General features: G+C 42.0%; 87 protein-coding genes, 1 other RNA gene and 2 pseudogenes (1 of these 90 cut by a window edge). 63 read left to right on the plus strand and 27 right to left on the minus strand.

Annotated elements, in window-relative coordinates:
* Together glnA and ACP7AE_RS00515 are read left to right on the plus strand one after the other, a co-directional pair.
* Positions 1-404 carry the 3' portion of a type I glutamate--ammonia ligase gene (gene glnA, locus ACP7AE_RS00510; RefSeq protein ID WP_055124883.1) on the plus strand. The gene continues 1,006 nt to the left of window position 1, outside the view, so the window shows 404 of its 1,410 coding nt (coding positions 1,007-1,410); its start codon lies beyond the left edge, outside the window; its stop codon occupies positions 402-404.
* Positions 405-596: 192 nt separating this feature from the next.
* On the plus strand, positions 597-1,391 hold the full coding sequence (locus tag ACP7AE_RS00515; RefSeq protein ID WP_426240983.1) for a DUF4124 domain-containing protein: 795 nt from the start codon (positions 597-599) through the stop codon (positions 1,389-1,391).
* Positions 1,392-1,551: 160 nt separating this feature from the next.
* Here the strand turns inward: ACP7AE_RS00515 and ACP7AE_RS00520 are convergent, their stop codons facing one another.
* Complete coding sequence (locus tag ACP7AE_RS00520) at positions 1,552-2,205, minus strand: SIMPL domain-containing protein (protein ID WP_426241162.1); 654 nt, start codon at positions 2,203-2,205, stop codon at positions 1,552-1,554.
* 328 nt (positions 2,206-2,533) lie between these two features.
* Here ACP7AE_RS00520 and ffs point away from each other — a divergent pair.
* The 12 genes from ffs to msrB all read left to right on the plus strand — a co-directional run bounded on the left by ffs (position 2,534) and on the right by msrB (position 18,759).
* Positions 2,534-2,630, plus strand: an RNA gene (ffs, locus tag ACP7AE_RS00525) — signal recognition particle sRNA small type.
* Positions 2,631-2,826: 196 nt separating this feature from the next.
* On the plus strand, positions 2,827-3,423 hold the full coding sequence (locus ACP7AE_RS00530; RefSeq protein WP_426240984.1) for a LemA family protein: 597 nt from the start codon (positions 2,827-2,829) through the stop codon (positions 3,421-3,423).
* A 58-nt stretch (positions 3,424-3,481) separates the two neighbouring features.
* Positions 3,482-6,571: a M48 family metalloprotease gene (locus ACP7AE_RS00535; RefSeq protein WP_426240985.1), complete on the plus strand. Its 3,090-nt coding sequence runs from the start codon at positions 3,482-3,484 to the stop codon at positions 6,569-6,571.
* Between the two features lie 185 nt (positions 6,572-6,756).
* Positions 6,757-7,665, plus strand: coding sequence for a hypothetical protein (locus tag ACP7AE_RS00540; protein WP_426240986.1), 909 nt, complete (start codon positions 6,757-6,759; stop codon positions 7,663-7,665).
* Between the two features lie 107 nt (positions 7,666-7,772).
* Entirely contained in the window at positions 7,773-8,882 is a 1,110-nt protein-coding gene (serC, locus tag ACP7AE_RS00545; RefSeq protein ID WP_426240987.1) for a 3-phosphoserine/phosphohydroxythreonine transaminase, read from the plus strand.
* A 242-nt stretch (positions 8,883-9,124) separates the two neighbouring features.
* Positions 9,125-10,957 (plus strand): extracellular solute-binding protein, encoded by a 1,833-nt coding sequence (locus ACP7AE_RS00550; protein WP_426241163.1) that lies wholly within the window; start codon positions 9,125-9,127, stop codon positions 10,955-10,957.
* Positions 10,958-11,061: 104 nt separating this feature from the next.
* Complete coding sequence (gloB, locus tag ACP7AE_RS00555) at positions 11,062-11,841, plus strand: hydroxyacylglutathione hydrolase (RefSeq protein WP_426240988.1); 780 nt, start codon at positions 11,062-11,064, stop codon at positions 11,839-11,841.
* A gap of 90 nt (positions 11,842-11,931) precedes the next feature.
* Positions 11,932-12,999 carry a microcin C ABC transporter permease YejB gene (locus ACP7AE_RS00560; RefSeq protein WP_201560255.1) on the plus strand — a complete coding sequence of 356 codons (1,068 nt, stop codon included), beginning with the start codon at positions 11,932-11,934 and terminating at the stop codon, positions 12,997-12,999.
* Positions 12,999-14,081 carry an ABC transporter permease gene (locus ACP7AE_RS00565; protein WP_426240989.1) on the plus strand — a complete coding sequence of 361 codons (1,083 nt, stop codon included), beginning with the start codon at positions 12,999-13,001 and terminating at the stop codon, positions 14,079-14,081. Before ACP7AE_RS00560 ends, ACP7AE_RS00565 begins: the two co-directional genes overlap by 1 nt.
* A 7-nt stretch (positions 14,082-14,088) precedes the next feature.
* Positions 14,089-15,777, plus strand: a complete 1,689-nt coding sequence (locus ACP7AE_RS00570) for an ABC transporter ATP-binding protein (RefSeq protein WP_426241164.1) — start codon at positions 14,089-14,091, stop codon at positions 15,775-15,777.
* Between the two features lie 222 nt (positions 15,778-15,999).
* The gene (locus ACP7AE_RS00575) at positions 16,000-17,304 is read left to right on the plus strand and encodes an iron-containing alcohol dehydrogenase (RefSeq protein ID WP_426240990.1); all 1,305 of its coding nucleotides are present in this window, start codon (positions 16,000-16,002) and stop codon (positions 17,302-17,304) included.
* A gap of 249 nt (positions 17,305-17,553) precedes the next feature.
* Positions 17,554-18,759 carry a peptide-methionine (R)-S-oxide reductase MsrB gene (msrB, locus tag ACP7AE_RS00580; RefSeq protein ID WP_426240991.1) on the plus strand — a complete coding sequence of 402 codons (1,206 nt, stop codon included), beginning with the start codon at positions 17,554-17,556 and terminating at the stop codon, positions 18,757-18,759.
* A gap of 130 nt (positions 18,760-18,889) precedes the next feature.
* Here msrB and folE read toward each other — a convergent pair whose 3' ends face one another.
* On the minus strand, positions 18,890-19,486 hold the full coding sequence (gene folE / locus ACP7AE_RS00585; protein WP_426240992.1) for a GTP cyclohydrolase I FolE: 597 nt from the start codon (positions 19,484-19,486) through the stop codon (positions 18,890-18,892).
* 353 nt (positions 19,487-19,839) lie between these two features.
* Here folE and ACP7AE_RS00590 point away from each other — a divergent pair, with 353 nt between their 5' ends.
* On the plus strand, positions 19,840-20,646 hold the full coding sequence (locus tag ACP7AE_RS00590; RefSeq protein ID WP_060491067.1) for an enoyl-ACP reductase FabI: 807 nt from the start codon (positions 19,840-19,842) through the stop codon (positions 20,644-20,646).
* A 110-nt stretch (positions 20,647-20,756) separates the two neighbouring features.
* Positions 20,757-21,452, plus strand: a complete 696-nt coding sequence (locus ACP7AE_RS00595; RefSeq protein ID WP_426240993.1) for a YoaK family protein — start codon at positions 20,757-20,759, stop codon at positions 21,450-21,452.
* 49 nt (positions 21,453-21,501) lie between these two features.
* Here the strand turns inward: ACP7AE_RS00595 and ACP7AE_RS00600 are convergent, their stop codons facing one another.
* A complete protein-coding gene (locus ACP7AE_RS00600; protein WP_201539643.1) occupies positions 21,502-21,666 on the minus strand; it encodes a hypothetical protein in 165 nt (54 codons plus the stop codon).
* Between the two features lie 530 nt (positions 21,667-22,196).
* On the opposite strand from ACP7AE_RS00600, the gene ACP7AE_RS00605 reads away from it, so the two are divergent.
* Positions 22,197-23,618: an SLC13 family permease gene (locus ACP7AE_RS00605; RefSeq protein WP_426240994.1), complete on the plus strand. Its 1,422-nt coding sequence runs from the start codon at positions 22,197-22,199 to the stop codon at positions 23,616-23,618.
* Positions 23,619-23,759: 141 nt separating this feature from the next.
* Complete coding sequence (locus ACP7AE_RS00610) at positions 23,760-24,563, plus strand: metallophosphoesterase family protein (protein ID WP_426240995.1); 804 nt, start codon at positions 23,760-23,762, stop codon at positions 24,561-24,563.
* Positions 24,564-24,603: 40 nt separating this feature from the next.
* Here ACP7AE_RS00610 and ACP7AE_RS00615 read toward each other — a convergent pair whose 3' ends face one another.
* Positions 24,604-25,107: a hypothetical protein gene (locus ACP7AE_RS00615; protein ID WP_426240996.1), complete on the minus strand. Its 504-nt coding sequence runs from the start codon at positions 25,105-25,107 to the stop codon at positions 24,604-24,606.
* 75 nt (positions 25,108-25,182) lie between these two features.
* On the opposite strand from ACP7AE_RS00615, the gene ACP7AE_RS00620 reads away from it, so the two are divergent.
* The 5 genes from ACP7AE_RS00620 (at position 25,183) to ACP7AE_RS00640 (ending at position 31,568) form a co-directional block, all read left to right on the plus strand.
* On the plus strand, positions 25,183-25,776 hold the full coding sequence (locus ACP7AE_RS00620; RefSeq protein ID WP_426240997.1) for a DUF1543 domain-containing protein: 594 nt from the start codon (positions 25,183-25,185) through the stop codon (positions 25,774-25,776).
* 48 nt (positions 25,777-25,824) lie between these two features.
* A complete protein-coding gene (locus ACP7AE_RS00625; RefSeq protein WP_426240998.1) occupies positions 25,825-26,142 on the plus strand; it encodes a hypothetical protein in 318 nt (105 codons plus the stop codon).
* Positions 26,143-26,239: 97 nt separating this feature from the next.
* Complete coding sequence (locus ACP7AE_RS00630) at positions 26,240-26,653, plus strand: hypothetical protein (protein ID WP_426240999.1); 414 nt, start codon at positions 26,240-26,242, stop codon at positions 26,651-26,653.
* Positions 26,654-26,836: 183 nt separating this feature from the next.
* On the plus strand, positions 26,837-31,024 hold the full coding sequence (gene hrpA / locus ACP7AE_RS00635) for an ATP-dependent RNA helicase HrpA (protein WP_426241165.1): 4,188 nt from the start codon (positions 26,837-26,839) through the stop codon (positions 31,022-31,024).
* A gap of 175 nt (positions 31,025-31,199) precedes the next feature.
* Positions 31,200-31,568 (plus strand): hypothetical protein, encoded by a 369-nt coding sequence (locus ACP7AE_RS00640; RefSeq protein WP_426241000.1) that lies wholly within the window; start codon positions 31,200-31,202, stop codon positions 31,566-31,568.
* 427 nt (positions 31,569-31,995) lie between these two features.
* On the opposite strand, the gene ACP7AE_RS00645 is transcribed toward ACP7AE_RS00640, so the two are convergent.
* On the minus strand, positions 31,996-32,325 hold the full coding sequence (locus ACP7AE_RS00645) for a hypothetical protein (RefSeq protein ID WP_201539636.1): 330 nt from the start codon (positions 32,323-32,325) through the stop codon (positions 31,996-31,998).
* Positions 32,326-32,617: 292 nt separating this feature from the next.
* Complete coding sequence (locus ACP7AE_RS00650; RefSeq protein WP_426241001.1) at positions 32,618-33,478, minus strand: AraC family transcriptional regulator N-terminal domain-containing protein; 861 nt, start codon at positions 33,476-33,478, stop codon at positions 32,618-32,620.
* Positions 33,479-33,663: 185 nt separating this feature from the next.
* On the opposite strand from ACP7AE_RS00650, the gene ACP7AE_RS00655 reads away from it, so the two are divergent.
* A complete protein-coding gene (locus tag ACP7AE_RS00655; RefSeq protein ID WP_426241166.1) occupies positions 33,664-34,077 on the plus strand; it encodes an organic hydroperoxide resistance protein in 414 nt (137 codons plus the stop codon).
* Positions 34,078-34,370: 293 nt separating this feature from the next.
* On the opposite strand, the gene ACP7AE_RS00660 is transcribed toward ACP7AE_RS00655, so the two are convergent.
* Positions 34,371-34,742 carry an MliC family protein gene (locus ACP7AE_RS00660; protein WP_426241002.1) on the minus strand — a complete coding sequence of 124 codons (372 nt, stop codon included), beginning with the start codon at positions 34,740-34,742 and terminating at the stop codon, positions 34,371-34,373.
* 177 nt (positions 34,743-34,919) lie between these two features.
* Positions 34,920-35,840, minus strand: a complete 921-nt coding sequence (locus ACP7AE_RS00665) for a DMT family transporter (RefSeq protein ID WP_426241003.1) — start codon at positions 35,838-35,840, stop codon at positions 34,920-34,922.
* Positions 35,841-36,244: 404 nt separating this feature from the next.
* Between ACP7AE_RS00665 and ACP7AE_RS00670 the strand changes: the two genes are divergently transcribed.
* A complete protein-coding gene (locus ACP7AE_RS00670; RefSeq protein ID WP_426241004.1) occupies positions 36,245-36,928 on the plus strand; it encodes a DUF421 domain-containing protein in 684 nt (227 codons plus the stop codon).
* Positions 36,929-37,063: 135 nt separating this feature from the next.
* On the opposite strand, the gene creD is transcribed toward ACP7AE_RS00670, so the two are convergent.
* The 4 genes from creD to pnuC form a co-directional block, all read right to left on the minus strand.
* The gene (gene creD, locus ACP7AE_RS00675) at positions 37,064-38,656 is read right to left on the minus strand and encodes a cell envelope integrity protein CreD (protein WP_426241005.1); all 1,593 of its coding nucleotides are present in this window, start codon (positions 38,654-38,656) and stop codon (positions 37,064-37,066) included.
* A gap of 145 nt (positions 38,657-38,801) precedes the next feature.
* Positions 38,802-39,326: a TIGR00645 family protein gene (locus ACP7AE_RS00680; RefSeq protein ID WP_045447433.1), complete on the minus strand. Its 525-nt coding sequence runs from the start codon at positions 39,324-39,326 to the stop codon at positions 38,802-38,804.
* Between the two features lie 67 nt (positions 39,327-39,393).
* A complete protein-coding gene (locus ACP7AE_RS00685) occupies positions 39,394-39,975 on the minus strand; it encodes an AAA family ATPase (RefSeq protein WP_426241006.1) in 582 nt (193 codons plus the stop codon).
* Entirely contained in the window at positions 39,926-40,687 is a 762-nt protein-coding gene (pnuC, locus tag ACP7AE_RS00690) for a nicotinamide riboside transporter PnuC (protein ID WP_426241007.1), read from the minus strand. Before pnuC ends, ACP7AE_RS00685 begins: the two co-directional genes overlap by 50 nt.
* 298 nt (positions 40,688-40,985) lie before the next feature.
* Here pnuC and ACP7AE_RS00695 point away from each other — a divergent pair, with 298 nt between their 5' ends.
* From ACP7AE_RS00695 to ACP7AE_RS00720, 6 genes and pseudogenes are all read left to right on the plus strand, one after another.
* Positions 40,986-42,131, plus strand: coding sequence for a beta-ketoacyl-ACP synthase III (locus tag ACP7AE_RS00695; protein ID WP_426241008.1), 1,146 nt, complete (start codon positions 40,986-40,988; stop codon positions 42,129-42,131).
* A 254-nt stretch (positions 42,132-42,385) separates the two neighbouring features.
* A complete protein-coding gene (gene prfA, locus ACP7AE_RS00700; protein ID WP_055125440.1) occupies positions 42,386-43,477 on the plus strand; it encodes a peptide chain release factor 1 in 1,092 nt (363 codons plus the stop codon).
* Positions 43,478-43,678: 201 nt separating this feature from the next.
* Complete coding sequence (lysS, locus tag ACP7AE_RS00705; RefSeq protein ID WP_055125441.1) at positions 43,679-45,217, plus strand: lysine--tRNA ligase; 1,539 nt, start codon at positions 43,679-43,681, stop codon at positions 45,215-45,217.
* Positions 45,218-45,331: 114 nt separating this feature from the next.
* On the plus strand, positions 45,332-46,594 hold the full coding sequence (locus ACP7AE_RS00710; protein WP_426241009.1) for a hypothetical protein: 1,263 nt from the start codon (positions 45,332-45,334) through the stop codon (positions 46,592-46,594).
* Positions 46,595-46,663: 69 nt separating this feature from the next.
* Positions 46,664-48,755, plus strand: a pseudogene (dnaX, locus tag ACP7AE_RS00715) (DNA polymerase III subunit gamma/tau).
* 234 nt (positions 48,756-48,989) lie between these two features.
* Positions 48,990-49,889, plus strand: a complete 900-nt coding sequence (locus tag ACP7AE_RS00720) for a LysR family transcriptional regulator (RefSeq protein WP_045448120.1) — start codon at positions 48,990-48,992, stop codon at positions 49,887-49,889.
* Between the two features lie 114 nt (positions 49,890-50,003).
* Here ACP7AE_RS00720 and ACP7AE_RS00725 read toward each other — a convergent pair whose 3' ends face one another.
* Positions 50,004-51,185 (minus strand): aspartate aminotransferase family protein, encoded by a 1,182-nt coding sequence (locus tag ACP7AE_RS00725; RefSeq protein WP_296240462.1) that lies wholly within the window; start codon positions 51,183-51,185, stop codon positions 50,004-50,006.
* A 47-nt stretch (positions 51,186-51,232) separates the two neighbouring features.
* Positions 51,233-51,424 (minus strand): DNA gyrase inhibitor YacG, encoded by a 192-nt coding sequence (locus ACP7AE_RS00730; RefSeq protein WP_296240463.1) that lies wholly within the window; start codon positions 51,422-51,424, stop codon positions 51,233-51,235.
* 209 nt (positions 51,425-51,633) lie between these two features.
* Here ACP7AE_RS00730 and ACP7AE_RS00735 point away from each other — a divergent pair, with 209 nt between their 5' ends.
* Entirely contained in the window at positions 51,634-52,311 is a 678-nt protein-coding gene (locus ACP7AE_RS00735; protein ID WP_426241010.1) for an SAM-dependent methyltransferase, read from the plus strand.
* A gap of 154 nt (positions 52,312-52,465) precedes the next feature.
* Here ACP7AE_RS00735 and ACP7AE_RS00740 read toward each other — a convergent pair whose 3' ends face one another.
* Positions 52,466-53,860 (minus strand): ABC1 kinase family protein, encoded by a 1,395-nt coding sequence (locus tag ACP7AE_RS00740; RefSeq protein WP_426241011.1) that lies wholly within the window; start codon positions 53,858-53,860, stop codon positions 52,466-52,468.
* A 298-nt stretch (positions 53,861-54,158) separates the two neighbouring features.
* The gene (gene purD / locus ACP7AE_RS00745; RefSeq protein ID WP_426241167.1) at positions 54,159-55,496 is read right to left on the minus strand and encodes a phosphoribosylamine--glycine ligase; all 1,338 of its coding nucleotides are present in this window, start codon (positions 55,494-55,496) and stop codon (positions 54,159-54,161) included.
* A gap of 457 nt (positions 55,497-55,953) precedes the next feature.
* Between purD and ACP7AE_RS00750 the strand changes: the two genes are divergently transcribed.
* Positions 55,954-60,801: an NAD-glutamate dehydrogenase gene (locus ACP7AE_RS00750; protein ID WP_426241012.1), complete on the plus strand. Its 4,848-nt coding sequence runs from the start codon at positions 55,954-55,956 to the stop codon at positions 60,799-60,801.
* Positions 60,802-60,938: 137 nt separating this feature from the next.
* Here ACP7AE_RS00750 and ACP7AE_RS00755 read toward each other — a convergent pair whose 3' ends face one another.
* Complete coding sequence (locus ACP7AE_RS00755) at positions 60,939-64,892, minus strand: AAA family ATPase (protein ID WP_426241013.1); 3,954 nt, start codon at positions 64,890-64,892, stop codon at positions 60,939-60,941.
* Between the two features lie 101 nt (positions 64,893-64,993).
* A complete protein-coding gene (locus ACP7AE_RS00760; protein ID WP_426241014.1) occupies positions 64,994-66,568 on the minus strand; it encodes an exonuclease SbcCD subunit D C-terminal domain-containing protein in 1,575 nt (524 codons plus the stop codon).
* A 332-nt stretch (positions 66,569-66,900) separates the two neighbouring features.
* Between ACP7AE_RS00760 and wecB the strand changes: the two genes are divergently transcribed.
* The 8 genes from wecB to ACP7AE_RS00800 all read left to right on the plus strand — a co-directional run bounded on the left by wecB (position 66,901) and on the right by ACP7AE_RS00800 (position 78,452).
* A complete protein-coding gene (gene wecB / locus ACP7AE_RS00765; protein ID WP_426241015.1) occupies positions 66,901-68,058 on the plus strand; it encodes a non-hydrolyzing UDP-N-acetylglucosamine 2-epimerase in 1,158 nt (385 codons plus the stop codon).
* 26 nt (positions 68,059-68,084) lie between these two features.
* Positions 68,085-69,329: a UDP-N-acetyl-D-mannosamine dehydrogenase gene (gene wecC / locus ACP7AE_RS00770; RefSeq protein WP_426241016.1), complete on the plus strand. Its 1,245-nt coding sequence runs from the start codon at positions 68,085-68,087 to the stop codon at positions 69,327-69,329.
* A gap of 96 nt (positions 69,330-69,425) precedes the next feature.
* Positions 69,426-72,194: a CgeB family protein gene (locus tag ACP7AE_RS00775; protein WP_426241017.1), complete on the plus strand. Its 2,769-nt coding sequence runs from the start codon at positions 69,426-69,428 to the stop codon at positions 72,192-72,194.
* Entirely contained in the window at positions 72,195-74,378 is a 2,184-nt protein-coding gene (locus tag ACP7AE_RS00780; RefSeq protein ID WP_426241018.1) for a hypothetical protein, read from the plus strand. It begins immediately after the preceding gene.
* A gap of 60 nt (positions 74,379-74,438) precedes the next feature.
* Entirely contained in the window at positions 74,439-76,055 is a 1,617-nt protein-coding gene (locus ACP7AE_RS00785; protein ID WP_426241019.1) for a hypothetical protein, read from the plus strand.
* Positions 76,056-76,209: 154 nt separating this feature from the next.
* Entirely contained in the window at positions 76,210-76,956 is a 747-nt protein-coding gene (locus tag ACP7AE_RS00790) for a class I SAM-dependent methyltransferase (protein ID WP_426241020.1), read from the plus strand.
* Positions 76,957-76,997: 41 nt separating this feature from the next.
* Positions 76,998-77,270, plus strand: a complete 273-nt coding sequence (locus tag ACP7AE_RS00795; protein ID WP_426241021.1) for a hypothetical protein — start codon at positions 76,998-77,000, stop codon at positions 77,268-77,270.
* A 171-nt stretch (positions 77,271-77,441) separates the two neighbouring features.
* The gene (locus tag ACP7AE_RS00800; protein ID WP_426241022.1) at positions 77,442-78,452 is read left to right on the plus strand and encodes a CgeB family protein; all 1,011 of its coding nucleotides are present in this window, start codon (positions 77,442-77,444) and stop codon (positions 78,450-78,452) included.
* 116 nt (positions 78,453-78,568) lie between these two features.
* Here the strand turns inward: ACP7AE_RS00800 and cysG are convergent, their stop codons facing one another.
* Both cysG and ACP7AE_RS00810 read right to left on the minus strand, forming a co-directional pair.
* Positions 78,569-80,173, minus strand: a complete 1,605-nt coding sequence (gene cysG / locus ACP7AE_RS00805; RefSeq protein ID WP_426241023.1) for a siroheme synthase CysG — start codon at positions 80,171-80,173, stop codon at positions 78,569-78,571.
* A gap of 258 nt (positions 80,174-80,431) precedes the next feature.
* On the minus strand, positions 80,432-81,382 hold the full coding sequence (locus ACP7AE_RS00810; protein WP_426241024.1) for an acetyltransferase: 951 nt from the start codon (positions 81,380-81,382) through the stop codon (positions 80,432-80,434).
* Between the two features lie 386 nt (positions 81,383-81,768).
* Between ACP7AE_RS00810 and ACP7AE_RS00815 the strand changes: the two genes are divergently transcribed.
* Positions 81,769-82,584, plus strand: coding sequence for a DUF817 family protein (locus tag ACP7AE_RS00815; RefSeq protein WP_426241025.1), 816 nt, complete (start codon positions 81,769-81,771; stop codon positions 82,582-82,584).
* A gap of 148 nt (positions 82,585-82,732) precedes the next feature.
* Here ACP7AE_RS00815 and ACP7AE_RS00820 read toward each other — a convergent pair whose 3' ends face one another.
* The 3 genes from ACP7AE_RS00820 to ACP7AE_RS00830 all read right to left on the minus strand — a co-directional run bounded on the left by ACP7AE_RS00820 (position 82,733) and on the right by ACP7AE_RS00830 (position 85,740).
* Positions 82,733-83,371 (minus strand): phosphoadenosine phosphosulfate reductase family protein, encoded by a 639-nt coding sequence (locus tag ACP7AE_RS00820; RefSeq protein ID WP_426241026.1) that lies wholly within the window; start codon positions 83,369-83,371, stop codon positions 82,733-82,735.
* A 64-nt stretch (positions 83,372-83,435) separates the two neighbouring features.
* Positions 83,436-84,056, minus strand: coding sequence for a DUF934 domain-containing protein (locus tag ACP7AE_RS00825; protein ID WP_426241027.1), 621 nt, complete (start codon positions 84,054-84,056; stop codon positions 83,436-83,438).
* A complete protein-coding gene (locus tag ACP7AE_RS00830) occupies positions 84,049-85,740 on the minus strand; it encodes a nitrite/sulfite reductase (protein WP_426241028.1) in 1,692 nt (563 codons plus the stop codon). Before ACP7AE_RS00830 ends, ACP7AE_RS00825 begins: the two co-directional genes overlap by 8 nt.
* A 242-nt stretch (positions 85,741-85,982) precedes the next feature.
* Here ACP7AE_RS00830 and sat point away from each other — a divergent pair, with 242 nt between their 5' ends.
* Positions 85,983-87,233 (plus strand): sulfate adenylyltransferase, encoded by a 1,251-nt coding sequence (gene sat, locus ACP7AE_RS00835; protein WP_426241029.1) that lies wholly within the window; start codon positions 85,983-85,985, stop codon positions 87,231-87,233.
* A gap of 115 nt (positions 87,234-87,348) precedes the next feature.
* On the opposite strand, the gene ACP7AE_RS00840 is transcribed toward sat, so the two are convergent.
* Positions 87,349-87,855 carry a hypothetical protein gene (locus tag ACP7AE_RS00840; RefSeq protein WP_426241030.1) on the minus strand — a complete coding sequence of 169 codons (507 nt, stop codon included), beginning with the start codon at positions 87,853-87,855 and terminating at the stop codon, positions 87,349-87,351.
* Between the two features lie 390 nt (positions 87,856-88,245).
* Between ACP7AE_RS00840 and ACP7AE_RS00845 the strand changes: the two genes are divergently transcribed.
* From ACP7AE_RS00845 to ACP7AE_RS00865, 5 genes and pseudogenes are all read left to right on the plus strand, one after another.
* The gene (locus ACP7AE_RS00845; RefSeq protein ID WP_426241031.1) at positions 88,246-89,403 is read left to right on the plus strand and encodes a sulfate ABC transporter substrate-binding protein; all 1,158 of its coding nucleotides are present in this window, start codon (positions 88,246-88,248) and stop codon (positions 89,401-89,403) included.
* A 250-nt stretch (positions 89,404-89,653) separates the two neighbouring features.
* On the plus strand, positions 89,654-90,748 hold the full coding sequence (locus ACP7AE_RS00850; RefSeq protein WP_426241032.1) for a sulfate ABC transporter substrate-binding protein: 1,095 nt from the start codon (positions 89,654-89,656) through the stop codon (positions 90,746-90,748).
* Between the two features lie 283 nt (positions 90,749-91,031).
* Positions 91,032-91,916, plus strand: coding sequence for a sulfate ABC transporter permease subunit CysT (cysT, locus tag ACP7AE_RS00855; RefSeq protein WP_045448154.1), 885 nt, complete (start codon positions 91,032-91,034; stop codon positions 91,914-91,916).
* Complete coding sequence (cysW, locus tag ACP7AE_RS00860) at positions 91,916-92,872, plus strand: sulfate ABC transporter permease subunit CysW (RefSeq protein ID WP_426241033.1); 957 nt, start codon at positions 91,916-91,918, stop codon at positions 92,870-92,872. The genes cysT and cysW overlap by 1 nt, the downstream gene beginning before the upstream one ends.
* Positions 92,873-92,982: 110 nt before the next feature.
* Positions 92,983-93,702: pseudogene (locus tag ACP7AE_RS00865) on the plus strand (sulfate/molybdate ABC transporter ATP-binding protein); the annotation flags it as partial.
* Between the two features lie 152 nt (positions 93,703-93,854).
* Here the strand turns inward: ACP7AE_RS00865 and ACP7AE_RS00870 are convergent.
* A complete protein-coding gene (locus ACP7AE_RS00870; RefSeq protein WP_045447327.1) occupies positions 93,855-94,184 on the minus strand; it encodes an ArsR/SmtB family transcription factor in 330 nt (109 codons plus the stop codon).
* 378 nt (positions 94,185-94,562) lie between these two features.
* On the opposite strand from ACP7AE_RS00870, the gene ACP7AE_RS00875 reads away from it, so the two are divergent.
* From ACP7AE_RS00875 to bfr (ACP7AE_RS00885), 3 genes are all read left to right on the plus strand, one after another.
* Complete coding sequence (locus ACP7AE_RS00875) at positions 94,563-94,754, plus strand: (2Fe-2S)-binding protein (RefSeq protein ID WP_045447323.1); 192 nt, start codon at positions 94,563-94,565, stop codon at positions 94,752-94,754.
* 437 nt (positions 94,755-95,191) lie between these two features.
* Positions 95,192-95,680: a bacterioferritin gene (gene bfr, locus ACP7AE_RS00880; protein ID WP_045447320.1), complete on the plus strand. Its 489-nt coding sequence runs from the start codon at positions 95,192-95,194 to the stop codon at positions 95,678-95,680.
* Between the two features lie 67 nt (positions 95,681-95,747).
* Entirely contained in the window at positions 95,748-96,227 is a 480-nt protein-coding gene (bfr, locus tag ACP7AE_RS00885) for a bacterioferritin (protein ID WP_426241034.1), read from the plus strand.
* A 195-nt stretch (positions 96,228-96,422) separates the two neighbouring features.
* Here the strand turns inward: bfr (ACP7AE_RS00885) and ACP7AE_RS00890 are convergent, their stop codons facing one another.
* Positions 96,423-97,799: a DHA2 family efflux MFS transporter permease subunit gene (locus ACP7AE_RS00890; protein WP_426241035.1), complete on the minus strand. Its 1,377-nt coding sequence runs from the start codon at positions 97,797-97,799 to the stop codon at positions 96,423-96,425.
* Between the two features lie 355 nt (positions 97,800-98,154).
* On the opposite strand from ACP7AE_RS00890, the gene yghU reads away from it, so the two are divergent.
* The 11 genes from yghU to ACP7AE_RS00945 all read left to right on the plus strand — a co-directional run bounded on the left by yghU (position 98,155) and on the right by ACP7AE_RS00945 (position 112,558).
* Entirely contained in the window at positions 98,155-99,009 is an 855-nt protein-coding gene (gene yghU, locus ACP7AE_RS00895) for a glutathione-dependent disulfide-bond oxidoreductase (protein ID WP_426241036.1), read from the plus strand.
* A gap of 359 nt (positions 99,010-99,368) precedes the next feature.
* The gene (locus tag ACP7AE_RS00900) at positions 99,369-100,640 is read left to right on the plus strand and encodes a DUF1176 domain-containing protein (RefSeq protein ID WP_426241037.1); all 1,272 of its coding nucleotides are present in this window, start codon (positions 99,369-99,371) and stop codon (positions 100,638-100,640) included.
* A 583-nt stretch (positions 100,641-101,223) separates the two neighbouring features.
* Positions 101,224-102,888, plus strand: coding sequence for a DEAD/DEAH box helicase (locus ACP7AE_RS00905; protein ID WP_426241038.1), 1,665 nt, complete (start codon positions 101,224-101,226; stop codon positions 102,886-102,888).
* 176 nt (positions 102,889-103,064) lie between these two features.
* Positions 103,065-104,309: a DUF819 domain-containing protein gene (locus ACP7AE_RS00910; protein ID WP_426241039.1), complete on the plus strand. Its 1,245-nt coding sequence runs from the start codon at positions 103,065-103,067 to the stop codon at positions 104,307-104,309.
* 299 nt (positions 104,310-104,608) lie between these two features.
* Positions 104,609-105,157 carry a peroxiredoxin-like family protein gene (locus ACP7AE_RS00915; protein WP_201540756.1) on the plus strand — a complete coding sequence of 183 codons (549 nt, stop codon included), beginning with the start codon at positions 104,609-104,611 and terminating at the stop codon, positions 105,155-105,157.
* Positions 105,158-105,525: 368 nt separating this feature from the next.
* Positions 105,526-106,380: a hydantoinase B/oxoprolinase family protein gene (locus tag ACP7AE_RS00920; RefSeq protein ID WP_426241040.1), complete on the plus strand. Its 855-nt coding sequence runs from the start codon at positions 105,526-105,528 to the stop codon at positions 106,378-106,380.
* Between the two features lie 19 nt (positions 106,381-106,399).
* On the plus strand, positions 106,400-107,293 hold the full coding sequence (locus ACP7AE_RS00925) for a hydantoinase B/oxoprolinase family protein (protein ID WP_426241041.1): 894 nt from the start codon (positions 106,400-106,402) through the stop codon (positions 107,291-107,293).
* Positions 107,294-107,339: 46 nt separating this feature from the next.
* The gene (locus ACP7AE_RS00930; RefSeq protein WP_426241042.1) at positions 107,340-109,421 is read left to right on the plus strand and encodes a hydantoinase/oxoprolinase family protein; all 2,082 of its coding nucleotides are present in this window, start codon (positions 107,340-107,342) and stop codon (positions 109,419-109,421) included.
* 168 nt (positions 109,422-109,589) lie between these two features.
* The gene (locus ACP7AE_RS00935) at positions 109,590-110,660 is read left to right on the plus strand and encodes an AraC family transcriptional regulator (protein ID WP_426241043.1); all 1,071 of its coding nucleotides are present in this window, start codon (positions 109,590-109,592) and stop codon (positions 110,658-110,660) included.
* Between the two features lie 85 nt (positions 110,661-110,745).
* The gene (rhuM, locus tag ACP7AE_RS00940; RefSeq protein WP_201540760.1) at positions 110,746-111,738 is read left to right on the plus strand and encodes a RhuM family protein; all 993 of its coding nucleotides are present in this window, start codon (positions 110,746-110,748) and stop codon (positions 111,736-111,738) included.
* Positions 111,739-111,814: 76 nt separating this feature from the next.
* On the plus strand, positions 111,815-112,558 hold the full coding sequence (locus tag ACP7AE_RS00945) for a zinc-dependent peptidase (protein WP_426241044.1): 744 nt from the start codon (positions 111,815-111,817) through the stop codon (positions 112,556-112,558).
* 150 nt (positions 112,559-112,708) lie between these two features.
* On the opposite strand, the gene ACP7AE_RS00950 is transcribed toward ACP7AE_RS00945, so the two are convergent.
* Positions 112,709-113,374: a hypothetical protein gene (locus ACP7AE_RS00950; protein ID WP_193007394.1), complete on the minus strand. Its 666-nt coding sequence runs from the start codon at positions 113,372-113,374 to the stop codon at positions 112,709-112,711.
* Positions 113,375-113,755: 381 nt separating this feature from the next.
* Here ACP7AE_RS00950 and ACP7AE_RS00955 point away from each other — a divergent pair, with 381 nt between their 5' ends.
* Positions 113,756-114,241, plus strand: coding sequence for a hypothetical protein (locus ACP7AE_RS00955; RefSeq protein ID WP_404642631.1), 486 nt, complete (start codon positions 113,756-113,758; stop codon positions 114,239-114,241).
* Positions 114,242-115,343 lie beyond the last annotated feature (1,102 nt).

Raw genomic sequence — 115,343 nt, forward strand, 5'->3', positions numbered from 1 at the left:
CAGCGTCTAACCGCTCAGCATCTATCCGTATTCCACATGTTAGTAGCCCAAAAGCGGTACGTGTTGAAGCACGTTTCCCTGATCCAGCGGCCAACCCATACTTAACGTTTGCAGCGTTACTAATGGCAGGTCTTGATGGTATTCAAAATAAAATACATCCAGGTGAAGCGGCTGACAAAAACTTGTATGACTTACCACCAGAAGAAGAAGCACTCATCCCAACCGTTGCGGAGAGCTTAGAAGTTGCCCTACAAGCCTTGCGTGATGATCATGAGTTCTTATTAAAAGGTGATGTATTCACTGAAGACATGCTAGAGGCGTTCATCGCTTTGAAAGAAGAAGAAGTGCAACGTGTCAATGTAACCGTGCATCCCGTTGAGTTTGACTTATACTACAGCTGCTAATTTATAGCTAAAACACTCAGTTATTTTGAGTCATAAAAACCAGCTAAGTTATTCTTAGCTGGTTTTTTTACGTCTCAATAATAATTTGCTAAATCAACGGATCTGTCCTCTTTGAAATTATTACTGATTTAACACCCAAAGTATCGCATAATAGATATTCATAATATTAGGTACTCATTAGGTTGACTGACTATGACTTCATTATCAAAACCGGTTTTTTCGAACAGTAAGTTAGGGTTGGCACTGATTGCTGCTACGATGGTTAGTATGGCAACTCTCTATGCCCCTTTGGCAAATGCTGCGCCTATTTATAAAGTTATTGACGAAAAAACTGGTCAAGTCACCTTTACCGATCGCCCGCAAAATTATGAGCAGGCAGGTAAACAAATCAGCCAGACGGGTGTCATGACGAAAGAAAGTCGCGTCAGCTCAAGTAATAGTGATAACACGAGTAGTCCGCCTCATTCTAGTAATGTTAATACTACTACGCAAAATACGGCTGCTAAAAATAGCCCTGACGCCAAACCAGTCGTCAATTATCAGCTTGCTATTACTGAACCAAGCGCAGAACGTGCATATCGTCGCCCAGCCCAAAGCATTGATGTTAATGTGCAAGTGAAGCCGAACTTACAAACAGGTGATAGTGTTAGTATTTATTTGGATGGTAATGAAGTCGCGCAAGGTCTTAGCGCCTCGATTGCAACGGTAGATGTTTTACCAGGATCGCACAACATAAAAGCCGTGTTAAAAAATGAGAAAGGTCAAACACTCAAACAAGTAGAGCGTACGGTTTATGTGATTCAAAACAATACAACATTGCAAAATAATAAGAAAATCGCGCAACAGCTTTTAGCTTATCAAAATCTACCTTGGTATCAAAAAGTACTGTTAAAAATGCGTCAAGAGGGCAAACAACCGAATATGCAATCATTTACTAAGCCTATAGTGGATAAACCTATGACGCTTGAGCAACCCGTGATAAATTAACTTATAGTCAATGTGTCAATCATGGATAAGTATAAGAACCCATACAAAATAGAGTAACTTTATAAGTTGATTTCTTCTATATAAGCATAAAGGCAAGCGCTGATTGCAGCACTTGCCTTTATGTTTATCAGGATATTTATCAATTCTATGTATTTATAGCTTATTTAGTCAATTCAATCGTACCGTTAGCAGTCACTGAGATAGTGCTATTGCCAGATTCAAAACTTTGGCTAGGTACTGATTCGTCTGCTGCGCCTGCTTTCATACTCATAGCACTATACATCGGACGTGGGTAGTTGCTACCTGTATTTAAATTCACATTGACCACACGATAGCCACGAGCATCCCAAGCGCGTGTTAGGTTTTTAGCTTGTTGCTGAAAGGCACGAGACGCATTGGTCATCAGCTTTTGCTCAAGCGCATCCTTCTTGGTATCTGAGACACCAAAGTTCAGATTGTTCATCACCAGCGTTTCTTGTAGGTCAGCGATGAGTTGGCTGGTTGCTGCAAAGTCGGTGCTCTTTAAATCGATGTTTGCTTGTCCTGTCCAGCCAATGATTTTGTCATTTTTATCATAGCGAGGGTAGGTGCGCTGTTGTCCGGTGCTCACGGTAACCGTTGGATAGCGCTTAGCAATTTTCATGGCATTATTAATTGAGGTGTTGAGCGTTGTCGCTAGAGTTTTAGAATCCGTTGCCTGCGCTTTTTTATATAAGCTGGCCCGTACTTCATCATTTTGGATTTCTTCTTTTACTTCTGTCTGAAAAGTAAGCTGATCGTAGCCTGTTGGTTCTGCATGCGCGCTACCCATCATGGCTGTGAGTAGAAATGCAGTACCAGTCGTTAGAGCGGCTTTATTAAGTAAAGTGGTTTTCACAATGATCTCCTGAGTGAGTTATATCAATAGTATTTAGGTGAGCCATACAATAAGTAAGACTCGCCTTTATATGAGAAGCTGTCCATTTTAGTTATTAGTTGATACCGAGTATGCTCAGCTTCCTCAACTAAAATAGCAAAATTTAACAGGCTTGCTGTGAGAATTTTGTCACCTAAGTTACAGGGCGTTTTGAGGTAAAAGAAAGATTTTTACGATAGGGGTTGTAATATTTAAAAATTCTTGTATAATTTGCAACTGGTGGCTCCATTGGTAGCCTCGCAACATTGTTCTATGAACCCCGCCAGGATCGGAAGGTAGCAACGGTAATAGTCACAGTGTGTGCCGAGGATTTGCTTTTGGAGTCGCTTTTTTTTGCCTAAAATTTGATACCTGTTTTGATATTTAATCAAAAATGCTCGTTTGATCTATTAAGCCCTTCATTGTAAAGGGCTTTTTTTCGACCTTTTTTTGTCCGATTTTGACCTTTGATTGATTAAGATGGGTTAAAATACAATGTATTAACTTTTATTAACATTCTGGACACTTTAGGGTTTTCTTATGAAGATGTTTGTTTGGTTGTTCATTGCCTTTGTGCTACTAGTGATTGTGTTTGGCGTATCTATATTTAATAAATTGGTACGCGCTCGCAATCAAGCGAAAAATGGTTTTGCTCAAATAGATGTACAACTGAAGCGCCGTCATGATTTGATTCCAAATTTGGTTGAAACTGCTAAACGCTATCTGACGCATGAAGGAGAGACGCTGACCCGTGTGATTAGTGCACGTAATCATGCCCAGAGCTTGCAAGACTCCAATACACATCAGCCAGACTCGCTTGAGCATATGGCGCTATTTGCCAAAGCTGAGAGTATGCTGTCTAAAGCGTTAGGGCAGTTTTCAGCGGTTGTGGAAGCTTACCCTGAGCTAAAGGCGGACAGCATGATTAAAGAGTTGATGGATGAGCTGACCAATACTGAGAACCGCATTGGCTTCGCCCGTCAGCACTATAATGACAGCGTGATGTTCTACAACAATGACCGCGAGGTATTTCCCAACAATCTTATTAGTACGACTTTTGGCTTTCGCCCGTTAAGCCCGCTAGTTTTTGAAGACAGAAAGGTGATTGCTCAAGCACCTGTCGTCAATATGGGCTGATATTGAATTATATTCATATGTTCAGATGCGTTTAGCTATTTTTAAGTCAGGCAACTAGATGGATTTTTTTGGTGAACAACGCACCCGTACCCAGCGAAGTCTGTTGCTCTATGGGCTATTTTTTCTTATTGTCTTTGCCCATCTGGCAGTAGCGCTGGGTATCATGGCGCTGCTGCTAACGATATTTACTGGTGGCATTTATCATTGGGTGTTGATACTGGTTGCTATCTGGACAATCGGTAGCTTTGTGATCGGTAGTTTTTTAGAGTACAGACGTTTAGAAGCGGGCGGTCGCGCTATTGCTCAGCGTGTGGGCGGGGTTCGGCTGTTTATCGACCACAGCCAAGATGCGTGGGAGCATAGTCAAGGGGTTGCCCATCAGCATGAGCCTATACCAAAGGTTCGTTTCAGCGCCCACCATATCGCCGTGCGTAATGAGCGAGATTTTCCGCCTGTCTACCGTCGTTATTACGAGATTGCCCAGCAGCTAGCCATTGCTTCGGGTGTACGTATGCCGATTCTCTATATACTGCCTGATGAGCAAGGTATTAACGGCTTCGTTGCTGGTCGTCATAGTCAAGATATGGTGTTGGTCGTCACTCAAGGCGCGATTGATAAGCTGTCCGATGAGGGGCTGTATGGGCTGATAGGGCATGAATATGGTCATATCTTGCATGGTGATGCCACTTTTAATTTGCAACTGATGGTGGTGCTGGCAGGCTTGCAATTACTCTATGACTGGAGTGATTCTATTAATAATTTTGGCGCTGGTAATCAACGCAGTCATCAGAATAGCCATCACAATTATTTTGATGATGCGGTCAATCGACGCAATCTCTTGTCACAAAGAGTCGTCGATAGCCATGCGCGTAGCACTGAAGCCCAAACCGCCAACTTTACCACCCATAGTGAATGGGTAAGCTATTGGCAAAGTCAATCACAAAGCCAGCAGTCGTCAGCTAAGAGCCAGTCACGATGGCTACAAAATAATAATAAGTTCGATAGTCAAGCACCGCGCAATATTTGGACGTTGTTAATACATGGATTGAGTTTTTCGAGTATGGCCAGTGCGCAACTGATTAAACACAGCTTTAATCGCCAGCGTGAATTGCTTGCCGATGCGACCAGCGTGCAGCTGACACGCTCGCCGGCTATTATGGAAACCTTACAAACCATTCATCAAGATTCGCTTGGTTCGCGCTTAACCAGTATCGCCGATATCAATGGTCTTAGCCACTTCTTCTTTGCCAGTAGTGGTGCTGATTTGGGTGACGTCTCTTGGTTTGCCACCCATCCGAGCTTGGCTGAGCGAATGAGTGCCATTAATGCCAACGCTTATCATGATTTTGCGGGTCAAGTGGCTAAAGAAAAGCGCATAAATCAACAGAAAATAAAAGAGATATATGAGCAGCGGCGATTAGGGGATTGGGGCGTCATAAAAGCAAATAGCCTAAGCAAAAATAAACAAGAAAAAAATAGCCAATCATCAATATTTAAAGCTCAATCAGCGTTAAATAACAATGAAAGCGATAACGATAAAAGCCTTACTAGTAACAGTAATGATGTTATAGATAAAGAAATTACTGCTTTTCCTGCAAATGAAATAAAGAATGAGTTGGACGAAGATAAGGGGCTAGAGTTTGTTATCAAGAAAGATGTCATTGTTGAAGGACGTTTACAGGTTCAAGCGCAAAATACCGGTATTCATCAGTTGCTCAAGCCATGGCAAGCAAAACATGATAGCGATTTGCCATCGGATACATTGATTGGTATCGACGATAGACAAAAAGTTTCACTGCCGCAGTATATACTCAATCACAGTTATCACCCGCTCGGGGCGCAAGCTTTGATTGAAGCAGTTATGTTGTGCCATCAAGGTCGTATATTATCAACGACTGAGAGTTACGACTTGAGCGATATCTGGCTTGGACTTGCTAACGATAAAACGTCTGCTGCTGAAATCGATAATAACGCTAGCGCTAATATTAGCAGCCACCCCCAATTTTTAGCGCATACGATAGATCATAAATTATTAGCGGCAGTGGCACATCTTGATAGGCGTTTAGACAACGCATTGATTGCATTAGCAATAAAGCAATTGAGTCAGCATGACCTGTCAGAAACTGCTATCAATGAATCACGCTTAAGATATGAATCGAGTCATAGCAATCAAGATCATCAACATTATGTGCAGCAAAAAAAGTGTCGTACAATGCTGATGCGCTATCAACAAGGTATCATTGAGCTATTTGAACACTACCTAACGGCGGATTTAAGTCAAAATATCGCCGATAATATAGATAATGATGATTCTATTGATAAGCCTCAATTATTATCAAATCCTTTAGGAAATACCAACTCTCGGTTGCCATCGATTTTATCATTATGGCAAGCGCTACAGTTGCAGCAACTATTACCGATATTGTCTACTATATTGAACGAGACACACGTGCATGCTCAGCCTCAGCTATTACGGTTATGGCAGCAAGCATTGCAAGCGGGTAGAGATGATATTTATGACCAGCTTGACCCTTCAGGACAGGTATTTGATGGTCTCGATGTTGCGGCGAAAATAATGCTTGTTTTATTGGCTTATCGCCTATCAAAAGATGTCAAGGGTCAAATCGTATCAGCACTAGATAGCTCAGTACACATTTCAGCACCTACTTCAGTACTCGGCTATAATAATGACAGTGTTGCTCACTATCTTGTGGATTTGCGGCGTCATGCACGTTTGATTGATATTGACTTAGCCGCTGTTAGTGACGCAAATTTGCAATGGCTACTATTGACTGCGCAAAATATAAATAGTGTCCAATTATTGGCAGTGGTAGAAGCGGTGCCTATTTTATTAGCATCTGCCAGTCAGTCGCCTGCATCAGAAGCCAAACGTAATGATAATTATAGACAGAGGCAACAGGGCGGCGATCAAATAGATTATAATGCTCATAGACAAGACGGAAATGCAGATAGTGTAGATAAGGCGGGCAATGATAGTCTGCGCCACTCTTATGCTTATCCTACTTACCGGCAATGGCTGAGCACATTGCATACGCTGATGTTACACGATACGATAGTCAGTCAAGATGAGTATGATTGCTTGACCGAGCTTGCCAATCATTGGCTCGGCGTTCGGCAGCTTTTTTGAACAATGTCATTGATGGCATTTGAGTAAGTATTTTGCTATGAAGGAACTTTATATTAAGGGAATTGGTATTGAAGGAGCCGTTATTGAAGGAAATGTATTTTCTTAATCCTTTTTTTAATATGTTTATTTTCCTTGCCATTAAAAGTCAGTAAATCCATTTTAGATAAGTAGGATAGTAAATAAGCATGAGTGATATCCAAGACCCGCTAATTATATTGCAGCATCGTATGCAGCAGCGCCAGATTTTAGCGATGATGGGTATCAATCAGTGGGTGCAGCCAAGCTCTGATACCCTGAGTATCGCAGATATTTCTGCGCCTACTCTGCCTGATCCGTCTACCACTCACTCGACTATCGTGAATACCAGCACGGCCTCTATTTCTGCTGCTGCGACCACTGAACAGCCAAGTGTTAAGTATCCCAATGGTGATGATATAAGCGTTGGGATGTCGCATTCAGCATCTGCTGATTCGCTATCAGGTATAGTGGATGATGAGTCTGCTAATCACTATTATGATGATGCTAATGAGATAGGTTTACACCATTCTGACCCGCAAAGCCCTGTTACTTATAGTTTTGACTCGACTGCCTCTGACATCTCTAAGCCCGCCGTGACTTCCCTTGTAAATACAGTCGTTCAGCAAACTTCTATTGTTGATATAAATGATGCTTCGAGCTTTGAAAATGGCAGTTTTAAAGAAGAGGGCTTTCAAGAGGAAAGCTTTAAAAAGGTAGCACCCTTTGATTTACAAGGTGGTCGCTATGGCGATTGGGTGATTTTGGTGGACATCCAAGCACTTAATCATGACAGCCAAAAACTGTGGCAAAATATCACCCAAGCCTTATCTATCAGTTGTGAGACGACCTCATTCCCTATTTGTGAAGGTATGGATACCGCTGAGCTTGCTAATGCCAGCCTTGCTGGATATGTCTTTAAAATTGGTCGCAGCGAAGAGATACAGGTAGTGACATTGACCGCACTTCCTGAAGGTTTGAAACATCCTAACCTGACGACTGCACCCACGTTGGATGAGATGCTTACTGATAGTAATCTCAAACGTCAGCTTTGGGAGCAGTTATCGAGTCACAGTTAAAGGCTTACCACTTACTATGATAGAGATTAAAAAATAATGATAAAATTCACCTTCAACATTTAACCTTTAATAACCACGATTACTTCATCATATTTAGGATATTGATTATGACCAATAAAGCCGCTCCTAACCGCGTACCCAATTTTTCAGCGGGACCTGCTACTATACCGACGGCCGTATTATCACGCGCTCAAGAAGAGTTGCTTGATTGGCAGGGACGCGGCATGTCGGTCATGGAAGTGAGTCACCGTAGTAAAGAATACATCGCGATTACCGAAAAAGCCGAAGCCAAATTGCGCTCGTTGATGGAGATTCCAGATAACTATAAAGTGCTGTTTTTACAAGGTGGCGCTAGCTTACAGTTTTCAGCGATTCCATTAAACTTGCTAAATGGTGGGCGCGCAGACTATCTAACGACGGGTGCATGGTCTGGTAAAGCGGTCAAAGAAGCACAGCGCTATGCCAAACTAGGTCTTGGTGAAGTTAACGAAGTTGCAACAGGCAAAGGTAGCAGCTTTACTGATGTACCAGCCGAGAGCGAGTGGAATATTAGCAAAGATGCCGCCTATTTTCATTACTGTGCCAACGAAACCATTCATGGTTTGCAAATATTTGAGCCGCCACAAGTCGATGCACCAATTGTCGTCGATATGTCTTCTTGCATTTTGTCACAGCCCATTGATGTCTCTAAATTTGGCATGATTTACGCGGGTGCGCAAAAAAATATCGGGCCAGCAGGTCTGATTATCGTCATTATCCGTGAAGATTTATTGGGCAAAGCGAGTGAGTGGTGCCCGCTGCTGATGAATTATGAACACCAAGCTGAAAAAGAATCCATGTCAAACACGCCAGCGACGTATTCTTGGTATTTAGCAGGGCTGGTGTTTGATTGGCTAGAGGAGCAGGGCGGCGTAGAAGCTATTGGTAAAATCAATCAGCAAAAAGCAGATTTGCTGTATAAAACGATTGACGATAGCAGCTTTTATAGCAATCCAGTTGATCCCAAATATCGCTCTATCATGAATGTGCCTTTTACCTTAGCCGACAGCAGCCTTGATAAAGTATTCTTAGAAGAGTCGGAAGCGGCAGGCTTGATGAATCTAAAAGGTCACCGCGATGTGGGCGGTATGCGTGCCAGTATTTACAATGCAGTGTCATTAGATTGGGTGCAGCAGTTGGTTGACTTTATGATTGCGTTTGAAAAGAAGTACTCTTAAATAATTGTGAGTTTTAAAAGAAAAAGACGCAACTTTTATAAGCTGCGTCTTTTTTATACGCGTTAGTATTCTTTTTAAATGATGCATCATGTAGCAACTCTAACGCTGCAAACCATTAGGTTAAAAAACCTAAGTTTGTTATGATAAAATTTCGTGAATTGTGTATTTTGCCGTCAGTCGCGCATTTTTATCCAAGTCGGTTTAGAGTAGAAGGTCGTTATGAGGGGTATTACATAGTCATGATGCTAAAAAATACCATGCTAAAAGCCGTCTTGCTTGCCATTACTATTAGCTGGATACCAGTTAGTATTGCGGTGCCAATCACTACTACTGCGCTTGGTCATAATAGTACCACTGAGTATATTAATGCGCCTTTTATGCCTTATGCCAACCCAAAGGCACCAACAGGCGGCACGTTATCGCTCGATGCGCGCGGCACCTTTAATGCGGCTAATAAATGGATGACCACAGGTGTGGCGATGGTTGGCACCGATTATCTCTATGACACCTTGATGACTGGCTCATTAAATGAAGCCTTTACCATGTATCCGCAGCTGGCAACCAAAGTAACTTATGATCCTGATGACACCAGTTGGATTATCTATCATATTAATCCTGTTGCGCGCTTTTGGGATGGCACGCCGGTCACCAGTAGTGACGTCAAAGCGACTTATGATGCACTGTTAAATAAAGGGCCAATGTATATTCGCAGCTATTTGGGTGATATTAAAGACATTCAGATTATTAATGACCAACAAGTGAAGTTTATCTTTGCCTCTGATGATAATAAAGAAATCTTGCTAACTGTCGGACAGTTTCCTATTTTTGCTAAGTCCTCTATCGATACTGATTTTGAAAAAATAACCTTGACGCCATTGATGGGCAGTGGGCCTTATAAGTTAGGGCGTGTTGATGCAGGGCGCTCGGTCAGCTATCTGCGTGATCCCAATTATTGGGGTCGTGATTTGATGGTCAATCGCGGTCGTTATAATTTTGATATGATTAAGTTTGTTTATTATCAAAGCGATGAGATTGCCTTTGAAGGTTTTAAGTCTGGTCAATATCGTTTTCGCCCTGAGAATAAAGCGTCGAACTGGGCAACGGGTTATAACTTTCCTGCAGTCAAGGCAGGGATGATTAATAAAGAAACGATTAGCAGCGAAAACCCAGTACCAATGCAAGGTCTGGTCATGAATATGCGACGTCCCATCTTTCAAGATATTCGCGTTCGCCAAGCATTGAGCAAGGCTTACGACTTTGAGTGGATGAATAAGACCTTGTTTCATGGGCAGTATGAACGTTTGCAAAGTTTCTTTCATGGCTCCGAGCTTGCCGCAACAGGGGTGCCATCTGCTGAAGAGATGCAGGTGCTTACGCCTTTATTACCTAAGCTTGAACCGCTGCAACGTCAAGCCGTATTAATGGAGTGGCAATTGCCGACCAGTGACGGTAGTGGCTTTAACCGTAAAGAGTTACTAGAAGCGCGGCAGCTGTTGCTAGATGCTGGATTTTATTATAACGATATGAAGCTATATCAGCCCAATGGACAACTTGCTCAGATTGAGGTTTTAATGATGGGCGATACTATGGGTCGGGTGCTTCTGCCATATATTCGAAATCTACAGCGCTTAGGATTTGATGCCACGTTACGTCAAGTCGACGGACCACAATATTATGAACGGGTACGCCGTTTTGACTACGACATGATAGTTGATAAATTTGCTCAGAGTTTATCACCTGGTGCGGAACAAGTTGGTTTTTGGGGTAGCTCAGCCGCTGACCAAGCGGGCAATAGAAATACTATCGGCATCAAAAACCCAGAGATTGACGCGGTGATAGAGCAGCTTGGTAATGCTAAAACTCGCGACGATACTATATTATATACTCAGGTGCTCGATCGCCTACTACGTGCTGGTCATTATTTAGTGCCCTTATACGGCAAATCAGCGACCAATGTCGCCTATTGGGATCAATATCGTCATACTGAAAAACTGCCCTCTAATGCCATCGGTATTGACTACTGGTGGACGGACAAAGAAGCAGAAGCACGTGTTAACCAATACTTGAAGCAATAATTTAGAACAATAAAGGAAATAACGCTTCATCTTAAAATTTTATTTCGTTTAAAAAATCAATAAAAGACATCAGCAATAAAGATAACTACTGGTAAGGATTTAATATGACTATCCGCATTCATCCAATCAAAGCGTTCAATGATAATTATATTTGGACATTGATTAATGAAAATAATAAACAGGCGATCGTTATTGATCCTGGTCAAGCTGAGCCTGTCATGAGTTATTTGGAAGAAAATAAATTAGAGCTAACGTCTATCTGGACGACTCATCATCATCATGACCATATCGGCGGTGTAGCAGAACTGCAAGAGTCTTATCCGATGACGCATCTGGTTGCGCATACTGAGCATAATGTCGATGAAGATCAGACCATTAAGGACGGCAGTACGGTCAGTGCTTGGGGCTGCGCCGCGCAGGTATGGGATGTGTCCGGTCATACCGCATGCCATGTGGCTTATATATTAGATATTGACGGGCTTAAACATTGCTTTTGTGGCGATACTTTATTTAGTGCTGGATGCGGACGGGTATTTACGGGGACGATTGAGCAATTACACAACAGCTTTAAGCGTTTAAATGGTTTGCCAGCTGACACGCTGCTATATCCTGCGCATGAATACACTGCCAGTAATCTGCGCTTTGGACTATCTATCGAACCTACTAATGACGCAATGCAGCAAGCACTGGTTCAAGCAGAAGAAAAAACCGCCCAAGGTATTCCGACGTTGCCAGTCACTTTAGAACATGAACGTGCGATCAATGTATTTTTACGGACGCAAGAGCCGAGCGTGATAGCAGGGGTGAAGTCTAAAACAACTATGGATGATAATAAATCTTTGGCTGTATTTGCTGCGTTACGTGAGCTTAAAAATAGCTTTTAAAGCATAACGGGCGCTTCGACTGACGTTTTGATAGTTATTAGCTGCGTATTCTTTCTGTCGTCATATTTATTATCTTAGGAAGCCACCGTTATGGGTCGTTATATCTTAAAAAGGTTACTACTGATATTACCGACGCTTTTTTTGATATTGCTCGCAAACTTTGTGATTGTACAAGCAGCGCCTGGTGGTCCTGTCGAGCAGCAACTGGCGCTTATTGAGCAAGGTGCAAAAGACAATGCGCTTGGCGGTAATATTGGCGCGGGTAGTGCGGGAAATAACAGTACCTATCAAGGTACGCGTGGCTTATCTGAGGAAATGGTTGCAGCGATTAATGCCCAATACGGCTTTGATAAATCGGCACCTGAGCGCTTTTGGCTTATGTTAAAGAATTATGCTCAGCTAGATTTCGGTGAGTCTTTTTTTAAAGGACAGTCGGTAACGGATTTGATTATCGAGAAATTACCCGTTTCTATCTCGCTTGGGCTCTGGAGCACGCTGCTGATTTATATGATAGCGATTCCACTAGGTATCTATAAAGCCATGCATCATGGCTCGGGGATTGATAAAGTTACTGCCATGCTACTGGCTATCGGGCATGCAATACCTGTTTTCGTATTTGCCGTTATATTACTGGTGTTTTTTGCAGGTGGTAGCTACTGGAATATTTTTCCACTGCAAGGCTTGACCTCTGAGAACTTCGATCAATTAAGCGCGCTGGGTAAAATCAAAGATTACTTTTGGCATTTGGCGCTACCACTGCTGGCAAGTACGATTGGCGGTTTTGCGGGCTTGACCTACCTGACCAAGTTTAGCTTTTTAGAAGAGCTGGGTAAGCAATATGTGCTTACTGCTCGTGCTAAAGGCTTGGCTGAGCGTCAAGTGCTATACGGACATGTGTTTCGTAATGCCATGCTGATTATTATTGCAGGTATTCCAGCGGCTATCGTTGGTATTTTCTTTGCTGGTAATTTTTTGATTGAGATTATTTTTAAGCTTGATGGTTTGGGGTTGTTAGGTTTTGAAGCCATTCAGCAGCGCGATTATCCGGTGATATTTGGTACATTGTTTATTTTTACCTTGGTCGGGCTATTATTACAGTTAATCAGTGATTTAAGTTATCACTTAATTGATCCCCGTATTGATTTTGAGGGGCGCTAATGTCAAGTCATCCATTATCTTCAGTGCCCTCAAGCACATCTTCTATTGCCCTAGAAAAAAAACGCCGCCTAAATCCTATCTGGCAGGCGCGTCTAAACCGTTTTCGTCATAATCGCCTTGGTATCATATCGCTATTTATATTTACGCTGATATTCGTCATTTGTATGGCAGCCAATGTGATTGCCAATGACAAGCCGCTACTGGTGAAGTATCAAGGCGATTATTACTTTCCTGTCCTAAAAGCCTATCCTGAAACGGCTTTTGGTGGGGTGTTTGAGACTGAAGCCAATTATAAAGACCCTGCGGTACAGACGCTGATTGATGAGCAGGGTTTTTACATTATGCCGCCGATTCCATTTGCTGATCAGACACCAAACGTTGAGCTGGGTATTCCATATCCAGCAGCGCCCAATAGCCAGAACTGGCTTGGTACTGATGACTTAGGCCGCGATGTGTTGGCACGGATACTTTATGGCATGCGCGTGTCATTATTGTTCGGTTTAGCATTAACACTTGCTGGGGCAGTGATTGGTATTATCGTCGGTGCAATACAAGGTTATTACGGTGGTTGGATAGATTTGGCAGGGCAGCGCTTCATGGAAGTATGGGGCGGTATGCCGCAGCTGTTTATGATTATTATTTTGGTCAGTTTATTCAGCCCCAGTATCTTTATGCTATTTGCAATGATGTTATTATTTGGTTGGATGGGATTGGTCGGTTTGGTACGGGCGGAGTTTTTGCGCGCGCGTAACTTTGATTATATCCGTGCTGCTCGTAACCTTGGGGTGTCAGACAGTCAAATTATGCTTAGACATATCTTGCCCAATGCTCTAGCGTCAAGTTTGTCACAGCTGCCATTTATATTGACCGCTAATATTATCGCTTTAACCGCACTAGATTTTTTAGGTTATGGCTTGCCGCCTGGGTCACCGTCACTTGGTGAGCTGATGGTTCAAGGGAAAAATAATCTCGATGCACCATGGCTTGCGCTATCTGGTTTTTTTAGTTTAACCTTTATTTTATCACTGCTAATATTCGTTGGCGAAGCGCTACGTGATGCGTTTGATCCGAGGCGCTCTTAAGATGACCATGATTGATACGCAAACTGACAGCCTAAAAGGCAATCATAGCAATACACAGCAAAAGCTAATGTTGAGTGTCGATAAGCTTAGTATTCTTACCAATAACGGCGTAACGTTAGTCGATAAACTCTCTTATGAGCTGCGGCAAGGACAAACTCTTGCTATCGTTGGTGAATCAGGCTCTGGCAAATCCATTGCAAGTCTCGCGCTATTAGGCTTATTGCCAGACAGTTTGACCGTTAGCGGTGAGGTGAAGCTAGCAGGGTCAGCAGGGTTGACTGTGCTACCGATAGCCAATGCCAATGTTAGTGTTAGTGCTAGTGCTAAGGCACGTAACGCTGCGCTGCGCTCTATTCGCGGACAGCGCATCGGCATGGTGTTTCAAGAGCCGATGACAGCGCTCAATCCACTACATACGGTTGCCAAACAAATTGCTGAATCACTACGTCTAGTTGGTGTGCCCAAGAAACAATGGCAAAGTCAAACAATCGATTTACTAAATGATGTCAATATTACCAATCCGATTGATAAGCTGAACCGCTATCCGCATGAGCTATCAGGTGGTCAACGTCAACGCGTCATGATTGCCATGGCATTGGCACAGCAGCCTGATATTTTAATCGCTGATGAGCCGACCACCGCGCTTGATGTGACTCTGCAACATGAGATTCTCACTCTATTAGATGATCTTAAGCGTCAGCATAATATGGCGATGGTGCTTATTAGCCATGACCTCAATCTGGTCAGGCGCTACAGTGATGAAGTAATTGTCATGCGCCAAGGACAGACGATTGAGCAAGGGCAAACCATAAGTGTGTTCAATCAGCCCAAAGCCGAATATACCCGCTCGCTAATCAAACAAGAATTTGGCCAAGCACTGAACTTCTCTAATGATGATAAAATTCAGCAATCAACCGTATTGCAAGTCAGCAATTTACAAGTACAGTTTCCCATTGAAAAAAGTCTGTTTGGTGGTACTAAGCGCTGGTTTGATGCGGTAAAAAATGTTGATATGACGCTACAGAAAGGGTGGGCGTTAGGCATTGTTGGTGAGTCAGGCTCTGGAAAAACCACCATCGCCCTCGCACTCAGTCAATTACTGAGCAATCAAGCGCGTGTGGGTGGCGAAATAATGGTCAATGGACAAGATATTACGGCATTTTCCAAACGTGATTTGCGCACCTTTCGCTCGCAAATTCAAATGGTATTTCAAGACCCCTTTGCCAGTATCAATCCACGTATGACGGTGATGCAAATCATTGAAGAAGGATTGCTTGTACAAGGCGTTGATAAAGCAGCACGGCAGCAAGCAGTGATGGATAGCCTTGCTACCGTACATCTGCCAGCTGAGTTTTCGCATCGCTATCCGCATGAGCTATCAGGTGGTCAACGTCAACGGGTAGCACTTGCTCGCGCACTCATTATGCAGCCGAGTCTATTGATATTAGATGAGCCGACGTCCGCGCTTGATAGTACCACGCAGGTCACTGTAGTTAGCTTGCTGCGTGAAATTCAGGAAAAATTGCAAATAAGTTATGTGTTTATTAGTCATGACTTAAAAGTAGTACGCGCCCTATGTCAGCATATTATGGTGCTTAAAGATGGCATGTGTATTGAGTCTGGACGTACTGAAGATGTTTTTAATAGCCCACAGCATCCCTATGCGCAGCAGTTGCTGCAGGCGAGTATGATTTAGCTTAGCCAAAAAGAGTTAAGCAGATAGAGCCAAATAAGCAGAACATGGCAGTTCATACTAATTGCGATATCCTAAAAATAGCAGTGATACAATAAGTTAAACAGACGTTCACTTTAGTTGGATGCTTAGATTTGTCTAATTTTTAGTTAAAGAGCAGTTTGAATTGCTGCTTTAAAGGATTGTTATCGCTATTATTACTATCATTAAAAAGGATTTTTACTCATGAAAAAACAAAATAGTATTGCTAAATTAGTAAATAACAAGTTAGTAAATACTAATGGATTGCAGAATGTCGGTTATTTAGCCGTTGCTAAAACACGCGCTAAAGTCTTAAAAGCGTTCGCTTATGTTGTTCCAATTAGAAGACCAATGCTATTTGTTGGTGAGAGCTCTTGTGAAGAGCTATGTGATATGGCTATCAACGAAGGCAGCACCAATGTATTTATCGTCACTGATGCCGTGCTTAATAAGCTAGGTATCCCAGCCAAAGTGACTGATTATCTAGATAGCAAAAATATCAGCTATACCGTTTATGACGGCATTACCCCAGACCCTACTTTTAAAGTTGTCGAAGAGGGACTGCGCAAATCTATCGATGCTAAGTGCGATTCGATTATTGCCATCGGTGGCGGTTCTGTGATTGATGCGGCTAAGATGATTGCGATGTCACAAGGTAATAGCTGCAAGCCGCAACAACTTATCGGCATTCTTAAAGCCAGAAAGCCTTCGATGCCCCTCTATTGTATTCCTACCACGGCGGGCACAGGTTCAGAAGCAACCCTTGGTGCAGTAGTATCAGACGATAAAACGCATCAAAAAGCGCTGTCTATTGACCCAAGAATGGTGCCATTAGCAGCGGCTATTGACCCTGTTATTATGAAAGGCATGCCGGCTCATATCACAGCAGATACGGGTATCGATGTTTTAACGCACGCGCTTGAAGCTTGGATGAGTGCTAATGCGAGCGTCGAAACCGATTATTATGCGGCTTCTGCGGTTAAATCTGTGATGCAAAACTTACCGCTGGTTTATAAAGACGGCGGCAATCTTAAAGCCAGAGAAGCAATGGGTATTGCCGCTCATTACGGCGGTATCGCCTTTAATAAAGCGGGTCTTGGTTATGTGCATGCTATCGCTCACCAGTTAGGGGCGTATTATAGTATTCCTCACGGTCGTGCCAATGCCATCGTGCTGCCGTATGTGCTTGATGTCAATCGTCAAGTAAGTAAAAAAAGACTGGCAGAGTTAGCTCGCAAGACTGGTATGGTAAAATCGGGACAAGCTGGTAAGAGTGATGCTGAGATTGCCGACCACCTGATCGCGCAAGTACGCGAACTGATTGCCACCTTGAATATCGATCCAACGGTGAAAGGCATGCAAAGCAGTGATTTTGATAAAATTGCTAAAGCAGCAGCAAAAGAAGTCAGTGATACCTATGCCGTACCAACGTATCTATCAGCGTCTGAAATCAAGGCAATCTTAACCAAGATTCAGCAAGCCAGTGATGAGCATACTGCTGGAAAATGAAAAAGTAACTAAGCTATATTGATATAATATAAAAGAGCACACTACACTGTCCGTAATGTGCTCTTTTTTTAATAATCATACTTTGTATCAAACTTATCTTATTAGGAAATTGTGTATAATTCAGAATTTTACTGTTTAATTATATTAAATAATATCTAATAACTATTAAATTTTTATAACAATATAGGTATAGTTTAGTGAGGTCAAAGAGTTATCATGGTTATATTATATTACTTTTAGGAGGCATCGATGAATCATAAATTAAAGACGGGCGCTATTGCGATGGCAGTAGCAGCCATCAGTATGGTTTTCGTTGGCTGTGCTGCTACCGAAAATACGCCCGCTGTGAAAAATACTGCCATCGATAATCCTTATGCGCCAACGGATCCAAATCTCGCAGTCGCTACGGTCGCTGGCGGTTGTTTTTGGTGCGTGGAAGCGGGTTATGAAAAAATACCTGGCGTTGTAGAAGTGGTCTCTGGCTATACCGGCGGTCAATCGACCAATCCAACTTATAGCACTGTATCAGCAGGCGGCACAGGGCATACTGAAGCGGCTCAAGTCTATTATGACCCGACGAAAATCACCTATAATGGTATCGTTCAAGCGTTATGGCGCATTGGGGATCCTACCGATGATAAAGGTCAGTTTGTAGATCGTGGTACTCAGTATCGTCCTGCTATTTTTTATAATAATGCACAGGAAAAGCAGATAGCGGAAGCTGCTAAGCAATCACTACAAGACTCTGGTATCTATAGTAAACCAGTTGTGATTGAAATTGTTGCTGCTAGTAAGTTTTACCCTGCTGAAGAGTATCATCAAGATTATTATAAGAAAAACCCAATCCGCTATAAGGCCTATACCTTTAATTCTGGTCGCTATCAGTTTATCGAGAGTGTCTATGGTAAAGACTATGAGCTGGATTTTAGCCAGTTTAAACCTACGGCGGCGGATAGCGTACAAGCATCATCAAACAATGCGTCAGCTACTAAAGCTAGCACAGGGTTCAATCCGGATACCTTTGTGAAGCCTGCACAGGATGAGCTAAAGCAGTCGCTCAGTGACATTCAATATAAAGTCACTCAAAAAGACGGCACCGAACGCGCTTTTGATAATGAATATTGGGACAATAAAGCGCCTGGGCTGTATGTCGATGTGATATCGGGAGAGCCACTATATTCCTCTCGTGATCAATACAAATCTGGCACTGGCTGGCCAAGCTTTACCCGTCCATTGAGCACGGATATGGTCGTTGAAAAGGAAGACCGAGGGATATTCGGAAGCCGTACCGAAATCCGTAGCCGCTATGCAGACTCACACGTCGGTCATGTATTTGACGATGGTCCAGCACCGACAGGCAAGCGCTACTGTATGAATTCAGCGGCAATGCGTTTTATTCCACTGGCGCAGATGGAAGCAGAAGGTTATGGCAATTGGATTGATGACGTAAGCTAGGTTAGTTAAGCCTCGTTATATTGCAATTAATGGTTGATTGCTAATTATTAATGATAGCTATATTGAAAGGTACGCATTAAAAAAGGATACTTAAGTATCCTTTTTTTATTATCTATTATTACTTGAAGCGTTAGAATGCAGGCTGACGTCTAGGGATCGCACTCAAAAACTCATTGCGCGCTTGATTGTCATGTACGTACTCACCCAACATCGATGTTGTACGTGTGGTGGAGTGCTGCTTATTTACGCCGCGCATCATCATACACATATGCGCTGCATCCATCACTACTGCTACGCCGCGACAGCCAGTGACATCCATGATAGTTTGTGCCACTTGCTCGCTTAAATTTTCTTGAACTTGCAAGCGACGGGCGAACATATCGACAATACGGGCAAATTTTGATAAGCCCAGTACTTGACCATTGGGTAAATAGCCTACATGAGCGATACCATGAAAAGGCAGCATATGATGTTCGCACATTGAATAAAATTCAATATTTTGTACCAATACCAGCTCGCGATTGCTTGATGGAAACAGGGCGTCGTTGACGACTTCATCCAAGCTTTGATGATAACCTTGGGTTAAATGTGCAAAAGCTTTTGCGGCACGCATCGGCGTTTCTTCAAGACCGGGACGCTGTAAGTCCTCGCCAGTTGAGAGAATCAGTTGACGATAAGACTCAACGCTTTCTTGGTAATTTGATGCTATTGTTGGGGTGTTACTCATAAGTTTGGCAGCCATCCAAAATGTGGGTGTAGCTTAACGCTAAATCCCTAATTACGAACAGTTACAAATAACTGTTGTAAAGGATTTTTATAAAAATTGTGCAAGCTGGGAAGGGCTGTGATTATACTTGAAATCTACTTAACTTCATACTGCTGTGGCGAGCAGTTGGGCGTTTAATCGATATTAGACGACATTATAAGGGGATACAGTTTACGACTGTTTACTTAAATTAATTCGTGTATAATGACTTATTTTATAATTTGTACTTTTTACGCTGTGATATTCATCATATCTAATCACTCTAAATAACTTAATATGATTAAACAATTTTGATCGACCCAAAAGGAAATATTATGCTACTACAAGGACAACGATTTGTCGTGACAGGCATTGCGAGCAAACTGTCTATCGCTTGGGCTATCGCTGAGGCACTGCACCGTGAAGGTGCCTCATTAATTCTCACCTATCCTAATGATAAGATCAAAAAGCGTGTCGATATGGCAGCGGAGAAATTCGAAGCAGATTTGGTACTTGAGTGTGATGTGGCGTCTGATGAGTCTATCGCTGCCTGCTTTGAGCAAGTCACTGCCCATTGGGGTGATGGAATCGATGGTGTGGTACATGCGATTGGCTTTGCACCGATGGATCAGCTTGATGGCGATTTTGTTAAGGCGACGACCCGTGAAGGTAGTCAAATTGCCCATGATATCTCAAGCTATAGTTTTGTAGCATTAGCCAAAGAAGCTCGTGCTTTATTGGCCATGCGTCACGGTTCGATGCTGACATTGACATATGAAGGTAGTATCTCGGTATTGCCAAACTACAACGTCATGGGTATGGCAAAGGCCAGCCTCGAAGCCAGTGTTCGCTATTTGGCTACTTCGATGGGTGGTGAAGGCATTCGTGTCAATGCGATCTCAGCAGGTCCTATTCGCACGCTTGCTGCCAGTGGCATCAAATCATTCCGTAAAATGCTCGATATCAGCGAAAAAATAGCGCCGCTACAACGTAATATCACACAAACCGAAGTTGGTAATGCGGCGCTTTTCTTGCTATCACCTTGGGCATCTGGTATTACCGGCGAGATTATGTTTGTTGACGCAGGTTTTAATACCGTTGCTATCAGTGAGCAATTAATGATGCTTGATGAGCCGAAATAATCCACTTCAATAGTCGGTTATAGGGTTCTATACATCAGGAAGGCAGCCAATAGGTTGCCTTTTTTGGTTATAATAGATGCTTTTTGGTGATAAGCCATTAGGCGGCGAATATGATAACCAAATTACCGAAGTGGATATTGTGGGGAGGGGCAGTACTGGCATTCAGTGCTGGCTGTGTTAACACTGCTGCGTTAATGGGGTTTACCAATCTATCGGTTTCTCATGTCACTGGCAACGTAAGCTTATTTGCAGCGGCTATTGCTTACTTGGATGTGCGTAGTATCTTGTATATCGGTGCGCTGCTATTGTCTTTTTTGGCAGGTGCGATACTGAGCGGTTATGTGATTGGGCAGACATCATTAAAGTTAGGTAGGCGCTATGGTAGTGCACTATATATCGAGGCGGCACTGTTAATGGTCAGCTACTGGTTGTATCAGCAGCATGATTATTTAGGACAGTTGGCAGCGGCAATGGCATGCGGATTACAGAATGCCATGGTAGCGACTTATAGTGGCGCGGTTATTCGTACCACCCATTTGACAGGTTTGACATCAGATATGGGCGCAGCGATTGGCAACTGGTTGGCGGGTCGATCGATTAGCAAACCGACATTAGGGTTTCAAGCCATTATTTGGTATTGCTTTTGCGGTGGTAGCGCCGTTGGAGCATTTTTATTCGCCAAGGTTGGCTATGAAGCGCTATTTGTACCCATTGCTATCGTCCTGACGGCAGCATTTATATATAACTATGTCTCAGATCGCCTGCCAGAAAAAAGAGAGCCAAAACACGAAAGGCACTCATCATAACGATCAGTGCCTTTTATTTTTTGCTTTCAGGTAATAATAAAGCTGTGATTTATTTTTTACCTTCTTCCTTATGGTCTTCATGTTCATGCAACCCTTGCATCATATCGAGTGCAGAGTCATCGGTACGCTGCTGATCTTTTTTAGCCAAACCGTCTTGATTGATATCTCTTGGTGCCATTTTAGTGGTTGAGTCTGTTTTATTTGCATCTGTCATAAAGTGCTCCTATTTATTGTTATTCATTTTCCGATATAAATACTAATAAAAAATAGTTGTTAAGCTATTACTGGTATTAGAAATTTATTTTGACTTATTTAGTATGAGATAGCACCATACGCTTGTACATACTAAGTGTACGCTTGTTTAGTGACGATGTGTAACTGCAACTCACAAGGCTTGCTGTTTAATGAAAGGCAATTACTTGGTTATAAGTTGCTCTCACTCACTCTCGGCATTCGGTTCAAAAATTAAAAACTCATGAGATAAATGTCATCTCTATAAAGTACCGTTTTAAAGTACCTTTCCTAAAACGCATTAAAGTAATTCTTTACCTGTGAAACAACCATATTTATTGCAAATTTTATAAGGTTTTTTTATAAAGGCTTTGTTGCATCAGCTTTTTGTTATATATCTGTTATGATAACGGCGTATTTTTTGCGGTTGCTGGTTGAACAACCGTCAATCGCTAACATGCGTTTTTATTTTAGCGTCTTTTTACACTGTCTTTGGGAAAATAAGGACATTTTATGTCAGAGCAAAAATTAGATAGCCATCTTCCTGATGATGGCAATGAGTATTTATTTACCGATACCTTTCCAAAGGGTACTGGTAAAGGATTGATAGTGGTCGCTATTGCGGCGGTTATCAGTATGATTATTTATAATGTATTGCCATTCGATATCAATGCCAATAAGGGTCTTGCCTTATTGTTCTTCATCGGCGTACTGTGGCTAACGGAAGCGTTGCACGTCACGATTACGGCACTATTGGTAGTCGTGGTTGGTGCCCTAGTTGGTATACCAGAATTCGATGCCGAAATAGGCTTACAAAGCTTTGCCAATCCGACCATTTATTTGTTTTTTGGTGGTTTTGCTTTAGCAGCAGCCCTGCATGTGCAGCAATTGGATAAAAAAATTGCCCTGAAGATTTTATCGATGTCAGGTGGCAAATTAAGCACAGCGGTATTTTTGATATTTGGCGTGACCGCATTTTTGTCGATGTGGATATCGAATACTGCGACGGCGGCGATGATGTTGCCATTAGCGCTGGGTATTTTAACGCAAGTTGACCGTGAAAAAGACCGAGGCACTTTTGTATTTGTACTATTAGGTATCGCTTACTCAGCAAGCCTTGGTGGTTTAGGTACGATCGTTGGTTCGCCACCAAATGCTATCGCTGCAAAGGCGCTAAATATTGCCTTTGTGGACTGGATGAAGTTTGGTGTGCCGATGATGCTGGTATTATTGCCGCTATTGTTAGGCGCGATGTATGTGTTTTTGAAGCCCAACCTGAACCGTAAAATTGTATTGGTTGAAGATGAGCCTATTGTATGGAATAAACCTCGCGTAGTGACGATTATCGTCTTTATTGTCACCGCATTGGGCTGGATTTTCTCCAAAAAGATTGGTGCTGCGCTTGATATTACGGATACTGACGCAGTTATTGCCTTATCAGCTGCTGCCGCTGTGGTCAGCTTAGGTTTGGTATCGTGGAAGCAAGTGTCTGATAATACGGATTGGGGTGTGCTCATGCTGTTCGGCGGTGGTATTGCCCTGTCGACGATTCTGAAGGTGTCAGGTGCCTCTTTGGTATTGGGGGAGACGGTCGCTAATGCGTTGTCTTCTGCACCGCTTATCGTGGTGATGATTGCGGTATCAGCATTTATTATTTTCTTAACGGAGTTTGCTTCTAATACCGCCTCTGCCGCCCTGCTGGTTCCCGTATTTGCTGCCATTGCAGAGCAGATGGGTTTACCGCACGAAGTGTTGGTATTGGTCATCGGTATTGGTGCATCTTGTGCCTTTATGCTACCAGTTGCAACACCGCCAAATGCGATTGTCTTTGGTACGGGATTGATTAAACAGAGCGAAATGATCCGTACGGGTGTCATTCTTAATATCATTGCTACCTTTGTCGTCGGATTGTGGGCTTATTTCTTCTTAATATAGTTTAGCAATCACATTAATCATAATTTATGAAACCCAATGTCTTAATAATCACGAGCCATTGGGTTTTTTTGTTTCTCTTTTCTGTTCCTTTTTACGGTTAGTCGATGTATAACATAGTGATTTGTTAGGAAAATAAATAGGATGGCGCACTCTAACTCCAACTCTAATAACAAGCAATTAAATACTATCGCGGCTATTTCCGAGATTCATAGTAATGTTTTCGCGCTTGAAGCCGTGCTGACTGATATTAAACAGCGCGATATTGATCAAATTGTTAATCTGGGCGATATTCTATACGGACCGATTGCCCCTAAAGATACCTATGCGCTCTTAATGGTACAGCAGAACGATATCATTACTATTCGAGGTAATCAGGATAGACAGATTTATGAAGCGACAACGGCGGAGATTGGCAACAACGCAACCATGGCTTTTATCATAGAGGACTTGCCTAAAGCAGCGGTTAAGTGGCTGCAGAATTTGCCGTTTGATTGTCATTTGAGTGAGAATATTTATCTGTGCCATGGGTCACCAACCGATGACATGGTCTATTTGTTAGAAAATATCGAGACGGGTCAGCCGACCTTACGTGATAATCTAGACATTTTGGCACAGCTTAACGGTATCGATAGCACCGTTATTATATGTGGTCATACTCATATTCCACGTACAGTCACGCTATCGACAGGTCAGATAATCATCAATACAGGTAGCGTGGGTTACCCTGCCTATGAAGATGACTTGCCTGTTTTGCATAAGATGCAAACCTATTCGCCCCATGCCAGTTACGCGCTTATTAAATGTGTTAATACTGAACAGGGTAAATACTGGCAAACTGAGCATATCAAGGTGCCTTATGATTATGAAGCTGCGGCTGAATTGGCTTCAATGAACGGTCGCGAAGATTGGACGTTTGCACTGAGAACAGGGCGAGTATTGCCTTGATGAGCAATTAAATATATAAGTATCAGGATTTTACCTATTTTTAGCATGATTTACTAAGTTGCAAGCTATTATATGCATCAATATCTCTATGACCACACCAAACCTCTTTCAATGCGGGTAGCGCTTGAATATCTATTTGCCTAAAAAAACCGTCTACATTAAGCTGTCGATAATTCGCTCCTCGATCCATTAGTTGATTAGAAAATAAAGAAAAGCTTGCAACTGGCGTCTCAGAATGGCTATAGATATGAATACTAATAACATTAGCTCCCTCTTTGCCGCCTAGACCTTTACGCCAAAAACCATGGCTTTGGCTGTTTATCTCATCGACTATGGCTTGCATTTTTTCAGGCTGATGCTTTGCGTCGTAAGATAGTAGAATAGGGTTTGAATAAGGGTTCTCAATTTCAACTTTGCTGATGTCATGATAAGTAGCTCTTGATGTTAAGCTTGATTCTTTATTTGTACAGGAAGTTAAACACAACACTATTGGCAAAAATATAGTCGCTATAAACGTCAGCTTAATAGCTATCAGAATGCCCATATTGATCCTTTTTATATGATTTATCTAACATCACACATTTTACTCAGAAGTTATTAACGTACAAGGTAATTCTTTATGCCAACACTCTTTATGGTACAGCTTGGTGGTCGCCCCAAAGGTCGTTTGATTGAGCAGCATGATATTTTCTTTGGTGTGGCCAATCAGGTGCGCGAGCTGGTAGACGATATCAATCACCACTGGCCTGAAGTCAAAAACAAATGGCATATTGATTCATACAGAGCGATTACCAAAGTGGGAAACCATACTGTTAAATTGATCGAGTCAAACAATCAAACAGCGAATGATAACGGTTTAAAACTGTTCTTTATTAATTTAGGCGGCTATCAGCAGGGGAGTTTTGAAGAGTTTCATCATAAACTGCTTATCGTCGCTGCTACTCAAGCAGAGGCTATTAAACAAGCCAAACAAAGTACATTTTATAAAGAATTTACTTTTAAAGATAAAGACACACCTTTTAATGCCGCATCGCACATTGATGATAAATTCGAGGTAGATATTGATGATATATACAACGTGAATGACCTTGTCTCAAACATACAGATTTTAATTGAGCCTACGATTCATAATAGTCACGAACTTGCAAATGCTGATGAAGATAAAGAGTATGTTGGTTATCTAAGTATCAAGAATTTAAGGAAGTTATTTTAAATTCATTTCATTTTTAGTCTCATCATTTAATTAAGGACACACCCTAATATGGCTTTAAATATGTACTATAAAAATGGCATGATTCGCAAATCGCGTTGCCAACTCTCTGATGAGCTATTACCGACCCTTTATCAGATTCATGATAATGCTAAGTTTCCACAACTCACTTGGCTAATTGATAATGTGTATGAAAATCCGCAGATTCAACCTGATGTCGCACAAGCATTAGCTGGTGAAATGGTAGCGTTTGAGAGGTTAATACTTTCGCTGCATCTGCCTTTTCCTAGGCTGCCATTACAAAAGTTGCAGAATTTCTTTATGGGGGCTGCTATTCGTCAACAGATTATTTATACAAGTAGCATGTGAGCTTACAAATAATTTATTCACAGAAATAAAATAGGGCTGGCAGGTTTGAAAAATTTGATAAAATGTCACTACTAAACCACGAATTTACGAACCTTTTATGATCTATCAGTGCATCACAGAAGAGGGTGAGCATTTACGTTTGGATGTGATCAATAGCGATATTGGTTATATGCTCAAGTATTATTTCGCCACCCAAGGTAATCCTTTAAGGTTAGAGGCGCAGCAAGCTACTGAGGATACCTATTATACGACTCTTTCTAGTGGTACTAATCTCGTTATGCGGGATCCGAATAATTACTATGAGCTGACACAATTTGAAGATAGCGATACCTCTTTTTATATTATTAGTGCCATCACTGGTCAGGAGATGAATCATTTTTCTTGTGAGAATAACTCGATTGAAAATGATCAGTATGCTTTGATTGCTCAAATGGAGCCAGAGCATTTTAAATTTAAGCCTATGACTAATGAGCTTAGAAATATTTTGACTGAGCGTTTTGAAAATAGATAATAGTCTGCATAGTTGCCAAGCAAACACTATAACCGCCTTGAATCACGCCCAAATTACCCTCATAATCTAACCACTTCCAAACAATAAATAGCCTAAGTAAATATGCCGACTGAAAACAATACCGATGAGCTTAGATTCGATGAATTAAGTAAATTAGCAAACACAAGTGACGATAATTCAAATATGACAGAAAACAGTAATAAAGCGTCTTCACAACCTGATATGGTTATTGATTTACCAGTACTCGCTAAAGACAGTTATTATTTAAGTCGTCTCGAGCGTGAGCTGGCAAGGGCTGCTATGGCTAAAAATAAAAAAGATTCTAACGATAAAGCCGATGATGGGCTAACTAAAAAACGTGCACAGTATGAAAAAATCAAGACCCGCTCACAGCAAGCGGTGCAGGCACGTATGGATAGTATTCCAGAAAAACTGGCAGAAAAACTGAATCTTGATTTGCCCGTGAGTCAACGTGCAGAAGATTTAGTACAGGCAATTATTGATCACCAAGTCATTATTGTTGCAGGGGAGACAGGTTCTGGTAAGACGACGCAATTGCCGAAGCTGGCAATGCTGGCAGGTCGCGGTATCACTGGACAGATAGGGCATACCCAGCCTCGACGATTGGCCGCACGCAGTGTGGCAAACCGTATCGCTGAAGAACTGGGCGAGCAGCTCGGTGATACTGTCAGCTTCAAGATTCGCTTTAATGAGCAAGGTACGGCGCAATCTGTGGTTAAGCTCATGACCGATGGTATCTTGCTGGCTGAATTGGGTCACGATAGATTCTTAAGTAAATACGATACTATCATTATTGATGAGGCGCATGAACGTAGCTTAAACATTGATTTTATTATGGGTTACCTGAAAAAACTGCTGCCCAAGCGCCCTGATTTAAAAGTGATCATTACCTCAGCAACACTTGATACCAAACGCTTTAGTGAATACTTTAGCCGCTATGATAATAAGTTAAAACGCAACGTACCTGCGCCTATTTTCAATGTCGAAGGTCGTAGTTTTCCAGTGGAAGTTCGTTACCGTCCCCTCACTGATGAGCCAGTGAACAGCTCGGATGATGATAGCTACGATGACTTTGAAGAAAATCTGCCACGTGCAGTCGTTGCCGCCGTCGAAGAATGCTTTAGCGATGCACAAAATAAAGGTCATGCTGACCAAGCAGACATCTTGATATTTGCCGCCACAGAAGCGGAGATTCGTGAGCTACAAGAGGTGCTTGAGCGTCATGGGCCAAAGCATACAGAAGTGCTGCCACTATTTGCACGGCAGACTTATGAAGAGCAGCAGCGCATCTTCCAACCGTCAGGTCGTGGTCGGCGTATCGTTATCGCGACCAACGTTGCCGAAACTGCGCTGACCGTACCCGGCATTCGTTATGTGATTGATTTGGGTTTTGCGCGGATTTCTCGTTATTCGTATCGCTCACGCGTACAGCGTCTACCCATTGAGGCGATCTCGCAAGCGGCTGCCAATCAGCGTAAAGGGCGTTGTGGTCGTGTTGCACCAGGGGTTTGCATTCGTCTGTATAGTGAAGAGGACTTTACTGGTCGTCCGGAATTTACCGAACCTGAGATTTTGCGAACTAACTTAGCCTCGGTTATTTTACAAATGGCCAATCTGCGTTTAGGTAGCGTTGATGATTTTGCCTTTATTGAGCCGCCTGACAGTCGCTTGGTTACGGATGGTCATAAATTGCTTGATGAGTTAGGCGCGATTACCTCTAAAAATGAAGTAACTGCTGCTCATCAAAACAATAAGCCAAAACCAAAAAAAGGTCTCGACCACTTAAGCCTGACGCCAACTGGACAAAAAATGGCGCGTATGCCAATCGATCCAAGGCTAGCACGTATGTTGGTTGCGGGCAGTGATTTTGATTGTATCCGTGAGATGCTGATTGTAGTAGCGGCTCTTGCTGTACAGGATCCACGCGAGCGTCCTGCCAATAAACGCCAGCAAGCCGATCAAAAGCATGCGGAATTTCGTCAAGATGATTCCGACTTTTTATTCTATTTAAGTCTGTGGAAAGCGCTATTTGAAAAAGATGAAGATGGCAATAAGCTGTCTGGCAATCAGCGTAAGAATTTTACCAAGAAAAACTATCTGAGCTTCCCGCGTGTACGTGAGTGGAATCAAACCCATCGTCAGTTAGTACAAATGGTCACAGACCTCAAGCTGACGGATGTTAAAGAGGCAAAAGCTTCCGATAAAGGAACCGATAAAAATGCTTCGTTAGAAAACATGACCAGCGACCCTACCGCGATAGAAGATGAAGAACTCAAAGCGGTTAAATATGCCAATTTACACCGCGCATTATTGACAGGTCTATTGTCTACAATTGCGCATAAAACCGAAAATCGCGGTGAATATCTAGCAGCGCGCCAGCAAAAAGCCAAAATCTTCCCCGCGAGTACGGTATTTAAACAAGTACCACCTTGGGTCATGGCTTTTGAAGTGGTCGAAACCTCGCAAGTCTTTATGCGCACTGTTGCCAAAATTGAACCAGAATGGATTATCTCAGCCGCAGGTGACTTATTAAAGTATCACTACTTTGAGCCGCATTGGTCGAAGAAGACTGGACGAGTGAAAGCTTACGCGCAGATTAGCTTATTTGGGCTGATTATTATTAGTAAACAGCTGACCAATTATGAGCAAGTGAACTTGGCTGAGTCACGAGAAATCTTCATCCGTGATGGTCTGGTGACTGGTAATTTGGGGCGTCAAGCGCCATTTTTACAGCATAATATGGATAAAATTGCCGACATTGAACGCATTGAAGATAAGTTACGTCGTCGTGATTTGTTGGTTGATGAAGAAGCACTGTATCAGTTTTATGATAAAAAAATACCTGAGCATATTGCCAGTCGCAAAGCCTTTGAAGATTGGCGTGCCGAGGTTGAAAAAACTGATGCCAAATATCTATTCTTTACCGATGATGACGTGCTCAATAGCCAAGCACCGACCACAGGCGATTTCCCAGAAGTGTGGAAATTGGGTGATTTAAAACTACCGCTACGTTATGTCTTTGATCCGTCCAGCGATGATGATGGCGTGACCATTCGTGTGCCACTTGCCGCGCTACCGCAGCTTGATGCGATCGAACTATTGTGGGGCGTACCCGGTTGGCGTTATGAGCTAGTATTGCAGTTGCTTAAGTCACTACCAAAGGATATCCGCCGTCAAATTGTACCGATTCCTGATACAGCCGATAGCTTGTTTGATGAACTGCAACCTGCTGGTGGACAAGGATTGCTCAAGCAGCTTTGCCAAGCCCTAAATCGTCGCGGCGTTATGTCAGTAACGCCTGATAGCTTTAATCCCTCTAGCATTGATCGCTATTTGCAGCCGCAAATCTGTGTGGTCGACGACAAAAACCGCATTATCGAAAAGGGTCGCGACCTGCAAACGCTACAGATTCGTCATGCCTCTGAAACCCGCCAAGCGGTGAATGAGCAGCAAGGTACGCATACCGAATTCCCTGAGCATTTTGCCTTTAGCAAAAATCATCATAGTGCAGGCGTGGTGATGAAGCAGTTTGCTGCTTTGGTTGCAGATGCGTCAGGTGAAGCGGTATCTATCCATCAATATACCGATGTCAATGCAGCGTTACAGGCACACCGTATCGGGGTTTTGACCTTGATAAAAGGTAAGCTTGGTGCGAAGAAAAAACAGCTGACCAGCCAAATTGATAAAATATTCAAATTGGCATTCGCGCCACTTGGTGATATGGAGAAGCTAAAAACCATCGTCATCGACGCGGCATTGGACGCGTCGCTTGAAGAGCATTATGTATTATTTGATCATAGTGCTGATTTGCCTGAAAGCGCTGATGATACTGCCGTAGCGCTTGCTGAAGAATTACCCTTTACGCCAGAAGAGTACGAGAAGACCTTGGAGGTGGTGTCGGGTAACTTTCTATTGACGGGTCAAAACGTCATAAAAATCCTTAAAAATGTCTATACCCGTTGGCAGCGTATTCGCCAGAGTTTACTCATGCTTGATAGAGAGGTATTTGGTGAGTCTATCGAAGATATCGAAGACCAATTAGAAGATTTGCACTTGGCTGATTTTGTTTATCGCATGGATTATAGCCATTGGCAGCAGTATCCGCGCTATCTAGAGGCGCTTGAAATTCGTATCGAACGGCTTGAGCACAATCTCGAATCCGATCTCGAAGGCGTATACGCGCTTGATGTGCATATGGAGCGGTTGGCAAATCGTGCCAATGATAAAGCCATTAGTGAGTACCGCTGGATGGTCGAGGAGTATCGTATTCAGCTATTCGCGCAACCGATGAAAACCCGCATGGCAGTGTCACCAAAGCGCCTAAGCAAGATGTGGGATAAAATGAGTTAGGATAGCGTTAGATTTTTAAAACTTGCTAATTGACAGCATATGACAATTGTCTTGTATAGCTCTTTGATTTAGTCGATAATATTTGATTAAATTAAAGAGCTATTATTTTTTATATCGGAGTTTTTTGGTCGTTACTTAATGTACTGATGTAGGTTTTTGAGCAGGATAAAGAATAATGATTAAAGGTAAATTGATAATATTAGGATTTGCATCAACTATATTTATGAGTACGGGCTGTGATGAAACACAAGCCAGTAATAATAAAAATGTGAAGGTATTTGCGCCAACAAGCGTAGAAAAAGAAGTGCAGTTACGCGGCAGTTTTAAAAGAAGCTTTGAGATTCATGAGTTCGTTTCTGATAACATTATTTACTATGTGTCAGACCCAAATCAGCTATTAATTAAAGATTCAAAAAGTCTCAATCAAAAAGGTTATTACAAATATTTCGAAACTTGCGTCATTGGTAACATTAGCCCCATCGGTCAATATGGGCCTCTAGGCAAATATCAAAATCAAATAACTATTCGTGAGATTTGCGCGTAGCTTTGATAGAGTAGGTTATCGTATGGATATCCTACTGATTTTAAGTAACTAACTTTCACTCACTATCGATAAAAAGGCTGGATTGGCAATTGCTAACCCAGCCTTTTGTTTATTTAATGCGCATTAAAGCATTTGATTAACTTCTGGATATACTCTATTACTAGGAGACAAGATGTCATCTAGCATCTCTTTATCCATCAATTTTTCTTCTAATACAATGTAATAAACACTGCACTCATTTCTTGTGTTCTTCTCACGACAAAAGAAGACGCATCATAACCAAGATGCAGGTGTTATCGTTTTATTAATCTCATTGAATTGATTTTAAGTATCATTGTTTTTTTGCGATGGATAAATCTTTTATGAAACAAAAAAGCAAAGGTGGCGTCATATGACCTTTGCTCTAAAATTTAGCACCTGAGTAAAATTAGTGGCTGATCTTTTCTGTCAGCACACCCATACTATAAAGCAAGAATGCTATAACGGTCAGTGCTACAATAAATGGCGTGAGTATCCAAATCACCACGTTGATCAATAATGAGGGCAATAATCCATTAAATAATACCGTGTTTGGTGTAAAAAAATCTGTCATGACATCGACTGCACGCTTAGCTACGGGGAATAGCAAGGTGCTTAGTGCCAGCATATAAATATACTTGCTAAAACTAGGGTCGCTCATGACTACCATAAAATAAAACACCAAGAAATAAGTGACACCCAATGCCCAGCATTTGAGAGTATAGCTTAAACGAATCATGTTAGTGCCTCCCGAAATATTCTGACGATCACACGTAGAAAAATTATTATAATAGTTGCTAAATTATGAATATATAGTATATGTTATAATATGAATATATAGACCAAGTCAACTGTTTTTTTCTTAAGTAAGATATTTCGTCGTTTGTTTGGCTGGAAAGAGGGAGGGTGTAGGAATCTGCTAAACAGATAATTACATTGTGTACGCAGTTGCTTATGAAGCTTTCAAGGCGCAGAGGAATTGCCCTAGTCAGAAAGCATTATAGTAGGGGCATTATGGTGGAAGCCTCATTCTAGATATTTATTAACTCACTGCTTGGACTTACTCCAAATAACCGCTTATATTCACGGCTAAATTGGCTGGGACTTTCATAGCCTACTTGCATGGCGATTTGCGATACTTGTGCCTCGCCGAGTTGAATCAGCTGCCGCGCTTTCATCAATCGTAGGCTTTTTTGATATTGAAGCGGGCTTAGTTGAGTGATTTCTTTAAAATGTTGATGAAATCCCGACACACTCATACCGCAGCGACTGGCCAAATCTTCTATGATGACGGGCTCTTCTAAATGCGCTTTTAGCCAATCGGTAGCTTGGGCAATACGGTGGGTGTGACTGCCATTAACCACCAGTTGCCGAAGCTTATGACCTTGCTGTGCTGAGAGCAGCCGATAATAAATCTCTTGCTGAATTAAAGGTGATAAAAATTCTATATCATTTGGATAATTAAGCAAGTCTATCAGCCGTTCGAATGCAGTTAATATGGTGTCTTCTAATGGCCATTTTATACCTTGATGCTCATAATCGGCATTTTTCTGAGGTGGTATTTTTGCCATGACCTCACGAATGAGCGCCAAATTTAATTTCATAGACAATACGATGACAGGCTTTTCTACAGTAGCGTGTTTGATATGCATGCTTATAGGAATATTGACAGGGCAGAACATCAGGCTGCTATCATCAAATTTCTGGCAATCTGTACCTAAGTAAATTTCACGCGTGCCTTGTAAGACGATACATATGCTAGGTTCTTGGATATAGCTGACCGTCTTTCTTGGTCTGTCGGCACAATAAAAAAACAAGCCTGAAATGTCTGATTCGATGGTTTGGTTTTTGGGTAATATACTAAGTAGCTGCTCTACCGTTTTTGTTTTCATGATTTATGCTTACTTTATAATTTGCCTAATGATATAAATATTTATAGGATTAGGCAAGAATTCTGGAGTAATGCTCTACCAGATTAGCGTGCTCACTTCTATAATGATGGCATCAAAACGCAGCAAGATTGATTTGCAGCGTATTGCACAATACCAATAACACGCCAATCCATAAGGAATATATGATGAAGATTTTCTATAAAACGCGCGCAACGGCAACGGGTGGTCGTTCTGGCCATACAGGTCTTGACGATGGTTCGCTAGCTTTTGATTTGGTCTCTTTTCAAGAAACAGACAAGGAAGGTGTCAATCCAGAGCAGCTTTTTGCAATGGGTTATGCGGCTTGTTTTGATAGTGCTTTAAATCTGACCGCCCAGCAAATGAAACTGCCAATCACTGCCTCAAAAACCTCGACCCAAGTGGGTATTGGTATGAAAGCCGATGGTAGCTATAACCTAGATATAGATTTGTATGTTGAAGTGTCGGGCATTGATGAGGTTCAAGCGCAAACACTGGTCGAAACAGCTCATCAAGTTTGCCCATACTCTAATGCTACTCGTGGTAATGTCGATGCACGTTTGCATGTGACCGTGGTTTAACGGTCAGCAGTAGTTAACACCTAACGACTGATTCAACAGCTGCTCTAATAACTATAAACAAATATAAAAACGACATGACTTTCAACTGCTTGGGTATATAAAGTATTCAGGCAGTTTTTTATTGAGTGATTCAACGTTGATCATTAAGATTAAATTATCAAGCATAAAAAGTTAAGCACAAAAAAGAGCCAGTAGTTTGACTACTGGCTCTTTCGTTTTCAATAGATGTGAATAAAAACATGGATTTTATTCAAATAACCACCACGTATTATTTACGCTTGTTTCTAGGGTTATTATAGTTGGCAGTTCACTTGGTATTGTTGACCATTATCTGATTTGATGGTCATGATGCCGTAATCCGCTTTGGTGTGCCAATCGTAAGTGGTTTTAGGGTTAACATTATTGACATAACGAGCGCCAGAACCTGATACCGCTTGCTCCATAGTAATTTCTGCATTGGTCAAGCCAACTTTAGGCAAGGTCACGTTTAGGTTAGCAGTCTGACCGTTGGCAGTGTATGCAGCAGTGAGTTGACCGTTGTCTTCACAAGTGAATGATTGGACTACTGGCTGAGTATTGGTCTCTGGGGTCGTAGTGGTTGGTGCATTAGTGGCGCAGGCAGACAATAATAGAGCAAAAGGTGCTACGGCTAATAATTTTTTCATAATATGCCTCAAAAGTATCGGTAAAAGTAGGTTGTTACTTCAAGCAATATGATACCGTAGAGAATGTAACTTCATGTTGTGTTTGAGGGCTATGGTAGTAATATTATCTATCTTTTTTATCACTAAGCATTTTAGTCTTTATTAGCCTATTAATTTTAAATAACGAATGAGGATATTTCACGTAGGGGCTTTTTCTTTATTTAAAATAAATACCAGTACTGCACCTAAGATAACCGAGCTTGCTATAACGAATGACACGGTCAGTTGCTCAGATAAAAACACCACGCCTAATATCGCAGCCAGTATAGGTACACACAGTTGTACAACTGCTGCTTGAGTGTTTTTTAACAAAGGCATGGCCATATACCAGATACTGTAGCCTATACCGGATGCGATCGCTCCTGATGCACAGGCCAAAAGTACTCCCTTACTAGTGATGTCACCTAAATTGATGTTTTCCAAGCCTATATTGTCTAGATAAGTCATGCTTATCACTAACAGTATGGGCGCTGCTATCAGACTCCGAATGAAATTAAAACCTGTGGCTCGCAGCGGTGACACGCATGATTTGCCGCGTATGCTATATATGCCCCAAGCAGCACCACTGATTGCCATAAGCACCGCCGCTAGTAACGAAGGCACTGCTGCTGAAGGTAGCATCAAATAGACAAACCCTGCTACCGCTACGATAAATGCCAGCCATTGTAAGCCGCTCAATTGCTCTTTTTTATAGATGCCCCAACCAATCATCGTCAGCTGAACCGCTGAAAATAGAATCAGCGCTCCTGTACCAGTATCCAACTCTACATAAGCAATCGAAAAGCATAGTGCATAAATCACTAAGCTCACGCTGCTTAACCAGCTGCCTTTATCGTTTAAAATAGCAGCGTGAGAAATGCTGTCAGGCTTTCGCGCGTGCTGTCGTAACCGATAAGCATGAATGGTCATGATAATACCTAGGCAGACAGCAGCGCTCAGCAGGCGCAAAATGGTAAAGCTCCAAGCATCTATATGACCCTCTGCTAACGCCATACGGCAAAAGAGAGAGTTTGCAGCAAAGGCGATTAATGCAATAACGGTGTACAAGGTGGCTTTCAAAAATAATTCCTACAATAAAGAAGTTGGTTTTTGAATAAAATAGGCAAATCTGATTTTTAGAGATGTTGTTATTACCGCTTTTTTACCAGAAAAATACTGGCTGAAGTGCGAAAACTGAGTTGCTAGTTGCTAGTTGCTAGTTGCTAGTTGCTAGTTGCTAGTTGCTAGTTGCTAGTTGCTAGTTGCTAGTTGCTAGTTGCTAGTTGCCAATTGGGAGATTTCTCACAACAGACCATATTTTATTGCACTCGCAGGGAAAAGTATTTTTTAAATTGGACTGATGATAGTTGAATTAACAATAAAGGCCGACTGCAAGGGTGATGGCAGGTCAAGCGCATATTCAGAACGATTGCTGAAGTTAATCGTCATAAATCAAATAAAAATAATAGATAGGAAAAAGTAATATGGATTGGGCAAGTATCTTTATTCATGACACCACTTGGGCATTTGCGCTTGAGATATTGGTGCGTGTCAGCGTCATGTTTGTGCTGATTATCTCGTTTTTGCGTTTGACGGGCAAACGCGGCGTCCGTCAGCTGTCAATCTTTGAGTTGACCATTATTTTATCATTGGGTTCTATCGCAGGTGACCCTATGTTTAACGAGGATTTGCCGATTATTCAGGCGGTGCTGGTCATGAGCGCCGTTATCCTGCTTTATCGATTGTGCACGTGGATCATGATGGAATTCCAACCTTTTGAAGATTTATTAGAAGGGAATTCGCTCTATATTGTAGAAGACGGAATGCTGGTACTTGATAAGATTAAAAAGGGTAAAATGTCTCATGATGAGTTTTTTACTGAAATGCGCCAACAAGGGGTTGAGCATTTGGGTCAAGTGCGTACAGGCTTGCTAGAGACAGACGGTAATTTTAGCATATTGTTATATCCGCCTGAAAACACTGGCTATGGTATGCCGCTTTTCCCTAAGCAGTATCAACCTGTCGAAGAGATAGAGTCAGAAACATATTACGCATGTATGCATTGCGGCTATGTCGATCATATATCTGACCCCAATCAGCTCTGTGAACGCTGTGAGAATGGATGTCGAGACTGGGCGAAGGCCTTGAATAGCGAGATCATTAGATGATAATAAATGAGATGATGGCTATATGAATTATCTATGAGTAGATCGAGCGGTCTTATGTTGGCAGACTTAATAATAGCCAATGATACCAACGTAAGACAGCCCTAGGCTAAACGCTTTTAACATGCCCTATCTGAGTTAGGCAATTTTATACCAATCAATTTTACGGGTCATGACCATCACGCAAGCGAGTAGCACAAAACAGAAGACAGCACCAAGCAATAAATTCATATCTTCGGTGGTTAATATGCCGAAAAACGCCGCATACAATCCTGCCAATGTGACAGTGAAAATCGCCGCTCGCTTGACGCCGCCCAGTACATAATAAGTATACCAACCAATGAGTCCAACACAGGCGCTGGCAGCAATGGCATACGCTTTCCAAAAGACAATTTGCTCAGCAAGTGGTAATAGTAAGACATAAAACACAAACAGCGCGCAACCGACCAACAGATATTGAATAGGGTGGATGCGGCTGGATTTGATCACTTCAAATAAGAAGAAAGTGCCGAATGATACTAAGATTAATAATAAGGCATACTTCATCGTTCGTTCAGTTTGTAAATACACGTCATTAGGCTCAGCAAAACTCACACCAAAGCTGTTTAGGCGCACGTTTCGATAGCTATCAGGTATGGCAGTAGCTTCTGCTGTGGCAGCGCCTTCCATTGCTATAAGCGCATCATCAGAAACCATTGACTGGCTGTTGTTATCAAGAGTGGCTTGACTGGTGACGACACATCGGTTGTTAGCGATGCTGACACACTGCGACAAATCTTGATTGTTGGCTATTGTTAAATACTGATTTTGCCAACTGGCTTCAAAACCTTTAGCGGTAATTTTTTTGGCATTGGGGAGCGCCTTACCAATAAAGTTTGGCGCATGCCAATTACTGCGCATCGTTAAGTTAAAGTTTTGTCCAGTCGGTACAGTGTTTACATTGCTAATACCAGCTAACGGTAAATCAATGACAATTTCTGTACTGGTTAATGACTCGCTAGCACCGTTCGTAGCAAGGGCGTTATTGCCATTCTGCTGGCTCGTTATATTTTTTACTGAATGCTGTAATATATTTTGCGGAATAGCTACTTCTACATAGGTCAGATTTTTCAGCAGCGCTGTCTGAGGGTAGGTCGCTTTTATCGGTTTTTTATTAATGGTCACCGTTGGTAGCGTCGCCACGCCGCGCAGATCTGATACTGGAATAATCAATTTTGCTGCATTCCAGTGGATGATGGTTTTTTCGGACTGGGTGTTATTTTTATTGGTAGGTGTACTGACAGAACCTTGTGCGTCACTAGCTGTGCTCGTAGTGTCATATAAGCTGCTGATGGCTTGATCAAATGTATAGCGCTGGTCAAATGTCAACGCACCATCATAACTAGTCGCATGATAGATGCCACGTTTGTAGGTATCAGTGCTGACTTCAAGATCTTGTATGGCTTGGGTCTGACTGGCAAAGACAATTTCATTTTTTGAGTAGGATGGTGCACACTTACTGGTTGTTTCAGGTGCTGTAATCTGACATTCAGGCGTAATCGTGGTAGGGATGATGATAAATGGGGTGATGACTTCTTGCGGATTGACGTGCTGCTGGGCAATTTCTTTAACCACCGACGCGGCATAATTTTGTCGTTCGTAGATCACTGAGCCAATCATACCGAGACCGATGGCAAAAATAATACAAAGCCCGGCGATGATGGACAATTTCGTCAATAGTGTTTTTTGCATGAAAGCTCCTCATATGAATCTTTAGTCCAAAACTGTGCATATAACAGTCAGTAGGTTCAAAGAAGATCATAGAGGAGAGATGAAGAAAAAATATGTAAGAACGATGGAGAGTGTGTGGAAAAATAAGCCTTAGTGTTTTCTGGCATCAGTGTTTTTTAGTATCACCAACCACTTTATCCATAATAGCAAATAATAAACCAGACAACACAAAAGTCATATGAATGATGACTTTCCACATGAGTTTGTCCGCTTCACCCTCACTCAATTCATTAGGAATATCCATAAACGATTTTAATAGATCAATCGCAGAAATAGCGACGATGGCACCGATGACTTTTAGTTTTAGACCAGAAAAATCTACTTTGCCCATCCAACTAGGTCGATCAACGTGATCACCAGTGTCAATTTTTGAGACAAATATTTCATAGCCACTAAATATGATAATTAATAATAAACTGGCTACTAAAGAGAGGTCGACCAACACTAATATATTAACAATGACATCTGATACAGAAGCGCTAAATACAGTATTGAACATCATGACTGTTTTTTGAATGAATTTTATAAATAATAAAATAATCCCTAAGACCAGCCCTAAATAAAAAGGCGCTAATATCCAGCGGCTGTTAAAGATGGTTTTTTCTAGGTATCGTTCAATGTTTTTTAGCATGGACATCTCTTAATGCTCTTAAAGGTAAGGTTGTAGGTCATTTACTGATAACGTGGTATAGATGGATTTAAGAAAGCCATTCGAGCACTTGTTGTACCCGCTCATCTCTATCACCACCTATGCGATGAAATGGCTTTTGGTGACGAGTCAGCTGACTTTCAAAATAAGCACTGATTTCATCACGTTGATGGGGGCTATCACGCAAATCATCGGCGACCCACGGAATATCAACTTCGGTTAATAGAATCAAATCATAATGATGCGTTAACGCCGCATTGGTGAGCGCTTTAGGGCAATCACCATAATACCAGTTGGCATAAACCATTAGCTCAAATAAACTGGTGTCACATAACAAGTAGCTGCTATCAGAATTTTGCGCGGCTTGTGCGGCGAGCTTATTTTCTAACTCAATTTGACCTTGTGCAATAGGGAGTAAATCCTCCCAAGTGCAAGTTAGGTGTTCCTTATCCCATTTCGCTTGTAGATAGGTGCGCATGTATTCTGGCACCCAAGGGCAACCAAAATGCGCTGCCAAGTCGCGACATAGCGTGGTCTTACCAGTGCTCTCTGCCCCTAGGATAGCGACATTGATGACCGATTTAGGCGTATGCTGCTTTAGGTTGCAAGCGGTAACGTCGTTGCCATTCATAGTAAGCCCAAATTGCGATAAGAGTGAAGACTACGTATTGTAGCGCAGTAAAAGTGAGACCTTTATAAAAGTACAGCGGGACTGAAATAGCATCGGCGATTATCCAGAGTATCCAATGCTCAATTTTGCGCCGCGCCATCAGCCACATCGCCATCAAAAACAGCGCGGTGGTCAGCATATCGGTGTAATCGACCCACGTAAATAAATGCAAACCTAATACCGCGCCATCAAAACTAAAGTTATTATTGATGACTGGTCTGAAATAATACACCAGCGCGACAAAGGCAATAGTTGCCGAGGCTAGTAAGGCGAGTATTGGCACATCTTTTTTATTAAGATGTTCTACTTGAATAGCATTCTGGGCGTTAATGTTTGCTAACGACTCATTTTGCTGCTGACCAGTAGGGTTGATATAATCTTGCTGTTTTTTTATGGCTGTGTTTTTCTTACTCTGTGTCCAATTGATCCAGCCATATAGACTCATCACCGTATAGTAGGCATTGATAAACATATCGCCAAATAATTGCCATTTCCACAATAGATAAACAAATATAGCGGTGCTGACGAGACCTATCGGAAATACCAAAATATTGGTTCTGCTGGCGAGTAAGACACTTGCTACCCCAAATATGACAGCAATCAATTCAAGAGCAATAAAGACAGTGGGATAGTCAGCGTATTGTCCAAATAACCAGTTAAAAATTTCTACCATGAGTATTCCCAAATATGAGCAGGTTTTATGTCTCGCAGTTTTATGCGCTCGAACTGTGAACGCGTCGCTAGCAAAATGCGCCAATTATAACGTAGCTGCTCCAAAATGAAGTCAGGACTTTGCTTATTTTTCGCAACAAACAGATTATTTGTAACAAAGTATTAGAAAAATAAATATATTCAGGCATAATAAAGGCTCTGATTTTAAGTTTACAGTTATTCACTGAAATCAAACGACTGTTATTTTTCCACTTTTATGCTTATCCCAAGCCCTATAGTAGTAGACAAGGAAGCTTATCATGACGACTTGTATCACAGGCACTGGCCTGTATATTCCGCCTTATAGCATCAGTAATGAAGAGCTAGTAGATTCATTTAATAAGTATGTTGAGAATTATAATGCAAAGCATGCTGACGAGATAGCAGCAGGAACTTTGACTGCCCTAGAGCCTTCTTCAGCGGCCTTTATCGAAAAAGTATCTGGTATCAAATCACGTTATGTGATGGAAAAGGATGGTATTTTAGATCCTGAAATCATGGCACCAGTGATTCCTTATCGTCATTTAGGTGAAGAGCTGTCTATCATGGCAGAAATGGGTACTGCGGCTTTGAAAGACGCGCTAGCAGATGCGGGTCTTGAGGCGAATGACCTAGATGGTATCATTCTTGCTTGTTCAAACTTCCAGCGTACTTATCCTGCGGTCGCTATCGAGATTCAAAATGCAATCGGTATGACTGGTGGTTTTGCTTATGATATGAACGTCGCTTGTAGTGCCGCGACCTTTGGTCTGTCGCAAGCACACGGTTCTATCGTTTCTGGTCTGGCTAAGCGTATCGCTGTGGTCAACGTTGAGATTACCTCAGCGCATCTGAACTGGCGTAACCGTGACAGCCACTTTATCTTTGGTGATGTCGCAACAGCATCTATCGTCGAAGAGCTAGACACGCCAAAAGGTTATGAGATTCTTAACTCTAAGCTATTCACCCAGTTTTCGACCAATATCAAAAACGAATACGGCTTTATGGATCGCTCAGAGTTCTTAGCGGCACAGACTGAGATGTATCCAGACATTAAAGAGCCTGTTACCGACAAGCTATTCTTACAAAATGGTCGAAAAGTGTTCCGTGAAGTCTGTCCAAAGGTTTCAGAGGTCATCACTGAACATTTGCAAGAAAACGATATCGCAACGTCTGATGTTAAAATGATGTGGCTACACCAAGCCAACGCCAATATGTTGGATTTAATCCTACGTACTGTGATTGGTAAAGAAGCAGATAAAGCGATTGTGCCAAGTGTCATTGCTGAATTTGCTAACACCAGTTCAGCCAGTCCGATGATTGTTTTCCATCGCTATAAAGATGAGCTGGCATCAGGTGATTTGGGTGTTATCTGTTCATTTGGTGCTGGTTACTCTATCGGTTCAGTGTTGGTGCGTAAGGTTTAATTTTTAAAGTAAAATCTGTTACTAATAAAAAATAGCTAAGAACAACCTTAGCTATTTTTTTTGTCTGTTATTTTTGTTATGAGCACTTAATCACATTATTTAAGCAATATATTATTCAAGAATGAGGCGCTATTTGAGAATATAACGGGAAGAATGCTTAGAATATCGACAAGAATGCGTAGAGGTTTTAATTTACCCCGAAAAATTTGCTATAATCACGGTCTTATTCCTCTCATCCAATTAAAAGTCCTTTTATGAAAGAATCCTTACGCCTGCGTTTAGACCAGATGGTAGACCGTTATGAAGAGGTCACCGCCTTATTATCAGATCCCAGTATCATCAGCGATAATAATAAATTCCGTGAATTGTCTGTCGAACACAGCGACTTGATGGATATCACTACTTTATGGCAGAACTATGTGCGTGCAGAAACGGATCAGGCTGATGCAGAGGCTATGCTGGCTGATGCATCAGATCCTGACATGAAAGAGATGATGCAAGAAGAGATTGATAACGCCCGCGAGACTATCGTAGAGATGGAAGAGGCGCTCAATGTCATGATGCTACCAAAAGATCCGAATGATAAAGTGCCTGCTTTCTTGGAAATTCGAGCGGGTACAGGTGGTGATGAAGCCGCGATTTTCTCTGGTGACTTGTTCCGTATGTACCAAAAATACGCGCAGACACAAGGCTGGACAGTGGAAGTGCTGTCGGCAAGTGAAGGCGAGCATGGCGGTTATAAAGAAATTATCACTCGCGTATCAGGTAACAGCGTGTATGGGCGCTTAAAGTTTGAATCAGGCGTACACCGTGTGCAGCGTGTGCCTGAAACCGAAAGCCAAGGTCGCGTGCATACGTCAGCTTGTACCGTGGCGGTGATGCCTGAGGTTGAGATTGATGATACAGTAGATCTAAATCCAGCCGACATTCGCTTTGATACCTTCCGTTCAAGCGGTGCGGGTGGTCAGCACGTTAACACCACCGACTCAGCCGTACGTTTGACCCACATTCCCACGGGTACCGTGGTAGAGTGTCAACAAGAGCGTAGCCAGCACAAAAACCGTGCGCAAGCGATGAAAATGCTGATCTCAAAGATTCAGCAAGTCAAAGTACAGGCGCAAGTTGATGCAGCAGATACCATACGCCGTGATTTGGTGGGTAGTGGCGATCGCTCAGAACGCATTCGCACTTATAATTTCCCACAAGGTCGCATGACTGATCACCGTATCAACCTGACGTTATACAAGCTTGATGCCATTATGGAAGGCGACTTGGATGAGATTCTTGATGCACTGTTGCGTGAGCATCAGGCTGATTTGATGGCCAGTATCGGCGGTGGTGATTAGTAACCATCAGGATATTAATGACTAGAGGCTCAATAGCTGGTCGTGAATCCATTAATTCATAAAAGCGTGACACTGTCTAGATGACAGTGTCTGTTTGTTTATAGCTGTTTTTTTACGGCTATCGACTATGATAATAAGTATAGATTTAATTTTGCAGTTTTCGTTTATTCCATTTAATTATCTAATAATATTGAGAGTGTTATGTCAAAGCACAATAATCAGAACCAAGACCAAACCCCAGTTGTAGAAGACGCTAACGAGCTAATTGCGCAACTGCAAGCCAAGCTAGACGATATCAGTGCTTCAGGCAAGCAGCCGTATCCAAATACATTTAAACGTACTGATTATGCGCAAGATTTGCAAACTGCTTTTGACGGCGTCTCAAAACAAGAAATTGAAGAAAAAGCGGCGAATGGCGAAAAAACACAGGTCAACGTGGCAGGTCGCGTCATGCTGAACCGTGGTGCCTTTATTGTTATTCAAGACATGACGGGTCGCATTCAGTTATATGTTGCACGCAAAGAGTTGGATCCAGAGACGTTAGCGACCATTAAATCATTAGATTTGGGTGATATTGTTGGCGTATCAGGCTATATCGGTCGCTCAGGCAAGGGCGACTTATATGTGCATATCGAAGAGTTTCAGTTATTGACTAAAGCGTTACGTCCAATGCCAAACAAGTTTCATGGTTTAGCTGATGTCGAAGCGCGCTATCGTAATCGTCATCTTGATTTGATGACCAATGAGACGACTCGTGATACCTTTATGATTCGCAGTCAAGTCATTAGCGGCATTCGCAAGTTTATGTTAAATGAGCGTTTCATGGAAGTTGAGACGCCGATGATGCATCCTATCCCAGGTGGTGCGGTGGCGCGTCCGTTTGTGACGCATCATAACGCTCTAGATATGCCTTTATATCTGCGTATCGCGCCTGAGCTTTACTTGAAGCGCTTAGTTGTTGGTGGTTTTGAAAGAGTGTTCGAGATTAACCGCAGCTTCCGCAACGAAGGTGTATCAACTCGCCATAATCCTGAATTTACCATGATTGAGTTTTATCAAGCGTATGCTGATTATCATGACTTGATGGATTTGACCGAACGCTTATTTAATGAATTGGCGATGGATATTTTAGGCACGACTGAGATTACTTATCAAGAAGAAGCCATCAGTTTGAAAGCGCCATTTATACGTTTATCTATGTCTGATGCAATTGCAAAATATGCTGAAAACTTCGATATGGCACGTATCAATGACCGTGAATATCTTGCAGAGTACGCCTCGACAACGCTTAAACAGCAAGTGAAAGAGGTGTTTGGTGTGGGCAAACTACAGACCATTATCTTTGAAGAAACCGCTGAACACCAATTGCGTCAGCCAACGTTCATCACTGAATATCCAGCGGAAACTTCACCACTGGCACGCCGTAGTGATGACAATCCTGAAATCACCGATCGTTTTGAGCTATTCATCGGTGGTCGTGAACTGGCCAACGGCTTTAGCGAGCTTAATGATCCTGCTGATCAGGCAGAACGCTTCCGTGGACAAGTCGCTGAAAAAGACGCTGGCGATGATGAAGCGATGCATTTTGATGAAGAATACATCGAAGCGCTGTCTTATGGCTTACCACCAACCGCAGGTGAAGGTATCGGTATTGACCGTTTAGTGATGTTGTTTACTGATTCTGCCAGTATCCGCGATGTGATTTTATTTCCGCATATGCGCCGCAAGTTAGAAAGCTAGAACTGGTTTACTTGCCATAAATCCATGCTGGGACTAAACTGAACATAAGAAAGCTCTTTTGCTTTCAATGGAATGGTCCCAGATTCTTTATGAGGCCTCATTTATAGGGACATCATGGATACTCAGCACGCGTCACCCTCACTTTGGCAACAGATGATTCAACAAAGTTTCTTATCTTTGTATGAATTACCAGCAGATAAAACAACCAATCCTGAGCAGTTTCAAGGTTATGATTTCGTTTTTGAGTTTTCTGGCGCTATCATTTATTTGATCGTCAATGATGTGGTGATGCAAGCGAGTAGGCAAAAAATAGACAGCACTCAAGTTCGTGAGTGGAGAAAAGAAGTCGTCAACCAACTAATCAAGCGTCACGCTCAGCTTTATCTAAAAAACGATAAGTCGATGTCAGAAAGTAATATTTCGGCAGCTTGTAAGGATGTTTATTTCATTGGTTTGACGTCACTGTCTGTTACCCATCAAGATAATAAACCACAAGCATCCTCGCATACGGTTGATTATGAATATGGTAGTCAGTTTTTTGCTGAAGACTGTGTTTTAGATCTGGATGATGAGCAGAGTGTCTTACAGGTATTTAGCCATCAAAACTTTGTCGATATCATTAGCCAATTGGTTACGCCAAGCGATTTGTCCGCATTTTTAGACTTTCATCGCAGCCAGCTGACAGGGTTTGAGTCATTCCAAGACGAATCGACATTACTTACCCAGTTTTTACAGTCGCCTGACTTTCATCAAAGAGCGATTAGGGTGCAAGAGCAATTGATTGATAATCAGTTGATCGATCAGATTGAGCAACGCTTGCTCAAAGCTACAGAACCAGATCAGGCAGTCTTTGCCAAAGCACTCATGGCTGAGATTCAGAAAAATACTCGGATGTGGTACAAGCTGTTTAATAGTTTGATCAAACATTATTATGAGGCAGGTCAACCACTACCAAAAGAGCCAGTCGATATTTTGGTCGATGAGTCAATGTATACTTACGCTTGTTTGGTTGAAAAAATCTTAGCTTACAAAACGATGGATCAAGACTCTCGCTGGAATGGTTATGTTTGTCATGAGCACTCTTATCACGTGTTTGGACGCCATTATCTGATGGTTTTCTATGCGCAAGATGATAATAGTTCGCTGAGAGCTGATAAGGTGCGCACGTCTCAACAAGATTTGTTGTTGGAGCTCAATGCTCAAATGCAGGATCCAGTGATGGATGATTTGTTTTTGATTGGCGTAGAGTTTAGACCTTGTGATGATATCGTCAATACAGAGGTGTACTTGGATGCCTTTTATCAAAAAGGTTCAGTGATTGACGCCAATACTCAGCGCTTATATGAACGTTTAGCCCAACTTCAAGCCCAGTTATAATCTAAACCTAATACAGCCTACTGGTTTGACACCCCATCTATATTTGTATTATTCACATTGGCATTTATTATGACGCAGCAATATCAAGTTTTAGCGCGCAAATACCGTCCCAAAAACTTTCACGAGTTGATTGGGCAAACGCATGTTTCTCAAGCATTGATTAATGCGATTGATTATAACCGTTTGCATCATGCTTACCTCTTTACGGGCACACGCGGTGTGGGTAAGACTACGATTGCGCGTATCCTATCTAAATGTTTGAACTGCGATACGGGTATTACTAGTACGCCTTGCGGTGTGTGTGATAACTGCGTGGCCATCGATCAAGGGCGATTTATCGATCTTATCGAGATTGATGCGGCATCCCGTACCAAAGTAGAAGACACACGTGAGTTGCTGGATAATGTACCGTATGCGCCAAGTCAGGGGCGTTATAAAGTATACCTGATTGATGAAGTACATATGTTGTCCACACACAGTTTTAATGCACTTCTTAAAACTTTGGAAGAACCCCCTGAGCATGTAAAATTCTTACTTGCCACGACTGATCCGCAAAAATTGCCGATTACCATTATTTCGCGCTGTTTGCAGTTTGTGTTGCGTCCATTGCCGCAAACGTTACTCAGCGAGCATTTGGCAAATGTTCTTACCCAAGAGCAGGTGGGTTATACGCAGCCTGCACTCTGGCAATTGGCTAGCGCCGCCAAAGGCTCGGTACGTGATGCGTTGTCATTGACCGATCAGGCCATTGCTTTTGGTCAAGGTGCGCTCGATGATGTCACTGTAAACGCCATGCTTGGTTTAATTGATGCGGCTGATCTAGTCAGTTTAATTACTGACATCTATAACCATGACAAATCTGCTGTCGCGGCTCATATAGAACAAATGCGCGCGCAAATGGTTGATGCGACGAGTATGTTTGATGGTCTTACTGAATTATTGCATCAATTGGCGTTGACTCAGCTGTTGCCTGAAGTGGCATTAAATGTAAATGAGGCACAGGCGCAACATATTAACACGCTTGCGCAGCATATGAGTCCAGATGTTCTGCAACTGTATTATGAGATTGTCGTGCAAGCACGTGAAGGTGTTAAGCTTGCGAGCATACCGATGCAAGCGCTGGAAATGTGCATTTTACGTCTGCTGGCATTTCGTCCGTTGCCAGTCGATGAGATATTAAATCATACTTATGCTGGCTCTTTATCACCTGAAGTACCAACTATAGAAGATGGGGCATCTACACCTTCTACACAGTCATCGAATAGCCAATCGGCTTCTGCACCGCCATTACAGTCTTATGGCGTTGATTATCAAGCACGAGATAATGATGATTTACAAGTCAAAACCTATAACAATTTTGAGCCAAGTTTGGCTCAAAATGATGAGCAAAATCATGATGTATTAGTTACTAGCCCTGAACCAGTTGTTGAGCCTGAACCCGTTGTTGAGCCTGAACCCGTTGTTGAGCCTGAACCCGTTGTTGAGCCTGAACCCGTTGTTGAGCCTGAACCCGTTGTTGAGCCTGAACCCGTTGTTGAGCCTGAAACCAGTTGTTGAGCCTGAACCCGTTGTTGAGCCTGAACCCGTTGTTGAGCCTGAACCCGTTGTTGAGCCTGAACCCGTTGTTGAGCCTGAACCCGTTGTTGAGCCTGAACCCGTTGTTGAGCCTGAACCCGTTGTTGAGCCTGATGCAAATAATTCTCAGTTAACAAGGCAACTTGATGATCCTCGTACTTTGCTGCGTTGCTTACCGCAAGAACTACTAGGTGAGTGGACACCAGAAAAATGGGATTATTGGCTACAAACGGCTCGTGAAGCGGAGATATTGGCTCAAGACGAATTAGCACTTGCGCGTCAAGGCATGATGACGGGCTTATGCGATGGCAAGGCAATATTTATAACAAGTGTAGATAGTCGGCATTTACAAACCACTTTTCAGCAATTAGCGGCTAAACTGCAACACCAGTTCACCCAAGCAGAAATTGACTTACAAATCGATGGCAGCGTCATGCAAGCAGAGGATAAGACGCCTGAGCGTCGCCAACAAAAGCGCTTGGTGCAAGCCAAAACGGTTGCAGAAGCAAGACTGCTTGCTACGCCTGTGATGCAGTATTTGAATGAGCGCGGTGAAGGAAAAATGGGTAAGGTTCAGTTGTATTAAACAGTCAGAAAAACTGTTGTTAAAATTATTTAAAAGTCTATATAGTTATTAAAGACAACTTTCATATAAAATATCAAGACGATGTTGTACTATCGCCTTGATATTTTTGTTTTTATTGCAGATTAAATGGGCTTTTTTAAACAAGAGAGAAATATTTAATAACGATAAGATAAATTAAGATTCGTTATAATGGTTAAGTTATATTAAAAACTGAAATGAAGTTTAGGTGAGAATATGTTGGATAATTTACGCGGTATGGCTGTGTTCGCCAGTGTGGTTGGACATGGCTCTTTTAGTGGCTCAGCACGTGAGCTTGGCATTACAACCAGTGCAGTCAGTCAGCAAATCCGCTCATTAGAAAATGAGCTGGGCGTCGTGCTATTACACCGCTCAACTCGTAAGCTGAGCTTAACAGAAGCTGGCGAAAGCTTTTATGAAGCCGCAAAGGATGTGGTAAGTGCTGCTGAACAAGGCCGGATTAAGGTCAATCAGTTGCGTGATGAGTTGGCAGGAAGTTTACGAGTGGCGACAACACCAGAGCTTGGTGTTAATCACATCTTGCCGGCACTCTCTACGTGGATGGCGGCACATGATGATCTTAGCATTACCTACCTGGCAGACAACCACTATATTGACATGATTGATGAGCGGATCGATATTGCGATTCGTATGAGTCCATCGATTAATGACTCGAGCCTCAGCAGTCATCCATTGACCGATGTGCGCCAAATGTTGGTTGCTTCACCGCAGTATCTACGCCAACATACCAAACTGCAGACGCCTAAAGATTTGGCTGACCATCAGCTGATTTGTATTGAAATCATGAAAGATGCCAATCAAATTGATCTCATTCAGACAGAAACGGGTAAGAAGACGCGCACGAAAATGAATTCACGCATTTATACCAATAATGTCTTTATGGCGACCACCTTGGCAAAAGAAGGTCATGGCTTGGTTAGAATGATGGAAATGGACATCAAAAAAGAGCTTGAAAATGGTGATTTGGTCGAAGTGTTGACCGGTTATCAATTACCAAGTTTTGTACTATATGCCGTCACCTTAAACCGTGATCAACAGCCAGCCAAAATCACTCGCTGTTTAGAGGTGTTAAAAAAGTACTTTCACGCCAATTAGATGACGTTTGAATAATGCACCGTAGAGAGTAGTTTAAAGCCTCCAAAAGCAAAAAGCCTATAGACATATTATCTATAGGCTTTTTTAGTGTTAGCGTTTAATGTAACCAATTATCTAAAATGATGGTTTTAGCAAGTCAATCAAACGCTCAGCCAGTTGTGTGCTCTCATCGCGGCTCATATTAAGCGGCGGTAGCAAGCGCACAACATGCCCACCAGTGACATTGATGATTAGCTTTTGTTCATCACGCGCACGCTCAACCAACTGACTACAGTCCATGTCTTCAGGCAAAGCGATACCAATCATCATACCTGCACCACGACTGCTGACGCCATATTGTCCTAGTGTATCGACCAGCGTCTCTCGAATAAACAGCCCTTCGGTCACGGCATTGGTCATGATATCACTGTTAGCCAATACGTCATATACGCTATGTACCACACGACTGGCTAGCGGCGTACCACCATAAGTAGAGCCATGACTACCAGCACCAAACAGACCATTAGCGCGGCCACGTACCATACATGCGCCTACTGGAAAACCGTTACCCAAGCCCTTAGCTGTCGTCAATACATCAGGACGCGCATTACTATGTTGATAAGCGAAGTATTTACCCGTACGGCCATTACCTGTTTGCACTTCATCTAGCATAAATAACCAGTTATGGGCTTCACACTCTGCTTGTAATTCTTCAAGATACGTAAATCCGTTGGCAGCAGTATTTAAACCCCCTTCGCCTTGAATAGGCTCTACAAAGATGGCGCAAATTTCATCATGATCTTGCGCGGCTTGCTTAATCGCGGCAATATCGCCAAATGGTACACGGATAAAGTCATCATCTAATGTGTAAAACCCTTCACGGGCTTTTGGGTTGGCGGTGGCTGACAATGATAATAAGGTACGACCATGGAATGACTGCTCCATAACGATGACTTTTGGGCGTTTAAAACCTTGCTGATAGGCATATAGACGCGCCAATTTGAGCGCCGCCTCGTTTGCTTCAGCACCACTATTGGCAAAAAACACACTGTCCATTTGGGCGGCTGTACATAGCACTTCACCCGCACGCTCTTGCCAGTCAATACCGAATAAATTACTGGTATGTACTAAAGTCGCTGCTTGCTGCTGAATGGCGTCAGTCACTTGCGGGTGGCAATGCCCTAGACCGCATACGGCAATACCAGTCAGCGCATCTAAATAAGGCGTGTCATCTTTGGTATATAGCCAGCTGCCTGAACCGCGTGTGAAGCTGATTGGCTGGCGGTTATAAGTGGGCATCAGATAAGTAGCAGACATATAAAACATCCTTAAGATGATAAATTAGTTAAAAGAGAAGGTGTTAATTATAGCTCGTCAGAAAAAGGCGTGGTTTCTGCAGGTAAGGTATAGTCTTCATTTGCCCATGCACCTAAGTCGATAAGTTTGCATTGACTGCTACAAAACGGTTTGTACTTATTGTATTGCCATGCTGTTTTAGTGCCACAACGTGGGCAAGGATAGGTTTTAGGAGAAGTATTGGGGGTAGATTCAGTCATGATAAGGGTGAGAGTATCCTCAATTTATTTGTATGATTAACATCATTAGCGAGCGGCAGTCGGTAATTGCATCTATTTTTATCTCGTATGCGCTTGATAGACTACGATAGCGCGTTACTCGCTGTCGCCATATTACTATTGAAGTGGATTGGCTATATAATAGCATGCGCCTGAATAATGGTAAAAGACAAATACTTTAAGGATAGTAGATGACCGACAATATTGAGCTTACACATCAGCAACAGCGAGCATTTCAACCAGAAAAGCTTTCAGCACCACGTGATTTTATTATGCCAAATATCATTCACGACAATAAAGGCACTGTCCCTTTAATATTAGAAATTGGTGCAGGGAAGGGTAAGCATGCGCTTGGTTTCGCCGCAAAAAATACCGATAAGCATCTGATTGCAATTGAACGTACACGCAATAAGTTTGACGCTTTTGCCAAACTGGCAGTGCTACAAGATTCACCGAATTTAACTGCCATTCATGCTGATGCGATCGCATGGATTGTGCATGCCATTAAACCCAATAGTGTCAGTCAAATCTTCATACTGTACCCCAATCCTGAACAGCACAATCCCAACCAGCAATGGCTAAACATGCCTTTCTTCGAGTTTTTATTGTCACGCTTGCAAGTAGGTGGAGAGGTGGTACTAGTAACCAACATCGAAGCCTATATCAATAATGCAGAGCAGCAAGCAACGGAGACATGGTCGTTGCCTAATGAGCGCTATCAAGTCGCTGATGACAGTCAGCGCACGCATTTTGAAATAAAATATTTAGCCCGTGGAGAGGTATGCTGGGAGCTTAATATGCGTAAGCCGGAGGGTTATAAAACTAGGTTTGATGAGTGGCAGGCTGATACTGTGAATCAGGTTAAATAACCTAAGTAATAAATCGAAATAAATCTTGCCGATAATAAGTGCTAATTTATAATATATAAAATAGCCTAAGCAAAAAAATGCTAAAGAATAAAACCGCCACAAAAGGGCGGTTCAAAAATTACTTACTATTAGAGAAAATTTTCTTCAATCAAAACTACAAATAAGGTTTTACTAAAGTATCCGAATCAGTATAAGCATCAAGCACCGTCAAAAAGGTATAAGCACCAATAAATTTTCGACTAATAAACATAAATTCTTTTGGTGGTAAGTTAAACTCAAAAGACTGCATCGCTTTTGTGGCTTGTGTTGAGAGGCGAGAGTGGAGTTTGCTGTTCGCCCAAATATAACGGTCGTCCTTATCTAGACAATCGCTAGGAATATCAGGATTGGTCGCCGGATCACTAAACGGTTCGGTTGCCAATAAAAATAGTGACGCCATATCAGAGCGTACTTTATCACTCATACTATCAAAGAAGTCATAACCCGTCATCGCAAGCATCATCGCCTGATGGTCATGGCAGTAACCAGCTTTTAGTAAGCCATGCGCAATGGTCAAAAGGTTGTTATCAAATTGACGAATAGCACCAAAATCTAACAATACTAATTTATCAATATCACCTTCATTTTCACTGACACGAACCAGATAATTACCAAAGTTGGGGTCCGTCTGCATTTCGCCCCACACAAAAATCTCTTGCATCATGATTTCGATGGCTGCCTGACCAATAGCGTTACGACGCTCATGAGGTAATAATTGTAATGCCTCAGAAACTACGGTAATACCTGGCTCATAAGACATACAGAGTAGGCGTTTTTTGGAATAAGTGCGATTAATCTTGGGAACTATGTAACGCGGATCATTACTCAGACGGTCATAAAACCGTTCTGTCGTCGCGGCTTCAGCTTCATAGTCCACTTCATGATGGAGTAGGTCACGTATCTCTTCGAACCAAGCATCGAGCGAACGGGTCTGCGGAACGATATTACTTACTCTTAATAGTTGCTTAAATAAAGCAAGATCTGAGTTGATCGCATCAGCAACACCCGGATACTGAATTTTTAATACAACTTGCTCTCCAGTTGCAATCACGGTGGCGCGATGAACTTGGGCGAGAGACGCAGTGCCTATAGGAACCGTATCAACATCTAATTCATGTAGTTTTTCGCCCAATAATTGCTGCAGGGTTTGTTGCATGGTTGGCCATGATAACGTAGCGGTATCGTCATTGAGCGTTTGCAAGGCACGGGTAATTTCTGGTGGCAAAATATGTTCGCCATAAATCGCTAGCATTTGACCAATTTTGACGACCGAACCTTTTAGCTTACCTAGCTCTTCTGCGAGGTAGTTTGCTTGGGCTTCCATAAATACTTGGTTACGTGCTGTGCGAGCTTCTTTATTTAAGAACATGCCAGACACACTATTACCCGCCCAGCGGCGACCAATATTTAAGGAAGTTTTAGCAATCGACATTCGTCTATCAAACCCTGAGGTTTTTAAGTTGTCGATGGATTGCTTGGTGCTAGAAGATTTAGACGTATCATTTGCCATAAATATAATCATTCATCCAGTTGGTATTGATTTGTGGGTTCAAAACCTACAATACAAGGGAGATGCGATGTACGGGTACAAAATTGTATCATATAAAGCACATTTGGTTGATGAGCCTAAGCTTGCCAATAGCAGTTACTTTGTAAGCCGCAGTATATATTTGCAGATTATAATTTCGTAAAAAATAATATCAAAAAATAAGACCTAGCATCATGCTAGGTCAAATCATAAAAACTAAAAGTAATTTGGTATATCAGACTGAAACTGCGAACAGCCCTCGCCTGAGTAATATTGATTTTTAACTGTTTTTACGAGCAATGGCATGATGCCCAATATCACGGCGATACTGTGCACCATCGAAACTAATCGCACCTGTTACCGCAAGTGCGGCTTGCTGAGCATCTGAAATACTATCTGCAAGAGCAGTCACGCATAATACACGTCCGCCATTCGTCACCACTTCTTTTTCACGGTCTATGGCATCGCTGTCAGAAAAAGCAGTGCCAGCATGGAAGACTTTGACAGCGTTGTCATTATTGTCATCTAGTTCTGGCAAGCCAGCAATCACATCACCTTTTGATGATGTTTCAGGATAGCCTTTTGAAGCAATGACGATACCGAGGGCAGGGCGGCTATCCCATTGAGCATCGCTAGGCAACTGTCCTGCTAGACCTTGTGCCACTAAATCTACCATTGATGATTGTAAACGCATTAAGATAGGCTGAGTTTCTGGATCACCAAAACGGCAGTTAAATTCGATCACATAAGGGTCACCTGCTTCATCAATCATGAGACCTGCATATAAAAATCCCGTATAAGGGTGACCCGCATTATTCATTGCATCAACCACTGGCTGAATGACTTGGGTCATGACTTTTTCATGGACATCTTGAGTGACCACTGGCGCAGGAGAGTATGCTCCCATACCGCCTGTGTTCGGACCTGTATCGCCTTCAAAAGCCCGTTTATGGTCTTGGCTTGTTGCCATTGGCAAGATATTTTTACCATCAATCATGCAGATAAAGCTGGCTTCTTCACCTTGCAAAAACTGCTCAATCACCACACGGCTGCCTGCATCACCAAACTTATTGTCCGCAAGCATATCATCGATGGCCTCATATGCCTGTTCGATAGTTTCTGCGACGATGACCCCTTTACCAGCGGCAAGGCCATCGGCTTTGATAACGATGGGTGCACCTTGTTCATCGATATAAGCTTTGGCAGCCACCGCTTCGGTGAAACCTTTGTAGGCTGCAGTAGGGATATTGTTTTGCTCCATAAATTCTTTGGCGAAGGTTTTGGAGCCTTCTAACTGCGCACAGTATGCTGTTGGTCCCCACGCTTGAATTCCAGCATCGCGGCAAGCATCAACGATACCAGTGACCAAAGGCGCTTCTGGTCCAACAATGACCATGTCAATGGCATTGTTTTGGCAAAAATCGATGATTGCACTATGTTCACTAGCGTTCTCGTCAGTAGATACTGTCGATATTAGGACAACGTTTTGGCATTTAGGTTCAAGCGCTGTACCAGCATTACCAGGCGCGACGTAGACATTATTGACCTTATCGTCTTTTGCACATTGCCACGCTAGCGCGTGTTCGCGACCACCTGAACCAATCACCAAAATATTCATCATACGTCTTGCCCTTAGCATTAAAGTTAATTATGAGTTAGCCACACACTCTCAAATATACTGGCATATTCTAACAAAAAAGTCGTACCGATTGCCATGAGTATCCACTTGCCAGCAATTAATCATCAATAAACGGAAAAACCTGTCTCATGAGTAAATGTTATCGACATGTTGCTGATTCATGAAATGATGTTGTACGCTTTAGCTGGCGCGCTATGTACGTTACACTTCACTAAATTAATGGTATTAAATCCCAATTGCGACATATTCCTAAAAATAAGGGTGAAAAAAGGAGAGAAACTTAAAATATCAAGAAAAAACAGAATAAATTGCGTAAATGGATATACTGCTCCGCAGCACCAATAATGTTTCATATATTTATGCGGTGCCATTAGTTAATACGAATTAATAAACTTAAATAAATGATAAATCAAATCTATAAAAAAGGATGAAGGACATGCCAAACTCCCTCAGTATCGCAAAAGAGCGCATCAGCCAGATAAGCGATATTGCTACCAGTTATGTACAAAAAGACAAATCATTATTTGATCATTTTATTCATAGCTATTATCAGCCATTGCACGCAGAGGCAGCTGAGACTATCAGTAATGCTGACCTAGCGGGCATGGCATTACATCATTTTACGTTGCTCCAAGCCTATGATGGCAGCAAGCCACAACTGAAGGTGCTGAACCCCAAAGCAGAAGAACAGCATTTTCACAGCTCACATACGGTTATTCAAATTGTTGCCTATGACAGACCGTTTTTAGTCGATACGATTTTGATGAGTCTTGAGTCTGAAGGTATCGATGTTCATCGTACTTATAACATCATTGTCAGTGTTGCACGTGATGATAATGGTCATATTACTCATGTCGAAGGCGCACATGAAAGCGCGACCTCTCATTTGTCTTTGATTCATTGTGAAATTGCCTATCAAGATGATGAAGATCTGGCTGCATTACAGCAAATGTTATTAGCAAAAATTGATACGCTAGATACAGTCGTTGGCGATTGGAAGCAGATGCGTGCGCAGTTGACGGATATCAAAGCTGAGCTATCAAACAAGCCACTGCCAGAAGTTTTTTACTCGCAGCAAGAGATACAAGCATTTTTAGATTGGATATTAGACGATCATTTTATATTCTTGGGTTATCGTGAATACCGTTTGGAAGGCGGGCAGGCTGTCGAAGTGAATGCTGAACCTGCTGATTTAGATTTATTCGCCATTGGTAATAGCGGTCTTGGTCTATTACGCGGTGCTGAAGAGGATAAACTGTCAGAAAGTTTTAGCCAATTGCCAAAAGTATTAAAGCAGCTATTGACTGAACCGCGCGTATTGATGTTGTCCAAATCAAGCCGTGTATCGCCTGTGCATCGTCCTGTATATATGGACTTTTTGGGTATTCATAAGTTTGATGACAATGGTAAGCTGGTTGGTGAATATCGATTTATTGGTCTATTGACCTCACAAGCGTATCAACTAACGGTACAGCAAATTCCGTTATTACGTGACAAAGCCAATAAGATTATGGCGATGGCAGAACTGCCGCGTGACGGTCATGCGCACCATAAAATGATGCATGTGATTAACACCTTGCCGCGTGACGACCTCTTTCAAGCCAGCGTTGAAGAGCTATATCCTATCGTTTCTGGTATCAGCCAGTTGCAAGATAAAAAGAGCCTGCGCCTATTCAGCCGTGTGGATCATTATCAGCGTTTTGTCTCATGTTTGGTCTATATCCCGCGCGACAAGTTCAACACTGAGCTACGTATCAAAGTACAGAACGTCCTAAAAGAAGCCTACGGTGGCACATCATCAGGGTTTACCACCGAATTCAATGAATCAGCTCACGCACGTGTGCATGTCCATGTGCGTACGGTGCCAGGTCAAGTGAAAGACGTCGATACTGTGGCACTTGAAGCCAAACTATCTGCTTTAATGCAATCATGGAGCGACAGCTATCAAAAAATGCTGCTGGATAATGTGGGTGAGCAACAAGCAAATGCTTTAAACCGTCGCTTTTTGAATTATATCCCTGCGGCTTATCAAGAGCGTTTTGATGCCCGTACTGCGGTTGAAGACACCAAGCGTTTGGCTGTATTGACAGCAGAACAGCCGATGATTTGGCATTTATACCAGTCAACGGGCGATGCAAGCAATCAATTACACCTAAAACTGTATGGTCGTGAACAGCCTGTTATTTTGTCTAAAGTCCTGCCAATCCTTGAAAACTTTGGTGTGTCTGTCATTTCAGCACAAACCTATGAGTTTGATTTGCCAGAGCAGCCCATTTGGATGCAAGAGTATGAGCTAACACTGGAGCATGTCGATACTGTCAACATGCAAGTGGTGCGTGGTCAGTTTGAAGACAGTCTCAAACAGATTTGGGCGGGACATGTCGAGAGTGACTCCTTTAACGAATTGGTATTGACGACCAACTTAGATACTTATGATGTGGTGGTACTACGAGCATTATCACGTTATATGATGCAAGCGAAAGCACCATTCTCTAGTACTTATATTCAGCAAACGGTAGTAAAAAATAGCGACATTAGCGTGGCGCTCGGTAGTCTGTTTGATGCCCGTATGAACCCTAAGTACAGTGAAGATGAACGCACAGAAAAAACCGCGCAGATTCAACAGCAGATCACGGCGGCATTGGCAGGTGTGGATAGCTTGGATGAAGACCGTATCTTGCGTTGGTATTTAGATTTAATTAACGCCATGGTACGCACTAACTTCTATCAAACCGATAGCGATGGTCAGCGTAAAGATCGTTTATCGTTTAAGTTTTTGGCAGCAGATATTCCTAATCTACCAAAACCAAAACCGATGTTTGAGATATTCGTGTATTCGCCGCGTGTTGAAGCGGTGCATTTGCGCGGTGGTAAAGTGGCTCGTGGTGGTCTGCGTTGGTCGGATCGTATGGAAGATTTCCGCACCGAAGTGCTTGGTTTGGTCAAAGCACAAATGGTCAAAAACGCGGTGATTGTTCCTGTTGGTTCAAAAGGCGGTTTTATCGTCAAAACCAAAACCATGGCAGATGGTCGCGACGCATTCCAAGCCGAAGGCATTGCTTGTTATCAAGCATTCCTACGCGGCATGCTCGATGTGACGGATAATATCGTTGATGGAAAAATTGTCCCGCCAGCCAACACCGTGCGTCATGATGAAGATGATCCGTACTTAGTGGTCGCGGCTGATAAAGGAACCGCTAGCTTCTCTGATATTGCGAATGCCTTGTCTGCTGAATATGATTTCTGGCTCGACGATGCCTTTGCCTCAGGTGGCTCGGTTGGTTACGATCACAAAGCCATGGGTATCACTGCACGCGGTGGTTGGGAGTCGGTCAAACGCCACTTCCGTATGCGCGGCATGGACATTCAGAACCGTGATAACTTTACCGTGGTTGGTATTGGTGATATGAGTGGTGACGTATTCGGCAATGGCATGCTGCTATCAACCCATACCCAGCTGGTCGCCGCATTTAACCATCTACATATCTTTATTGATCCTAATCCAGATGCTGCTGCTTCACACGCAGAACGTGCCCGCTTATTTGACATGCCGCGTTCGACGTGGGATGACTATGAAAAGTCACTTATTAGCCAAGGAGGTGGCGTTTTCTCCCGCCAAGATAAGAGCATCACGCTCAGTGCTGAGATGAAACAGCGTTTTGATATCGCTGAAGACAGCATGGCACCCAATGAGTTAATCAGTGCGCTGTTAAAATCGCCTGTTGACCTTATTTGGAATGGCGGTATTGGTACTTACGTGAAAAGCGTGAATGAGAGCCATGCTGATGTCGGCGACCGTGCCAATGACGCCGTACGGGTCAACGGCAATGAGCTACGTACGGCTATCGTTGGTGAAGGTGGTAACTTAGGCTTTACCCAGCAAGGACGTATCGAATATGCACAAACAGGCGGTCGCATTTATACCGACGCTATCGATAACTCAGGCGGCGTAAACTGCTCAGATCATGAAGTAAATATCAAAATTTTACTTGGTAAAGTAGTCGAGCAAGGCGACATGACCTTAAAGCAGCGTAATGAGTTGCTTGAGAGCATGACTGATAGCGTGGCAGAACTGGTATTGCGTCAAAATTACCTTCAGCCACAAGCCATTGAGCTTAGCCACATTCGTGCGGCGGCTAACTTAAGCGATCATCAGCGTTTTATTCAGATGTTAGAAGGCGAAGGGCGTCTTGATCGGGCGATTGAATATCTGCCATCAGATGAAGAAATTGCCAAACGTCAAAAAGCAGATACTGGCTTGACCAACCCTGAGCTGGCAGTTGTCATGGCTTATGGCAAAATGTGGGTGTATGACAACTTATTATCATCAGACTTGCCAGATGATGCGTACTTTATCAATGAGCTGCGCAAGTATTTCCCTGATGAGCTGGCGACGCGGTTCTTTGATGAGATGACTGAACACCGCTTACATCGTGAGATTATCAGCACCTATTTGACCAATAGTGTGGTCAATCGTTTGGGTATTGAAGCACTGTTCCGTCTTTATGAAGAAACAGATCAATCGCTGGCGACCATCGTGCGTGGTTATGCGATTAGCCGTGATGTCTTCAATGTATCAAAAGCTTGGAACACCCTTGAAGCGCTGGACAATCAAGTCGATGCTACATTACTGCTAACTCTTGAGCTGCGTCTACGTGACGCGCTTGAGCAAGGTGTTGTTTGGTTTATCAATGCCTTTGGTCAAGAATTGCAAGTCGCTGACATGATCAGTCGCTTTAGCGATAGTGTTGAGAAATTAACCAAATCAGGCGGATTTATTGAGCAACAATTTGCAGAATACTTGCAAGAAGACACCACTAGCCTGATGCAGGATGATCTGTCTAATAGTGATGCTGCGTTGTTTGCGATGCTGCCTTATCATGTTGATGCACTTGATGCCGCACTGCTCGCTGAGCAATATGAGCGTCCTGTTGATGAGATTGCAACATTGTACTTTGATGCCTATCACGTCTTGCAGTTAGATTGGATGATGGACAACATCGCCACTTTACCACAGCAAGACTACTGGGATCGCCGCGCACGCCATGCGTTGATGAATGAGCTGTCACGTAGTCTACGTCTACTGATGGATGCCATACTATCTAAACCTGATGCGAAGCAAGCGTTTGGTGAATGGCGTTCACGTCACCTGGATCATCTGGAGTCTGTCACCACAGAGATGAGCAAGTTAGATAATCTACATAGCAATGATGAAAATGGTCAAATTGGTCTTTCAACGTTGTCAGTATTGATGAGTGAGCTAAGCGGTTTAGTCACTAAGTAACTAAACTAACTAAGTAGTCATTCAATAAACAACAAGATAAAGATCTTTTCAAAAAAACCACCGTTATTAATTAACGGTGGTTTTTTATTGTCTGGCTAAGCGTAAAAAGTAATCAACGACGTGATGCAAGCTTTAGCTTACGAAGCTTTTTCATTAGTAACATTGACCACTCGGCGACAGCCTTGACCACTGATTTGGCTAAAACCGCCGGAGATTTTTTCAACCTTGATTTGAGTCAAGATGCGATCTTTTAATGCCTGTACGTGAGAGATTATGCCAATAAGCTTACCTTCTTGTTGTAAGCTCGTTAAGGTGTCGAGCGCAATATCAAGCGACTCTTCATCAAGCGTACCAAACCCTTCATCCAAAAACAGTGAATCCACGCGAATGTTGTGACTCGCCATCTGCGATAACCCAAGGGCGAGCGCCAAGCTGATAATGAATCCTTCACCGCCCGATAGATTTTTGGTACTGCGAATATCACCGCCTTGATAGTTATCAATCACATTAAGCTCCAGCGGATTACTGTCATCATGAATGAGCAAATAGCGGTCACTCATTTTTTGCAGTTGCGTATTGGCATGGCTAATCATGACCTCAAACGTTAAGCCTTGCGCAAAGGTACGATATTTTTTGCCATCAGCAGAACCAATTAACGTATGTAGCTGCTGCCAAACTTGTAGTTTTTGTTTTTGTTCATCGATTGCCATCAGCTGTGTCGCCTGTTGCCCTTTTTGGCTGTCGTTATCCTTAAGCTTTTGGTCAATCGCACCGATTTTTTGACTTAACTCATCGATATCCGTCTGTATTTGATGATGCTTGCCAGCAAGTGTTTCTCGGTCTTCATCTGTCATAGGCGTGGCAAGTTTTTGCTCTAACGTTTGCTGGGTATTATTTAACTGCAACTTAGCCTGTTGTAGGGCATTATCAATCGCTAGTTTACGTATATGTAATGCCTCACGCTCTTCTTTAGGCAGACGCGCACTCAAAAAATCTGCTTCATCGGCGAACTTTGACTCTGCGAGTAAGTTAGTAAAAATACTGTCCTGTGTATTTACGGTAGTAGTCGCCAACTGTCGCTCTTTGGCTAGCTGTTGCTCTCTGAGCTTTAATTGCTCTAAAGATTGCAGTACAGAATCTAGCTGTCTTTGCGCTATGATTTGTTTGGCTTTAGCCTCATCAGCAGCGCTGCGTAACTGGTTTTCTTCATAATCTGTATCTTTATCTGCGAATAGCGCTTTTCTATCTGTCTTTAATTTTTCGATATCCTCTGTTTTATTATCAATTAATGTCTCTAATTCTTTGAGTGCGGTCTCATCATTGGCGAGCTGTGCTTGCTTACTCTCAATATTCGCAGTCAGGCTGCTCAGAGTATTGGTGAGTTGCTGTTGGCGGCTACTTTGCTCATGGTGATATTGCTTTAATTGCTTCAAAGCATGACGTTGTGCCCGCAACTGGTCAATATGCTCATCATAATCTGCGCTTGCTAATACTGTTTGCTTATGAAGGCTTTCAATGAGCTGCTGCAGTGCGCCTTGAACGTCAGTCGCTTTGAGCGCCATCGTTAAATGATTCTCGTATTTAGCCGTTGGGTACTTACTCACCAAAGATGAAATATTGGTCATCATGGGTATGAGTGCAGAAAAATTAGCGGCAATCTTATCTTCGACACTTTCAATTTTTTGAGCATTTAGCTTGATATCAGTCGTCAGATTATTAATGGCGCGACTAAGTAGCTGTTGCTGCTGTTCATCGCCTTCGATGGCAACACTGAGCGTTGCAGCACTTTCAGCTAGGTTGTCATATTTGACGACTATCGTTTTAAGAGACTGTTTATGCTCAGTCAGTTTGTGCTTGATGGTGTCTAATAAGGATAAGCCGTGATCAATATGAATATCAGTATCGTTGTTAATCTGCGCAAGTGGATCGATAATTGCCACAGTCGATTTCGAATAACTATTTTCACTGTTAAATAGCGAGGAAAGGTTAGACTGAATATCAGCGTGTAAAATTTTAGATTGCTGCTGCAAGGGCGCTAACTGCTGCTGTTGATTATTGATGGCTTCTTTTTTGGTGGCATGGTCGATACGATGTTTAGATAAAGTCTGCTCAAGATTATCAATAATAGTTTCTAATTCAGCTATGTGCTGCTGAGTTAATTGCGCCTTAGTCTGTTTTATTGTGGACGACTGGTTTTGATCGTCATTGGCGTCGGTATTATTATTCTTGGTACTAGGGTCTAATAACGGATGATGTTTACCATAAGGATGCTCATGCGCGCCGCAAAGCGGGCAGGGCGACCCATCCTCTAGCTCTACTATATAATCTTCAAGCTTAGCGACCTTTTGTAGTAGATGTAGATGCTCTTTCTTATCTTGTTTTTTGAGCTTAGCCTCTTCAATATTTATCTTGTGACTGGCAATCAAACCTTCTAAAGTCTTAAGCTCTTGATTCAGTGTGGGTAACGTTGCATTGATGTGTTGAATTTGGCTGGTACGCTCAGACAGCTGTTCTAGCTTAATATGGGCTTGCACAATCTGGGTGCTTATTTGATCGACTTGCTCTTGCTCGCTACGCATATTAGCAATGGGCTGGTTTTGAATGAGTGCGGCTTGCTGCTGTTGTACGCTGGCAAGTTGCTCGCGTTGCTGCGTTATCAATAATTTCTCTGCGTTTTGCTGCTTATATAACTTATCAAAATCAGTCTGTAGCATGCGGGCTTGATTACTATAAGCAAGTTTATCCGCTGTTAGATTGGCATTATCTTCCAACAGCGCCTTTAATCGGCTACAGCTGTTATCGAAGGTCACCATATCTGTATCGAGGTCGTTTAGCTCTTGGTAATCGCGAAAGTACTTTTCTACACTGCTAAGCTGAGTTCTGACATCTTGCTCTGTTTGCTTGTGGTCAGCTATATCTTGACCTAATTGTTGAGTGTTACTAACTAATACCTCTTTACGCTGATTATCGCTAGCTAAAGAATAAGAGTGCTGTTTTATCTCAGCATCCAACTCGCGTGTCTTTGCAATAATAGGCAAAGTAGCATGTAGGCTATCTGTGGCTTGCTTGTCAATGGTATTGATATTCTTTAAATGAGTGTTGGCGTGTGCCAGCGCTGCTTGCTGAGTTGGAATCTTATTAAGCAAATCTTGCTGCTCAACCTCTAACTGCTTGACTAAATTTCGGCTGTAGCTAAGCTCGCGGAAATAGCTATCAATCTCTAAAGCCTTATTAGCGCCATCTAAACGCTGGGCTTCTGGAATAAAGGTTTGCTGAGTATGCTTTGCCGCTGCAAAATCGGCCTGATAGGTCGAGAGGTTTTGCTGTAGCTGCTGAACACTATCCAGCCACTGTAGCTGTTCACTTAGGGTTTTAAAGGTTTGGCGCTGTGTGTTTTGCTGTTGGTTAAAGCGCTCTAAATCTACTACCAGTAGCTTTTCGCCTTCAATACTTAATAACGACAAGCTATTCACACCTGCCTGTAGTTTGCCAAGCACGTCTTCCTCAGAGCGTTTTTTTTCATGAACGTTTAACGATATTTTGGCATAAATAGCAGTGCCCGTTATTTTCTCTAAAATCGCGGCTCTATCGCCGATATCAGACTTTAAAAACGCGGCAAAACTGCCCTGTGCGAGCATGATGGAGCGCGTAAATTGATTAAAATCCATGCCGATGAGGTTTTGTATATAGGCAGAAGTTTTGGACTTCTTCTCTTCTAAAATCTTGCCGGTCTGCACCTCACTAATCTCATGCTTAATTGGTAATAGGTTGCCCTTGGCTTTTTTGTGGGCACGATGTTGATACCAGTAGCATTGATAACGCTTGGAATCAATCTCTATAATGACTTCTGCTGAGCATTCACCTGTACCTTGGGTCATTATCTCGTTCGTTGAACCAGTGATATCGCCCAGTCTTGGCGTCTGACTATAGAGTGCTAAGCAAATCGCATCCAATATGGTCGTCTTGCCAGCACCCGTTTGCCCAGTAATGGCAAAAATACCTTCATTAAGAAAAGCGGGGTCACTAAAATCAATGTGCCATTCGCCTTTTAAAGAATTCAAATTTTTAAGTCGTAGTTCGATTAGGCGCATGATAAAGTCTTATTTTTATAGGTAGTAAATGAGGGTAATAATGAGAAATGAAGCTGTTATTCTAGCTAGCTTCTATCAAAATCGTTTATGATTACATAATGCTATTCAGCCTGAGTATCTTCATGACGTAAGTTATAAACGATTTGATCATAGGCGTCACGTAAGGATGATTTTTGCTCATTAGGGATCTTATGAGCAGTTAAGCAGCGCTCAAATACCTCTTCCTCATTTAAATCTTGTAGCGTCTCAGAGATCTGTTGTTGATTTAGTACTTTATTATAGGTACGAGTATTTTTGATTTTTAACACCTCGCACGGCAAATTATCTACCATCGTTTGGATGTGCTCACGTAACTCGCTGACCACATCATCACCCGTATAAATAATTTCAAGCCAAACAGATTCTTTTGCATCAAGAGCTTGGATGGTTTTATCTATAGCCTGATTAATACACTCCAAATCACCTGAAACTTGCGCCAGTTGTTGAAACTTTGGAATAGGTAGTGATACTACTTGCATCTGATTAGAGTCATCGCGATGCAGTATTTTGTTGGAAGTATCGAGATTTTTAAGCATTGATTGGTTGTTTTGATCCTGCTGATCAGGGATGTTTTTTGTAGCAGTTTTTGTCACCTCATTATTTTCTGATTGCTCGTCAAAACCAAACAAGTCATCCATAAATTCAGTCGTTTGACTGGCTACTTTCTTAACAGGTTTTTCAATCGGGGTAACGGTATTGGTCAGCTGAGGAATAATGCTTTCAACTGCATTGTTTGAGGCTGATTTTTGACTGCTAATGTCATTTGCTACTGCACCAAACTGTACCAGTAATACTTGTTTTTGTTGTTTTGCCTCGCCAAATCCCATCGCGATTGGCGAGCCTGAATAGCGAATGCTCTCACGACCACCGACGCGTTGCGGTACATGCAAATGTCCAAGCGCCACATAGTCAAAACTTTCATCGAACATGTCAGCAGAAATCTTACCGAGTGAGCCGACATAAAGCTCACGCACACCATCGTCTTCAGTAGTGGTGCCACCAGCTGCAAATAGATGCCCTGTGGCAATGATGGGAATGTGACGCTGGTTTGCGTCGGCTAATTTAGCCTGTTTGGCTTTGGCAATGCTAGCTACTTCATCATAATGGGCGCGAATGCCTTTGATGACATTGGCATCTTTGCTATCAGCCGACTCGCCAGCCTGACTGCTACGCACGTCACGATCACGCAAATAGGGAACAGCCGCAATAATACAATGCGGGTTTCCATTTGTATCGTCTAATACCAATACTTCATCGTTTAAGTCTTCACAAGCCGTACCGATAACATGGACGTTTAAAAACTTGAGTACATTACTTGGTGCATCTAAAAAAGTGGGAGAGTCATGGTTGCCTGCGACGATGACAATATGTTGACAGCATGATTTTGAAACTTTTCCTAAAAATTCATAATATAGCGCTTGAGCTCTATTGCTTGGGGTCATGGTGTCAAAAATATCACCAGCAACGATTAATATATCCACTTTCTGCAGGCTAATGGTGTCTTGTAGCCAACCTAAAAACGACTCAAATTCGTCATAACGCATTCGTCCATAAAGCCTACGCCCCAAATGCCAGTCGGAAGTATGGAGGATAGTGAGTGGTTTTGGCATGAATTTAGTATCGGCAGGTATGGACATAATTGAGCTTAAGGACATTTGATAGAAAGTATTCATTCTAGCAAAATTTTCTATGTTGGAGATGGCTGTCTAAAGACATATATAAGATTTCGTCTATAGATATAATTTCTTTAAAACTGCGTACAAAACCTATACGTCATAATTAGTTGTTTTTAAAAGTAATTTTTTTTATTGGCTCCGATAAGCGGTATGTAATGGTTGATAAACGTTTACTTTATCTCTAATATGCTGTTTGTTATTGAGTTGTATCGATAGTGAAAAATTATATATCCCAAAACCTTTTAAAGGCTTACATGACATTCTTACTCTCACAAAACTAAAAAAGTGTTTCTATGAAAAAAGTCCTTAGTATTTTTGGTACACGCCCTGAAGCGATTAAAATGGCGCCTGTTGTTAAAGCTTTAGAAGCCAATCCTGATATTCAATCCATCGTTTGTGTGACTGCCCAACATCGTGAAATGCTAGATAAGGTGCTGGCTCTATTTGAGATAGTTCCCGACTATGATTTAGATATCATGAAAAGCAATCAGAGCCTGACCCAAGCTAGCTCTAGAATGCTAATGGCACTTGAGCCTATTTTACAAGAATGCAAGCCTGATTTAGTACTGGTACACGGCGATACATCGACCACACTATGCGGTGCACAAGCAGCATTTTACCAACAAATACCGATCGGACACGTTGAATCTGGGCTGCGTACCTATAGTCTTTATTCACCTTGGCCAGAAGAGGCTAACAGACAACTAACTAGTGTCATTACCAAGTTGCACTTCTCACCAACCAAAGCTGCCGCGCAAAATTTGTATGATGAGCATAACAACCCAGAATACATCTATGTTACTGGTAACACCGTTGTAGATGCCTTGTTAGATGTTAAAGATAAGTTAGAAAATAACGCATCACTACGATTGGAATTACAGCAGGAGTTTTCAGAATTGGACTTTAATAAACGTCGGGTCCTTATTACGGGTCACCGCCGTGAAAATTTTGGAGAAGGCTTTGAGTCTATCTGCCAAGCAATCAAAGATCTGGCTCAAAAGTATCCAGACTATGAGTTTGTTTATCCTGTTCATCTAAATCCTAATGTTAAAGAGCCTGTCAATCGCTTACTAAGCGGTCTTAATAATGTCAAACTTATTGCGCCACAGGATTATCTGCCTTTTGTCTATTTGATGAGTACTAGCCATATTATTCTCACGGATTCAGGTGGTATTCAAGAGGAAGCGCCATCGCTTGGTATTCCAGTATTAGTCATGCGTGAAACGACTGAACGCCAAGAAGCAGTCGAGGCAGGTACCGTTAAGCTAGTAGGTACTCACGGTCCTACCATCGTCGCTGAAGTTAGCAATCTGATTGAAAACGACGCTATTTATTTAAAAATGAGCCAAGCCCATAATCCTTATGGTGATGGTAAAGCCTCACAACGTATTGCTAAGACGATCGTTGAGTTCTTATACGAGCAAACTGCTAAAACTGAAGCGTTAAGCTAACTTAATATTAAATAGACGGGATTAAGATGAAAAATATTTGTGTGTTTGGTTTAGGTTATATTGGTTTGCCAACAGCTGCGATGTTCGCCCATCATGGTGCCAATGTCGTCGGTGTCGATGTGAATCAGCATGCGGTCGATACAATCAATCAAGGCAAGATTCATATCGTTGAGCCAGGTTTGGAAGCAATTGTTAAGCAAGCTGTGGATAACGGTAGACTCAAAGCCAGCCTAAAGCCAGTACACTCAGATGCTTATCTGATTGCCGTACCTACACCGTTTAAGGGCGATGACCACACCCCTGATTTATCTTATATTCATGCAGTTAGTAAAGCCTTGGCGCCACTATTAGAAAAAGGCGATTTGGTCATTTTAGAATCGACTTCACCAGTAGGTGCAACAGAGCAGATGGTTGAGTGGCTTGCTGAGGCGCGTCCTGATTTGACCTTTCCCAAGTATCATGAATCTGATAATGAAGCCGATATCTATGTGGCTTATTGTCCTGAGCGCGTGTTACCTGGCAAGGTTGTGGAAGAGCTAATCTCTAACGACCGTATCATCGGTGGTATGACTAAAGAGTCGACTAAAAAAGCGCAAGAAGTCTATCGTATCTTTGTAGAAGGCCAGTTGTTAGAAACCAACTCTCGTACGGCTGAGATGGCAAAGCTAACAGAAAATGCTTCTCGTGATGTTAGCATTGCCTTTGCTAATGAGTTATCTATCATCTCTGATAAGCTCGATATCAATGTTTGGGAGCTGATCGAACTGGCCAATCATCATCCACGTGTCAATATCCTACAGCCGGGTGCTGGGGTCGGTGGTCACTGTATCGCTGTTGATCCTTGGTTTATTGTTAATCAAAACCCTGATGAAGCTAAAATAATTCGAGCTGCTCGTGAAATCAATGATAGTAAGCCTGACTGGGTAATAGGTAAAATCAATGCTGAAATCGATAAGTTAAAAGTACAAGGTATTGAAAAGCCAACCGTGGCGTTACTAGGGTTAGCATTCAAACCGAATATCGATGATCTACGTGAAAGCCCTGCGGTAAATATCGCGCAAAAAATGCTTGAATCTGATAATGCAAATATCTTATTGGTTGAACCTAATATTAATCAACTACCTGAAAAGTTAGCCGCCGGCACGTTGGTATCTTTATCAGAAGTCGTTGACCGTGCGGATGTCGTCGCCATTTTGGTTGCTCATGATGAGTTTAAAGATAAGACGCTTCTAAAAAACATTCAAATTATGAATATGGTTGGTAATATCTAGTTTAGCTAATCTATAAAGTAGACACTCTTGAACTGCTTATAGTACATCTAAAGAATATTACGTTTGAACTGGTAGTTATATTTAGGCAAGTATATTATGAAAAAATTTAAAAAATTATTTAAGAATAAGAGTCAAGACGACCGAAACGATTTAGTCGTCACTAAAGACCATAGTATTAATGCCGATGAGCTAGCAAACTATATTCGTAATCTTGAAGCAGAGAATAGGGATTTAAAAGATAGTACAACTGAGAATAATACTATCTCTTATAAACTTGGCAAGACTATTATTGATACCTTAAATAAGCAGTCTTCTACTACAGAACTTCCTTCCAAACTCTTAAAAGTTTATGCTGAGTCACGTAAAAGAAAGTTACCTAGTTTAAAGGGTGCAAGCTTGGTGGATAAGGCTATTATTCTTCTTACGGATGAAAAACTGTTGGAGAGTTATCGATTAACGGGCAATAAGATAGGTATTGCTAATAAGCCTCAAAATATAAACACTAAGCAAAGCGTTACCACTATATTAGGTAATGTATTAAACATGATAGAAGAAGATCACTTTATACTAAAAAATCAACCCCATAATAACCTTGTAGATAATCTTATTATAGAGTCAGTATCTAATACTCCAAATCAAGAAGTCGATGTTGATATAAATTATAAATTCAATTCAGAAGTATTAGTTGATCTAACTATTAAAGATAATAACGTAATTGAACTAACCCAACTTGAAGTGCAATCATCAGGTGACACTTTAGAGATTTCAGCAGCCGTGCTGTATCGTCTAAAAAGTGAACTCATTTCTCGTAAGGCTGTTGTGCTATTAGACTTTTTAGACGCTACAGGTACTAAAGTGCAGAATATAGATATAAATGGTATAGGGGTGTCTGCAGCTTTTGGGCAATACTTTCGTTATCTCAATAATAACTGTAGTAATGTCGAAGAAAACCTTAAGGATATTATTAAGCTCCAACTACCACCTACTATAGCTAGTGTAAAAATATATATAGCCGGTATGGGGTTAAAAGGTGACGAGCAAATAAATCTCCGTCTAAAAGCTCACTGTTATAATGAGCAGAAAGAAGAGGTTATAACGTCTGAAGCGCCGATTGATATCACTGTTAATAGTGGCGATAAAGTTGAGTTAACTCAACTTGGAGTGCAAGCAGAAGTTGATACTTTAGAAGTTTCAGCCGCTGTACTTTATCGTCTAAAAAGTGAACTGACTTCTCGTAAAGCTGTAATATTATTGGATATTCTAGATGCTTCAGGCAATAAAATACAGGACATTCCAGGATTAGGTGTTTCAGCACTATTTAATCAACTTTTTCGTTATTTAAATAATAATTGTACAAGTATTGAACAAGATCTCAAAAGCATAATTAAAATTAAAATACCAGATAGTGCGGTAAGTATAAAAATTTCAGTAGCAGGCATGGGTTTAAAAGATGATGAGCAAGTAGATGTTCGTTTAAGAGCTTGTTGTTACAATGAAAAGGTAGTGGAAGAGTTTAAGCGTCAAAGGCTTATATCCCACCCTTTACCTAAACCTATTACTTCTGATCCGAGCAATAAACGTTATACATCAGATCTCAATGTTGCCTGTATATTAGATGAGTTTACTATTGAGTGCCTCTCTCATGAAGTTAAGCTTATTAAAATTACTCAAGAAGACTGGCCATCTCAATTAGAAAAAGTTAAACCAGACTTTTTATTAGTAGAAAGCTGCTGGCGAGGTAATGATGGTAACTGGGGTACATTAACTCGGGGAAGCGGCGGAGGAAGAAAGCTCGGTCCATTGCTACAGTACTGCAAGAAAAATAATATTCCAACTGTTTTTTGGAATAAAGAAGATCCACCACATTATGAAAAGTTTGGGGCAGTTGCTAAATTGTTTGACGTGGCGATTACTACAGATATCAATATGGTAGAACGCTATAAAACAGATTTTGACATTGATGTATATCCTCTTTCATTTGCTGCACAGCCAAAGATTCATAATCCAGTGCCTACTATTTCAAGACTAGATAAAGCAGTATTTGCAGGTTCTTATTATAGGGATAAATCCAAACGTTGCGCTGATTTTGATGAACTTATGTCCGAAATTGAAATGGCTGGAGTGGCTTATGATATCTTTGATAGAAATCATTATCGTGATGTAGAGAACTTTATTTACCCTGATCACTATCATCATCATATTGTTGGCAGTTTGCCAGCTGAGGATATGTGGAAAGCTCATAAAGGTTATAAGTATCAGATTAATATGAATACAGTGCAAAATTCAAGCACTATGTTTGCTCGCCGAGTATATGAGTCTCTTGCCTCAGGGACACCTGTTATTAGTAATGATTCAGTAGGCGTAAGCGAGCTATTCGGTGATTTGGTTATTATGCCAAATAAGGAACAGACGATAACAGAGCAGCTTAGAGAGCTCGAGTCTTCATCGCTAATATACGAAAACAGAGCTCGTCGTGGGGTTAGAAGAGTCATGCGTGAACATACTTACGGTCACCGTATTCAACAAATCTGTAGATTATTAGGTATGGATGTCGAAGTCACTGTACCCAAGGCGACACTAGCTATAACTGCCAGTAGCGAGACTGATGTAGTACGCGCTGAAAAGATATTTGAATCACAGACTGCCGTTGCTAAGCATCTTTTTATAGAATTAGAAAATTTTGATACTGCGCATCAGTTCTTAAATAAGTCTAATAACACTACTTCTTATTCAATGAAACTAGGTCACGCTTTCTATAATAATGAGAGGCAATATTATGGTAATGACAAGGTCCTGAAATGTAATGTAAATGACAAAATATCTGCTGAAGCGTTAGAAGATTTTATTTATTGGGGAGAGTTGTAAATGACTAAAAAAATTCTACTTATATCGTGGCATTTTCCCCCTTATAAAAGCTCTTCAGCATTCAATTTATTTAAACGCCTAAAAGATACAGGCTACGAATACGATGTTTTGCAAATCAGGCGAGCTGATAAGCCGGATAATGATGCAATGTTTCGTTTTGCATCTAGCCGTTTCAACCGCTATGAGATTGAAGTACCTTCAGAAGATGCACGCAATGCTGACTCACGTGAACATTATATTAATAAAGTATTAGAATGCTATAACACTTTAAAAAAGGAAAATCATTACTCAGCTATGATTTCGCACTCTCACGAAATTGTATCTCATATGGCAGCCATGGCTATAAAAAAACGTAACCTTGAACTACCGTGGGTAGCTTCTTTTGGGGATCCCATTGCTGCAAATCCGTTCAATGAAAGTTATAAATTCCCAATGCTGCAAGAAGATAGCCAAACTGAAGCTCGGGTATTACAGCAAGCTGATCGTATTATTGTGACTAATCATTATCAGCAAGAACTAGTAACTGCTACACAGGCACAACCAGTTGATAGAGAGAAATTCTTCATTCTACCGCATTGTTTTGATGAACGTATGTATTCTAATAGCTCTAAAAGTAATAGCGTTAACACTAGTAATACTGGCAGTATTACTAGTGTATTCCGCTTTATGCATATTGGCATGCTTTATAAGTTTAAGCGCACTGCTGAGCCCTTCATGCTAGGTGCACAGCGACTATTACAAAAACATCCTGAAATGAAAGGACGCTTTACATTAGAATTCTTTGGTGCAAATGATCGTTATATAAAAGCTGCAGCAGATTACGGTCTTGCAGATACAGTAAGTTTCAATGGCACTGTAAGCTACTTAGACAGTCTAAGCCTAATGACAGAAGCAGATTGTCTATTGTTACGAGATGCAGATTTTAGTGACTATGGTTTAGAGTACACACCCTTTTACCCTGGCAAGCTTGCTGATTATTTAGGGGCAAAAAAACCTATTTTGGCAGTAACTATGCTCAAAGGCTGTGTACCAGATATGTTCGACCAACTCAATTATCCTTATTGTAAAGAGGATGATATAGAAGCTATCTCAGATACTATGTATCAAGCTATAAATGGAAAAATAGTCGTCAACGATCAAGAGGCTAATAAGTATTCTTGTGAGCACGTTAGCTATCGTGCAAAATATCTTATAGATAATTTGCCTATTCAAAAAACCATACTATTTGCAGGTCATGATTTAAAGTTTATTAAAAACGTCATGCAGGCTTATGAAGCTGATTTCAAATATAATGTAATTGTTGATAAATGGAAAAATCATACTGACCATAATGAAGATATAAGCAAATCATTGTTGAATGATGCGGATATTATATTTTGTGAGTGGGGGCTGGGAAATATAAAGTGGTATTCTCATAATAAAAAGAAAGGTCAAAAGCTTGTAGTAAGAGTTCACCTACAAGAAAATCAACGTCCTGAATTTCTTAGAGATTCTATAATTGATAACATTGACTACTTTATATTTATTGCTCCCTATCGTTATGAAGAGTTCGTTGCAATGCACAGTATTCCTCGATATAAAGCAAAGATGATTTTTAATACAGTTGATGTAGAGAAGTTTAGACTACCGAAACTTCCTGAAGCTCAGTTTACTCTTGGCTTCATCGGTATGGTGCCATGGAGAAAAAGGTTTGATCGCGCACTAGATATATTCGAAAAGCTTTGGATAAAAGACAATAGATATATACTACGAATCAAAGGTAAGCGACCAGAAGATTATCCTTGGATGCTTAGCAAGGGACGTACTGAAGAAATGCAACAGTACAATACTCTCTATGAAAGAATTAAAGTGTCACCATGGAAGGATAGTATCATTTATGATGGACACGGGGATGATATGCCTGAATGGTTTCAAAAAGTAGGTTATATACTCTCGACAAGTGATTTTGAGGGAAGTCATCAAGCTGTAGCTGAGGGCATGGCTTCAGGCTCATTTCCACTAATATATAACTGGGATGGTGCTGACACTGTATATCCCAAAAAGTATGTCTCTGGAACTATAGACGATCTTATCTTAAATGCCATAAAGTTTTTTCCTAGTGACCAATACTTGTATAAGTATGCACATGATAACTTCTCTAATTCTAAAGTTGTAGCAGAAATTAGACATCTCTGTGATATTTAATAAAATTTTTTAGGTTTTTACTCCATCGCTTAATCTACAAGATGATATTTGAGTATAGTTATGAATAATAGCATTGAAGGTTCAGGATTTTATGTGGTTTCAAGTTTTAGTGAGCAAAAAAAACACTACTTTAGTGGAACTATATTTAATGATAAGTCTATCGTTATCGGTGAAAGAGGACTTGAAATATATCTTAAAAATAACGAATTTCCAGATCTAAGTGGCCCACTTGATGGCCGTTTTTCTATTATCAAAGTTACTAAAGAGATAGTATTAGCTAGAACGGATATTTTTGGTCAAGATATATTATATTATTATATAAAAAATAATGTATGGGCAATATCTAATTCTTTTATATTGTTATGCAGACACTTAACAGATAATGGGGAAAGGCTTAAAATTGATAAAGATCAGATCGATGTTTTAAAAGTTAGGCATGGTATTACACAGCAATTAGTAAGTAATGATACTCTTATCCATAATATTAAAGTATTACCACGTAATAAAATATTAAAAGTTACAAAGAAAAACAAAGGTTTTAATTTTATTGATATATCACCTATCCTACAAAGTCAAAGCTATATTGAGAATTTAGATAAGTTTTTTAAACGCACTATAGATATTAACCACACATTAATCAATTATTTTGAGAGTCGAGTTACAGTTGATATTACGGGTGGCGTTGACTCTAGAGTAGTATTAGCTACTATTCTAGCATCAGATGTTGATTTGTCTAAAATTAATTTCATGTGTAGTAAAAGTGTAGGTAATGATTATGAAGTAGCACTTAAATTAGCTAATAGATATGGTTTTAATATAACTAATAAATCGTATATATTTGGTCAGGGAAGCCAAGATAATTTATATGATTTATGGAAATTAGGAAGTTTAGGAGTGTACTTTCCTATATACTTTCCATCTTCTTCGCGCCCGCAGTCATTACTTCATTATCACGGAGCCTGTGGTGAGTGTTTCAGAGATTTTTATTTGCAACCAGCGAATGAATACATGAGTCACGTTGCACTAGGGCAAAGCAATCAAAGTGCTCTGTATGCTTTAAACCGAAAAATAGGTAAAGCACTTTATGAAATTGATGCTCCTGCAAATACTAAAGTATCTATGATTGATTATTATTGGAATTATAGATCCAGATTTCATGTAGGAAGGAACACTCATCGGAACTTAAGTGAGTACTATGTCACTCCAATGGCATCTATTTATTTAGCAAAAGCGTTTGAGCAGTTAAACGAGTTAGAAAAAGAAAAAGGATCATTGGTTTTGGATCTTTTCGTAAGGTGCTATCCTGATGTACTAAATATTTCTTTCGATGAGAAAGAAAAAAACTACTCTGAAATAGATATAAGTAAAAGTCTAAAGAGAGTTGCATCTTCAAATGAAGATACAGATAATTCAAGACCTAGTAAACTTAAAGTGTTTTATGAGTTAGAACCAAGGCAACAAAGAACTGAAAAAAAGAGTTCAATGATTGATTTATTGATTCTAGACTTAGAGAAATATTCAAGGATTGTAACTGAATTTAACTTTTTTACGACAGAAGAAGTGCAGTTAGCTATGGATAATGTGAAGAAGTCACCATGGAATGCACGTTTAGGTATAGATGCTTCAAAAATAATTTCAGTAGGTGAGCTACTATCTTTAAAGAATATTGGATTATAGATAATAATTAAAGCTTAATTATTAAAGCTTAATTATTATTAAGATTGTTTATGTTGTATCTAATGCAGTTATCTATTTCCTAGGTTGTTAGAGTAACTAATACATCATTTCTGCTATAAATATGAATTAAGATGCTAATGGAGGAAGTAACGTAATGAGCATATCAAAGATCGAGAATTTAGAAAATATATTTGCAGAAGAAAGTATCAAACAATTCAATAAGCTAACGCAAGACTTAATTAAAGTACAAAATCGCATCTACTCACAATTAGAAAGCTTATCTTGGTTACAGCGCCGCCTTTTACCTAATACACAAATTCCTCCACTGCGTGGGTGGGCAAGCTCTCCTGACGTATTGTTGCGTTTGCATACGCATATTGTAAATACTAAGCCTAAAGTGATAGTTGAATTTGGTAGTGGTGCATCAACCTTAGTAATTGCGGACGCACTCAGTCAGAATGGTGGTGGTAAGCTGTTTTCAATAGAGCATAGTGAGCATTATGGAGCACAAACAATTTCTCAATTAGAACAAAATAGCTTAAATCGTTGGGTCGATTTACGTATTGGTGGGCTAGAACCTTGGGATGCAGAACATATTAATCATAATGATGCTAGCAAGCCATCACTTTGGTATCCAAAGTCCTTATTGCAAAATATTGAAAATATAAACCTAATATGGGTAGATGGACCACCAGGAAATATTTGTGCTTATAGCCGTTATCCTGCTTTACCAGCATTATCTTCCCAGCTGTCTGATAGCGTCGAGGTATGGATGGATGACACGGTTAGGCAAGAAGAGAGAGATATTTGCGAAGACTGGGCTCAGAACAATGGCTTTAATATACAGTATTACCCACTAGAAAAAGGCTTAGGAAGACTAACAGTATCTTTGGAAAAATAATAGTAAATACAAAATAGACTTATAAAAATTGAGGGTTAAATATGTTTGATGTAAATATATCTGTAGAAAAAAATAAAGTACTAGGAGAATTTATAGCTGACAGCTATTTTTTTGAACCGTCTAAGTATGATTATGCTTTCTACTTATATAAAGATGAGGAAAGAATAGAAACTAAGTGGTACACAGATAATATGAAAGCTGAGTTTCTTATTGATGACTTTGATGGAGTGTTTTATATTAAGGCTTTTGTTAGAGATAAAATATACGGAGACAAAAGAACATTTGATTCGGAAAAAAAAACTATCGATAGTTAGAGTTATCAATAAATGTCTTTTTATTTTCTACACTGAATATAAAATATATATTATTTCCATGTATTTTATTTTCTTTAATATGGGCTCTTAATTAAGTAACTAAGTCTCTATAGATAAAAAATTAATATAGTTGCTATAGTGCTAGCTATTCTATTTAGTAGGTGCAATACAATGAGATACTTATTTAACACCTCTAAAGAGACTAGAATTGCTTTAATAAGTGACGAGTTGACGTCTTTAGCATTGGACGAAAGTTCTGTAAAAATTTTCCAACTTAAAGATAAAAAATGGTTTCAGTTATTTAAAATATTTAAACCAGACTTTATATTAGTCGAATCCGTGTGGCGAGGGTATAAGGATGCATGGCGCTATAAGATAGCCAACTACCCTGACTATCCTGAACGTAATAACGTTGAGCTACGCAAGCTTTTAGAGATGGCGGATAAATATAATATTCCTGCTGTATTTTGGAATAAAGAAGATGGGGCTCACTTCAACCGTTTTATAGACTCTGCCAGTTTATTCAAATATATACTGACCGTTGACTCAAACTGCGTTGAACGCTACCAAGCGATATTGGGTGATAAAGTAAAAGCAGGGGTGCTACCCTTTGCCGTACAGCCTAAGTTTCATTATCCTACCACCTCACCACCGCGCTATCGTAAGAGTTTATTTATCGGCAGTTACAGCAAGCATATCCATAATGCTCGCCAACAGTGGCAAGATATGGCGTTCAGTGCTGCATCTCCCTATGGTTTGGATATCATAGATCGCAACTCAGATCGCAATCCTGACGTTTATCGCTATCCCGATTTACCTAACACGACAGTATTTCCTAATGTCCCTTATAATAAGACGGGTGATGTATACCGTCAGTATTCACACTGTATTAACGTCAATACCGTGACGGACTCGCCTAGTATGTTTTCTCGTCGTTTGATTGAGATTATGGCCTGTGGTCGGTTGGCGGTGAGCAATCCTAGCGTATCAGTCAGTACACGCTTTGAGGGGATGTGTGAAGTGATTGAGAGTCGTGAACAGGCAGATGAGTTATTTGCGCAGCTCTCTAAAGGCTATACTAAGCAACAAGAAGAGATGATGCGTTATGCGAGTGCTCATGTATTAGAAAACTATAACTACGATCAATGGTTACAGCATATTGTGGATTTTATCGAGCTATAGATTGCTTCTATTATAGAAAGATACTTATAGTATAAGTTATCAAAAGTTATCCGCCAAATACAAAAACCTACCAGTAATTAATGGTAGGTTTTTTTGTGCGAGTTGAAAGCCTTAATTCAACCAATCACTAACTGCTCCAAACCATCATCAGCCGTTGCTAAATTAGCAATCATCGATAATGCATGTGCTTGTTGGTCAACCACCTTATCTTTTGGTGTTGCCGCAGTACCGCCTCGTAACCAGTTATTAGCTGTGGTGTCACTATTGTTGTTTTTCTGCTGATTTTGCAAATTATACCAAGCCAAATCATGATGGAGTGCGACCACGTCTCCCATAATGAGCAAGGCTGGTGTGGGTAGCTGGTTTTTTTCTTGCAACTCAACGATGTCGGCAAGCGTTCCCGTTAATACCTGTTGATTGGGCATACTGGCATTGGAGACTATAGCAATCGGGGTGTCGCTACTGCGCCCTGCATCAATCAAGCCTGTCGTCAAACGCGCCAGCGAATGCAACCCCATATAAAATACGACTGTTTCATCCGTATTCAAAAAGCTCTTAAAGTTATTATTGGGCGCGCCAGCCTTTAAAAATCCAGTGACAAAACGTACCGACTGCGAATGGTCACGATGAGTCAATGGAATACCGGCATAGCTTGCAGCAGCATTGGCAGCGGTAATGCCGGGGACGACTTGATACGGGATACTGTGCGCACGCAAGCTCTCAATTTCTTCGCCGCCACGCCCAAAGATGAAAGGATCACCACCTTTTAGACGCACCACACGGCGACCTTCTTTTGCGCTATTGACCAACAATTCATTGATGCCTAATTGCGCTATCGCATGGTTGCTGCGTTTTTTGCCAACGAATACTTTATCAGCATCGCGGCGGCATAAATCCAATACTTGCGGTGAGACGAGCGCATCATAATAGACAATGTCAGCCTGCTGCATCAAACGCAGCGCTTTAAAAGTGAGCAGCTCTGGGTCACCTGGGCCTGCACCAACGATATAGACTTCGCCTACATTATTTTGTAGGGTTTGAGGTTCTGTGGATATATCATTCTCTGTATATTTATCACTGATAATTGATGCTGTTTTATCTAAATCGGCTTGTAATTGTGCCGCCGCTTCAGCTTCATTACCCGCAAACATCAGCTGACTGACTGGACCTTCAAATGCCTTTTCCCAAAACTGCCTGCGTCCTGTCAGCGTAGGTATTTTAGTTTTCACTTCGCTACGAAAATCACCAGCAAGCTTTGCCAATTTACCATAGCCTTGTGGAATCAAGGTTTCGAGGCGAGCGCGTAATAGACGTGCCAACACTGGCGCTTTGCCGTTTGACGATATGCCAATCACGATTGGATTGCGATCAACAATCGCAGGGAAGATAAAATCGCATAAATGCGGCGTATCGACCACATTAACTGGAATGTTTAGCTCAGTGGCATCAGCATGTATTTGATGGTTAAGTGTCTCATCGTCAGTGGCAGCAATAATGACGCGTGCGCCTGTCATATAAGTTTTATTATAATTCTCATAAATCAGCTCATGCTTACTGTCACTGAGCAAGGCTTGTATTTCGTCGCTGATATTTGGCGCAAGAATAGTGATGAACGCGCCAGCACGGCTGAGCAAATCCGCTTTACGTAGCGCCACATCGCCACCGCCAACAATCAGTACTTTGCGACCTTCTAATTTAAAAAATAATGGAAAGGTGTTCATAGGATTACCTGTAATTCATTCAATGTAAGGTATGTCGCTATTATGAGGTATCACAGGCATACGCTCACGTAGCGAATTGGCATTAGCATATTCGTTTTTGTCATGTTAGTGAGGGTTTTTGATGTAAAAGGGAATAGGTGAGTCGTGAAATACAGAACTAAAAAAGCCACAGGCTTACGTCAAAGCTTGTGGCTGTCATTTAGATTAGATTTTTGCATTGGCTATTAGCAATAAAGAGATTTGACCACGTACAAGAACCTATTCAAACTCACTCAGCATCTTAGTCATACGGGCATCTTTCTGTTGCCAAATATCCTCTAACCAATCAAACATCATTTTTTTGGTGGTTTCATCACGGTCATAGCCGCCGTCCATGATAGCAGCAAATAATTCGTCTGGTATCTTTAAGCGAGTCACATCGACGCCCAAACGGCGAATATTACCTTTCCATAAATCATCATAGTCAGGCGCGCCGTCTGGGTAGACAATGGTCACGTCTAAGATAGAATCCAACTCATTGCCTAACGCATTAATGGCTAATGACAAACCGCCAGCCCGTGGTTTTAACAAATGCTGATAAGGAGATTTTTGTTGGTCATGTTTTTCTGGGGTAAAGCGCGTGCCTTCCAAATAGTTTAATAGGGCAAAGGGTTTGTTTTTTAATTGACGACAGGCACGCTTAGCCTCAAGCAGGTTTTGTTTTTTAAGTTCTGGATTCTTGGCCATCGCTTTTGCAGAAAAGCGCTTCATCATCGGAAAGTCTAAGAAATAAAAGGCTTGACCGATGACAGGAATATAAATCAGATTAAACTTGGTAAAAAACCGTGTCAGAGGCAGCGTATCTTGGCTGATATATTGCACAATGCTGGTATCAACCCACGATTGATGGTTGCTTACCAATAGATACTGTTTGTCTTCGCTCAGGTCCTCAGGCAGGTTAATGCGCCAGTCTTTGTGAGGTAGGGCATGATCAATGACGGCGTTATTACTATTAATCCAGTATTTGGTAATCGCAATCAGCGCATCATCCGCAGCTTTTGCTCCTGTCAATACTTTTGCCGCTCCCAAAGTCCAGATGGGCAGACCCACCATCGCACTATTGGCAGTAAGAACACTCGTACCAGTTAAAAAAGAGGCAGTCTTGCCTACCGCTGGTAGCTTATCGTGCAGTTTTTCATAGAGTGAATCGATTTTTTTTATAAAAGACATAATAAATATCCATATTGATGAGCGCGAGTGCCTATAAGGAAATAAAAAAGGATGAGTAACTTTGTCCATGATGCGGCTTTATAGCGTCGGTTTAATGCCGAGCAGCCACTGAGGCAAGCCATAGAATACCGCAATGTTAGACAATAAAACGTTCAAGAAACGTTAATTATTCAAATGCTGACTTCTTTATACAGATAGAGATATTCAAAAATAATAGAAAATTGTCTATTAAGTGGACTATTTGCTATAGTTTGGCGGCCTCTAATACTTTACATAATAAGCTATTGTGAGGAAGATGAGGATGTATGTCATGGTTCACCATAGCGTATGAAGCGAGCTGTTGAAGCAATAAACGGTAGTCAATATGATTGTAGTGCTAATCTAAGATGTTGAACATTATTCCGCGTGGCGCCGCGCTAAGTTTAGCGTCTGCTTTGTTTGGCATACTTTTATTATTGGCTTTTGTACTGACTCATCAAATAAGTTGGTCAATTTCTGGTGTCTATCGCTATGATCTGTTGTTGGCTTATGCTTTAATTATTCAGGTTTTTTTGGTTTATTTCAAATTAGAAACGCCGCGTGAGGTATGGGTCATTGCTATTTTTCATATCATGGCCATGGCAATGGAGCTGTTTTTAACCCATCCCAAAATTGGTTCTTGGTATTATCCTGAACCAGCAATTTTTAGAGTTGCCACTGTGCCACTTTTTGCCGGTTTTATGTATTCGGCCGTAGGTAGTTTTTTAGCGCGTGGCTTAAGATTGTTTAATGCCTCTTTTACCGACTTGCCACGTTTACTATGGGTGAGTGTATTGGTTATTTTTTCTTATGCCAACTTCTTCACTAAGTTTTTTGTCCCTGATATTCGCAATATATTGTTCATCGCTTCGATAATTTTATTTTGGAAAACCAGAGTGTTTTTTCAAATCCATCACAAAAATAATCTTCAATTGCATGATACCAAGCAATATCAATGTCCATTTTTACCATTACTGTTGTTCCTCGCTTTTTTGGTTTGGTTGGCAGAAAATATTGCTACTTTTACCAATATTTGGCGTTATCCGTCACAAGCAAATGCATGGCATATGGTAGGTTGGGGTAAGCTGGGCTCTTGGTACTTATTACTGATGTTAAGTCTAGTGTTGGTTTTGGCAGTCATGGGCAAAAGGGATGAGAAAGGCGGTTGGCAGTTAGCTCGATAATTTTGATACTTGAGTTTGCCCTCATTATTTTGGCAGCGTTTGAATGATATATTCAAATTTTGTGGGACTGAATATTGAATCTATTATGACAATAAAAAAAACACCTCTTATATCTAAGAAGTGTTTTTATCGTAAAACTACGAAATACCTAAAGCTGCGTGTGCAAGCCACACTCACGGCTTTCTTCTACTTTCGTTGGATCAAAGTAATCAAATTCATTCGGTAAGTGATGCTCTTCGAGATAAACATCTAAATCGGCGTCAGTGTTTTCAAACAATGGCGCTACTTTTAAGACGCCATCTTTTGATAGGCTAAGTACATCAAGACCTTGGCGGAATTCGGTTTGATCTTTACGAATCGCATTGAACCAAACATCTGGCTTTAACTCATCTAGCGCACGGCGGAAGGGCTCTAATTTTACTTGGTCAGTGAATTCATCATGCTGTGGGTTGTCGATACCTGGGATACCGTTCATGGTCGCGTCACGATACGCTGCCGTTTGCTTAGGAATATAGGTGATGACGTTTAAGTTTAAATCACGGATGACTTTATTGGCAAATTGATAAGTGGCATCCGTGTTATAGCCTGAGTCTACCCACAATACGGTGATGTCAGGGCGCTGCTTGGCCACCAAATGCAGAATCGCTGACTCGTATGGGCGGAAGTTAGTCGTGATGATTGGGTTTTTCGCTTGGCTTAATGCCCACTCAACGATTTGCTCAGGCGACTTGCCTTGCAATGCTTGGTTGGCTTGGTCGAGGTCTAAACTTGGATGTAATTGGCTCATAATACCTTCCTTAATGGTTGTTAATATAAAATCGTTGATTAAAAATTTATGATCAGTGTTAAAGCTAGGCGATTGAGGGTTCTGACGGTTTAGCAAACATCGGTAAATCCGAAGCACTTTGTCCATCATAACTACTGGCAAGGGCGGTAAATGCTTGCTCAATGCCGAATTTAGAGTCTGGCTGCATGTCATGCTCGCTCAATACAAAGCTATCAACACCCATACGCAGTAGATATGCGATTTGATCACGGCCAAACGCGCCAGCCACCCGAATCTCACCTTGGTAGCCAATTTGGCGTAGGGTACGTGCAAAGCTAAAGTTGCGACCATCAGCGAATTTGGGCACATCGATAACGATAAGCGCCTGCGTTGATAAGAAATCACTAATACCTTCTAACGCATCAGCATCGGTGTCAGCCGTCACCCACAATCCAAGTCGACTGCTATGCTGAACGATCAGCTCATAAACCTCTTTGATCAGACCACCGACCTGCGCGCCTGATTCGTCTAATAGGTCAGCGAGCGGTACAATCACATCGGGCTTTTCTTGTCTTTGTAGCAGCTCAAGCAATGTGATGTTTGTTGATACAATACTTTCTGGTAGCGCGTCCGTGGTGAGTACATGCCATGTATCTTGACTGCCGATATCGACGCCATGACTGTCCAAAATATGGTGATTAGCCATAGACCTTCTCCTTAAATGGATCAATACCAACGCGCTCAACCAATTGACCAAAGCTTTCGACATCATTGTCGGTGCTGGCGCGCAAGTCTACATAGACATCAACGATTTGCTGTATGGTATTGGCAACCTCAAGAGCAGGGACAGATTTACCTAATATTTTTCCAAGTTTGGCATCGTCACTGGAATTGCCGCCAATGCTGATCTGATACCAATGCTCACCTTTTTTATCGACGCCCAAGATACCAATATCGCCTGTATGATGGTGCGCACACGCATTGATACAACCAGACATGTTTAAGCGAATCTCACCCAAATCATACAGATAGTCTAGATCATCGAACTGTTTTTCGATTTGTTCAGCGATGTTGTGTGTCGTCGCATTAGCAAGCGAGCAGTAGTCCCAACCTGGGCAGACAATCATATCTGTTAGGGTATTAATATTAGCGTGTGCTAAATGCAACTCTGCTAGCTGCTGCCACAATTCATAGAGAGTGTTGGTTTGCACATCAGCGAATACCAGATTCTGCTGATAAGTACCACGCAGTTCACCAAAGCTGTATTTGTCAGACAAATCAGCCAGTGCATCCATCTGTGACTCGCTGACATCACCAGAGGGCACATATTTGCCATCGACCAAGCCTGCTTTGAGCGAAATAACGACCGCACGATAACCAGCGACTTTATGCGCCACCGTATTTTGGTTGTACCAGTTAGCAAAGTCTTTATCAGCGTTTAATTGCTGTTGTAGCTCAGACTGTACTTGTAGTGCATCAAACGACACATAGTCAGGCTCACTGAAGAAGCTGCTCGCTGTTGCAAAGTTCTCATCAGTTAAGGTAAGCGAACCATCTTTGGTATGGGCTTCCCACTCAGCATTAACCAATTTGGCAAAGGCAGGGCCGCCCATGCTCTCGACCAAAATCTTAATGCGCGATCGGTATTTGCTGCCTTTATCACGGCGACCATGCAAGTTATAGACACGCAAGATGGCATCTAAATAGCTAAGCAGATGCTGACGCGGCAAGAACTTATTGATGACTTTACCCAAGACAGGAATACGTCCTAGACCACCACCGACCAATACTTCAAAACCAATCTCGCCTTCATCGTTGGTTTTGATATGCAGACCGACATCATGTACTTGGGTTGCCGCGCGGTCATCATTGGTCCCGATGACGGCAATCTTAAATTTACGTGGTAAAAAAGCAAACTCAGGATGGAAGGTTGACCACTGACGAATAATCTCACAATAGGGACGTGGGTCAGCGATTTCTTCTTTATGAATACCAGCATATGGATCGGTGGTTGTGTTACGAATACAGTTGCCCGAGGTTTGGATCGAGTGCATCTGTACTGATGCCAGCTCTGCCAAAATATCAGGCACGTCTTCTAGCTTTGGCCAATTCAGCTGGATATTGGTACGGGTAGTGAAGTGCCCATAACCTTTGTCATATTTACGAGTAATCTCAGCCAATTTTCGCAATTGGTAGCTGGCAAGTAGCCCGTAAGGAATAGCGATACGCAACATCGGTGCATAACGCTGAATATAAAGGCCGTTTTGTAATCGCAGCGGCAAAAATTGCTCTTCTGGCAGCTCACCTGCCAAAAACCGTTCGGTCTGGTCGCGAAACTGAGCGACTCGTTCTTCTACCAAGGTTTGGTCAGCGTAATTATATTGATACATGACGTAATCTCAATTTTGTTTTTAGTCTTAAAAGCAGTGACGAAAATGATTTGCGTGTGTAATCGGTCTTATTGCCAGTCGCAAGGTAAACCATTCAGAGTCACATCATATAAGCTTGCGTCTATAAACATAAATTCCTTTAAGACATATGTATATCCAAACACAGCATAAATTTTCATAACGAAAGTTAGGTAGCCTATGCTTATCAAATTTATCACTACCTATAAAGGTTATAAATCAATATGACATCTATCACCTCTAAGCAACCATCAAAACTTGTTCCGCCGCATGGCAGCACTGAGCTTAAGCCATTACTATTACAAGGTGAGGCACGCGCTCAAGCATTAAAACTTGCTAGCACTTTGCCAACCATTACTTTAAGCTCACGTGAGCGTGGTGATTTAATCATGTTCGGTATTGGTGGCTTTACGCCGTTGAGTGGCTTTATGAATCAAGCAGACTGGCAGGGTGTGGTTGATGATATGCGCTTGCAAAGTGGTGAAAACGCGGGTTTGTTTTGGCCAATTCCGATCACCTTGTCTGCACCAAAAGCGACTGCAGATAGTTTGAGTCAAGGAGATAAAGTAGCCTTGGTCGCTCAAGACGGCGAAATCATGGGTATCTTGACGGTAGAAGAAACCTATACCATCGATAAAAAGCATGAGTGTCAGCAAGTATTTACCACAACAGACCCAGAACATCCGGGCGTTCAACAAGTTTTAGAGCAAGGCGAAGTCAATATTGCAGGTAGTGTCGAGGTATTGAGTGAAGGCGAGTTCCCAACGTTATATCCAGAAATCTACAAAACGCCAGCAGAAACCCGCGCTATTTTGGACGCTAAAGGCTGGAAAACAGTGGCTGCCTTCCAAACGCGTAATCCAATGCACCGCTCACATGAGTATTTGGCAAAAATTGCGATTGAGATCTGTGACGGTGTATTGATTCATTCATTGCTAGGGGCACTCAAACCTGGTGATATCCCAGCCGACGTCCGTCAAGAAGCCATTAAAACCTTGATTGATAATTATTTTAGACAAGATACGGTTATTCAAGCGGGTTATCCGCTAGATATGCGTTATGCCGGTCCACGCGAGGCATTATTGCATGCGGTATTCCGTCAAAACTATGGCTGTAGCCACTTGATTGTTGGTCGTGACCATGCTGGAGTCGGCGATTATTATGGGGCATTTGATGCGCAAACGATTTTTGAGCACGTTGGGAAAGATGACCTTATCACCCAACCACTCAAAATTGGCTGGACGTTCTGGTGTAATGCTTGTAATGCGATGGCTTCCGACAAAACTTGCCCGCATGAAGCGTCTGAACACGTTAAAGTATCAGGTACCAAGCTGCGTAAAGCGCTATCAGAAGATGAAGAAGTACCAGACAACTTTAGCCGTCCAGAAGTACTACAAATTTTGCGTGATTATTATGCTGGTATCGCAAGAGAGGAACGTGCTGAAGTGAAATTAGTCGGTGCCTCTGCGGTGTAAACCAAGATTATCAGCATATGAACCAGTATCAAAAAAAGGTGCCAGATGATAAGTCTGACACCTTTTTTTATACTGGTTTTCAACGCCTGTTACCTAAGCTAGCGTTCGTTATCTATTAAATCTCTAAATCTGTTGTCAGCTTTTGATAGTCACCGACCAATGTGCCACCGCCAGAGCAGAAGTAGTTAAGCGCGTATTTATCTTGACTATCAATAGTCAGTTTATCATCCTTAAATTGAAAAAATGCCGTACTGTCATTGACTTTGCTTTGGAAAATAATGCCGTGCGCGTCGTCTTGACCCATTAATGTCGCCTTGCCATCAAACTGGCAACTGGGTTTTTTAACATCGCTACGGGCGCGAACCTTTATATTGATTTGCTGATCACTCTCTGCCCGTACCATGACGCCAACCCAATCATAGCCTTGCGCGCGCTTTTCATAACCTTCATCAGCATAATCTCCAACGACTGCTTGCACAGCTGGCATGACATCGGCTATTGGTTGTTTTACGGCTTGGTGATTCACGCTAGGTGTCACGTTATTACAGCCACTTAAGGCAAACAGAGCCGCCGATGTGGTGAAAAATACCGAAAAAAAGCGTGAGTGACGAGGTGGAGACATGATCATTTAAGTACCTTTGATAAAGGAGTGATTAAGAGGAATGGTCGTTATCTAAACGCAACGCCTAACAGCGTGGCTGTAAGGATATTAGAGATAGTATCGTTTATATAAAGGCTCGTCTATAGAGTAAGCAATACCATTACTTACTCAAAAGTGTCTGCTCATCACTATAGCGCAAAATACTTAGAAAAAATAAGCCTTGTAAAATAATTAATAAAATGACTTATGCCAAGTTAATCACTCGATAAGCGCATTTGTCACTAAGCATTTGACTCACATGCTGTTAGCATATTTCTCATTATCTATAGAACCGCATCCAAAGAATTATGAGCATTAATAAGATTGTCAATGCTGTGGAAAACGCTTCTATCAACATTATCGAGAGCACCCATGCAACCAGATAACAAAAGTATTCAGCAAATATTTCAAAAGCGTCATTTTGCTAACCTGCATACCCTTATTGAGGATAAAAAGACGCCGACGCCGCTCGCCAATATCAGTGTTAAAGTTGGTAGCGTACTGGCGTTTGCCATGCTAATGACAGGCTGTAATCCTACCGAAGCCACTCAACAAGACGGCTCGAACGCAACGGGTGATGCAAAAAATATCAGTTTATTAAATGTCTCTTATGATGTATCACGCGATTTTTATAAAGATTATAACGCTTTATTTAGCGCAGATTATCAGCAAAAGCATTCAGATAGTCAGGTAAATATCAACCAATCACATGGTGGCTCAAGCAAACAAGCGCTGTCGGTTGCCAATGGTCTGCAAGCAGATGTAGTCACTTTAAACCAAGAAAGTGATATGAATCTGTTGGTTAAAAAAGGCTTGGTTGCCTCTGACTGGCAGCAAGCGTTCCCGAACAATGCGGTGCCTTATACCAGTACCATGGTGCTATTGGTGCGCGATGGTAACCCCAAAAATATCAAAGACTGGTCTGACTTGGCGCGTAACGATATCGATGTCGTGATACCAAACCCAAAAACCAGTGGTACTGCGCGTTATGCGTTTTTGGGTGCCTATGGTTACGGATTACATCAATTTAAAGAAACAGTGCAAAGTCCTGCCAAAACGGATGATTTTATCAAAAAACTACTGGCAAACGTGGTCACTTATGACAATGGGGCGCGTGCCGCAACGACCAGCTTTACTCAGCGCGGGCTGGGCGATGTGCTCATCACGACCGAAAATGAAGCACATTTAGCCGCCAAGCAATTTGCCAAAGGACAGGTCGATATCGTTTATCCCAGTTATTCTATTGTGATTGCCAACCCAGTGGCGGTCGTAACAGCCGTTACTGACAAGGGCGGCAAGACGGCAGCGGCAAATGCTTACCTAAAAGGCTTATGGGACACCCCAGCACAAGAGCTCATGGCACAGATGTATATGCGTCCAAGTAACCCACAAGTGCTGGCAGCTCACAAAGCAACCTTGCCTGATATTGAGACTTTTGAGCCAGTAGCAGTATTTGGTTCTTGGGAGCAGATTATGGACACTTTCTTTGTCGATGGTGGGCGTTTCGATCAGCTAGCAAGAGTGAAGTAGGGGGTCGTTTGTCAAGAGATCGTCAATGGGCTGATACATGCTCAAAGTGCTCAATTTGTATGAGCCAGAGCGGGTAGTTAGTAGGGTGTCAGCGTTATGTATTAACGATATTATTTAAGTGATTGATAACCTTGTATTTATACCTTTGTTATTCCATTTTGGCAATAACATACGCATATTCATCATTAAACATAATAACATGGCACTGTTAGCATACTTGCATTACTTAACAGATACCTTTGAGGGATTTATGACATACGCTTTGCGATATCAACAAAAAAGTAAAAAACGTAACGTCTTGAGCATTGCAGGCGTTGCATTAACCTTGGGGCTGGCTGGCTGTAGCAATAGCGAGACAGAGACGACTGCTAATGCAGATGGCACAGTTGCCACAGAAGGTCAAAATATTGAGCTGCTGAACGTCTCTTATGATGTGGCACGTGACTTTTATAAAGACTACAACCCATTATTCGTTGAGCATTATAAATCTGAAAATCCAAACAGCAATGTTCTAATCAAGCAGTCACATGGTGGCTCAAGCAAACAAGCGCTGTCAGTTGCCAATGGTCTGCAAGCAGATGTCGCTACCATGAACCAAGGCTCTGATATTGAGTTGCTTGAGAAAAAAGGTTTGGTTGAGTCAGATTGGGAAAGCAAATTCCCAGACAATGCCGTCCCTTTTACCAGTACCATCGTATTCTTAGTCCGTAAAGACAATCCAAAAGGCATCAATGACTGGGAAGATTTGACCAAAGAAGGCGTTGAGATCGTCATGGCCAATCCAAAAGTGACGGGTAATGGTCGTTATGCGTTCCTGGGCGCTTATGGTTATGGCTTGCACGCTTTTGATAAAAACGAGACCAGTGCCAAAAACTACGTGAAAGACATGCTCAAAAACGTCAAAGTTTATGAAAATGGTGGGCGCGCTGCAACCACCACTTTCGTTCAGCGTGGTATTGGTGATGTCCTAGTGACTTTTGAAAATGAAGCCAACTTGGCAGCGACTGATTTCGGTGCGGGTAAAGTTGACATCGTTTATCCTAAATACTCTATTAAATCAGAAAGCCCTGTTGCGATTGTCAAGTCAGTGACAGATAAAAAAGGCACAACGGATGCCGCAAAAGCTTATCTTGACTACTTATGGAGCGAGCCTGCTCAGCAATTGGCCGCCAATCTATACTTGCGTCCTAGCGTCAAAAGCGTCCTTGATAAAAATGGTGATAAATTACCACCGATCGAAACATTCCGTCCAAATGATGCCTTTGGCACGTGGGATGAAATTATGGGTACTTACTTCAGTGATGGCGGCGTATTCGACCAGCTCGCCATTAACGCGCCGCAGTAATCACTTGCTAAGTGCATAAGAGCAGCTACTGCGCTAGCAAATGCAGTCAGTCACACCGTTAGTCATGCAGAACCTCATAAAGGACATGGTCATATACGCTATGTCCTTTATACCGTAAGCATATTAATAACTACCTGATAGCGTGGTTTTATAGACGACATCATCGTGAAATGCTTTCTGTTAAGTGCTCTTTTTAAGTATCAATAGTGAAAACCCACGTTAAGCAATAACAATAAATAGTAATCATCGCTAAGTACGATTGGTTAGGCAATAGGACATCATTATGAGTGCAAAAACATCTCCTGCCAGCAAAGCCCCTGCAAAAAAAGGGTGGTTAACACGTTTGCGCCAACGCAATGTGCTGCCAGGGTTCGGCCTGAGCATGGGTATCACGGTCTTTAGTTTGTCGCTACTGGTGGTATTACCATTTGCCATGATGGCCTACACCACGACTCAGATGGGTTGGACTGGATTCTGGGAGACGATTAGTCAGCCGCAAGTCACTGCTGCTATCAAGCTAAGCTTATGGATGTCGTTTTTAGCGATGCTGACCAACATGGTGTTTGGCACATTGGTCGCTTGGGTACTCGTACGCTACGAGTTCTGGGGTAAGTCGCTGATTAATGCGCTAGTTGATTTACCATTTGCATTACCAACGGCGGTCACAGGCATTTCGCTTGCGACCCTTTATGCCCCTAATGGTTTGATTGGACAGTGGTTTGATAAATTTGGCATTCAGGTCGCCTTTACACCTATAGGTATTTGGCTCGCATTGGTTGTGGTCAGTTTTCCCTTTATTGTCCGTGCTGTGCAGCCTGTACTCGCTGAGCTATCGGTTGAATTTGAAGAGGCAGCCGCGGTATTGGGTGCCAATCGTTTCACGACGTTTCGCAAAGTAATTTTGCCAGAGCTGTTGCCCGCTTTACTCATGGGTGCAGGCATGATGTTTGCTCGCGCCACTGGCGAGTACGGTTCGGTTATCTTTATCGCTGGCAATATCCCCATGCAATCAGAGATTTTACCGCTCATTATCATTAGTAAACTAGAGCAGTTTGATGTTCAAGGGGCTTCTGCAGTTGCATTATTTATGCTACTGATCTCATTTGTGATCTTATTGACCATTAACATCATGCAGTGGAAACTGTCGCGCCGTGTAGGAGCTCGCTAATGCAAATATCTAATAGCTACGACTACCAAAGTAACGCAGCGACTAAAGATACGCCATGGATACGCCTTACCTTTATCGTCATCGCAGTGCTATTTATGGTCATCATGTTGGTCATTCCGTTGCTGGCTGTGTTCTATGAAGCCTTTAAAGGTGGCTGGCAGTTGTATATTGCCTCGTTGGTTGATCCAGAAGCCCTGCAAGCCATTAAACTGACGTTAATTACCGCGGCTATCGTCTTGCCGATTAATATGGTAATGGGTATCGCAATCGCATGGTTAGTGACGCGCTATCAGTTTAAAGGTAAGCAGCTGGTCACCACTTTGCTTGATCTGCCATTTTCAGTATCACCCGTCGTGGCAGGTTTGATGTTTGTTTTACTATTCGGACTCAATTCCACCATTGGCGGCTGGCTTGAAAGCATGGGATTCCAAGTTATTTATGCGGTTCCAGGTATTGTATTGGCAACGCTGTTTGTTACTTTCCCTTTTGTAGCACGTGAGCTGATACCGCTGATGCAGACGCAAGGCGACTCTGAAGAGCAAGCGGCATTGACCTTGGGCGCAACTGGTTGGCAGACGTTTTGGCATGTGACATTACCCAATATCAAATGGGCACTACTTTATGGTTTGATTTTGACCAATGCGCGGGCAATGGGTGAGTTTGGGGCGGTGAGTGTGGTATCTGGTCATATTCGCGGCGAGACCAACACCATGCCACTACTGGTTGAGATTGCTTACAATGATTATAACTTTACCGCCGCTTTTGCCTTGTCAAGCCTACTTGCCGCGCTGGCGCTCGTGACGTTGCTTATTCAACAAGTCATGACTAAGCTACAAGAGCGCAAATTTGCCAAGTCCGAACGGCTGGGAAGTGTGCCTGAATTACTGGTAAGCGCCAACGCTACTAAGGCTACCAAGACTATTGATTCAACGACCGCTGAAATTTCGGATAAGTAATACTATCTACACTTGGTCTGAAAGGGCTGGCATTAGATTTAATTTAATAATGTAAATGCGGTAACCAAAAAATCTGCCACGATACCAAAGATATAATAAGAGAACCCATTATGAGCATCGAGATTCGCAACGTTAATAAAAAATTCGGTCAGTTTACCGCCTTAGATAATATCAATATCACCGTGCCGACTGGCAAGCTGACCACTTTGCTAGGACCATCAGGCTGTGGCAAAACGACGTTGCTACGCATTATCGCCGGCTTAGAATATGCTGACTCAGGGCAGATATTGTTTGATGAGATGGAAGTGACCAATACGCCAGTACAAAAGCGCCATATTGGCTTTATGTTTCAGCATTACGCATTGTTTCGTCATAAAAATATCGCCGATAATGTCGCCTTTGGACTGACCTTGTTACCAAAGAATGAGCGGCCAAGTAAGGCAGATATCAATAAGCGCGTTGCCGAGCTATTAGACTTGGTGCAGCTGCCACAAGTGGCCAATGCTTATCCGCATCAATTATCAGGCGGTCAGCGTCAACGGATTGCGCTGGCACGCGCCTTAGCAGTGAAGCCAAAGTTATTGTTGCTTGATGAGCCTTTTGGTGCACTAGATGCCAAAGTACGTAAAGAGCTGCGCACTTGGTTAAAGAACATTCACCATGAGCTTGGTATTACCAGCATCATGGTCACTCACGATCAAGAAGAAGCCCGCGCTGTATCAGATGAGATCGTGGTCATGAATCAAGGGCGGGTAGAGCAGGTAGGCACATCGGAGGAGCTGATACACCAGCCAGCCAATGCGTTTATCAGTGATTTTTTAGATTTGGCATAGTAAAATTTGGTGCAGTTTTTCTATTATCACCCATAAAAAAAGACCTATTTATTGTAGGTCTTTTTTTATGAGTTAAAGCAGGTCTCAATTTCATTTGGTATCTAGCATTATTGAGATCAAATGTTGATAGCAATAATGCTAGATAGTCATCATATCTCAGCAGGCTTGGACATATCGAGGTCTTTGCTAGATATTTGCTTATAAGTAATATCCAAAATCTCTTGGCACCATTCTGGCAAGTCGTCAGCGACTTCATACCACATCCACGTACCGTCGCGAACACAGCTTAAAATACCGAGTTTCTTTAAATGGTTCAAATGACGCGATATCGTTGGCTGTGGTTGATCTAGTATTTCTACCAACTCACCAACACAGCGCGATTCTTTGTTAAACAGAATTTGAAATATTTTTAAGCGCGTCGGGTCAGATAAGACTTTAAATAACTCGATAGGTCGTATCGTAAAATTATTATCAGACATAGAACAATTCCAATTGGGCTTTGTTAATAGGGGTTCAATATAACAGCAGTTATCTACAAAATCGATTAAAAAATGGGCTAAATTACAGTTCGTCGTTAATTTACTACCTTTCATCATATTCGGTTACACGCACGCTTATATTCACTTACATCAATTAACTGCGTGCAATATAACTCTACTTTGATTACTGTACTTTTATACCAATAATATATCAAATGCTATTGCAAATGATAATAGTTATCGTTATTATACATTAAGCCATAAAAATGACCGTGAATATCAAAGCAAACACTTTATTCATCATTTTTACCGTCAATGCACTAAATTTATGAGCAATACAAGCAGTTACCGAATAGCGGTATTCAGAGGAGCTAGACCATGTACGTATGCATCTGTAATGACGTAAAAGAAAAGCAAATCAAAGCAGCCATTGCTTCAGGTATCGATACCCTTGACGGTCTAAAAGATACCCTCGATGTTGCGACTTGCTGTGGCTGCTGCGAACCGATGGTTAACGATTACCTAGATGAGCATCATGCTAGACTCGATGTCTTGGCTTACGCTGTTTAAGCGTTATCAAACCACAGATTTACTACCCAGCTGTTCATTACCTCATTACACCAATATCACTAGTACGCCTCGATACCACAATACATTCAATATTCCGCACTTATCCTTTGGTCATTATACATAAAGGGTAAGTTGTGAGCGTCCGTATAACTTTACTCATACACCTACTTCAATGATATTGAGCATCATTAGCAGCCATTGTTGCGATAAATCAGTGATTACTAAAGCTAGCTAATTATGATTCTCAATTAGCATCTTATTCTTAGTTCATAACATTACAAGCTGTATAGCGCCTATATGCTACTATATCTGTCTCACGTTGTAAGACGTTTTGTTGATTTTGATCTTTACTGATCAGTTTACCAATAGTACTATCCTTATATGGATAATTATGAATTTACGGTGATGTGTAAAATATAAATAGGGGAGTATAGGTTATGATAGGTAGCCCAAAAGTCATTGATTATTTGAATTTTTTGTTAGGCGGTGAGCTTGCTGCCCGTGACCAGTATTTTATTCACTCAGAAATGTATGCTGAGTGGCATTATGGCAAATTGTACGACCGTATCCATCATGAGATGGCAGATGAGACGCTACATGCCCAATCTATTATTCGCCGTATCCTAATGCTGAGCGGCACGCCGAAAATGACGGTCAATGCCATCAATATCGGCGCGACAGTTCCTGAAATGCTGCAACTTGACCTTGAGCTAGAGTATCAAGTACAACAGCACTTAAAAGACGGTATTGCTCTTTGCGAAGCAGAGCGCGATTATGTCACGCGTGAGATGTTGGTAGAACAACTAAAAGACACTGAAGAAGATCATGCGCATTGGCTTGAGCAACAGTTGCGCTTAATTGAGATGATCAGTCTGCCCAATTATCTGCAAAGCCAAATGGCTGAAGTCACTCCCAATCTTGTTTAATGTCACGAAGATATGAACAATAACCATAGTATTTAGCATAAATAACGACATGAAAGGGAGAGAGATAATGAAAGGGGATAAAGAGGTTATTCGCGCTTTAAATAAAGTGCTCGGACAGTCATTGATTGCCATCAACCAGTACTTTTTACATGCGCGCATTGCGCGCCATTGGGGATTAGAAGTTCTCAATGAGAGTTTCTATAAACAATCCATCGCTGAGATGAAATGGTCTGATGAGCTGATTGCCCGGATTTTATTGCTAGGCGGTTTACCAAATTTGCAAGATTACGGCAAGATGTTCATCGGTGAAGATGTGCCAGAGATTATCGAATGCAATTTGCGCCTAGAAAAACAAAAATTCGATATCATTACCGATGCCATTACTCTATGTGAAACAAAGTCTGACTATGTGTCGCGCCAGCTATTGGTGACGCTAAAAGATGGTAATGAAGAGTATCAAGACTGGTTAGAGACTCAAGAAGACCTGATCGAAAGCATTGGGGTTGAGCGCTATATCCAATCACAAATGGATGATGACGCGCCTTAATGGTTCATTGTTGATGCAATGAATCGTACTATGCTCTAAAAATGCCAGCGTGTCGTGTGGTTTATAATCACTCATACATATGCTGGCATTTTTGTGTCTCATATTTGACAACGCGTACTATCTGCACTGCTGACAAAATCAACGCTTAATCAATATTTTTTCAAACTCTTTATTCAAAATCTAAATATCAGCGGCTCAGTATAAGCCGCGCCCATCTTCGGGCTTAAGTCGTAAGAAGTACAGCCCCGAGAGAATGGTTAAGATCCCAAGTATCCAATAGGTGGTTTGAAACGCTGTCAGCGTATCCATTTGTAGCCTTTCACGTAACAGCGTCAGTACCGCTGCCCCAAAAGCAATACCGAAACTAATCGCTAACTGCTGATTGACCGCCATCAAGCTATTGCCGCTACTAGTTTGAGCGCCTTCTAAATCACCGATAGTAATCGTATTCATCGCGCTGAATTGCATAGAATTACAAGCGCCCATTATGGTCAAAATAGGAATAAACCATAACCACTGTGAGGCATCGGTAAACTGTGCCAACACAATGATGAGCGTGCCCATCAAAAACGTGTTGAAGACCAGCACTTTGCGATAAGTATAACGCTGAATAATTTTACTGACCCAGGGTTTAATCCCGATAGCACCGACTGCGATGGGCGCAAGTAGCCAACCTGCCTGCGACGGTGAGTATTCAAACACCACTTGCAGCAACAGCGGCAGCAAAAACGGTACGGCGCTAATACCTAAGCGCGTGAATAGGTTACCAGTAATGCCAATACGAAAGGTTCGAATGTCAAACAAACTCAAGGGGAACAACGGTGCTTGACGACGCTTGGCGTGCCAAATATAAGCGCCTATCAATAAACTGGCCACCAAACTAAGCAACAACCCATAAAACCCTCGACCAGTCTGTGAGCCGAACTCTACAGCAAGCGTAAACCCACAAGCAGCGGCAGCAAACAATAAAAATCCTGTCCAATCAAGCCGCTTGGTATCCTCAAATAAGGCAGGGACCAGTTTTTTGCCCATGATAAAGCCAAAAATACCCATCGGTATATTGATCAAAAATATCCAATGCCAACTGGTATATTGTACGATATAGCCACCTAAGACCGGTCCTACTAGCGGTGCTACCAAAGCAGGAATTACCGCAAAGTTCATGACGGTCAGCAGCTTATTGCGTGGGTAGGATTTGACCAAAATTAAGCGAGCCACAGGCGTCATCATCGCCCCGCCAATACCTTGTATAACCCGTGAACCAATCAAAAAATCCAACGTTGGTGACGCAGCACATAGCAGTGAGCCAATACAAAAGATAATAATCGCTGCCAAAAATACTCGGCGCGTGCCGTATTTATCCGCCAAAAAACCACTGATGGGAATAAATATGGCCAAAGTTAGCGCATAACTGATCACCGCCCACTGCATTTTTAATGGAGACTCACCCAGCGCCTGTGCCATCTGCGGTAATGAGGTATTTAATATAGTGGCATCCAAAATTTGCATAAATAGCGCCACCGCTAGCACATAGGGCAAGTATTTATCTTGTGTCGGGGTTAGCGTTACCATGTAAATCTCATTAGATATCCCATCATAAAATGAACAAAATAGTCTATTGACGACTAATTCGCTATACCAACCGAGTAGTATAAGAAAGACTCAATCATAATAAAAGGGAATCAAAGTAACGGCTGGCGGTTGAGGTTATAGAATTCTGTGTTTAGAGGTAATAATATTAACACTGCTTACAAGAGAGGACTTTAATATCAGGGTTGGTTATCGTTATAGTAAACCCTCGCTAACGACTTAAGCCAATAGATAAGCAATACAGCCAATCTCATCTCAATCATATAAGATTGGATTGACTACCGACGATATAAGTAGAAGCATCAACAATACGATAAAGATAAACTGAGGATATATTATGAGTCAGGAAAATAACAAAGCTTGCAATCATACCGATGGGCAAAACGATAAATATGTCCCGCCAAAGGTTTGGACGCAGGACAAAGAAAACGGTGGTAAGTTTGCCAGTATCAATCGCCCAACAGCGGGTGCGCGCTATGAGAAAGCGCTGCCAGTAGGCGCTGCGCCATTACAGCTGTACTCATTGAATACGCCAAATGGCGTCAAGGTTAATATCCTGTTAGAAGAGCTTGCCGAGATTGGTGTTAAAGGTGCTGAATATGATGCCTATAAAATTGATATCTCTCAAGGAGAGCAGTTTGGTTCTGGCTTTGTAGCCATAAACCCTAACTCAAAAATTCCAGCCTTGGTTGATCATTCTGCCGATATAGCTGGCGAGCCGATAGCACTTTTTGAGTCTGGTGCTATCTTGATGTATCTGGCAGAAAAATTTGACCAATTTATGCCTTTATCACTTGGCAAAGCACGGGCAGAGTGTTTGTCTTGGGTCATGTGGCAGATGGGTAGTGCGCCTTTCTTAGGTGGCGGCTTCGGACATTTTTATGCTTATGCGCCTGAACCGCTAGAGTACCCAATCAACCGATATACCATGGAAACCAAACGCCAGCTCGATGTGCTGGATACCCACCTAAAAGACAGCACATATATGTGTGGCAATAACGAAGCCGATTATAATATTGCGGATATGATTATTTGGGCATGGTATGGACAATTGGTGCTTGGAAAGCTCTATGATGCCGCCGAGTTCCTACAAGTTGATGACTACAAGCATGTGAAGCGCTGGGCACAGGCAATTGCTGAACGTCCAGCCGTTAAGCGTGCCGTAGACCTGTCATTAAAGCCTATTGACTAAACCTATCGATAACAGACGCATTAATAAAATCAAGGCTGATAGGCTATTTGCTTATCAGCCTTGATTTTATCCGACATCTTGCTATTCTATATTCATATATGGTTATATTAAAATAGAGATATACTTACCTGTTTACACAATGATACATTAGTACAACAGATAGAAACCTTAGTACGTTAAGATAGCTTGAGTAGCTCAAGCAGATAACACCTTAATAAGCGGGTATTTGTACTGCTTATTTAATTGGCTCAATACCATTGGGATACCAGCAAGGTGAATAGAGCCAATTACAATAGACTGAGTAAGTCACACAGAATATCTGATTGAAATAAGATTGACTATATTGATGGATAACGATTATGAAGGATGATAACCGTAAACGGATCAACTTCTCACGACAGGCGATGGCTAGCGAATTAAAAGTTATTAATACTAAACTCAGCGCCATTCATAACGATCAACAGATAGATACTGATCGATACTCAATATTGCAATACAAAGCCAACTTAACCACCCATCCTAAAAAAATAAAAAAGATACTCTTATTGATGATAAAAAATAAAATACGATTACCTATGTTTGCTGCTATCAGCGCAGCTTTATTTAGTACAGCGACGATGGCCAGCAATGGCGTTGAATTTACCAATCAAGACTGGCAAGTAGTATGCGACAATACCCGTACGTGCCGGCTGGCAGGCTATCAAGCAGAAAACAATAGCGAATTTCCTATATCGGTATTGCTCATACGCCGTGCAGGCGCAAATGCTGGTGTGGATGGCAAGGTAAAGCTGGGCGGTGCTAAGGAAAGCTCATCTAAAGCCTTGATGCAACTTGGCAATCGTCATCGTATATCGTTGTTCATCAATGGTAGAGACTATGGTGAAACCAAGCCTTTTTCAACTGCAGCAGGTAATGCTGATCTGACCCCAACACAAGTCACAGCGCTACTAGAGGCACTGACTAAGTCAAGCAAAATTGAGCTAGTGCTACGTAACTCACGCTGGCAACTGTCTGATAAAGGGGCTAGCGCCGTCATGCTCAAAGCAGATGAAGCCCAAGGTCGAGTAGGGACATCATCTGCCTTTATCAACACTGATGGTGCCGCCAAATCAAATAGCACTGTATTGTCACCCAAGTCCGCACCAAAACTGCGCTTTGTGGCGCCCAATCCGAAAGCCGTCGCTAGTGACAATAGAAAGTTTGTGATGAAATCGTCGCAGCTAGCGGCGCTGATGAAGAGTACAATGAAAGATGCGGATAGTGACTGTCCCAATCTATCAGACAAATCACCATGGCGTGTGAGCCGACTGAATGGCTCACAGCTGTTGGCACAACACGATTGCTGGACGGGCGCTTATAATACTGGTGCAGGCATCTGGGTCATCAATGATAGTAAACCTTATAAGCCAACATTGGTAACCACGAACGCCACTGGTTATGATAAGGGTAAAATCACTTCCGTACAAAAAGGTCGCGGCATCGGTGATTGTTTAACCAAGACTGATTGGGTATGGACAGGTAAGGCATTTGAAAAAAGCCATGAAAGTACCACAGGGCTTTGCCGTATGATTGAAGCGGGCGGTGCGTGGCAGCTGCCGACGTATGTCACTGAAGTTAAAATGGTGCGATAGCCGCCAATAATACTGCTGATTGTCTTATTACTCAGCATATTGAATGCGTACATCTATAAGTAATTTTGCTCTATTTACCGAGAAATTTAATAAATAGCTACATATAATATTTTATTGTGCTATACTGCGTCGCCACGTTAGCTTAGGCTTTCGTGAATTATGAGATTGATAACATCGCCTGCGATTTTGGGTCTAGGATGACCATAAGTAATTGTTGCCGATGATTTTGTGTACTTAAATAACCTGTCATGAAAATAGCAGTTATTTTTGACTCATATCTTATCTACCGAACCATAAATGTGGTTTAAATTGGTTGTTATTCGCGATTATTTGCTTTGGACAAAGCATTAATAATACGCTTATATCAAACAAGGATGAGACACTCGGCACTACCACCAAAATACGTCAGACAGCACGAACGCATTTATTGTAGAGTCTCTAAGCTTTATTGGCTTGGCTTCTGATTATCGACACTTACATGTGGTCCGGTAATTCTTTAATAAAGGCAGCGTGGTGAACGGTTATCAGTGGTATGCATCAAGCTTGCTGAATTTACAGCAACTTATACTTACCAAGGATTCTCATGACTGATATTTTATCTGCAATCGCCGCTGAAAACGGCATCATCGAAAAAACTGACACTCCAAATACTGATACTAATAATCAAGCGGCTACTACTGACGCGACTGATGAAGATCAAATCACCTTTGCTGAACTAGACATTGCCAAGCCGATTTTGACCGCGCTTGATCGCAGTGGTTATACCAATCCAACACCTATTCAAGCACAAGCGATTCCTTTTGCACTAGCGGGCCGCGACTTATTATTGTCTGCGCAAACCGGTAGTGGTAAAACGGCGGCATTCGTTATCCCTGTACTTGACCGTTTAAGCCGTGCCACTAGCTTTGACAAATTAACTAAAGCTCTTATCTTAACGCCAACGCGTGAACTTGCTCAGCAAGTACATGATAGCGTACGTACTTATTCTAAAGACATGCGTGGTCTATTCTGCGTACCTTTAGTGGGCGGCGCACCATACAATGGTCAGATCACTGCGTTGAAAAAAGGCGTTCAAGTTATCGTTGCGACCCCAGGTCGTTTACTTGACCATATCAATGCTGGTCGTGTTGACTTATCAAGCCTAGAAATTTTGGTACTTGATGAAGCTGACCGTATGCTAGACATGGGTTTTGCTGATGACATCAGTGACATCCTTCGTGCCGCACCAATTGATCGTCAAACGATTATGTGTTCTGCAACTTGGGATGGCCCAGTAGGTAAAATCGCTGCCAGCTTCACTAAGAACCCTGAGCGTGTATCAATCAAAGTAGAATCTGCACACATCGAAGAAAAAGTGTACTACTGTGATGATTTTGATCACAAAAACCGTTTGCTTGATAAAATCGTTTGTCAGCAAGATATGGAACAGATCATTATCTTTGCTGCTACCAAACGTAGTACTGAAAAACTGGCCAAACAGCTACAAGAAGCGGGTCATAAAGCAAGCTTCCTACATGGTGATTTGCCACAAAGCAAGCGTAACCGTATCGTTCAAGACTTGCGTAATGGTAAAGTAAAAATCCTAGTAGCGACTGACGTTGCTGCTCGTGGTCTAGATATCCCAGCTATCTCGCACGTTATTAACTATGACTTGCCACGCCAAACTGAAGATTACGTCCATCGTATCGGTCGTTGTGGTCGTGCTGGTCGTACTGGTATCGCTATCAGCTTGTGTAGCATGGATGATCGTCCACAGCTAAACGCTATCAACCGTTATTTAGATCGCAAAATGGAAGTATGTATCATCGAAGGCATGGAGCCTAAGAAGACTTATGTACCTAGCGAAAATAAAGGTAATGGTCGTGGTCGCGGTCGTGGTCGTTCAAACGGCGGTGGTAATGGTCAAGGCCGTGGTCGCGCGGGTGGTGGTTATCAAGGTAATCCTGCTAATGCTCGCGGTCGTTCAAGCGACAGCTCATCAACTGGTCAACGCGCTAGCAATGACAGCGGTTATCAAGGTAAGCCACGTGACGCGTCAGGCAAACCAAACGAGCGTTCAGGTGGCAAGCCGTATCAAGGCAAGCGCACTGGTGCTCCTAGCCGCGGCGATAGCACTGGCGTTCCACGTGGTGAGCGTGCTGCAACAGGTCGTGGTCGTCCAAGTGGCAGCCAAGGTCGCCCAGCTGGTCGTTCTGACAGCCGTGGTCAAGGTCGTCCAAACGGCGGCAACCGTGGTAACAACTCGTAATATTGTTATATTTGGTGATTAAAGTTATTAATTACTTGATCGCCTAAAGATAGCACTAAAAAAGCCAGATACTTGTTATCTGGCTTTTTTGTGTTTATTCGATCGCTGCTTGCGCGTTTTTTTCGCCTTGTCTATACTAACAAGCTTTTATTCATCGTGTGCTGCGGAGCTATTTGATGCCCGATATTTCTCATTTAACTATTGATAGCCTGCCATTGGCTTTTGGCATCATTATGGCCATTATCGGCTTGGTTTTTTATACTCAAGGATTACCCGGTAAATTTTGGCAGCGCTTTTATGCGGTATTACCGGGTATCGTGCTGTGCTGCTTTATCCCTGCGACGCTAAACAGTTTAGGCGTCTTCGCTGATGGCATCGGCTCACAAATTTACGGCTTTACTGCCACGTATCTGCTGCCAGCAAGTTTGCTGCTAATGACTTTATCAATGGATGTACCCAAGATATTGGGCTTAGGCTGGAAAGCCATCGCCATGTTTTTCGCCGCCAGTATCGCGATTATTATCAGTGGTCCAATAAGCTTGGGTGTCGCTAAATGGATATCGCCTGAGATGTTTACTGATGACACGCTATGGCGTGGGTTTTCGGCGGTGGCGGGTAGTTGGATCGGCGGCGCGGCAAACCAAGCGGCGATGAAGGAGCTATTTGGCGTCAGTGATGATTTATTTGGGATGATGATTTTGGTCGATACCACCAATGCTTCATTATGGTTATTGGCTATCTTGGTATTGGCGAAGCATAGCGATAAGATAGATCGGCTATTGAGGGCAGATACCAGTAGTATTGATGAAGTGATTAAGGCGGTTGAGAATTATGAGCGTGACAATGCTCGTCCAGCAACTTTAAATGACTTGATGGTGATGTTTGGCTTATGCTTTGCTATGGTGGGTGTCGCACACTTTATTGGTGGTCAGATTGCAGGGTTTTTTGCGCCCTATAGCTGGGCAGTACAATATAGCTTTGCCAGCTCGTTCTTTTGGATGGTTGTGATTATAACCTTGATAGGGGTGATTTTTTCCTTTACCAAGATTCGTAGGCTCGACCATGTGGGCGCTTCCAAAATTGGTACGGTATTCATCTTCATCTTGATTGCTGCTATTGGTATGCAAATCAATCTTGCGGGTATCGTTTCGCAATGGCGATTGTTACTTATTGGTTTATTATGGATGAGCATTCACGTTGTCATTATCTTTGCTGTGGCTAGGATAATTCGTGCGCCGTTTTTCTTTTTGGCAGTCGGCTCCAATGCCAATACTGGCGGTGCATCATCAGCACCCATTGTCGCAACAGCATTTCACCCATCACTCGCGCCAGTTGGGGTGTTTTTGGGTATTCTCGGTTATGCGGTAGGTACTTTCGGTGGCTATATTAGTACCCAATTGATGCGCTTGGTAGTAGGGTGAGCTCGAATATAATGCTCAGCATTGGTAACGCTAGACGCTTCTGTAGTAACGCTAACTAGTCTGCGCTGTTAATCGCTATCATATTCATATGAGTCGGACTGGTTAGTATTAGTTGATAAACAACTATGTTGACCCATCATATCTCTACAGAGAGAAAAACTTTCAATTTATGCCAATTTAATAACAAAAAGCCGACTTCACCGTCGGCTTTTTACTTGTAGTATCAATACATACCAAATTGAGCAAACATTCAAATTTGATATTAAATATTTTTAACTCAAAACTATAAGGATGAAAAAATGCAAGCAAACTACAACCCAAAAATCATTGCTGGTGCAACATTCCCCAATATAGAAGTACCCACTTATAATGGTGACATGACGCTATTAGGCAAGCCCAAAAATGGTCATGACTGGAAAATGGTGGTTGTTTACCGAGGTCAACATTGTCCCATTTGCACCAAATACCTCAATCAGTTAGAAACATTAAAATCGGTATTTAATGAAACTGGTGTCGACGTCATCGCTGTTTCAGGTGACAGCAAAGAGCAGGTAGAAAGTCATTTGGAAAAAATAAATGTGAGCTTTCCTATCGCCTATGATCTGACCGTTGAACAAATGAAAATGCTGGGTCTTTATATCTCCAACCCACGTTCAGAGAAAGAAACCGATCATCCATTTGCAGAGCCCGGCTTGTTTGTTATTAATACAGAAGGGAAGATTCAGATTGTAGATATCTCCAACGCTCCTTTTACTAGACCTGAGCTGGAAGCCTTGGCAAATGGTCTAGCCTTTATCAGAAATCCAGAAAAAAACTATCCTATTCGTGGTACACACGATTATGCTTAAGACTGTATTATTGACGACGGCATTACTAAACTAATAACTAGTCAAAGACGTAAATTCATAGGGCAGTGCATCATAACCGATGCATTGTCTTTTTTATTGCAAACGCTCTTTATTGTTAACATTCTCTCCAAAAGCTGAAATCACAAACCTTATTTATACAGGTGTGCACTCACAGTCAAAAACTCTGCACTGTCAGCCAATTAATTTACCAAAAACCTCGCTATAGTAAAAAAAGCTTCGTCATTAGGATGGATGACAGCCATATAAAGAATGAGTGTAATTGTTAAGTATTGACGGCCACATTGGACGTTATATTTTACAGAGCCACTCATATCTTCTGATATAAATTTCTAGACAGGGAGTCTCACATGAGCAACGCTCACACTTCAATTGATCCTATTACCTTGTCCGTCGTACGTGGTGCCTTAGAAACGGCGCAGCGCGAGATGACGACAACCTTAGAAAAAACCGCACGCTCTAGTGTCTTTAACTTAGCTCACGATTACAGCAATGCGCTGTTTGATCATCTGCCTGAGATGATCTTGCAGGGTCAAGACATTCCTATTCATCTAGGTTCACTCATGCCAGCCATGAAAGCTGTTGCCGAATATTACGGTGATGAAATTCATGAAGGCGACGTTATTTATCACAACGATCCCGTGATGATGGGCAGTCATATTCTAGATTGCTGTATGTATAAGCCAGTGTTTTATAAAGGCGAGTTGGTATTTTGGACGGTGTGCAAAGGTCACGTCACTGATATCGGTGGTCCCGTGCCGGCAGGATATAATCCAGACGCTAAAGAGATATACGCCGAAGGGTTGCGCATTCCGCCTATCAAAATATGGGAAAAAGGCGTTAGACGTCGTGATGTCATTAATTTAATTCATAGTAATATGCGCTCTCGTCGTAACCAAGAAGGCGATCTTAACGCTCAGTATGGTGCTTGTGCCGTCGGTGAGCGTAACATGATTGCGCTGCTAGATAAGTATGGGGTAGAGACCGTCCGTGCGGCGATCGAAGAGCTAAAGGATATGGCCGATACCCATATGCGCTCATTAATTTCATCTATTCCAGATGGCCAGTATCATGGCGAAGCAGTATTAGAAGATTCAGGTCACGGTTTGGGTGATTTGACCATCAGCGCCGATATTGAGATTAAAGACAGCGATGTACATATCAAGATTACCAGTCCACCGCAAGTTCCTTACTTTCTTTATTAACTCCTATGCGGGTAACTCGATGTCTGGTGTTCTCCTAGGGCTGATGATGTTTGCCCAAGTCGATCCGCCGTACAACGAAGGTTTATACCGCTGTGTCACGGTAGACTTGGGTGAGCATGGCACGCTATGTAATGCCAAAGAACCTGCACCTCATGTGAACTGTACCACCACACCGATGGAAACCTTAACGGATGCCGTGCGTATGGCATTTGAAGATGCAGCGCCAGATCGCGTGATCGCCTCTTGGGGTCATGCTTCTGGTATCAATATCTCAGGTGTTGACCCAAAAACAGGAGAACAGTACGTCACTATGATTCTAGCTTCGATTATCTCTGGTGCTGGCGCGACTCAGCAGATGGATGGCTGGCATGCTTGTGGCCCATTATGTTGCTTCGGCGCGCTAAGCTCTGGTGATATTGAGCTACTAGAGTATCAATATCCTATCTTAATTCATAAGTATGGCTTGGCAGAAGACAGTGGCGGTGCTGGTGAGTATCGTGGTGGTTGCGGCACCGTATGGGAAGTTGAACCGTTGGGTCATGAGATGACAGTAGTGGCGTTTGGGGAAGGCCGTGAGCACCCGACGATGGGTGCCGCTGGTGCGGAGCAAATATCACCTGAGCTGAAATTAGGGCGCTTAGAGATTATCCATAAGGATGGCGTCACTGATCTGCACAAGCAAAATATAATGACTGAAATTCAACCGGGTGACCGTGCGCGTAATACCAATCCTGGCGGTGGCGGCTACGGCATCTCGTTTGCACGGTCGGTACCCGCAGTGTTAAAAGACGTCGAAGAAAGAGTGATATCAGTGGCAGCAGCTAAGACTGAGTATGGTGTGGTTATTGACCCACAAACGCTGGCGGTCAATGAAGCAGAGACGAATGCTTTACGTCGTAAGCTGACGGCATAACACCAAATACCAACTGATATTAAATAATTTGAGTTAAGGATGACTTATGAAAAATGATTTCCGTATTGGAGTCGATGCTGGCGGGACGTTTACTGACTTTGTACTGGCCGAAAAAAGTGGCCATGTCCATCTATTCAAAGCACCTTCTACCCCTGAAGATGGTACTTTGGCTATTGCCAACGGGTTACAGCAAATCGCCACCCAGTTTGACCGTCCTATTGAAGATATTATTCAAGCCCGTGACCTATGTATCAATGGTACTACCGTCGCGCTAAACGCCCTGATTCAGATGAAAGGGGTAAAGGTTGGTCTATTATGTACGGCAGGCCATGAGGACAGTATCGAGATACGCTTAGGGCATAAAGAAGAAGGGCATCGCTATGATGCCAGCTACCCGCCAGCACCTCAAATTGCTACCCGTGATCGTCGCTTTCCTATCCGTGGTCGTATCTTAACTGATGGTACTGAACACGAGCCGCTAAATGAGCAAGATATCCTCGATGCGATTAAAGTGTTAAAGCAGCAAGACGTTCAAGCAGTTGCTATCTCCTTCGTCTGGTCTATTCGCAATACTCAGCATGAGCAGCGCGCTAAAGAGCTTGTTGAGCAGCATATGCCAGGGGTGTTCGTCTGCTGTGGTAGTGACGTATATCCACAGATTAAGGAATACACCCGTACCTCAACGACCCTAGTAAATGCTTATTTAAGCCCAGTTATGGCATCTTATGTCCATAAGATTGACGACTATTTTAAGGCGTTAGGCGCTGAGCAGCCAGTACGTTATTTCCAGTCTAATGGCGGACTTGCAGTTGGTAGTATCATGCGAGAGCGTGCGGTCAATGCCATTAACTCAGGCTCCGCATCGGCACCGCAAGCGGGGCTGTATATTGCCAGTCCTTTTGGAATTGACGATATTATCACGGTCGACATGGGCGGTACTTCTTTTGACATCACCATGGCGAAGGCAGGCAGAACCAGCCTCAACCGCGATATTGATTTCTTACGTAATCGTATTGGCGTACCTATGATTCATGTAGAAACATTAGGGGCGGGCGGCGGCTCTATTGGACATGTTAATACCTTTGGTATGCTAGAGGTCGGTCCTCAGAGTGCTGGAGCGACTCCTGGACCGGCATGTTATGGTAAAGGCGGTGACTTGCCAACCGTCACAGACGCAAACTTAGTATTGGGCTATCTACAGCCGAATGCGGTGTTAGGCGGTAGTGTCACTTTAGACAAAGACAAAGCAGTACAAGCGGTGCAAACACACATCGCTGATCCGCTAAACATCGAGTTAGATCATGCCGCATTTGGTATCAGTGCTATCGTTAACCAAAACATGTCTAATGCCATTCGCCGTATTACTATCGAAAAAGGCTATGACCCTCGGGACTTTGCGCTAGTCTGCGCAGGCGGAGCAGCTGGTATGCATATCATTGCTTTGGCTGAAGAGATGGGGATTGGGACTATTTTAATCCCAAAAATCGCATCTTGTCTCTGCGCCTTTGGTCAGATTATCTCTGATATCAAGTATAACTACTTAGTGACACAAATGATGATTCTCGCACCAGAGGTAGAGTTGCAATCACTCAATGCCAAGCTACAAGAGCTTGAAGAGCAGGGTGTACAAAAACTGCTAGAAGATGGCTTTACAGATGAAGATATCACCATCGAACGTACCATGGAGATGCGCTATGTTGGTCAGGTGCATGAATGTAACGTGCTGATACCGAATGGTAAGCTCGATGCTGAAAGTGTCAGCACCATCTTAGAGTTGTTCCATCATCGCCATCGTGAACTTTATACTTATGATGAGCGTGATAGTCACGTCGAGCTGGTCAACATTGAGGTATCAGTAATTGGTAAAATAAGTAAGCCAAAACTACCGAGCCTTGTGCCGCAGGAAGGGGATATCAGTAATGCTAAAACGGGTAGCCGCGAGATGCTGTTTGATCAGTCCTATCACTGGATTGATACGCCTATCTATGACGGTGAGAAATTCGGTGCTGGTGCATTGGTCACAGGCCCTGCGCTTATCCAAGAGCCAACCACTACTGTGGTCATTAAAAATGGCTGGCAAGCAGAGCTGCATGAGACTGGCACTTATAAGCTGACTCGAGCAGCATAAAGCAAGTCTATAAAAGCAGGTTATAAAGAAAAACCAACTCAAGGCTTCAGGCATTAAGTACTCTTTAATGCCTGAAGCCTTTTTTATTTTATGATATAAAAGAGGATTATTGATGAATAACTGATAGGATATCAGTACAGTTGTATACCATATATTGAGTGTTCAAGGATGAATGCAAATCAAAAGCCAAATCTTTATCAAAATACTTCTCATCAAACCTTGCAGTTGCAGGCAGGTCAGACAAAAGACGTCACTGCACATGATTTATCAATGAATAAAAATCTTCTAAGCCTCTCAGGGTTAGAGATGCCAGCAACGGATCGCATGCAAACCTTAGGTGCCTTCGATTGGAAGCGTACCATCAGTGACACTTACTTTGATCTTGATGTGAGCTTTCGGCAACCAAATAAGTTTTCTGGATTTTTGCAACATGCCAAGCTTTTGGATATCGGCGTGTCTCATTATCATGCTAACACTGTGCACTATAGTCGCAGCGTACAGAGTTCTGGTTATACTGATGACAGTATCTTAATAACTTTTCCTATCACAGGCGACGTTCGTTTTACTCAAAAAGGTCGACAGCTAACGTCTAAGCCCGGTCAGTTCTTTATTGAGCTGTCCAGCCTACCTTATGAGTTCTATCATCTGCACGAAGCATCACTGTATGTGATTAAAGTGCCTTTAGCGCTATTAACCCCGCAAATGGGCACTATAGAGCGGCAGTTTGCCCGCAGTCTGTCTATTGATGAAGGGGCAGGCAGGTTACTGGAATTTCAAATTGGTCAAATACTGGCGCTTATTCATAACAATCAGCTGGGTGACTTGGAGATAAAAATACTAGAGCAGCAGCTGCTTAATCTTATTGTATTGACATTGAGTGCCCCGAAAGAGGTGATGATGAGTTGCAGCTCGTCCATACAGTCGGTGCACCTAAAGCGCATCGAGAATTACGTTTATTTGCATCTAGAAAACTCCGCTTTAACTCCAGCGATGGTCGCTGCTGCTTGTCATATATCTGTCAGATACTTGCATAAACTGTTTTCTAAGTTGCCCTATAGCTTTTCAGAATGGGTCAAGGAATTGCGTTTAAAGCAGGCCAATCACATTTTAAAAACCAAAAGCTACGTGACTATAGATGAGGTCGCTCATAGAGTAGGCTATGCCGATCAAGGTTATTTTTCACGCATTTATAAGCAGCATTTTGGTTATTCGCCGCGAGATACACCAGGCACAGTATAGTCATTGTTATGTACTCTGTCATGCAGTCGCCGTATAATTTATGAATTGAGCATAAGTGCGTATATTAAGTTAAGGAAAAACCAAGATGACTGATACTACAAATCATAAAACAGCAAAAGTAGAGATATATGAAAGCGCTGATGGAAAAGCGCAGGTAGACGTACGTTTTGGACAGAATACGGTCTGGCTGTCACAATCACAAATGACTGAGTTGTTTGGTCGTGACCAATCAGTGATTTCGCGTCATATTGCCAATGCCATAAACGATGAAGAGATCGCTGAGAAAAGCAATATGCAAAAAATGCATATTGCAAATTCTGACCGCCCTGTGACTTTTTATGACTTAGATGTAGTTATCTCAGTAGGTTATCGCATCAAATCTCCCCAAGGTGTGCAGTTTAGACGCTGGGCAACCCAGCGCTTACGTGAATACTTAGTTCAAGGCTATACGCTCAATCAAGAGCGCTTTGATAAAAACTCAAGCGAACTACAACAAGCATTAAATTTAATTAGAAAAACCGCGCAAAGTCCCGAGCTTAAAACCGATGAAGGACGCGGCTTGGTTGAGATTATTAGCCGTTATACACAGACATTCTTATGGTTACAGCGTTATGACGAAGGCTTGCTTGATAATCCTTCAGGGGAGGATGGCGGAATCTTACCCAGTCCGACTGAGGCGATGGCAGCACTGACGGATTTAAAAGCGCAGCTGATAAATAGAGGTGAAGCGACCGAGCTATTTGCTAAGCCTCGCGGTGATGGTTTGGACAGTGTGCTGGGTAATTTACAGCAAACGGTGTTTGGTGAGCCTGCATACCCGACCATCGAGAGTAAAGCGGCGCATCTGCTGTACTTTATGGTCAAAAACCATCCTTTTACCGATGGTAATAAACGCAGCGGCGCTTTTTTATTCGTGGATTTTTTGCATCGTAATAATCGACTGCTCAATGATAAAGGTGAGATGGTCATCAACAATACCGGGCTTGCCGCATTAACCTTGTTAGTCGCTGAATCTGATCCCAACCAAAAAGAAACCTTGATTAAGCTGATTATGAATATGTTGTCGTTAGAGAGTTGATAAACAGGCTTATTGTCAGCATTATTTAATATCATAAAAAGCACAGTCTAATGACAAAAATTAAAGGAAATTCAATATGTTTAGCATAATAAAAGACTGGCGCGAGCAGCGTATCTTAGACAATAGCGAATTTACTCATGCTGACTGGCTGCAATCGGCTCAGCGTATTGTGATACTTGATCGGTTAAATGAGGACGAGCTAACACGCTTGTTTGAGCTGGCGACGTTGTTTTTGGCGGATAAGTCGATTACTGGGGCGCAGGGTTTCGAGATTACCAATGCGGTGCGGCAATCCATCGCCTTGCAAGCTTGCTTGCCTATCTTAAACCTTAGCCTTGAATGGTATGCTGGCTGGTCAGCCATTATTATTTATCCGAATTCTTACAAAAGTGAAACCACCACTGTTGATGAGTTGGGTATCGTCCATGAGGGCAGCCAACACCGTAGCGGCGAAGCGTGGCTGCGCGGTCCCGTGATTCTGTCATGGAAGGGTGCCAAACACTCAGGGGAGCGCGATGGTCACAACGTCGTCATTCATGAGTTTGTACATAAGCTTGATATGTTAAATGGTCGTGCCAACGGCTTTCCACCACTGCAAACCAATATGGATCCTGCGCGCTGGACTGAGATTATGACACGAGATTTTGAGGATTTTCAAAGCCGTCATAAATCAGGTCTTGATCGTTATGGCGCGACTAATCCTGCGGAATTTTTTGCGGTACTCAGTGAGGTGTTTTTTGAGACGCCGCAAAAGCTGATCGATGCTTACCCTGATATTTACGACATAATGGTGAAGTTTTTTCACCAAACACCACTTTAATCAAAATCATTAATAGTCACTATTAATGTTCGATAATGAATATATAGACATGAAAAAGCAATGAAAAAGGGCAGTGCATGGGTTTCATGACACTGCCCTTTTTTTGGCTTATTTTTCCTTTAAGTCTATGTTTTTTTAGATAAAAACTATTTAAGTTGTCCATTGCTCATTCACAATAGCGACCAAATAGCGTTTACCTTCATACTCTTCAAACACTAAACGCATGATGCGCCAATCCATACCAGCGTATTCCTCCGAGCCTTTATGATAAAACTCGACAACCTCTGAATTGGGATAAATTTTCTTCAGGTTATTAATCATATTCCCACTGTGTTGGAACTCATTAATACTGATACTGGCATTGTTAAATTTGCTAGCATCAATCCACGTGTCTAAATACGTAGGTAGTGGCGTGACGAGTAGATCGCCCGTACCGTCTTTTTCACCCCAAGTAAAACGAATTTTAGACTGTTGCAAATATTGGGCGAATTGTTCACGGTTAAAGACTTTATCTGTCTCAGGACGCACATAGGCATACATCGAAAAACGGACGCCACGGGTTGGATGAATATCATTGGTAATGCGAGCAAAATCTTTATTCGCAAGCGCGCGCTGAATACGTAAGGCTTGCTGCTTAAGGGTTTGCTGACTGATATCGGAGACAACGGGCGTTGATGAATGGCCGTTAGATTGATTTGGAGTGGCTATATTGGATTCAGCAGAAGATTGACAGCCAGTTGCTGCTAGCGCCAAAGCCAATGCGCCGCCAACGGTTAATTTAGATGAACGGTCTTTGAAAGTAGATAATAGGGTCATAAAGTATCCTTGTCGCAGTGGTTAGCGAAATATACGTTACTGTGAATATAATTGGGCAAATTTCACAAGATTCCTGAGCAAAAAGTTACTAGGGTGTGTCCTTATTCTAAAAATGGTGATAAAAATGAGATAAATTGCCGTCAAACAAGGAAAGTAGCGCAAAGAATATCGAGATATTAATAAGCTATTTAACGATGTTTGGCAAAATTTAGCCATTTTTAGTCCATTTAGATAATAATCGATTGAATTGAGGACACGCCCTAAGTAATAGATCGTTTTTAGTAGATAAACCGGAATGATACGATAATACAGCAGAGTCATAATATGGTTATGATGTAATGGTTTATAACACTTATATCATTGAAGCTCGTAGAGAACGCCATGCCAACATATTATTCACTGACGCTGCTAGCTATGGGACTGATAGCAACCAATTCTGCTATAGCTGATATAGCAGAGTCAACTCAGACTTATGCAGCCATAAAAATAGCGACCATTAGCAACATGTATCAGCAAGATGTCAGCAATCAAGGCATGGATAATCCGGTCGTATTGCAACAGTATGCCGACCCAGATCTACAAGCCGCGATGCAGATTGAGCAAGACTATTTTGATAGAGAGCAAATATCTTGTCATGTTGATTATGATGTATTGTGGGATTCGCAAGATCCTGATTATGCCCAAGACAAACAGTTTTCGATGACTGATCAAGGATTGGTGCAAGTGAGTTTGGCACATGGCAGCAATGTTTATTATGAGTTGTCATGTAATGGTACCGATGACGATGCTAATTGCCGAGTAGCAGATGTGATTTTAGATGAAGATGGAAAGTCTTTACGCAAGCATTTACTAGAAACCTGTCGCTAGTAAATGTTGAGTGTTATTTTTATTAATACCTAAATATAAAAAGTTATAAACCCTGAATAAGAATCACATTACCAAGAATGAGAGCTTATAAATGGTACTGTATAAGACTATGAGCCTAACCTCTAAAGCCATTGGCTTGTTTTCGCATAATGTATATTATGTTAAATAATCAGTATCTGATAGTAAATTCATGGAATTATAATCAAACGGTAAATTATTAATCTGATTGATAATTGCTTGACCAGAATATGTACTATCTATCAAATAAATACCGTAATCACTCCTAACGTAACTACTAGCTGATATGCCTTGAAGGTTTAATACGCGGAGCCCTAATTGAGCTTAGTATATTAGATCAAGTCGCTAATAACCTCTTTGCATGTATTTCACAAACTTATGTGTTGTAGATACAGTAATTCTACCATTCATTCAAAGTTAATCTGTTCGATGAACTTGTTCTGACTATGGTTAATATGCTTATTACCTTCACCATGCATGGCTAGCCCTTTGCGTAGTCTCTTATTCTTAATCATCTGGCTCTTTGGTACGAATGCTTTTGCAATACGTTAGGCATATAAAGATATCACTACCTATAGATTATTAGCTTAGCTCAAAAATCATCACTCTTTTGGTTATCTGTTACTTCATATCCGTTCTAATAGCGCAGGTATGATCTTACAATGCTCCTACTTAGCCTGTCTGCAAGTCTGGTTTAGATCTACCTTATAGTGGCAAATATCATGACCAACTAAGCTGTAATACTTTTTGTTTTAAGTTATCAAAAACCCCCTCACTATTCGTAATATAATTCCATCTAAAGCACTGAGTTAACAACCGTTAAATTTGCACAGAACAGTACTATGCCTCTAATTTTTATATTCTGTGCACGTACAGGAGCATGGTTTTTGTCGAAAATATGCTCAATCAAATGCTAGGCAAAGCATCCATCTTATATTAACCCCAATTATATGACCAAAATAACCAGTAATAATAGCCTACAGCTCAATAAACGCATAGCCTACTCTTCCTTTAGTCGTTATACTATAATTATTCCCAAGTGAAGGTTGGGGATGATTTGATATTAAAACCTCTAATTTAAAGG

The sequence above is a fragment of the Psychrobacter sp. TWP2-1-2 genome (assembly GCF_049896785.1).
In the GTDB taxonomy this organism is placed as follows: Bacteria; Pseudomonadota; Gammaproteobacteria; order Pseudomonadales; family Moraxellaceae; genus Psychrobacter.

Excerpts from the sequence above, each read along its gene's own strand:
- ACP7AE_RS00515 (WP_426240983.1), top strand. The coding sequence starts at position 597 with ATGACTTCATTATCAAAACCGGTTTTTTCGAACAGTAAGTTAGGGTTG.
- ACP7AE_RS00520 (WP_426241162.1), bottom strand. The coding sequence starts at position 2,205 with ATGATGGGTAGCGCGCATGCAGAACCAACAGGCTACGATCAGCTTACT.
- ACP7AE_RS00530 (WP_426240984.1), top strand. The coding sequence starts at position 2,827 with ATGAAGATGTTTGTTTGGTTGTTCATTGCCTTTGTGCTACTAGTGATT.
- ACP7AE_RS00535 (WP_426240985.1), top strand. The coding sequence starts at position 3,482 with ATGGATTTTTTTGGTGAACAACGCACCCGTACCCAGCGAAGTCTGTTG.
- ACP7AE_RS00540 (WP_426240986.1), top strand. The coding sequence starts at position 6,757 with ATGAGTGATATCCAAGACCCGCTAATTATATTGCAGCATCGTATGCAG.
- serC (WP_426240987.1), top strand. The coding sequence starts at position 7,773 with ATGACCAATAAAGCCGCTCCTAACCGCGTACCCAATTTTTCAGCGGGA.
- ACP7AE_RS00550 (WP_426241163.1), top strand. The coding sequence starts at position 9,125 with ATGCTAAAAAATACCATGCTAAAAGCCGTCTTGCTTGCCATTACTATT.
- gloB (WP_426240988.1), top strand. The coding sequence starts at position 11,062 with ATGACTATCCGCATTCATCCAATCAAAGCGTTCAATGATAATTATATT.
- ACP7AE_RS00560 (WP_201560255.1), top strand. The coding sequence starts at position 11,932 with ATGGGTCGTTATATCTTAAAAAGGTTACTACTGATATTACCGACGCTT.
- ACP7AE_RS00565 (WP_426240989.1), top strand. The coding sequence starts at position 12,999 with ATGTCAAGTCATCCATTATCTTCAGTGCCCTCAAGCACATCTTCTATT.
- ACP7AE_RS00570 (WP_426241164.1), top strand. The coding sequence starts at position 14,089 with ATGATTGATACGCAAACTGACAGCCTAAAAGGCAATCATAGCAATACA.
- ACP7AE_RS00575 (WP_426240990.1), top strand. The coding sequence starts at position 16,000 with ATGAAAAAACAAAATAGTATTGCTAAATTAGTAAATAACAAGTTAGTA.
- msrB (WP_426240991.1), top strand. The coding sequence starts at position 17,554 with ATGAATCATAAATTAAAGACGGGCGCTATTGCGATGGCAGTAGCAGCC.
- folE (WP_426240992.1), bottom strand. The coding sequence starts at position 19,486 with ATGAGTAACACCCCAACAATAGCATCAAATTACCAAGAAAGCGTTGAG.
- ACP7AE_RS00590 (WP_060491067.1), top strand. The coding sequence starts at position 19,840 with ATGCTACTACAAGGACAACGATTTGTCGTGACAGGCATTGCGAGCAAA.
- ACP7AE_RS00595 (WP_426240993.1), top strand. The coding sequence starts at position 20,757 with ATGATAACCAAATTACCGAAGTGGATATTGTGGGGAGGGGCAGTACTG.
- ACP7AE_RS00600 (WP_201539643.1), bottom strand. The coding sequence starts at position 21,666 with ATGACAGATGCAAATAAAACAGACTCAACCACTAAAATGGCACCAAGA.
- ACP7AE_RS00605 (WP_426240994.1), top strand. The coding sequence starts at position 22,197 with ATGTCAGAGCAAAAATTAGATAGCCATCTTCCTGATGATGGCAATGAG.
- ACP7AE_RS00610 (WP_426240995.1), top strand. The coding sequence starts at position 23,760 with ATGGCGCACTCTAACTCCAACTCTAATAACAAGCAATTAAATACTATC.
- ACP7AE_RS00615 (WP_426240996.1), bottom strand. The coding sequence starts at position 25,107 with ATGGGCATTCTGATAGCTATTAAGCTGACGTTTATAGCGACTATATTT.
- ACP7AE_RS00620 (WP_426240997.1), top strand. The coding sequence starts at position 25,183 with ATGCCAACACTCTTTATGGTACAGCTTGGTGGTCGCCCCAAAGGTCGT.
- ACP7AE_RS00625 (WP_426240998.1), top strand. The coding sequence starts at position 25,825 with ATGGCTTTAAATATGTACTATAAAAATGGCATGATTCGCAAATCGCGT.
- ACP7AE_RS00630 (WP_426240999.1), top strand. The coding sequence starts at position 26,240 with ATGATCTATCAGTGCATCACAGAAGAGGGTGAGCATTTACGTTTGGAT.
- hrpA (WP_426241165.1), top strand. The coding sequence starts at position 26,837 with ATGACAGAAAACAGTAATAAAGCGTCTTCACAACCTGATATGGTTATT.
- ACP7AE_RS00640 (WP_426241000.1), top strand. The coding sequence starts at position 31,200 with ATGATTAAAGGTAAATTGATAATATTAGGATTTGCATCAACTATATTT.
- ACP7AE_RS00645 (WP_201539636.1), bottom strand. The coding sequence starts at position 32,325 with ATGATTCGTTTAAGCTATACTCTCAAATGCTGGGCATTGGGTGTCACT.
- ACP7AE_RS00650 (WP_426241001.1), bottom strand. The coding sequence starts at position 33,478 with ATGAAAACAAAAACGGTAGAGCAGCTACTTAGTATATTACCCAAAAAC.
- ACP7AE_RS00655 (WP_426241166.1), top strand. The coding sequence starts at position 33,664 with ATGAAGATTTTCTATAAAACGCGCGCAACGGCAACGGGTGGTCGTTCT.
- ACP7AE_RS00660 (WP_426241002.1), bottom strand. The coding sequence starts at position 34,742 with ATGAAAAAATTATTAGCCGTAGCACCTTTTGCTCTATTATTGTCTGCC.
- ACP7AE_RS00670 (WP_426241004.1), top strand. The coding sequence starts at position 36,245 with ATGGATTGGGCAAGTATCTTTATTCATGACACCACTTGGGCATTTGCG.
- creD (WP_426241005.1), bottom strand. The coding sequence starts at position 38,656 with ATGCAAAAAACACTATTGACGAAATTGTCCATCATCGCCGGGCTTTGT.
- ACP7AE_RS00680 (WP_045447433.1), bottom strand. The coding sequence starts at position 39,326 with ATGCTAAAAAACATTGAACGATACCTAGAAAAAACCATCTTTAACAGC.
- ACP7AE_RS00685 (WP_426241006.1), bottom strand. The coding sequence starts at position 39,975 with ATGAATGGCAACGACGTTACCGCTTGCAACCTAAAGCAGCATACGCCT.
- pnuC (WP_426241007.1), bottom strand. The coding sequence starts at position 40,687 with ATGGTAGAAATTTTTAACTGGTTATTTGGACAATACGCTGACTATCCC.
- ACP7AE_RS00695 (WP_426241008.1), top strand. The coding sequence starts at position 40,986 with ATGACGACTTGTATCACAGGCACTGGCCTGTATATTCCGCCTTATAGC.
- prfA (WP_055125440.1), top strand. The coding sequence starts at position 42,386 with ATGAAAGAATCCTTACGCCTGCGTTTAGACCAGATGGTAGACCGTTAT.
- lysS (WP_055125441.1), top strand. The coding sequence starts at position 43,679 with ATGTCAAAGCACAATAATCAGAACCAAGACCAAACCCCAGTTGTAGAA.
- ACP7AE_RS00710 (WP_426241009.1), top strand. The coding sequence starts at position 45,332 with ATGGATACTCAGCACGCGTCACCCTCACTTTGGCAACAGATGATTCAA.
- ACP7AE_RS00720 (WP_045448120.1), top strand. The coding sequence starts at position 48,990 with ATGTTGGATAATTTACGCGGTATGGCTGTGTTCGCCAGTGTGGTTGGA.
- ACP7AE_RS00725 (WP_296240462.1), bottom strand. The coding sequence starts at position 51,185 with ATGTCTGCTACTTATCTGATGCCCACTTATAACCGCCAGCCAATCAGC.
- ACP7AE_RS00730 (WP_296240463.1), bottom strand. The coding sequence starts at position 51,424 with ATGACTGAATCTACCCCCAATACTTCTCCTAAAACCTATCCTTGCCCA.
- ACP7AE_RS00735 (WP_426241010.1), top strand. The coding sequence starts at position 51,634 with ATGACCGACAATATTGAGCTTACACATCAGCAACAGCGAGCATTTCAA.
- ACP7AE_RS00740 (WP_426241011.1), bottom strand. The coding sequence starts at position 53,860 with ATGGCAAATGATACGTCTAAATCTTCTAGCACCAAGCAATCCATCGAC.
- purD (WP_426241167.1), bottom strand. The coding sequence starts at position 55,496 with ATGAATATTTTGGTGATTGGTTCAGGTGGTCGCGAACACGCGCTAGCG.
- ACP7AE_RS00750 (WP_426241012.1), top strand. The coding sequence starts at position 55,954 with ATGCCAAACTCCCTCAGTATCGCAAAAGAGCGCATCAGCCAGATAAGC.
- ACP7AE_RS00755 (WP_426241013.1), bottom strand. The coding sequence starts at position 64,892 with ATGCGCCTAATCGAACTACGACTTAAAAATTTGAATTCTTTAAAAGGC.
- ACP7AE_RS00760 (WP_426241014.1), bottom strand. The coding sequence starts at position 66,568 with ATGTCCATACCTGCCGATACTAAATTCATGCCAAAACCACTCACTATC.
- wecB (WP_426241015.1), top strand. The coding sequence starts at position 66,901 with ATGAAAAAAGTCCTTAGTATTTTTGGTACACGCCCTGAAGCGATTAAA.
- wecC (WP_426241016.1), top strand. The coding sequence starts at position 68,085 with ATGAAAAATATTTGTGTGTTTGGTTTAGGTTATATTGGTTTGCCAACA.
- ACP7AE_RS00775 (WP_426241017.1), top strand. The coding sequence starts at position 69,426 with ATGAAAAAATTTAAAAAATTATTTAAGAATAAGAGTCAAGACGACCGA.
- ACP7AE_RS00780 (WP_426241018.1), top strand. The coding sequence starts at position 72,195 with ATGACTAAAAAAATTCTACTTATATCGTGGCATTTTCCCCCTTATAAA.
- ACP7AE_RS00785 (WP_426241019.1), top strand. The coding sequence starts at position 74,439 with ATGAATAATAGCATTGAAGGTTCAGGATTTTATGTGGTTTCAAGTTTT.
- ACP7AE_RS00790 (WP_426241020.1), top strand. The coding sequence starts at position 76,210 with ATGAGCATATCAAAGATCGAGAATTTAGAAAATATATTTGCAGAAGAA.
- ACP7AE_RS00795 (WP_426241021.1), top strand. The coding sequence starts at position 76,998 with ATGTTTGATGTAAATATATCTGTAGAAAAAAATAAAGTACTAGGAGAA.
- ACP7AE_RS00800 (WP_426241022.1), top strand. The coding sequence starts at position 77,442 with ATGAGATACTTATTTAACACCTCTAAAGAGACTAGAATTGCTTTAATA.
- cysG (WP_426241023.1), bottom strand. The coding sequence starts at position 80,173 with ATGAACACCTTTCCATTATTTTTTAAATTAGAAGGTCGCAAAGTACTG.
- ACP7AE_RS00810 (WP_426241024.1), bottom strand. The coding sequence starts at position 81,382 with ATGTCTTTTATAAAAAAAATCGATTCACTCTATGAAAAACTGCACGAT.
- ACP7AE_RS00815 (WP_426241025.1), top strand. The coding sequence starts at position 81,769 with ATGTTGAACATTATTCCGCGTGGCGCCGCGCTAAGTTTAGCGTCTGCT.
- ACP7AE_RS00820 (WP_426241026.1), bottom strand. The coding sequence starts at position 83,371 with ATGAGCCAATTACATCCAAGTTTAGACCTCGACCAAGCCAACCAAGCA.
- ACP7AE_RS00825 (WP_426241027.1), bottom strand. The coding sequence starts at position 84,056 with ATGGCTAATCACCATATTTTGGACAGTCATGGCGTCGATATCGGCAGT.
- ACP7AE_RS00830 (WP_426241028.1), bottom strand. The coding sequence starts at position 85,740 with ATGTATCAATATAATTACGCTGACCAAACCTTGGTAGAAGAACGAGTC.
- sat (WP_426241029.1), top strand. The coding sequence starts at position 85,983 with ATGACATCTATCACCTCTAAGCAACCATCAAAACTTGTTCCGCCGCAT.
- ACP7AE_RS00840 (WP_426241030.1), bottom strand. The coding sequence starts at position 87,855 with ATGTCTCCACCTCGTCACTCACGCTTTTTTTCGGTATTTTTCACCACA.
- ACP7AE_RS00845 (WP_426241031.1), top strand. The coding sequence starts at position 88,246 with ATGCAACCAGATAACAAAAGTATTCAGCAAATATTTCAAAAGCGTCAT.
- ACP7AE_RS00850 (WP_426241032.1), top strand. The coding sequence starts at position 89,654 with ATGACATACGCTTTGCGATATCAACAAAAAAGTAAAAAACGTAACGTC.
- cysT (WP_045448154.1), top strand. The coding sequence starts at position 91,032 with ATGAGTGCAAAAACATCTCCTGCCAGCAAAGCCCCTGCAAAAAAAGGG.
- cysW (WP_426241033.1), top strand. The coding sequence starts at position 91,916 with ATGCAAATATCTAATAGCTACGACTACCAAAGTAACGCAGCGACTAAA.
- ACP7AE_RS00870 (WP_045447327.1), bottom strand. The coding sequence starts at position 94,184 with ATGTCTGATAATAATTTTACGATACGACCTATCGAGTTATTTAAAGTC.
- ACP7AE_RS00875 (WP_045447323.1), top strand. The coding sequence starts at position 94,563 with ATGTACGTATGCATCTGTAATGACGTAAAAGAAAAGCAAATCAAAGCA.
- bfr (WP_045447320.1), top strand. The coding sequence starts at position 95,192 with ATGATAGGTAGCCCAAAAGTCATTGATTATTTGAATTTTTTGTTAGGC.
- bfr (WP_426241034.1), top strand. The coding sequence starts at position 95,748 with ATGAAAGGGGATAAAGAGGTTATTCGCGCTTTAAATAAAGTGCTCGGA.
- ACP7AE_RS00890 (WP_426241035.1), bottom strand. The coding sequence starts at position 97,799 with ATGGTAACGCTAACCCCGACACAAGATAAATACTTGCCCTATGTGCTA.
- yghU (WP_426241036.1), top strand. The coding sequence starts at position 98,155 with ATGAGTCAGGAAAATAACAAAGCTTGCAATCATACCGATGGGCAAAAC.
- ACP7AE_RS00900 (WP_426241037.1), top strand. The coding sequence starts at position 99,369 with ATGAAGGATGATAACCGTAAACGGATCAACTTCTCACGACAGGCGATG.
- ACP7AE_RS00905 (WP_426241038.1), top strand. The coding sequence starts at position 101,224 with ATGACTGATATTTTATCTGCAATCGCCGCTGAAAACGGCATCATCGAA.
- ACP7AE_RS00910 (WP_426241039.1), top strand. The coding sequence starts at position 103,065 with ATGCCCGATATTTCTCATTTAACTATTGATAGCCTGCCATTGGCTTTT.
- ACP7AE_RS00915 (WP_201540756.1), top strand. The coding sequence starts at position 104,609 with ATGCAAGCAAACTACAACCCAAAAATCATTGCTGGTGCAACATTCCCC.
- ACP7AE_RS00920 (WP_426241040.1), top strand. The coding sequence starts at position 105,526 with ATGAGCAACGCTCACACTTCAATTGATCCTATTACCTTGTCCGTCGTA.
- ACP7AE_RS00925 (WP_426241041.1), top strand. The coding sequence starts at position 106,400 with ATGTCTGGTGTTCTCCTAGGGCTGATGATGTTTGCCCAAGTCGATCCG.
- ACP7AE_RS00930 (WP_426241042.1), top strand. The coding sequence starts at position 107,340 with ATGAAAAATGATTTCCGTATTGGAGTCGATGCTGGCGGGACGTTTACT.
- ACP7AE_RS00935 (WP_426241043.1), top strand. The coding sequence starts at position 109,590 with ATGAATGCAAATCAAAAGCCAAATCTTTATCAAAATACTTCTCATCAA.
- rhuM (WP_201540760.1), top strand. The coding sequence starts at position 110,746 with ATGACTGATACTACAAATCATAAAACAGCAAAAGTAGAGATATATGAA.
- ACP7AE_RS00945 (WP_426241044.1), top strand. The coding sequence starts at position 111,815 with ATGTTTAGCATAATAAAAGACTGGCGCGAGCAGCGTATCTTAGACAAT.
- ACP7AE_RS00950 (WP_193007394.1), bottom strand. The coding sequence starts at position 113,374 with ATGACCCTATTATCTACTTTCAAAGACCGTTCATCTAAATTAACCGTT.
- ACP7AE_RS00955 (WP_404642631.1), top strand. The coding sequence starts at position 113,756 with ATGCCAACATATTATTCACTGACGCTGCTAGCTATGGGACTGATAGCA.